We start from the raw sequence: 115,343 nt of genomic DNA on the forward strand, positions 1-115,343 counted from the left end.
ATGTTGAACGCTCGATCCTTCTCGGGTCGCAGTCGTTCGAAATTCTGCCTTTTGCTATTGCTCTATTGGGAAAGCAATGGACAGGCCTCCGTCCGAGGGGAAGGCAAAGCGGCAGGCCGTTGCCAAGGAGCCCTTCGCGCAAATGCTCGGCCGATGGTTCCGATCATCATGTTCCCGGCCGAGCTGTTCTGCAAGGGCAAGTGGACGTCGACACGTGAACCGGGACGAGTGCAAGAGCGTCGCCAGAGCCGCGCGAAGATTGCCGGGCAATGGAGGGCGAAGGACTCCATTGCACAAAAAGGGCTCCGTTGCACAAGATGAAGCGATGAGATGTCCGCCGGGAGATTCTCGGAGGTTAAGCTGGTCCTTCGGCTTGTCGTTTGTCTCAGGACGCACTACCTGCTAAACGAACCGCTCATATCGGTTAGAGGGATAGCGTGGGCAGGCACAAAATTGGGCATTTTGTCGCGTCGCCACTTCATTTTGAAGAGGTAAGACTCGCCGGTTGAAGAAGCAGCAAAATTTGGTAGCGCTACCGCGATCAGGCCGATGAGTGCCTTCAAAAAGGCGATTTGCGAGGTGTTTCGTGCAGGAGAATGGCTCAGGAGCCTCGTTTTGAAAAGGTGAAATCCGGCAGATGGAGCGATCTGAAGGGAATATCCCACTCTGGTTTAATGGTATGAGAGGGGATCGCAATTGACCGGCATAATCCCGTCGGCCGTTCGAGACCGTGGCATTTGACCAAAATCCGGCTTGGGCGACTGAAACCCGACTTTCGTGATCGGAGTCGGATTGGGCAATCGAAGAAGGGAAGACCAGCGGGCGAATCGGATCAGCCGAGAATAGTTGCCAGGGGCAGTGGTTGAGAGAAAACACGCTTTCAAGAGGGAAAACGTTGGCGGGACAGGGCGATGATTGCGAAGAAGCGGGCTTTGGTGGCACGGTTTTTACGCGGATTGTGGGCGCGTCGACGCCAGCCGCCAAACGGGGTGCCGCGTCCTGCGGAGTTGGACCGCGCCATAACGTCCGGCATGAGGGAGACTTGAGCGGAGGCATGGACCGCGAACCATGCTGATCGGACCAACGCTCGGGCGCTATCTTTCCTCACGGTTCCTGTTCATGATTCTGGCCGTGTTCTTCACCATCTTCAGCATGATCTATGTCGTGGATCTGATTGAACTTCTGCGCCGGAGCGGCAACCGGCCAGGGGTGACCGCCTCCTATGTTGCCTTTCTCTCTTTTTTGCGCACGCCCTCCGTTTCCGAACAGGTCCTGCCCTTCTGCATTTTGTTCGGCACCATGGCGACCTTCGTCAATCTCACCCGCCGGCTGGAACTTCTCGTCGCGAGGGCGGCGGGCATCTCCATCTGGCAGCTGATGACGCCGCCGCTCGGCATTGCGCTGATGATCGGCCTCTTCTCGGTTGCCATCTACAACCCTGTCTCGGCGATGATGCGCCATCGCGCCAATGGGATGGAGACGGCCTTGTTCGGCCATATCGATGGCCAGGATTCGGGCGGGCTGTGGATTCGTCAAAACAGCCCTGATGGCCAGGCGATCATCCGCGCCGAGACGGCGGAAAACGGCGGTACCCGGCTGAATGGGGTCAATGTCTATACTTATGGCACGGATGGGCGTTTCGAATCGCGTGTCGATGCCCGGCACGCCAAACTGCTTCCGGGCAAATGGGAGCTCGATGAGGTCAAGATCACGGTGCCCGGCAAGCGGGTCCAGCAGGCTCCGGTCTATATGCTTGCCACCAATCTCGGCCCCCGCGAGATTTCCGAGAATGTGGTGACACCGGATTCCGTGCCATTTTGGGAATTGCCATCGTTCCGCGCGACCACCGAGGCGGCAGGCCTTGACGCGACCGGCTATCGCCTGCAATTTCAGGTGCTTCTCGCACGGCCTCTGTTCTTCATCGCGATGGTTTTGATTGCCGCCGCGTTTTCGTTAAGGTTTTTCCGATTTGGTGGTATTACCAAAATGGTTTGCGGTGGAGCGGGCGCTGGCTTCGTGCTTTATGTCGTGTCGAAATTTACCAGCGATATGGGCAATTCCGGTCTCCTCAGCGTGCCGGTCGCGGCCTGGTCGCCCCCGATTGTCGCCAGCATGCTCGGTGCATTGGCCTTGTTGAATCAGGAGGATGGTTGATGGGGCGGCGTTCTGGCCCCATAAATCCGAACTTGCCGCAAGCTGTGATGCAGCGCATCCGCGATTCTCTTGTGTCGGGTAAGATTCCTGTGTCGGAATGGCTGCGTTTCCTGCCTTTCCTGATGCTGGTCTGTTTTGCCTCGTCCATCGGCATGTTCGGCTTGACCGACGCCGCGCGTGCAGCGCAGGCGATTGCGGGCGGCCATGCTCAAAAGGCTTCCAAATCGGCTGCGAGAGAGGCGGCGGATCAGGTCTCGGTCGCGAATCAGCCATCGGACGCTTCGTCGAAGAAGGAAGCGCCAGCCAAGAAGGAGCGCATGCTCGTCGAGGCATCCGAGATGCGTTACGATGCCGAAAAGGACACCGTGGCCGCCGTGGGCAATGCCCGCGTCTATTATACCGGCCGCGTCCTTGAAGCCGATCGCGTCACCTATGACCGCAAGGGCGGCCGGGTCTATGCCGAAGGCCACGCCAAGCTGACCGAGCGTGACGGCAGCGTGATGTATGGCGAACGCATCGATCTGACCGAGGATTTCCGCGACGGATTCATCGACAGCCTGCAGGTCGAGAGCGCTGACAAGACCTATTTCAGCGCCCCGCATATGGAGCGGATCGAGGAAGACACTGCGGTTTTCGATAAGGGGACCTATACCGCCTGCCAGGCCTGCAAGGACAATCCCGAGCGGCCGCGCTTCTGGCAGGTGCGGGCAAAGCGCATCGTCCACAAGAACGATGAGCATATGATTTATTACGAGGATGCCGCGCTGGAATTCCTTGGCGTACCGATCGCCAAGGTGCCTTTCATGTCGAGCCCCGATCCGACGGTCAAACGCAAATCGGGTATTCTCTCGCCACATTATCTCTACAAGAACGCGCTCGGCTATGGTTTCGGCCTGCCGATCTTCTGGGCGCTCGCGCCCAATTACGATCTGACGCTCACGCCGACAGTTTTTACCAACCAGGGCTTCTTCGGCAGCGCGGAATGGCGCCACCGGCTCGAGAATGGCTATTATTCGATTCGCGCCAACGGCATTATCGAAAGCAATCCAAGTGCATTCTCTCCCTCGCCCTGGAGCAGCGGCAATCACAAGGATCGCGGCAGTTTCGAAAGCACCGGTCAGTTCTCGATCGCGGACCATTGGAAAGTCGGCTGGGAATTTCTGCTTCTGTCAGACAAATGGTTCCTGTGGGACTATCAGGTTCCGAGCCAGACGTTGTCGTCCAATTACATCAGCGAATCGACCTCGACCATCTATCTGAACGGGCAGGGTGATCGCGGTTATTTCGATCTGCGCGCCTATTATTTCCAGGGGCTTTCAAGCCACGACTTCCAGCCGCAGCAGCCCTGGGTGAAACCGGTTTGGGACTACAACAAGACTTTCGATGTCGATCCCGCAAAAAGCAATGGCATTGGCGGTCAGGTCGAGTTGGATTTCAACCTGACGAGTCTGTCAGCCGCTTCTGCGAGTTTCCAGGCGGTCGGGCCGAGGCAATTGGACCATGCCTACAACCTTTATGACATTTGTCAGAACTACAAACCTGGATCGACTAATGGCGATTGTCTGTTGCGCGGCATCGGCGGCAATTACACGCGCGCCACGACAGATGTCTCCTGGAAGCGCAAATTCATCGATCCCCTCGGCGAGGTCTGGACGCCTTTCGCTTTCGCTCGCTTCAATGGCGAATGGATCGATCTGAATACGACCAATAGCTATAGTTTCTGGAACGGCAGCTCCGGTTCCGTCTACAGCAATGCCTCTCAGCTGGCTTTCCTTGGCGAGCGGGCGGCCGCCTTCTATGGACAGTTTACACCCGGAGCGGGTGCCGAATATCGTTATCCTCTCTTCACCCGGACCGGGGTCGGCACGCTGACCTTCGAGCCGATCGGACAGATCATCGTGCGTCCGAACAGCCAGATCGGCTATAATTCGCAATTCAATCTCGATGCGCAAAGCCTCGTCTTCGATACGTCCAATTTGTTCGAATGGAACAAATATTCCGGCTATGACCGGTTCGAGAACGGCATTCGGGCCAATTACGGCGCGCAATTGTCGGCGAATTTCGACAATGGCGGCTATGCAAATCTGACCTTCGGACAATCCTATCAGGTGGCCGGGCAGAATTCCTATGCGACGCCGGATGCGGCCAATGTCGGTTTGAGTTCCGGTCTCGACACGCGCCGATCCGATTATGTCGGTTCTTTCAGCATAGCGCCGTCTTCGGCTCTCTCGCTGACAACGCAGGGACGTTTCGACGTCAATTCATTCGAGCCGCGCCGCATCGATGTTATCACCTCCTATAATCTCGGCGCTTGGACCGGCAATATTCAATATGCCAATTACCAGCAGCAGCCGGTCATCGGTTATGACGTGCGCCGCGAGGGTTTGGCCCTGAGTTCCCGTTACAAGATCAGCGAAAATTACTTTACCGAAGGACATATCACCTTCGATATGAGCCGCCATTACTATCCTGCAAACATCACCGGTTATACCTATCCGGGTCTTTTCTATCCGGCGAGCTATGGTGTGACTGCGGGCTATCAGGATGACTGCACGTTAGTCAGCGTCATGTATAATTCCTATGAACAGGATACGGGCAGCGGCACAGTCAACCGTAACCAAGTATTCCTGGTGTCGTTTCAATTGCGGACGCTGGGTGATGCGAAATTCAGCCGGTCCTTTGCCAATTACAATAATATCGACGGTGTCAGATATTGATGCGGCATTGTCACAGCTTGTTGAACGAGCGAGAGGGGAGAAAGAGCTGCGGCGTGAAGGTTCGCGCCGCATGGTGTAGGGGGGCTGCATCATGATGGAGAATGGGCGGCAGGGCGCTACCCTGCAGTAGAGCGCCGCCATTGCCCCATCCGCTCTTGATTTTCCTTATGAAAATCCACATCGTCGGTCCGCTCGCACCATAAATTGAAAAGTGGAAAGGCCTCTTGGAAAATGTGATGCATTTACAATGATGTAAGGCATCGCCAGCGGGTCGGGTTGATCGCGCGATTGCTCTCGGGCATTTTTGGTTTGAGTGAAATCGCTTTGCGATTAAAATCACTTGAACAGGCTCTGCACATGTTGGTGGAGCGTTTCGGAACCATGCGGAAACGCTGCGGGGACTTTCGCGGATCTGCCTTGTAAAGATGATCTCGATCGCATGTCCTCGCGCATCCGGATCCGCTCTCGTTTCGTGAGGGAAGATGAGACGAACCGGTCTCTCGAACCCTCGACCGCCCCGTTGCCGATGGGCGTGCCCGTCCTCAATCGATCCGGAAGGGAAGAAACTCTTTGATGACAATAGCCGGTTCTCGCCTCCGGCAGCATTTTGCCGCCTGCATCACCCGTCCTGGAAGTGCCCTGACGCCGCTTTCGGCCAAGATCTGGATCATGTGCCGTCGAGCAGTATCACGGCATTTCCGTCCGCTTGCGCGCTCGACTTTCGCGGCTTTTCTTGTTGTCGGCGCGAGTCTGGGTGGTGGACTGGGGATTGATGAAGCTGCCGCACAGGCTATCGTTGCCACCATCAATGGCGATCCGATCACCAATATCGATATCGATGAACGGATGCGGATGCTGAAAGTGTTGCGCAAACCGTCCTCGCGGAACGATGCGCTCGAAAGCCTTTATACCGACCGGCTCGAAACACGTGAAGCCGGACGTTATGGCGTCAAACCGAAAGATTCCGATATCGGTCAGGAAATCGTTCATGTCGCTCAGCAAATGAACATTGCTCCGGAAGCGCTGATCGCAGGTCTGCAAGGCGCCGGTGTTTCTCCCGACCATTTCAAGGCGCATTTCGCCGCCGATCTCGCTTTTGGCATCCTCGTCAATGCCTTGAACAAGGGTGTTGAGGCCAGTGAAAGCGAGGTGCGCAAGGAACTGGCGAAGCAGGGTGGTAAAAACGCCGCCGGCACTGAATATTCGCTTCGGCAGGTCATTTTTTCCGTACCCAATGGCGCCTCGATGGCGGTTCTCAATGAACGCGCCCAGGAAGCCAATCAGTTGCGGCAACGCTTTGCCGATTGCGAGAGCGGCGAGAAGATCATCTATACGCTCAACGACGTTGCGATCCGCGATCCGATCCGGCGCACGACGACTGAACTCAGCGCGGGGCTGCGCAAGATATTGGACGACACGCCCGAAGGACACCTGACGCCTGTGCAACGCTCGCCGCAGGGATTGGAAATGATCGCGGTTTGCCACAAAAGGCCGGCGCTCGATGATACGGCTCTTCGCAAGCAGATTTCAGAGAAGATCCTTTCGGATCGACTGCTGGCGGACCAGAGGCACCGTCTGAAGGAAATGCGCCAACGCGCCGTCATCCGGCAGCATTGAGTAGCAAAGGCGTGATGCAGACTCTGACAGGCTTGGACGGTGCGATCTGCATGGCTTTCGCGTTGAAGAGGGTTTGATGGCGCCACTTGCATTGACGCGGGGCGATCCTTCCGGAATTGGACCGGAGCTCGCCTTGAAGGCGTGGTTGCGATTGCACGAGGATGCCGCCGCTCCGGTGTTTTTCCTGATCGCGGAGCCGGAGCCTTTGGGGGCGCTGGCGAGGCATCTTGGCCTTGCCGTATCCGTGCAACCGATCGTTGCGCCTGCCGAGACGGAATCCGTCTTTCGCCACGCTTTGCCGGTGCTGCGGCTTCCAGGCGTGGTGCATGGCGCGCCCGGTGTGCCGGATACGCTTGATGCTGCGGGGACTATTGCGTCCATCGAGCAGGCTGTCGCTCTTGTGGGAAGTGGAGAAGCGGCCGCCGTCGTCACCAATCCCATCGCCAAATCCGTGCTCTATGAGGCGGGTTTCGCGCATCCGGGCCACACGGAATTTCTGGGGGAACTGGCCCGGCGTGATTTCGGTGTGGCCTCGGCGCGTCCGATCATGATGCTGTGGTCGCCGGAACTCGCCGTCGTACCGGCGACGGTCCATATTCCGCTCGCCGCCGTCCCTCAATCTCTCGATACTGACCTCATCGTCGAGACGGCGCGGATCGTGGCTCACGATCTTTCCGTTCGTTTCGGGCTGCCGGCGGCGCGCCTTGTCCTCACCGGCCTCAATCCGCATGCGGGGGAGGAGGGTGGCATGGGACGCGAGGATCTCGAGATTATCGCGCCGGCCGTCAAACGTCTGAAGGAAGAGGGGATCGATGTTCGTGGCCCAGCCCCGGCGGACACCTTATTCCACGCGGCGGTGCGGGCGACCTATGATGCGGTGATTGCCATGTATCACGATCAGGCGTTGATCCCGATCAAGACCCTTGCCTTTGAAAGTGCCGTCAATGTAACGCTCGGCCTGCCTTTCATCCGGACATCGCCGGATCATGGCACTGCTTTCGACATTGCGGGCAAGGGCGTGGCCAATCCGGCGAGTCTCATTGCCGCTCTGGAGCTGGCGGGCCGGCTCGCCGCTCACCAAGCGCCCGCATGAGCGGCCTGAAGGATGCCCTTCCGCCCTTGCGGGAAGTGGTTGCGGCGCATGGGCTCGCCGCGAAAAAAGCGCTCGGTCAGAACTTTCTGTTCGATCTCAATCTGACCGGCCGGATCGCGCGCGCGGCTGATCCGGCTCATGCAGAGTTGATCATCGAGATTGGACCGGGACCCGGCGGTCTCACCCGCGCGCTGCTCGCCGAGGGCGCGCGCAAGATCATCGCCATCGAACAGGATGCACGCTGTCTGCCGGCGCTTGAGGAGATTGCCGCGCATTATCCCGGCCGTCTCGACATTCTCCACGGCGATGCGTTGAGCCTTGATCTCGCGCTGCTCATCGCTGGAAGGGCACCGGCGCGAATCTGCGCGAACCTGCCTTATAATATCGGCACGGCGCTGCTCACGCGATGGATCGAGACGGAACCATGGCCACCCTGGTATGACCGTCTCGTCCTGATGTTCCAGCGCGAGGTCGCCGACCGTATCGTGGCGACACCCGCGCGCCGCACGGATTACGGGAGGCTCGCCGTTCTCTGCAACTGGCGCTGCGAGACGCGCATCCTGTTCGATGTCTCGCCGGCTGCCTTCACACCGCCGCCGAAGGTTACATCCGCCGTGGTTGAACTCGTCCCGCGCGCGGCACCGCTCGCCTGCGACAGGCGCCGTCTCTCGGCCGTGACGCAGGCGGCTTTCGGCCAGCGCCGCAAGATGCTGCGACAATCTTTGCGCAGTCTTGGCGGGGACAAGACTGAATCGCTGATCGAGGCCGTGGGCCTCGTGCCGACGATGCGGGCGGAGGAAGTGGATGTTGCCGGTTTTGTCGCGCTCGCGAATACATTTTCGGCAAATACGGATTCGAGTATGCATCGCTGATCGGGAACGATTCACAGCCATAGTTGGAAATGGATGTGTTTGAAACGGCCATCCGGAGCCAACGCGAAAATCCATCCGAGCTTGCCGTTTTCATAGGTCACTTCGTAAACGTCGCAGCCTTGTGGCGTGCCCCCCCTGAAGCGAATGTCCTTTTCTTCTGTGTTCGCTTTGGCTTCAGAAGGCCGAAGCGTTCGGAGAGACGAAGAGCGCGGATTGTCAGCCCCATGCGATTTGCGCATTCGGAGGCAGTCAACCAGATGTCATTCGCATTTGGTTGGTTCATGTGTTTGGCTGCTCTGCATGGCCGGCCGCAACTGGGGCTGGAACCGTTTCTAAAATAAGACCATAGGTCCGGCTCAAGCGGAGAATGATGCTTGTTCCGAAAAAAGATGGCTGCTGAGGGATTTGCGGATCCACATGTACGGATACATCCGGATCCGCAAATCGAATGGGAGAGGATGACGCCTCCACCACAGGAGCGGGCTTTTTCGGAAATTTCTGAGAACACCGCTGATAAGACGATGGGGTTTGGATATCGTCGGCTGGGGGAATCTGCCATCCAGCAGTAGATCTCCGGAACGAACGGGATCGCTGATTCGGGCTGGAACTATCGAGGAAGGATCTCATGCATACGCCGCAGCTTTTTACGCCTTTCAAGGTCGGCTCGCTGACACTCGACAATCGCATCGTGATCGCGCCCATGTGCCAATATTCCGCCGAGAACGGGGCGACTACCGATTGGCATCTCCTTCATCTCGGCACGCTCGCTTTGTCCGGCGCGGCGCTCCTGACCATTGAGGCGACGGCGGTTTTGCCTGAAGGGCGGATTACCTATGCTGATGTTGGTCTGTGGGACGATGTGACCGAGGCTGCGCTTGCCCGGACGCTCAAGGGCGTCCGGCGCTATGGCCTCATGCCGATCGGCATTCAGCTGGCGCATGCGGGGCGCAAGGCTTCCAGTGATCTGCCCTGGAAGGGCGGTGCGCAAATTCCTCCGACACATGGAAATGGCTGGCAGACCGTCGCGCCCTCAGCCCTGACATTTGATCCTAAGGATAATCCGCCGCTGGCGCTCGACGCGCAGGGGCTTGCCAGGGTGCGCGAGGCTTTTGCCGAAGCCGCCCGCCGGGCTGGCCGCCTCGGTCTTGATTTCGTGCAGGTCCATGCGGCGCATGGTTATCTGCTGCATGAATTTCTGTCGCCTCTGTCTAATCAGCGCAACGATGAATACGGTGGCAGTCTCGAAAACCGTATGCGCTTTCCTTTGGAAATCTACGATGCCGTGCGCGCAGCCTTTCCGGCTGACAAGCCGGTCACGGTACGGGTCTCCGGCACCGATTGGGTGGATGGCGGCTGGGATATCGAGCAAACAATTGCTTTCGCCAAGGCGCTCGAGGCGCGCGGCTGTGACGCCATCCATGTTTCCAGCGGCGGTCTTTCGCCTGCCCAGAAAATCCCCGTCGGGCCGAGCTATCAGGTGCCGCTTGCGCGTGCCGTCAAGGCTGCCGTCAAAATGCCGGTCGTCGCTGTCGGCCTCATCACTGATTACGAACAGGCGGACGCCATTATCGGGACCGGCGACGCAGATCTTATCGCACTTGCCCGTACCATACTCTATGATCCGCGTTGGCCCTGGCACGCGGCAGCGGCTCTGGGAGCCAAGGTCAAGGCACCGCCGCAATATTTGCGGTCCCAGCCGAGCCGCTATCGCGATCTTTTCATCTAACTATCTAATATAATGTCTCAATGAGCATGGATCATCGAGACTTGGCTTCCAGCGACTGCAAGACGGCGGTATTCCACCGGACCTGATTGATCCCGGCATGCCGGGATCAATCAGACTTGATATAAAGCGCCTCTCGATCAATGGGCCGAGCGACCGATAAGCCACCTGTTTTGAAAATCGGCATATCCAACCAAAAAGTGGTATCCGCTTTTCGGTTGGATGCTGTAGGGACATTCGAACCGTCTCCAGTCCCTCGTTGTTCAGGGAAAGAGGGAAGCAAGGGCGCTCTCATCAAGGCCGGGAGGATTCCATGTCGGAGATGATCGTCGTCACGTTCGACGACCCATTCGAAGCGGATCGCGTTCTTACCGAATTGACACATCTCGAGGATGAATATCTCATCGAACTCGAGGATGCGATCGTCGCTGTCCGTGCGCCGGACGGTAAGGTCCGTTTCAAGCAGACCCATGCGCTCACCACGCTCGGCGCCGCCTCGGGTGGACTCGCTGGAGCCATGTGGGGAACTGTCATCGGGCTTCTGTTTCTCAACCCTCTGCTGGGTTTCGTCGCGGGCAGCGTGATCGGCGCCGGCACTGGAGCTCTGACCGGCAGCCTCCTCGATTATGGAATCGACGACGAATTCGTCAAATCGCTCGGTGATAAGCTCAAGCCCAACAGTTCGGCGATCTTCCTGCTGATCCGCAAGGTCGAGCCGGAAAAAGTGCTCAAGCATCTCGAACGGTTCAAGGGTCATGTGCTGCGTTCGTCGCTTTCTGCGGAACAGGAGCAGAAATTCGAATTGGCCCTGAACAAGGATGCCGTTGCGCCGCCCGCCGCACAGGCCTGACGAGTCTACGTCTTTGAAAACGTGATGTGTGGTGGCCCAAGAATTGGCCATCGCGCATGTCTGTCCGCGTGGCCTATCCCTTGCGCTATCCCTTGGCCTTTCTGGCTGGCTCGCCTATTTGATCTCCGCGCCATGCTGATTGCGCTGGCCGACCGCGGTTGGCCCGTTGCTTTGGACTTTCAATGCAGCCCGTCCAGATTGATCTCACCCTGGCCGATATTGCCATTCGCCTTTGTCTGACGCTCATTGCGGCGGGGATGATCGGCTTTAATCGGGAAACGCATGACCATACTGCGGGATTGCGGACGACGATGCTCGTCGGTCTTGCCGCCGCAGTCTGCATGGTGCTGGCCAATATTTTGATCGGAACAACCGGCAAAACTGCCACTTCTTTCGTGAATTTCGACCCGATGCGTCTACCGCTCGGGGTTTTGACCGGAGTCGGTTTTATTGGCGGCGGCGCCATTCTCAAACATCAAATGTCGATCACCGGCGTTACCACGGCCGCGACCTTATGGATCATGACCGCCATCGGCCTTTGTTTCGGAGCCGGTCAATTGATTCTGGGCGGTCTGGCGGCGGGACTTGGCTTTTTTACTTTATTGGCGATGAAATGGCTGGAGCAGCACTTCCGGCGCAAAAATCTGGCGATCGTCACCATCCTGACGCCGGATGGCCTCTCCTCCGTCGATCTGGATCGATTGATCGGCCCGCTCGGTTGCCGCACGCGACTCCTGCGCTGGAATCGCATGGCGGAAAGCGATCAGAAAAAGATCGTGTTTGAAATTGAATGGTGGCGCGCCATCGCCACCGAGCCTTCCTATGATTTCATCAAGATCATTGAGGCGAATTATCATGTCGATAAGTTCGTCGTCATTCGCTACGAGGTTTAGCTGTCATTATCTGCGGCCATTATATGGAAAAATAGCAGGATTTGACCCTCACGCACCCTATGAACAAAAATAACAGGCGACAATCTTTTAGGCTTTATCGAACTTCATGTAATATTGTTGCCTAATTCTTCTCTTATAAATGTGCTCTATTTAGCGGTTCCCTCCCGTGGGTGGCGTGCTGCCGGGGGCTCGTGTAAGAAGCTTTGGGAAAGCTCCTGCGAGTAGATCTTGCAGGGGCGCTTGGGGAAGCTCCTTTAGGGAAAAGCCTTTAAGGGAGAGCGTGCGGATCAATTCGATCCCGATGTTCTAGATTTCGACCATGCATCGGATGCTTTCTCCCGCCTCTCGGCGGAGGGTCCGAGGCGACAGACCATCTGCCGGAGTAAGATGAAGATCTTGAACATTATCGCGACGGTCAATCCGGAAAGCGGAGGCCCCCTGCAGGGGCTTGTGAGTTCCGCTCCGGCGCTGGCGAAACATGGGTGCAAGCGTGAGATCGTTTCGCTTGATCATCCTGATGACCCGTGGGTCAAATCCTGTCCCTTGCCGGTTCATGCAATGGGCATCCGACATCCTTCCTATCCCGCCTGGCGCCGGCGCATTCCATTTCTGCGCTATGGCTATTCGCCACATCTCGTTCCCTGGCTGAAGGCCAACGCCAAAAATTATGATGCGGTTTTCGTCAACGGCCTGTGGAATTATTGTGCCCTTGGAGCCCGCCGGGCGCTGCCGGGCAGGGCGCGCTATTTCGTCTATCCGCACGGCATGCTTGATCCGTGGCTGCGGAATTTCCCGATCAAGACGCTTGGCAAACAAGTCTCCTGGTGGCTGGCCGAAGGGCCGCTTCTTGCCGGGGCGCAGGAGGTTCTGTTCACGACCGAGGAAGAAAAAATCCTCGCCCGTGATATTTTCTGGCCCTACCGCTGCCGTGAGCGCGTCGTGCCTTATGGCGCGCTCGATGCCGCAGGAGATCCGCAAAAGCAGATTGAGGCTTTCCGCAAGCTCGTGCCGGCACTCGATGGCAGGCGCTATCTTTTGTTTCTGAGCCGCATACATCCGAAGAAAGGGTGTGATCTCCTGGTCGAGGCTTTTGCCGCCGTCGCCGATCAGGATCCCGGTCTCGATCTCGTCATGGCCGGCCCTGACAATGTCGGCTGGGTGGCAAAACTCAAGGAGGTCGCCAAGGCGCGTGGCATTGCGGATCGGCTGCATTGGCCGGGCATGTTGCGTGGCGACGAGAAATGGGGCGCCTTCCGCGGATCGGAAGCCTTTGTCCTGCCATCGCATCAGGAAAATTTCGGTATTGTCGTTGCCGAATCCATGGCCTGTGGACGTCCGGTCCTGACGACCTTCAAGGTCAACACCTGGCGTGAGATCGAGGAATGCGGCGCCGGCCTTGTCGCAGAGGATAATGTCGAAGGCATCACCGATCTTCTGCGGCGTTTCCTGGCGCTCTCGCCGGAGCGGAAAACGGCGATGGGACAAGCGGCACGCCAGGGGTTCATCGACAAATTTGATTTGAATACCCAGGCAACGCAATTGATCGAGATCTTCGGGATGAATGCCGCATGACCATGCTCGACGCGAAACTGTCGCGCCCGCTTGAAGGGGGAGCGAGCTATTCCTTGCGGCACCGTCTGCTGCGCGTCCTGTGGGGAGTGACCTGGGCTTTGCTTGCCGCCTGGACACCACCACCGCTGCGTCGCTGGCGAGCCTTTCTCTTACGTCGCTTTGGCGCGAAGATCGCTACGACGGCATCCATCTATGGTTCGGCACGTATCTGGTATCCGCCCAATCTGACGGTTGGCGCCTTTGCCACGATCGGCCCAGGGGCGACAGTCTATTGTGCCGACAAGATCATCCTTGAGGATCATGCGATCGTTTCGCAGGGGGCGCAGCTCTGCGGCGCCGGCCATGATATCGAAGATCCCGCTTTCCAGACGGTCGCCAAGCCGATCGTGATCGGACGGCGGGCCTGGGTCGCGGCGGAGGCTTTCGTCGGGCCGGGCGTGACGATCGGTGAAGGTGCCGTGCTTGGCGCGCGCGGCTGCGCGTTTCGCAATCTCGAAGCCTGGACAGTCTATGGCGGCAATCCCGCCCGGGCCCTTAAACTGCGGAAAATTCGTTTTCCGGCGAATGAAGAGACGGTGTTCAGCCGTTCGTAATGAGTTGTAAACTGCATGCGTAATGTTGCGGTGGTCGTGCTGACCTATAATGAAGAAATGCATCTGGCACGTGCGCTCGAATCAGTCGCCCCTTTCGCAAAGGAAGTCTTCGTCATCGATTCCGGTTCGACGGATCAGACAATAGCAATTGCCAAGGCGCGTGGTGCACGGGTCCTTTACAATCCTTTCGTCAGCCAGGCCAAGCAGTTCCAGTGGGGCTTGGACAATGCACCGATTACAGCCGAATGGGTCATGCGTCTCGATGCCGACGAAATCATCGAGCCGGATCTCGCCGCCGAGATCGAGGAGAAATTGCCTAAGCTGGCTTCCGATGTGACCGGCATCAATCTGAAACGCAAACATATTTTCCTTGGGCGATGGGTGCGCCATGGCGGTCGCTACCCGCTTCTCCTTTTGCGAATCTGGCGGCACGGATTGGGGCGTGTCGAAGACCGGTGGATGGATGAACATATCCTCGTCACCAAGGGACGCACGATCGCCTTCGATGGCGGTTTCGCCGACTGGAATCTCAATGATATGAGCTACTTTACCGCCAAGCATAATCGATATGCCACACGGGAAGCCGTCGAAATCATCAACCAGCGCCGCAATCTTTTTCTGCACTCAGAAAATGCGATGACGGGCAAAAACTCGACGCAGGCGTTGTTAAAGCGTTGCATCAAGGAGCGTATCTACAATCACATTCCCTTTCCCATCAGCGCGACAGGCTATTTCCTGCTGCGCTACATTTTTCAGCTCGGTTTCCTCGATGGGGTGGAGGGTTTAAGCTATCATTTCCTTCAAGGCTATTGGTACCGTTTCCTGGTTGGTGTGAAAGTGCTCGAATTCGAGCGTGCGATTGCGCCTTTCAAATCGGTGGATGAACAACGTGCCGCCCTGGCGCGCGTCAGTGGCCTCGATCTTTGACCTGGTGCTGATACCAAGTTTCAATGAGGATGTTTCAATGAGCGTGACTCATCGAGACTTGGCGGCCGCGACTGCGGGGTGGTAGCTTCGCCGCCGGATTTCCATGATCTCAACAAATTGGGATCAAGGAGATATTGTTGCATGAGGTCTCCTTACGGACCTCGCATGTCGCCCAATGATATGGTATTTCGTTATATATTAAAAATAATTTTAAGGATCTAACTTAAAATTCAGCGCAATCCATTTTGGTTTTGCCATTCATGGCTGGATTGAACTTGAAGCATTTCTGATATATCAGGACGCGCTTTACCTGAAAGATGCTTGTATTTGTATGTATTTGAGAACTGAGAGCGATTCGCTATTTGCAGAAAAGACTTTAGTACACATTCGAATGTTTTTTCTTTGTTTCATCTATAAATGCGCGCCTTTTCAAAGCTTTGTATTGCAGTGTGATACTCAAGCCCAACCGGCTCTAGTTCTGCCTGATTTACAAGCTTCGATCCTATCGAAAGGGCGGTGGGGGCGCTGAAGCTTTTGAAGAGATCGCCCCCCGGAGCGCGAACTTGCAGCCTATCGGAGTGAATATGACCGAACTCGCCGTCGTGATCCTGACCCATAATGAGGAGATGCATATCGGGCGATCACTGGATTCGATCGCTGGGATAGCGTCGGAAGTATTCGTGATCGATTCCGGTTCGACGGATACGACGGTGGCGATCGCCAAGGCGAAAGGGGCGCATGTCCTGCCGCATCCGTTCGTGAACTATGCGAAGCAGTTTCAATGGGCTCTGGACAATGCCCCGATCACGGCGGAATGGGTGATGCGTCTCGACGCTGACGAGATCATCGAGCCGGATTTGGCGGAGGAAATCCGCAGCAAGCTGCCGCGCCTCGGCCCTGATGTCGTCGGGGTAAACCTGAAGCGCAAACATGTGTTCATGGGCCGGTGGATTCGGCATGGGGGCCGCTATCCTCTGCTTCTGCTGCGGATTTGGCGGCGCGGGGCAGCGCATATCGAGGACCGTTGGATGGACGAACACATGATCGTTTCAGGAGGAACGACGGTTGTATTCGAGGGCGGCTTCGCGGATTGCAACATTAATGATCTGACATTCTTCACACAGAAGCATAATAAATATGCTTCGCGGGAAGCTGTGGATGTCATCAATCAGCGTCTGAATTTGTTTCCACGCCCGGATGATTTGTCGACGCAGGCGACGTCATGGCAGGCTTCTGCGAAACGCTTCGTGAAGGAGAAGCTCTATAACAAGATCCCATTTCCGTTGAGCACGACCGGTTATTTTTTGCTGCGCTATTTTGTGCAGCTTGGGTTTCTGGATGGGATCGAAGGTCTGATCTACCATTTCCTGCAGGGTTACTGGTACCGCTTCCTGGTCGGTGCCAAGGTGCTGGAGTTCGAACGCGCCATCTCGCATTGCAAGACAAAGGATGAGCAACGCGCCGAACTCGCCAGGATCAGCGGATTGAAACTCTGAGCCTAGTCAGACGGTCAAATCTTTTGCATTCCTTGGAAGCGATCAGGTCTTCTTCGTCACACTGGCCAAAAAGCGTACGGCGGCCGGCGTTGGCGTCCATTTCCGACTTGACCTATGGCGATGGTCGAAGCATCGTCGATCGCGTTGGTTCGATGTTTCCGAACATTTCCAGCGAACGACAAGGTTTGTCGAGACTTGAAATTGTGAGCGGCGTCGCTCAGCCGGTTGAATTTTCCCTCGCGCTGTCGGTCGATGCGGCGGTCCAGCCGGGGTGACGGAGGGGATCTTGCGCGGATACGACATTTTCAGGATCAGTCTGACGCGGGCGCTACGGCCGCTTGCCGTTCTAGTTACGATTCTTGCTGTGGCGGCGATCGGGCTCGATCTCTTCGCCTCGGCTGCTTTCGCTCGCCCTCTCACTCCGGCCGAGCGGCGTGTCATGTCCTATAATGGCATCATCCCGGCTTGCGATGATCCTCTGGTGTTCCGCCGGATTCAGGGACTGTTTCAGGCCCGTGAAGCCGAGTTCTGGAGCACCGGACTCCTGATTACCGGTTTCGACGATGTGCGCGAGACCGGTTACCGTACGATCGGTGAGGATTACATTCCGCGGCGCTATTGCTGGGCCCACGTCATGCTCAACGATAACAAGCCGCGTGAAGTGTCCTATGCGCTCAGCCAGGATCAAGGCTGGCTCGGCATGGATGTTGGTGTCGAATGGTGCATCATCGGACTTGATCGCAGCAATGGTCATGGGGCGAATTGCCAGAATCTGCAGCCGTGAAATCGAGGCGTAGCCTCCGGCAAAGTGGGTTCGGGAGGAGCTATTCGTGAATCCGAATCATCGTGCGGCCTTGTGCACTCTTTCAGGATTGCGCCGCAAAGGCTTTCGGAAGCGCACCCCCGAGGATAATTTCGGGGGCTTGTGGCTCGGGGGCTTGTGGCTTGTTTGACCGGCTTGCACATGGGCGAACTCATCGGCGAAGGCGTTTATTCCATTTTTGCTGCCGTGGCCGCGCAAACTGGCTGAGGCTTCTCGGGCTGATCCTTCTCCTATTGCCTGATCTGGCGCGAGCTGACGGAACGCCCGGCGATTTCGATTCCTATCTCTTTGCTCTCTCCTGGTCGCCGACCTATTGTTCCAGCCAGGCGGGTCAAAGGCGGAGATCGGACAGTGCGCAGCAATGCGCGCCGGGGCGTGGACTGGGCTTCGTCGTTCATGGGCTCTGGCCGCAATATGATCGGGGCTATCCTTCCGCCTGCCAGCCGGGGGCGCCCGCGCCGTCCTGGTCCGTGTTGCGCGATTATGGCGATCTTTATCCCGATACGGGACTTGCGCGGCATGAATGGCGTGAACATGGAACCTGTTCAGGGAAAAGCCCCGTCGCTTATTTCGCTGATGTGCGTAGCGCCCGCGACATGATCATCATCCCGGAGGCTTTCCGGAATCCCGGCGCTGGCGATAAATCCTGGACGGCCAATACGATCAAGCGTGCCTTCGTCGACGCCAATCCGGGTCTTCGTAATGATATGCTGATGCTGGCCTGCCGGGGGGCACTGCTCAGCGAGGTCCGCATCTGCTTCTCGCGTGATTTGCGCCGCTTTCAATCCTGTCCACCCGCGAGCAGTCGCGGTTGCCGTGCCTTTGAGATAAGCCTGCCCAATCCGCTCTGAATTTGGGCTGCGTCAAATACCAAGCTTCAATGAACATGACTCATTGAAGCTTGCTGGATAGAGAAACCTTGAATTACCGTCACGATTTCCATGCCGGCAATTTTGCCGACGTGTTCAAGCATATTCTGCTGACGCGTGTGCTGATCCATCTTGCCCAAAAGCCGAAACCCTATCGTGTCATCGATACACATGCCGGCAGCAGCCTTTACGATCTGACCGATGAACGGGCGGAAAAGACCGGTGAATGGCGTTCCGGCATTGCTCGCCTGCTTGCCACTGATGTCGCGGCGGACTTTGGCGATGAAACAGCTGCGCTTCTCGAGCCTTACCTTGCTATCGTCACACCGCTTATCGAAGGAAACCCTCCGCTCTATCCGGGCTCGCCCTTCATTGCTCTGCGGTTGATGCGGCCGGATGACAAGCTGCAATGCTGTGAGTTGGAACCTGCCGCTGCCGAGAGGCTGAAAGCCAATTGCGGCAAGGACAAGAGATTTCGCCTTGCAGAGCTCGACGCTTATGTTGGGCTTCGTGCCTTCATACCGCCAGCGGAGCGGCGTGGACTCGTGCTGATCGATCCACCCTTCGAGAGACCGGATGAATTTGAGGCACTGGGGCCCGCAGTTTTCGAAGCCTGGCGCAAATGGACGACCGGAATTTTTTTCATCTGGTATCCCGTGAAGGATCCAAGGCGGGTCGATCGCTTTTTTGCCGGGCTTTGCGAGAAGGGCGTGAAGCGGCTCCTGCGTCTCGAATTGCAGATCGCAGCTTCGATTCCCGACGGTCCCTTGGCACGCACCGGGCTCGCCATCATCAATCCCCCCTTTGGTTTTGACGCACAGGCCGAGCGCCTCCTGCCGGCACTCGCCTCACCTCTGTCCAATAGACAGAGTGGGTCCTACGTGGTGGAATGGAAGAGCGGCGAGTAATCTCGCGCAAAATTGATCAAACCGAACCATGCGTCTAAACTCAACGCGGGCTCGGGTATTGATGTTAAAGCCGAAGCGCGGGTGGAGGCCGTCCTCCGGTACTATGGCGAGCCTTGGGTGCAAACCGGTCGCGACGTCCAGTGTCTCGATGCCGGAGATCATCCAGGAGCTAAGGCACTGTTTCGCTTTGGCTCGCTCGATTATTGCGGAATCAGGAATTTCAATAGCAGGAAATAGATCGCGGGAATCCGTAGACAAATCGGCAAAGTCGCGATCAGAGAAGGAAAGCGCCATGCCGCAGCAGGGAACTGTGAAATTTTTTAATTCGGACAAAGGCTACGGTTTTATCAAGCCTGATGATGGGGGACGCGATATTTTCGTCCATATTACTGCAGTCGAGCGGGCGGGCCTGCAATCACTGCTTGAGGGGCAGCGGCTTTCCTATGAGGTCGAGCCAGACAAGAAAGGCAAGGGACCGAAAGCGGTCGAGCTGAAGCTCGACTGATTTCCAGGTCTCAATGGAAAGCAAACTGGGCGCCATCTATTACGTTGGCGTTCCATTCCAGGTTTCTGTCGCCAATAATACCAACAGAACTTCACCTTTTCTCTAATCATTACAGCAACTTCAACATTGATGAAATTGATTCGCCCTGCACGATATCTGGAGATAAATCATCTTATTCTTTGGATCAGAAGCGAATCAGTGCATCTTGTTTAATCGCGGGCGGTATCGACCAGGCCTTGGCTGGTGATGATGACCCAACCCTGTCCGCGTTTCTCGATGGATTGGACGCGGCCAGCCCCGGGAATGATTTCGCCACGCGCGACCTGCAGCGCTCCTCTCTTCCCTTCAACCAAAGCGATACCCTGATAGACATCGCGAACCACCCAGCTGGAAATCAGCGCTGGTTGTTTTGCCGACGCCCGGTTTTCCTCGTCGCGGACGGGATGGTCCGCTCGGCCGGATGCAAGACTTTTTCCGGGAGCATTTTTGGCGATGGCTGTCACGCTATCCGCCGCATTATAGGCTGCCGTCGTTTGGTTTTCGCTTGCGTGTTTTTGTCCCGCTTCGGTCTGACGGGCGATTGTCGTGCGTAAACCCTGCATCTCAGAGGCGTCTTCACTGACTGTTCGATTCAGCCTGTCGACATCCTGTTTGAGAGCATGAATCTCCTGCCGCAAGCTTTCGATCGTGTCGCGTTGCCCGGCGGCCTGTGTGATTGAAGAGGTCGCTCCCTCCGGCTGGGGGGATGGCCGTTTGGAAAGAAGATGAGCCGCGCCGATATAGCCGAGGCCGAGCAAACAGACGATCATGGCCACCTGGGAGAGGCGGCCAAACAACTTGTCTGCGAGGGATTCGGACTGAGGCGCAGATTCGGTATCGCGAAGCGAAAAGGAGAGAGTGTTCTCGGTGGGGTCGGGCCCGTCGTCAGGCCCGAAATGGGACTCATCATCGCAAGGATGGGCCTCGCTCTTCGTGCTTCTTTCGGCAGAGGCCTCGGTCGATCCTTCCGAGAGAGACCTGTCTGGTCCTGTCAGCCGGAAAAGGGAAGGATCAGGCGGAGAGGAAGGAGCGGCATCATCCATGTTCGCTTTCCCTGACGGATACGATGACTTTACTTGTTTTAGCTTAAATTTTTATTAAATATGCCCGTATCTTTGCGGGCTGAGGGCATTTTTTAACGATATTGAATCGCTTCGCGATTCCATTGGTTTGAAAAAGCTCGATCCAGGATCCAGCTTCGCACAGGGTTTCTGAATGCCACTTGAAGCGGTGCATGAAAACCAGACCATTGTTTTTGGACATACGACCCAGGGCGATGGGATCCCGTGATAATGACGGTGGCTTGTGGATGGCAGCATCCTGGACGGGTGCCCAAGGCAGCCGGTTGCCCCCGGTCTAAGGAAATGTCGTAGGTGATCGATAGGATCGAAACGGTTCGTCTCTTTCGCCCTTCAACGTCTTTTGAGGGTGAAACGGCGAGCAAACTCCGGAGCGGCCCGAACCGTCGTGGTGTTCACGGGTTGTGTTCCGGAATAGAGGAGTTGCGAAATGGCTAAAGCCCTGTGTCTCGGCTTGGTTCTCACCCTTTCCGGGGTAGGCTCGGTGCTTGCGCAATCAGGCAATAATACGGCGGCGCCAGACCCGAGCAGGCTGCTGCGCGGACGCAATATCACGGCCACAGGTGCGACAGTGCCCAATCCCGGCATGCCGCAAGGCAGCGGGCCGACGCAACTGGATCTCAATATTCAGCGCCGCGATGACAAGGAAATGAATATCTGCACGAATTGCGATTGACCGTTGGCGATCGTTCGACGGCGGATGATTTTCTTGCGGGCGTGATGGGTTGCGCCATGATCCTATGCTATCTGCTTGCCGCGTGAGGCTAAAAGCAGGAGCAGGCGGAATGCGCGTCGATGGAAAACCCTTCACCTCGATCTGGCCGGAGCCCGATGGGTCCTGGGTCAACATTATCGACCAGACGCAATTGCCGCATGTCTTTCACATTGCGCAATTGCATAATCTGGAAGAGGCTGCCCATGCCATCAAGGCGATGCTGGTGCGCGGCGCGCCGCTGATCGGTGTGACAGCGGCCTATGGCCTTGCACTCGCCTTGCGCAAAGGGGCTTCCGACGCGGAATTGCGGGAAGCAAGTACCGTCTTGCGCGCGACGCGGCCAACGGCGGTCAATCTGCAATGGGCGCTCGAGGCAATGGCGGCGAAGCTTCTCGGCCTGCCCGCCAGCGAACGTGCCGAGGCCGCGTGGAAACATGCCGGCGTCTTGGCGGATGAAGATATTGTCCTCTGCGAAGCGATGGGCGATCATGGTTTCGCCCTCATCAAGACCATTGCCGAGCGCAAGCAGGGTGGCAGGGTGAATATACTCACCCATTGCAATGCCGGCTGGCTCGCCACTGTCGATTGGGGCACGGCGACGGCGCCGATGTACAAGGCGCAGGATGCCGGAATTGATATTCATGTCTATGTCGATGAAACCCGGCCGCGCAATCAGGGCGCTTCATTGACGGCCTGGGAACTTGGCCAGCATGGCGTGCCGCATACGGTCATCGTCGATAATGCCGGTGGCCATATTATGCAGCACGGCCTTGTCGATCTCGTCATTGTCGGTACAGACCGCACGACTGCGAGCGGCGACGTCTGCAACAAGATCGGTACTTATCTCAAGGCTCTGGCGGCTTTCGACAATCAGATTCCCTTCTATGTCTGCGCACCATCGCCGTCGATTGATTTCACTTTGTCCGACGGTGTCCGCGAAATCCCGATCGAGGAACGCGCCTCCGATGAGGTGACACATTTGAAGGGCATGACGGGCGATGGGAAAATCGAGACGATCCGCATCACGCCGGCGAAAAGCCCAGCTGCCAATTATGCTTTCGATGTGACGCCTGCCAGGCTGGTGACGGGACTCATCACCGAGCGTGGAGTCATTGCCGCGAATCGGGAGGCTTTGGCTAAGGCCTTTCCCGAGCGTGCGCTGCCGTGATGAATGCATCGATTGCGATCTGGGGTATCACTGCATTGTCTATCGCCGGAGTGATCCTCCGGCCTTTTCAGCTGCCGGAGGTGATATGGGCGGTGACCGGTGCCGGGCTGCTCGTCATCCTGCATCTCGTGACACCGCATACGGCGCTGCTCGGTATCGCCGAGGGGATCGATGTCTATCTCTTCCTCACGGGCATGATGCTGCTTGCCGAGATTGCCCGGCGTGAGGGCCTCTTCGATTGGCTTGCCGGACATGTCGCAATTGCCGCGCGCGGATCCGGCTCGCGGCTTTTCGCATTATTGTATGTCGCCGGCATCGGGGTGACGGTCATTCTGTCGAATGATGCGACGGCGGTCGTGCTCACGCCGGCCGTCGTCGCCGCTACGCGGGCGGCGAAGGTGCAACATCCGCTGCCCTATCTTCTCATCTGCGCCTTCATCGCCAATGCAGCGAGCTTCGTCTTGCCGATTTCCAATCCAGCCAATCTGGTGATCTACGGCAAATCGATGCCGCCGCTGCTTGATTGGCTACGATCCTTTCTCCCAGCCTCGCTTATCGCCATAGCGACGACTTATGGCCTCCTGTTTCTCAGCCAGCACAAGCAGATTCGCCAACCCGTCGTCAGCACGATCACTGTGCCGCGATTGAACGGGGGTGGGATCGCAGCGGCGGCTGGTATCGGCGCTACAGTGGTCGTACTCATCATTTCCTCGGCCATGGGTTGGCAGCTTGGCCTGCCGACGGCGATCGCAGGAGTGGTGACAGTGACGCTGGTTCTCCTTCAACAGCGCACCTCGCCGTTTCCACTGCTGCGCGGCATTTCCTGGGGCGTGCTACCGCTCGTCGCCGGGCTCTTCGTTCTTGTCGAGGCTTTGGCACAAACGGGCGTCATCGATTTACTCGCCACCTTGCTGCAGCAGCAGGCAAATGTGGCGCTGGGGAAGGCGTCTTTTGCGGCGGGGAGCCTGATCGGCTTCGGCAGCAACCTCGTCAACAATCTTCCAGCCGGCCTTCTGGCTGCGCGCGCTATCGATCAGGCACCTTTATCGCCACTCATGACTCGCTCCTTGCTAGTTGGTGTCGATCTCGGCCCCAACCTTTCAGTCACGGGTTCACTCGCCACCATCCTCTGGCTCGTTGCCCTGCGACGCGAGGGGATCAAGGTTGGTACCTGGGATTTTTTGAAGCTCGGTTTCATCGTCATGCCGCTGCCGCTCTTTCTGGCGCTTCTCGCGACTTTGGTCAGTTAGAATGACAGGCGTCAAGACTCCCTGATAGATACAGGTTCAGAAGTCGTCCCGCGCGTCGTTTACCGCTGAAGCCGCGCGTTGGGCGATTGCCGGGAAGATCTCATGCAGCCATATCTCGATCGCTTCAGGATCGCGCTGACAGGTGCCGAGCAAAGGTTTCTGTGATGTCACCTATTGGTCTAGCAGTGTGCCAACGGTCATCATCCGCATCGGGGTGCCGAAGATTGTGATCGCGTGATGATACTCGCCTGTCATCTTGATCTGCGATCGACGAACAAGTTATTTGTGTTTCTATTCAGCGGCCTCAAGGCCATGCGGTATGCCATGGGGCTAACGGTTTTCCGGCACTGACGAGCCTAAGTACCCGAATAATGTATCGTGCTCGTATTCAGTCTGGAATAGACCTCTTCCCTACAATAGCGCCATGACGCGATAGCCGAACAGGGCAATTCCTTCGGACGCCTGACCCTGGCCGCCGCTTGTTGTTCCAAGCGGGAACCCAGCTTGAAATCAAGGACAAATATGGACTGACTCCGCTGCTCTCAGCAGAAAACGAAGAAACTGCAATAGGTTTGATCGAAGCAGCAGCCGATTTTTCCACGAAATCGAATGACGGAGGGACAGTCGAAGATTACGACTGAGCGCCGAACCATACAAGGATTCTTGCCCTCTAGCATAAAGGACGTGATGAACAATCAATCCAATGAGACCTGGTATGGCGGAGTTTTTTTGTTTGTGTTGTAGACGAAGGCCTCTCTTCTCATTCTTGATTGTTTGGCCTCAATGTGTGCGGACACAACTCAATTGCGTCCGCACGATCGAAAGATATCATGTAAATCGTACGCTTCTTCTATAGTGGAGAAGTCAGAATATCCCGGTTTCTCGACTTCCTTAAACTGGCAAGCTTTGAGAAACGATCGGGCTGTTCTCCTGTTGATTGAGAGGATTCCTGGAGGATCTCAATCGTTGATTGAGAAAGCCGAGAATTGGCCGCTCGACATAATGGTGCAGGAAAAGAGCAGAAACGACACTAATGATGATCATGATGGAATAGGCAATCTCAGGCCGCGCAAAGGGTTTCAGGGCAGGGGCCAGCAGGATTTTTGTCACGACCGACGTCATTGGTTCGTGAATGAGGTAAAGGACATAGGAGGCTCCGCCCAGAACACCCAAAGTGCTATCGAGCAAGGGACGCGGTTTGTTCGGTATGATGAGGAGCGCCAGCATGATAGAGCTGTAGATTGTAAAATAGGAGAGTGTGAGCCGGGCGCTGCTGCCTAGAACGCTCGAGCCGCTACGCGCTTCTCCTATAAACAGAGTAATAAGTGCGAGGAGAGCGGGGACGGATAGCCCAAGCAATACGGGCCTCATTTTTCCAAAATACCTGCTTTGTGAAAGCACCGCGACCGCGATACCAAATATGAAACCGAAATTGTAAAACCCAAAGAATTTGTTTATCGGCAACATATAATCCTGCGGTGTCAACCCAAAGATCAGTGTGATGAAACACGCTCCTTGCCACAAGCCTAGGGCCGCGAAACCAACTTTGATATTATAGAGGACCAATCCGAACACGAGGTAGAAAATAACCTCATGCTGCAGCGTCCAGGCGGGAGCAAGGGTGAGCAGGCCGGATCGAGGAATAAGCAGCAGATCGGTTATATATTTGAAAAATGTAAGTGCTCTGTCAGCACCGAGACTTGGAACGAAGAGAAATAACGCGCCGAGGGGAACGACTACGAGCCAGAACATGGGCAGCACGCGGATAGCGCGCTTGCGATAGAAGGTTCCTAGCCGACTCGGCTGGCCAAAATCACGCCGATGCGCGGTGAAGATAATAAACCCGCTGAGAACAAAGAAGAATTCGACTCCGGAATGGCCGCCATTGAAAATTCTTCCGCCTGGCATCACGCCGAAATATTTTTCAATCGCGCCATATGTATGGAATAAACAGACCAGAAGCGCCGCTATGCCGCGTCCATATTGCAGGGTACGGATTTCCGAACGCCGTGATGGAGAAGGTTGCGTAGTCTTTACGGCCAAAATTGGATCGATCAGATTTTCACGCGCCATGACGCTCTCATCTTGCATTGAGCGGTTCCAATCATTTCAATTATAATGATAATTATATGACGATTCTTTGATTTAAATCTAGTCAGTTATTCCTTCACTTGACGTGCGAGACAATTCTGCAGCCTATTTTGTTGGATGGTGCTTAAAACCTGCGAAACTTTTCATGAACAGCGGGGTGATATCGGTATGCTGTTATTGTGTCGTCTCGCTGACGGAAAACAAGGGTGCGAGGCCCTCGGCGATGGCCTGCGTGGCCGGTGCTCGAAGATGCAGGCCATCGAGCTGGATTGGTGCTGCAACATCTGCCATCAGGCGCCGTGTATCGATGAAAAGAGCGCCGCTCTGTTCAGCAGCGCGGCGCGCTATGGAGCGATAAGGCTCGATTGCTGCTTCCGCCGCCGCGATGCCCGCTGCCGGGGGGCTGAGGACGATGACAATTGCGCCTGCTTGCTGATGGCGGCGGATGATGCTGGACAAGACGGCCTGATAATCAGCGAGGGGTATGGCTGTCCGCCAGCCCCTTGGATTGGCGTCATTAGTGCCATACATCAACAAAACCACATCGCCTGAGGGCTTGTCCGCCCATCGCCGCAGGCCATCCTGCGCTCTGTCGCCTGGATAGCCCCGGTTCTCCGCTTCGATGTCATGGCCAAGCAGGCGGGCGAGCGTCTCGGGGTAGGGCGTTTCCACCCTCTGCGAGCGGGCCCCGTTGATCGGCGGCAGTCCCTCGCCGAGACGGCGGGAACCATAGGTCAGGCTGTCACCCTCACAAATGAGATGGGCGCCGGGCCGCAGGGAGATTGTTCTCATGATATCGGGCAGAAACGGGGTCCGCGAGACGGAAGCGACCCCGTCCCAGCGCAAGGCTGGCAGATACCAGCTGGCGTAGAATGCTAGCACACCTGCTATTGTCCCGATTGCGAGGGGTGGCAGGATTCCGGCTATTCTCATGACAACATCCAGACTTTGCGCGGATCGGCGATCTTGCGGAGGATAGGGGCGCCGATCTTGATCGTGCCATGGCCAGGCGCCGTGCTGAGGAAGCGGATCTGGATCGGTCGTATGCTGTAGCGCAGACTGGAGATTGCGAGGCCCGGCTTGATCATGAGCTTCGTCGAAAGCACGCCCTGGGTGCCTTTTGTGTCGGTGAAACCCGATTTATCGTTGCTGGCATAGGCCAGGGTCGAGCCGGCAAAGAGCTCGTTATTGAAAGAAAGGGTCCCCTGTCCCCTCGGGTCTGCCGTCCGCCAGCCAGCCCAGCCATCGAGCTCGAAAGGAAGATGGCATTCGAGCCAATCACCATCAACCACGCCCAGCTGGTTCAGCGTAAGATCGCGCATGGTCAGACGGATCTCGTGAAGGGGCGTTCCATCATTTTCCGCCGTCACGGTCAGGACCTGCCATTCTCCTCCCCTATCGCTTGGCTGTTTCGTCGCCACGGCTGTGGAGGCACCTGTATGCATGGCGATCCGCAGGCCATTGGCAACTTTGCCAGTAATGCGGCCATCGTCGCCTGTTATGTCGTTCGCACCGGGAAAACCCGCATGAGGAAAACGATTGTCGATCGTCGAAGGATGGGAGGAAGGATAAGGACTGACCATCGCGCGCAGAATGGGCAGCAGTGTCTCGGCACGCTTGCGCGCGAGAATGGGGGCAGGATGAATGCCATCCGGGCCAAAAAGCTCCCGATCGGCTGTTTGCGTGCCATCGATCGCCGTCGTGTCGCAAACCTGTATCCCAGGACGACCGGCCTGCGCTTTGATCCAGTCATTCACCTGGTTCAGGATGATGAAGCGGGATTTGGGTGAGGCTGTATCTGTTTGTGGCCAATCGAAGCGGAAGGCCACGGTCTGTATGACCACGAAAACCCCGGCTTCCGTCAACCGGTTGATCTGTGTGTCTAGGGCGGCAATGACCGCGGCGGCGTTCCTGTTCGTGCCATAGGAGCCGCCGACCCCTGACGTGATGTCATTTGTGCCAATGTCGAGATAGATGATCTGCGGGTATCGGGCGAGGACATAAGGGGTGCGCTCGAGCGTTCCGAGCGCATGGGGCGTCGACATCAGATGTCCGCCGCCGATGCCTTGATGCGCGCCACTGAGCGCATTGGTGCCGGTGAACCCCGGATTATCCGGCGTCGCGAAAATATCGAGGTTGAAACGTTGGTCGAGCATCGCGACCTGGTTCAGCACGCCCCGCGCGTTCCTTTCCTCACCCATCATGCCCGGCATAATTGCATTCGCGCCGAACTGAATGAAACTATGGCCGAAACCGACCACTTTCGCACCCGGCTGGAGAGGCAGCCGCGGCAGCGGTTTCGTCTCTTGAGCCAGAAGGTTTGCCACAGGTGCGCCGGCGAGAATCGCGCTTGACGCCCCTCCCAGCAGCGCTGTGCGCCGTGTCGGTCTATTCATGCGGGCTTCACTCTCTTCCCCAGTGAAAAAACGGTATCCCCATTTTTACAGGACGCACCATGAGAATTAATGACTATGGCGATTGTTCGTCAATGTGAAGGACAAGCTTGTACCGCCTCAACCTCGCGTGAACCGTTTGGCCGCACCGCGCTCGAAGCCCATGCCGGCGGCGCTGCCTTGCTCTCCTCGGGCACCGGCGGCTTGCGCGAGAGATCAGTGGCGATTGCGCCGGCTATATCGAAGAAGTGTCAGGCCCAGCCATCACAGCCATGCTGGGAAAGCTCGCCGCCAATGAAGGCTGCGCAGGGAACCGGCGGAAGCCGCCGGCAAGCGCGTCCGCCGCCCTTTTTCCTTGTCAGACTTCGTAGACGAAACCGGCACACGCGTTCCATCCGTCGCCGGCACGCTTGACTCATTCTATGATGAGGTTACGCAGGCTTGGCGTATGCGGAGTAAAAACAACTATCATTGATCCTGATTTGTCGGGATTTATGAGGTCCTCCGAGCGGCAATTGCGGGGAGCCAAGTCACGAGAGCCAAGTCACGGCATGCCAAGTCTCAAGGAATCATGCTCAACGATTCCGAGCGACGCGCATACAGACAAAAACCTTCACTCGCGATCCATTCCATCCGTTCAGGGAGCTGTGCAACCAAACAATCCTACACGCTGCCCATGGGACGGTAATCGAGAAGGTCCTCGATCCTTTTGAGGAGCCCGTCGCGCACCTGCCTATAGGCATCGAGAATATGATCGCGCGAGCCTTCCGTTGCGGTCGGGTCGATCGTCGGCCAATAGACGACATCCACGGCGAAGTGACGGGTGAATTCCAGCGCCTTGTGATGCGCTTCCGGCGAGAGCGTCACGATCAGGTCGAAATTGGAATCTTCCAGATCCTCGAATGTATGCGGCTTGTGCTTGCTCATGTCGATGCCGAGTTCGTCCATGACTGCTATGGCGAAGGCATCTTTCTCACCGCGCCTTGTGCCCGCCGAGGCGAAATAGACGCGTTTACCAAAATAATGCTTGCCGAGGGCCTCCGCCATTGGTGACCGCACCGCGTTCTGACTGCACGCAAACAGAATGGAATGGGGAAGGCGCCTAATCGTGCTCACGTCCTCAATCGAATCCCCATTGACGTCCCGCGGTGCGTGCCGGCTGGCTTGCGGGTTGTGACAGTCCGTGCCTGAGCCGTGCCCTGTTTCTGTGGTGGAACGTCAGCCTTTCCAATGCAGCGCCGTGACCAGCGTGAAGAGACGCCGCGCCGTGTCGAGATCGCAGGTGATCTTGCCCGAGAGCCGCTCCATGAGCAGGGTGGCGGCCTCGTTGTGCAGGCCGCGCCGGCCCATGTCGATCGCCTCGATCTGTGCCGGATTGGCGGTGCGTATGGCCTGATAATAACTTTCGCAGACGAGAAAATAATCCCGCAGGAGCCCACGGAAGGGCGTCAGCGAAAGGATATGCGTAGCGACCTGCGCACCGCGCTCATCGGTGATATCGAGCGCCAGCTTGGCGTCGTGCAGGGCGATGCGCAGATGATATGGGCCATCGTCGCGTCCCGGTAGCGCGAACAGATTTTCGTCCAGAAGGTCATAAATGGCGACCTGGCGTTCGTGTTCCTGATCGGGCGTGCCGGGCCCGATAGAGGTTTCGTCGAGCGTCACCGAAACGAGCCGATCACGCGCTGATTTATCGCTTGTGTTCATGATGGCCTTGTTGTGTCGGCAGGTGCCTGCGCGGCGGTATCGCGCGCAAGACGGATCGCAACGGATCGGGCATGGGCGGAAAGACCTTCGGCCTCGCCAAGGGCGACGGCGGCGGGGCCGAGGCTTTCGAGGCTCGCCGGCGTGCATTTCAGGATCGAGGTGCGTTTCATGAAATCGAGAACGCCCAGACCTGAGGAAAAGCGGGCGGACCGGGCGGTTGGCAGCACATGGTTGGAGCCGCCCACATAATCGCCGATGGCCTCCGGCGTATGGGCACCGAGGAAGATCGCCCCGGCATTGCGGATCTTGTCACCAAGGGCATCCGGCTGCGTGCACATGATTTCGAGATGTTCCGGTGCCAGCCGGTCGGCGAGCGCCACTGAATCCTCGAGTTTTTCGAGAAGAAGGATGGCGCCGAAATTCTGCCAGCTCGCCGAGGCGATATTGGCGCGTGGGAGGATCGCGAGCTGGCGGGCGACGGCCGCTTCGACCTCATCGGCAAGGGCCGGATCATCGGTCATCAGGATCGATTGCGCGGCGGAATCATGCTCGGCCTGGGCGAGCAGGTCGGCGGCGATCCATTCGGGATTGGCGGTCTTGTCGGCAATGATCAGCACTTCCGAGGGGCCAGCGATCATGTCGATGCCTACCGCGCCGAAGACGCGGCGCTTGGCGGCGGCGACATAGGCGTTGCCGGGACCGACGATCTTCGCCACTGGCGCGATGCTCTGCGTGCCATAGGCCAAAGCCGCCACTGCCTGGGCGCCGCCGATGCGATAGATTTCATCGACGCCGGCAAGATGCGCCGCGGCGAGGACGAGCGGATTGAGCGAACCGTCCGGTGTCGGTACCACCATGACGAGGCGCGGCACGCCCGCCACCTTGGCGGGCACCGCATTCATGAGCACCGAGGAAGGATAAGAGGCGGTGCCACCCGGCACATAAAGACCGGCAGCCTCGACCGGCCGCCAGCGCCAGCCGAGTTCGACACCGAGGGAATCGGTGAAATCCTCATCGCGTGGCTTCTGGCGTTCGTGAAAATCGACGATGCGTTTATGAGCGAGTTCGAGAGCGGCGAGGACATCGGCGGAACATTGGGAAAGCGCGGCTTCAATGTCCTGGGCCGCGATGCGTGGGCCCTGCGCGCCGAAGGCGACGCGGTCGAATTTGAGCGAATAATCGGCAAGCGCCGCATCACCTCGCGCCCGCACATCGGCGATAATCGTCTCGACCGCGTGATCGACATCCGCAGCGGCCTCGCGTTTCATGGCCAGAAGGGCCTCGAAGGAGGGGCTGAAATCGGATTTACGCGTATCGAGCCGGAGCGGCATAATTTCTTTTCTCCAGAGGGGCAGTCAGTTGGTCTTTGCGATGCGTTGGTCTTTTAGGGGCTATGTCTGGCTAAGCCGCGAAACCGGGCCTGACGGGAGGATGGGCAACGGCGGAGCCTTGGAAGAGAGTTAATCGCCCCTGAGCGCGGCGGCAAGCAGCGCCAAGCCGGCGCATGGTCCGCCTTGCGTCGCGCCCTCCTATCATGTTTCAGTCCTCTCCGTCTGCCCTTCCTTCCGTGCTTTGATGGTGTCTCTCTTTCGCCATAACTTTGTGAGGTCTGGATGATCGAAACCGAAGCCGATGGGACCCGTCGCTATCTGAAGAATGGACAATTGCACCGGGAGGATGGACCAGCCATCGAATCGCCGGACGGCAGCACGGAATGGTTCTTCGAAGGCAAGCGGCATCGCCTGGATGGACCGGCGGTCGAGGATGCCAGCGGACTCAAGGAGTGGTTCCGCGACGGGGAATTGCATCGGATCGATGGGCCGGCCGTGATCGACCCCGATGGCGATCTCGAATGGTATCAGAACGGCCAGCGCCATCGCGAGGGCGGTCCGGCGATCGAATATTCGGATGGTTCCAAATTTTGGCTGAGGCACGGACTGTTGCATCGGGAGGATGGGCCAGCGGTCGAACGGGCCAGTGGTGAAAACGAGTTCTGGCTGAACGATCGGCAATTGCTGTTCGAAGAATGGCTCGAGGCGCTCAACCTGGACGATGACGCAAGGCGTATCTTGTTGGACCGGCTTGATGCAAACTAGAATCAAATCTCTTTTCGATGGAAAACGAGTCGTTGCGTGACCGTGAGCCATCGAAATCGTCTCGAATGTTTTGCAATAGCGCGTGGCGGTAGCAAGCCTTCATGGAAAGGGGGAAGCGGTGATTTTTTCGGGAAAGTGGGAAGCAACCATGGGCGGCGTGGGTTCCGTCGCAACCAGCCTTTTGCTGGCCGTCTCGCTTGCGGCCTGCAACCAGACGACGGCGGCCAATGCGCCGCAAGTGGCTGCGGCTGCTGCTCCCTCCGTGCCGCAACGTCCTGATTTGCCACCGGATGCCTCCTGCACAAAGGCTTTTGACCGTTATCAGAATGTCCTGAAGGCGGATGTCACGACCGGCAATGTCGAGCAGAAAGTCTTCGACCAGATTCAGACCGAATTGGCCAAGGCGGGAGCTGCTTGCGCGGCGGGTCGCGATGGCGAGGCCATGGCGTTGATCCGCTCTTCGCAGGCCAAGCACGGCTATCACGTCTGATCTTATCTCATCCCCTTCAGGGCGTGGCGGATATAGGTCAGCATGAATTGCGGCATCCGCTCTTCATCGAAATCGTTGGGAGAGAAGACCGGAACGAGAGCGCTTAGTTCCGGCAGGCTTTCCGTGGCGGCAAAATCGGCGAAGCGTTCCTGCAAGGCTTTGGCCGTCAGCGGGCTTCTCACCCGTTTCATACAGGCGAGCCGCGGCAGATCGAAAACCAGCGTCCAGCCGGGCTCGATCATGACGTCGCTTGGCGTCAGGCCGGTTTCTTCCTCGAGTTCGCGCCGCACGCTGCCTTCGAGATCAATCATGCCGTCCATGAGATCGCTGGGATCCGGCGTGCCGGCCGGAAAATAAATTCGGCCGGCGCTTGCGGTATGGCTGTTCATCTGGCCGAGCATGAAAGCGCCGTCGGCGGAAACCAGCGCCGCCATGGCGAAGCAATTATAGACCGGCGCGCCGGGGAAGCCGAAATCACGCCACGCTTGAAAAGCCTTGTAATCGACCTCGAAACCATGGCCGGAAAGGAGCCGGTGGCTATCGTCGCGCCCCAAGGCGTAATCCTGCATGAGCAGGACGCGGCCATTAAAAAGATGTGGGTTTTCCGCCGTCAGCTTTGCCCAGTGCCGGTCGATGCGCTCGGCCTCCTTATGGGCGAAATCCCAGTTTTCTTCGACATGCGTATAGGAAATGTCGTCGACCGTTTCGATGGCGGCCGGGGGCAATGAAGAAACCATGGGAATCCTTTGAGCGGGGCTTAAGAGATGGGCTGTCGTTGACAGGGGAGGGGGTTTACCGTCAAAAACAGGCACTTCGGTCTTGCTTTGGTCTTTCCTGGCACGGCTGCGCCCGGACCATTGTCGGGGCATTTTCCGGATCGACTCCTTTCCTGCTTCAAGGTCCTTGAAAATACTCTCAATTTTATAAACGCCCCGTCCGTCACCTCCGGCGAGACTGCGGGACCAGGCCACAGTCGCGATCCCCAGGGGTTTCGAACGCGCGGGCACATCGGCTGAAACGAGCTTAAACGATAATGGCGCCTCCTCTTCTGCTTTTGCAAAACATCATGCTGACGCTTGGCGGCAAGCCTTTGCTGGAATCGGCCGAGCTCTCGGTTTCGGCGGGGGCCCGTGTCTGCCTTGTCGGTCGCAACGGATCCGGCAAATCGACGCTGTTGAAAATCGCCGCCGGTCTCATCGAGCAGGATGGCGGCACGCGCTTCATGCAGCCGGATGCGACGATCCGCTATTTGCCGCAGGAACCTGATTTTACCGGTTTCGCGACGGCGCTCGCCTATGTCGAGGAAGGATTGGGGCCGCTCGATGATCCCTATCGCGCCCGCGCGCTGTTGAACGATCTCGGCCTTACCGGCGAGGAAGATCCGCGTACCCTTTCCGGCGGCGAGGCGCGGCGTGTGGCGCTTGCCCGCGTGCTCGCGCCGGAGCCCGATATTCTGCTCCTCGACGAGCCGACCAACCATCTCGACCTGCCGACGATTGAATGGCTGGAAGGCGAGTTGAAGGGCCTGCGCTCGGCGCTGGTGCTCATCAGCCATGACCGGCGCTTCCTGCAAAATCTTTCCCGTCAGACCGTCTGGCTCGACCGCGGCCGCACGCGCAGCCTGAATCAGGGTTTTGCCGGATTCGAGGCCTGGCGCGATCAGGTGCTGGAGGAAGAAGAACAGCAACAGCACAAGATGGACCGCAAGATCGCGGCCGAGGAAGACTGGCTGCGTTATGGCGTCACGGCAAGGCGCAAGCGCAACCAGCGGCGTCTTGCCGCGCTCAACACCATGCGTAGCGAGAGGCGCCAGCGGCAGTCGCGCTCGGGTGAGGTCCAGCTCGTTGCGACCGAGGGCAAGGTCTCCGGTAAGCTGGTCATCGAGGCGGATGCGATCTCCAAGGCCTATGGCGATCGCGATATTGTGAAAAATCTCTCTTTGCGGGTGCTGCGAGGCGACAGGCTCGGCATTGTCGGCGGCAATGGCGCGGGCAAGACCACTCTTGTGAAGCTTTTGACCGGCGCGCTCGCCCCCGACAGCGGTACGGTCAGGCTCGGCGCGAGCCTGCAGATGGCGACGCTGGATCAAAGCCGCTCAAGCCTTGATCCGCAGGTGTCGCTCAAGGATGCGCTCACCGGTGGCGGCAGCGATTTTGTTGAAGTCAATGGCGAGCGCAAACATGTCATCGGCTACATGAAGGATTTCCTGTTCGGACCGGAACAGGCGCGCACGCCCATCGGTCAATTGTCCGGCGGCGAGCGCGGGCGGCTGATGCTGGCGCGGGCGCTCTCACAACCCTCGAACCTGCTTGTGCTCGACGAGCCGACCAATGATCTCGATCTGGAAACGCTCGATCTCTTGCAGGAGATGCTCAACGATTATCAGGGCACAATTCTGCTTGTCAGCCATGATCGCGATTTTCTCGACCGTGTGACGACATCGGTGCTGATGGCGGAGGGTCAGGGCCGCTGGATCGAATATGCGGGCGGTTATACGGATATGCTGGCTCAACGCGGCTTCGGTGTCGAGCAGCGTCAGAATGCGGCGAAATCCGCCGGCAAGGCGGGAGATAAGGGTGGGGATAAAGGCGTCAAGGCGGAAACGGAGCGCCCGGCCTCGGCGAATGAAAAAGCCGGCAAACGGCGCCTGAGCTTCAAGGAGAAACACGCGCTCGAAACCCTGCCCAAGAAGATCGAGGAACTGCGCTCGGTCAAGGACAAGCTGCAGAAAATGCTTGACGATCAGGATCTCTACCAGCGCGAGCCGGAAAAATTCGCCAAGGCGAGCGAGGCCTTCGCCAAGGCCGATGCCGCGCTTTCCTCCGCGGAGGAAGAATGGCTCGAACTTGAGATTCTGCGCGAGGAAATCGGCGGCTGATGTTCCGGCGCCGCGAATTGCTATGATATTGGATAGGATTCGGGCCTGCGGCTCCGGTCCTCGGGATTATTTTTCTGTCTGTCCTTTTGTGGTATTTTGATATTTTGTGGTCTGTGTATGATCCATGAAGACGTATGGAAACGGGTGACGACTGGGGCTCACCTCGGCGGGCTCATATGTATGTTTCCGTATGGTTGTGCTTGAAAATTTCTGTATTTCTGAAGATTCCAGTCATGCACTGGAGCCGTTCTCACAAGAACTGTTCCTCGGTAAATTACCTGAAGAAATTCTGTTCCAAGAGAATTCGCTGCGCCGTCAGGGCGGCCATATAATCGCGCACCGGTTCCAAGCCATTCTTATTCATTAAAATGTTGCGGCTTCAAGTGAGAATTCTGTTCCGGCAGGATTCGTTCGCCCGGATGAGGAGAGCCAATGAAAAACAGCTTGTTTGCGCTGGTATGCGCCGGGATGCTTCTGAATATCCCGACTCTTTCCGCACAAGAGGTCCTCTCAGCCGAAGATGCCCGCGAAATTGCGCGTGACGCCTATATTTACGCTTATCCCATGGTGTTGATGCATGTGACGAAACAGGTCGGCACCAATGTTGCCGAACCTGTCGGCATGCGGGCGCCCGTCAATCAATTCGCCCATGCGCGAAGTTTCCCCAACGCTTCGTTCACCGATGTGGTGCGTCCGAATGCGGATACGCTTTACAGTGCATTGACCTATGATGTTTCCAAAGACCCTCTGGTAATCATTGTTCCTGATTCCGGTGGACGCTATTTCCTGTTGCCGTGGCTTGATGCCTGGAGCGACATTTTCACGTCGCCTGGGGAAAGAACGACTGGCACAGAGGCGCAGACCTTCGCCATTACTGGACCGGCCTGGCGGGGAAGTTTACCGGCAGGGATCCGGGAATATAAAAGCCCGACGGGAACAGGGCTCCTGATCGGTCGGACGCAGACCAATGGCACCTCGGATTATGCCGCCGTCCACAAGTTTCAGGATGGTCTGAAGGCCGTTCCATTGAGCGCCTATGGCAAAGCCTACACGCCGCCGAAGGGCGTCGTGAACCGCAATCAGGACATGAGTGCGCCACCCGATCAGGTCGACAAGTTGGATGCGGCGGCCTATTTCAGTCTTTTCGCGGAGCTGATGAAGACCAATCCGCCGCATGACAATGATCATCCAATTCTCGACAGAATGCGGCGGATTGGTTTCGTGCCGGGCAAAAGCTTCGCGCTGAGTGACGCGCCGGATAATGTGCGGGAAGCTCTGAAGGCGGCTCCGGCAGCGGCGCTCGCACTCATCAAGGCGGGATGGAAAAGCTCGGGCGTCCTCACCAATGGCTGGCGGACCAATCTCACAGCGATCGGCACCTATGGAACCGATTATTTGCATCGGGCCGGTGTCGCCTATGCCGGGCTCGGCGCCAATGTCATCGAGGATGCAATCTATCCAACCGCTCTCGCGGATGCCGATGGCCAACCCTTCAGCAGTGACAGGCATTATCGGATTCACTTCGACAAGGACCGGATTCCGCCGGTTCGCGCTTTCTGGTCGTTGACCATGTATAACGACCATCAGCTCTTCGCGGAAAATCCCATCAACCGTTACGCTATTGGTGATCGAGACCCGCTCCATTTCAACCCTGATGGGTCATTGGATCTCTATATCCAGAGGGAATCGCCGGGAGCTGAGAAGGAAACGAACTGGCTACCGGCACCCGCGAGCGGCTCTTTCAGCATGAATCTCCGGCTTTATTGGCCAAAGCTCGAAGCGCTCAACGGCTCCTGGTCACCGCCGCCCGTGAATCATGTGGAGTGAAGAGAGCCAATCTCATCGTGGATTGGAAGGTATATGCACCCGTGCAAGGAAAGCCTGCGCGAGAAGAATACCGATCGCCGCGCCGAATGTACTTGCCGCCCAATTGTCAATGCCGGGGGAACGGCCCGGGATCCAGATTTGACAGAATTCGAAGAAGGCGGAGGCGCTGGAAAAGGCGACGATCTGTTTGAGGCTCGAGAGGCGGGAAAAGGCAAGCTTCGTAACCAGCGCGGCAAGCACATAGGCGATGATGTGCTCGATATTGCCAGAGACGCCGATATGTGGACGATGCCGTGCGGGGACCACGGAGAGGATTGTCAACAGGATCCAGGAGCAGGTGGCTAGCGAGATGAGCATGTAAGACGCCCGTCGGTACCAATAGGCGGCCAGTTTCTCATCATTTGAAGGAACGGGGTGAAGCACGGTCGATGCCTATGAAGTTGAACAGGGGAGGAGAAGATGGATCATCTTCTCCTCGTTGCATAGTCAGGCGTGATTGTCCGCAATTGCTTTTTGCGGCTTGTGGGTGGTTACGGCGCCGAGGAACCGCAGAGCGACGAGACTGCCGAAGGCGCAGAAATTGATCAGGAAAATGCGGGTAACGATGACTACGGTGAAGGCCGCTGTGCCGAGACCGAGAGCGATGTCGATGATGAGCAGCGTGCCTTCATAGACGAAAAAGCTCGCGAGAAAGGCCGCGGCCAGCCCCATGGCGCCTGGCAGGTGACGACATAGTGCACCGGCAGTCTCGCAGCAGGCGATGGTGATGACACCAAGCACCGCGCCCCAGGCGAAGGTCGTCGCATCGATAGGGTAATGCAGGCAGGTGAAACCGACGATCTGGTTGGCGAGCCAGACGGAGAAGGCGGTGTACAATGCCTCGCGCCGGCTCAATGTCGCGGCGGCAATGGCGGCGAAAGCTGCCAGCGGGACAGCACAGGCGAGGGCGAGACTGAAGACGAGGCTCAGCGCGACAAGAAAGAGGCTCCAGCCCATGCGTTTTCCCGTGGCACTTTGGCTCAGGGCAAGTGTATTCGGCATGCGTTTCTCCTGGTTGGGTTCAGTTTGAGAAAAAACACTCATCCGTCAAGGTTTGCCGGCTAAATGCGGAAGAGGACGTCTTTCCCACAGAGGGTGGGAATCATCGCGCCATGCTCCGGTCGGTCGGGTCCGGCCGGGTGAGGCCAAGCCAGCGGGCGCGCAGGCTGTCCCAAAGGGCGAGGCGCGACCAATCCGGCCGCGCGACGACTTTTTCGGTTTGTGGGTCGAGGAACGGGTTCGGGAGCAATATGGTCAATTGCTGTTCGTCGGCGCCGTTGAAGAACTGGATCCCCCAGGACATGGGAACGCAGCCACCATTGATACGGCGATAGAGTTCGGCCCGGCTGGTGCGCCTGTGGCGTGCGAGTTCTGGACCGGTCGGCTGGCTGCGCGAGCCTTTGTTGTCGCCGATACAGATGTGAAAATGCGTATGGCCGAAGGCGACGGTGAGATAGCCGTCGAAGAGGCTGATCGAGGTCGGCGGTTGCTCGGCGTGGATTTCGAAGGCCGCTCCCTGAATGATCGGGCCGAAGATGATCTCCTGCCAGTGATGGGTAAAGAGATCACGCAGGAGTGTATCGAGGCTCGCGCAATCAGTGGGGAGTGGGAAAATATCCATCTCCACGCCATCCGAGCTAACTCTCCTTTGCGGCACGGTCTCTACGCTCGTGTCTATCGTCATGGTTGGTTCTCCCGTTGTGTCATCGGATCACCATGTCACTTTCAGGCCACCGTAGATGGATCGCCCGGCAGTTCCGTAATTGAAGACTTCTTCGTAACGGGCATCATTGACGTTCTGTATGCGTCCGAACCAGGTAAGGTTCTCATTCATGCGATAATGAGCATAGAGATCAATCCGCGCATAGGGATGCAGCATGACGTTTTGTCCTGCCGTGTAATCGTAGTCGGGGTTTTCGCCGACGAAATAGCCGCGCGCCTCGAATTCGAAATCGGCTATGCCGTTATAGGTCAACGATAGCATGCCCTTGTTGCGCGGGCGGCGTGGGACCGGTTGATCGGTGTCGAGATTTGTCGCGACGAGAAAAGTGTAACTCGCCTGCGCCCGCAGAATTCCAGGGACAAGAACGGCCTCGGCCGCGACCTCAACACCCTTTGTCTCGGCTCGTCCGATATTATTGTAGCAGCCGAAGACCTGAACGGACGTGCAGCTCGCGGAACTATCGAAAGTGATCAGATTGCGATAGTGGTTTTCGTAATAATTGGCGGCGATCGAGGCGCGCCCTCCGGCAAGACTTTGTTCGAAACCGGCATCATATCCGATACTATATTCGGGGGCGAGGGAGGGATTGCCATAATCGCTGAACCGTTGATAGAGCGAACCATAACGGGCACCAGTGCCACCTGCCGCGCGCAGTTTCGTGCCGGTCTCCGCGGTGCGATAGGCTCCGGTCACACGCCAGGTGGTGAAGGTCGGGCCGTAATCGATCGCGTCCACACGGCCGCTATAGGTCAGATCGAACCGGTCGAACAGCGTCAACTGGTGCTGCGCGAAGCCGGAATGTGTGGACTGGCTTGCAGAGATTGGCTCGAATGTTCCGAAGGGCGCGGGAGCCTGTGAGGTGCTGGCATATTCGGTCTCTGTACGCAGGCCGAAGGTCGCAAGCCCGAAGGGGCCGAGTTCGAGATCGCCCTGATATTCGGCACCAAGCCGGGCGCCGTGATAGCCGCGCTCACAATCGAACGCATTGTAATTTGCGTCGTAGCAGGATTGACGCTGCCAAATCGAACGGTCGGTGACATTGCCGAAAAAAGTCAGCCGGTTATGCAGGCGGTGATCGAACAGATCGGCTTTGCCCTGAACGAAACCTTGCAGGAAATTCTCGCGTTGGTGATTGAGCGGATTGAAGACATCGGCTGGGTTATAGGCATAGGGATTGTCGAATCGTATCGAACTTGAGGTGCCGATAATGGCCGCCTCGATCGAGGCATCCTGCGTGAGATCATAGGCGATCCGACCATGAAAACCGCCCTTACGCGTCGGATCCTCCGAGGGGAGCGGCGGCAGTGGGGTGACGCCATCGCCGATCGTGACTGGCCGCGTAATCCTGTAGCCGTAACGGGGGAAGGCCCCTGTATAGAGCGCATCGACGGCAAAAGCATAGGACAGATTGCCGGTGCTACCGGAGAGCGAGGCGCGTGTATGTCCGGTCGCATAGCTGCCGCCTTCCATGAGCATGCTTGCGTGCGGCGCGCCTGTGCCTTTGCGGGTGATGATATTGATGACGCCGCCCATGGCGGAAGAGCCATAAAGCGCAGATTGTGGGCCGCGCAGGACTTCAATGCGGTCGAAATCGGTGACGACGAGGCCGCCGAGATCGACCGAGCCGTCCGTCGATGAGGGATCACCGATGCGCACACCGTCGATCATGACCAATGTTTGCCCCGGAGTGGAGCCGCGCAGAAAGACGGATGTCGTCGTACCGGGGCCGCCGGTTTCGTAAAGATCAAGGCCCGGCACGCCCTGCAGGACATTGGGTAGACCGAACGAGCCGCGTTTTTCGATTTCCTCGGCGGGAATGATTGTGATCGAAGAGGCGGTCCGGCTAACGGGTTCGAGAGTACGGTCGGCCGTGACGGTCAGTTCAGGCAGAGCTTCCTCGGCCTCGCCAGGCGTGATGAGTGCGGGGAGAAAGCAGGTGAGGGGAAGGAGGTGCGAAAACGCAGAACGGTTGAAGAACGGAAAAGCAGGCACGCGGAAAAAGCTCGCAGCAAACGTGGGCCGTCACTGCGAAAGGTCGTGATTCTCATGCCTGCGAACGAACAAGCAGGAAGACGACCGCCTCGGTGCACCCCGCCCGACGCCTTCGCGCGTGACCACGAATGACGGCAGGTCTCCTGGCTCATGGGTCATCGCCTTGAGACCGCCTTCCCGGAACATACCATTCCAGTGGCTTTGTGGTCGTGGCTCGCCATTAACAGTTGCGGGGGCAGCTGCGGCTTTGCGCGAGAGCGCGCACCGCATTCCCTATTGATCCCTTTCGGGAACCGTCATCTTGAAAGTGCGGAAACGGGGTAAAATTGTCAAGCTGGAAAATCTGCCTCCTGATATCGGCCGGGTGCACCTGTTCCTTTCACCCGGTCTGATGCCTTCCCGCAGGGTTTCGCTCGACGTTACAGGGATTGTTCGCGGACCATGATAAGTGTTTCCTGGTTCGCCGCCTTTTTCGATCGGTTGTGATACTATAGAACGCATCTGCGTCCCGCTATGACGCTGCATTTCAGTACGTAAAATTCAGGTGTCGTCTCAATGTCGATCCGGCACCTCCCTTTGAGTGGAACTGTATGTTCCATACATTAATTTCATCTATATTCAGCGACGAGGTGTTGACTTGATGCGGCCATAACAATGGCCGCATTTTTGTTTGTGTTTAATTCTCTGTTTGCGTTTGATTCGACGTCGGGACGTTGATGGGAACTGAAATGGAATCAGCTTACGCCGGATGTTCACTGCGCGCATTCCGGATTGGCTATGCACCCCCAGCTTCATCAAACTGGCGTTTGTTCAACAGACGCCCATCGCTAAAATCGCTTTGACCGTGAACAAGCCGATAGGCGGGGCAGGCGCGCACGTCTGGTGTCGTGCGAAGGAATGATGCCGGAAAAAGGTCGGGAAGCGTCGGCACTGACCGAGCGAACTGGCTTTGGAGGCGCTGGTTTCCATGGTACCGCCACCCCGGCTCGAACGGGGGACCTCTAGATCCACAATCTAGCGCTCTAACCAACTGAGCTATGGCGGCTCGACAAATCAAGTGTCAGCGCGGCGGAAACTAAGAGGATCGTGCGGTGAATGCAAGCACGAAGGCGAAAAACCTTTCAAGAATTCTTCTTAAAGCGATTCCCGCCATGGCGGACTCTCCGGCTGCTCTCCCGGCTAACCCTCATTGTCTCGTCGGCTGCAGAAATTACCCAAGAGATGCAAGTGTAAAATGCAGCTTAGTTTGCATTTCTGCTATTAAGGTTAATAATTCACTTCCTATATCAGATTTGCTCTGCCGCTACTCCCCCGATAGACCGCTCGGCTCCGAACGGTTAGGGTTTCGTTAATAGTCCGCCTTGAACTCCCGCCTCAAGCCGGTGTGCCTCGCGTCTCTCAGGGCTCGTGCCTCTCAGGGAAGGTCTCGACCGATGGATATGTTCAGCTTCGCGCCGGACCTTTCGGAAACCGCTATCCTGCTCTGTCTCGACACTTTCCTGCAAAGACCGGCCTCCCGGGATGGCTTCGGCGCAGGCGTCGTTCTAGGGCTGGAAATGCAGGGCGAGGGGCAAGGGCAAGGAGAGCGGCAAGCTGAAGATCTGTTTCTGGCCTTTGCCAGCCGGGCGGCGCTCGATCTTTTTGCCGTGGCGACGCTGGAGGCCCTCCGGGACCGTTTTTTCCGCCCCGCCGATCCGGCGCTTTGCCGGTTGGTCGAGACTCTCGATAGGCCGGGGCCCTGCTTGACGCGAATGCGGTTTTTCGTGTCCGGTCGCAGCATCCTGCTGGTGTTGTGGTGCCGGTTCGTCGATCATGATGGGCGGCGTCTGCTCGTGTTGGTCGATGCGCAAACCTATCGGCCGCGGCCTTTGTCTGTGTCTGGGGCTCTCCCTGATTCGGCCGGTTCCCTCTCCGATCCAGCGATTGAAGCTCAAACCGAGAATAGGGACGAATTGGCGGTCATCGCCGCTGATCTCGCGAGCCGCTTTCCGGCCCCCCGGCCGCTGCGTTTTCTTTGGATTACGGATGCGGAGCGTCGCCTCCTCACCCTTGGCCGGCAGGTTTCCGACGTGACCGGCATTGATGCCGATGCCTGGCAGGGGCAGGATTTCGCTGCCTTGATCGCGACTTTCGATCCGGAGGGAGCCAAGGCGCTGGCAGCAGAATTTGTCAGGGAGAGCACGTTTCAGAATGTGAAACTCGCCTGGCCGATTGCCGGACAGCCGGCTTCCGTGCGCGTTTCGCTGGGGGGCACGGCGCGGCGGGATGGGGCGGGCCGTTTCGCGGGCTTCAGTGGCTTTGGGCTGGTCCATAAGGACCAGCTTTTTCATCGTAGTCTGGCGGAAGAAACCGCAGGCTCGTCACCGGAGCCTCAATCTTCGCCGGTGCAGGCGTTAGAAACCCTGAACGCAGAAGCGCAAAATCGCCCGCCCGCGCCGGATGGGGCTGATTCCTTCACCGCAATTCCCGGGGTGGGCGCCCTGCATGATACCGCCCTCGCATCGACTTCACGGCTGCGCGATGATGGAATCGTGAGGCGGGAGACCGCCCAGCGCAAGGCGCTAGAAGCCCGCATGCATGTTTATGAGAATGAAGCGCGCGAACTGCATGCCATTCTCGATACGGCGACGGATGGCGTGGCAGTGCTCAACGGCGAAGGCATTATCCTTTCATTGAACCGGTCCGGGGAAGCCCTGTTCGGCTACGATCGCGGTGAGGTCGAGGGACAGCCGCTGGCCATGTTGATCGCGCCGGAAAGCCGTGACTGCGCCATTGATTATTTCCATGGTCTGAAGACCGGCGGCGTCTTCAGCCTGCTGAATGACGGCCGCGAGATCTTCGGCCTCGCCCGGCAGGGCGGCCGGATTCCATTGTTCATGACGCTCGGCCGCATCGGTCTGTTTGGTACGGTTGATTCCGGGGAAACTCTACCCGCTTCTGAAAAATATTGCGTGCTGTTGCGCGACATGAGCCATTGGAAAAAGATCGAGCAGGAGCTCGATGCGGCGCGGCGCGAGGCGGAGCGGGCGAATACAGCGAAATCCGATTTCCTGGCCAAGATCAGCCATGAGATCCGTACGCCGCTCAATGCCATTCTCGGCTTTACCGAAGTCATTATGGATGAACGGTTCGGACCGATCGGCAATGAACGTTACAAGGATTATCTGAAGGACATTCATATGTCCGGCGCGCTGGTCATGAGCCTCGTCAATGATCTGCTCGATCTTTCGAAAATCGAGGCCGGCAAGCTGGAACTCGATTTCGCCGCCGTCGACACCAATCAAATCCTGACCGAATGTATCGCCATCATGCAGCCGCAGGCCAATCGCGAGCGCATACTCCTGCGGCTGTCGCTGGCGCCCGCGCTGCCGCCGGTTCTCGCCGATGAAAGATCCCTGCGTCAGATCATTCTCAACCTGCTCTCCAATGCGGTGAAATTTACCGCGCCGGGCGGTCAGGTCGTCGTCACCACTGCTCTTGCCGAAGGTACACGGACGTTGATCCGTATTCGCGATACGGGATCCGGCATGTCCGAGGAAGACATAGGCATAGCGATGCAGCCTTTCCGCCAGCTTCCTTCGGCGAAATCCAACATCGGTACAGGTCTTGGTCTGCCGCTCACCAAAGCTCTGGTCGAGGCCAATAATGCTTCCTTCTCCCTGACGAGCCGCAAGAATGAAGGGACCGTGGTGGAAATCCTGTTCCCGTCGGCGAAAGCGCTCGCCTGAACGCCCTGCCGCTTTCCGGGGGACGATGGCGGGGATTGACCGTGCCCTATTGTCTGTCTTGGATTTTATGGAACCAGTTTCGGCCTGTTCAATTGTTTTTAAAACAAGCAAGGAGGCTTGAGGCCGGTGTAATTGGGCTCGCGCCTCCGGGAATGGGAGGTTGCGATGGGTGGCGGTTGTCTGAAGGACGAAAAGGTCAAAATCAAACCGGAATCAGATGTCGAGGAAAATGACAGCGCCGAACTCGATCGCGAACTCGCCGCGACGTTTCCGGCCAGCGATCCTCCAAGCATTACACGCCGGGAAGCGCGGAAAGTGATCCGTGAGGAGATAGTCAAGGTCGAGGAAACCGGCAAGCCGGCGGACAGTCGCTGAATGGCACTCGCTGAATGGCTTTGGTGAAATGAAAGGGCGGCCGGCGGTCGCCCTTCATTTTAGGTAGGTTTTCTTCTCTGCGCGCCGCTTTGCCTTTCCCTCGCCCGCCCGATGCTTTATGAGGCCTCCCGAGTTTTTCGGGACTTTGACCATGGCCTCCTATGACATGCGCTTCGCCTGCGCATTTCTCGATCTGACACCGCAGCAGCGGCTGTCGCATATCATCGATACGACTTTTCCGGATTGGCACAGACATGTGAACGAGGGCGTCAACCTCGTCTACGACAATGCCTGCAGCATGATTCAATCCGTCACGGAAAAGATCTTCGGCGTCGATCCGGAGGCCCCGGTACCGGAAGGCGCGGAGGGCGAGAGCTTTTCCATCGTCTCGTCGCGTCTCGCCCTGCCGATCGAAACGGGACATGATCAGTTCAACCCGGATGCGGGAGCCTTTGCGCCGCCCGGGACGCTGCTTGGTGCGGCGCGTCCCTTTCTCTTCATGTTTGAAACAGCGGTCCGGGCGATGAGCAGTGAAGATGCCGCTTTCGAACCGCGTTTTTTGCTGCCGCAGACGGAAGAGGAACGGCGCGCGCTCGGCAATTGCTATGGCGAGGTGTTTTCCGTCCAGTTGCGGTTCTGGACACAGGATCTCGCGGATTATCCCGCGCGCCTCGTTGCGTTCCGGGAAACGCTCGCCGAGTTCCCTGACGTTTTCATCGCCGAGAAAGTGTTTCACGCACCACTGCGCAAGCCCTTGCGCTTTCGCCTGAAGCACAAGGAACCTTTCGATGAGGTGGAGACGGCGGTGACGGCCATCGCCATCGGGAGAACCCTCGCGCCGCAGGTCTGATTCGTCCGCAGTAAACTCATCCGTCAATTGTTAATTCTCCGAAAGGGCGCGGGATCGTATGGGATCACGCGCCCTTTTGCTTGTTACGCGCCGTTTCCCTTGGGAGGGCGGCAGTTAAAATTTGTGGATTTCTTTGCTTCAAGTTTGAGCAATCGGCGCGGCGTTTCACTGCCTATTAACCCTAAGCCTTTCAAATAAGCCGGAACTTTTCATCATTGCCGCGCCGCGCCCAAAATTGGCGGCGTTTGACCACCCATGAAATCCCATGTTATCCCAAATCGTCCCGTTACGAACATTGGCACGACGGCTTTCAGCGGCCCGCTCTCGCGGCCGGACGCTGATGTCTTGTCCGATGTTTGGGAGGACGTTCGGTTGGAGTGGTGGGAGTGGACCGGTTTGTCTCGCATTTCACCAACCGGCTGGACGCCAAGGGCCGCGTCTCCATTCCTGCGTCTTTTCGCGCCGTTCTCGCGCGCGATGGGTTCGAGGGCCTCTATGTGCATCCGTCGATCGACGCGGAAGCGGTCGATTGCGGAGGCAATGCGTTGCTACGCGAGATCGACGAATTGCTGGGCCGGCTTTCTCCTTATTCGGAGGAGCGCGATATGTTTTCCACCGCGCTTCTTGGCACCAGCGAGATTCTCAAGGTCGATTCGGAGGGCAGGGTCGTTCTGACGGAAAACGTCAAGGCCTATGCCGGGATCACCTCGGAAGTCACTTTCGTCGGGCAGGGGTACAAATTCCAAATCTGGGAGCCGGGCCGTTTTCAAGCGCATCTGGAAGAGGCCAAAAACCGGGTGCGCGAGCTTCGCAAACAGCTCAGTTCCAGACCCGTGGCGGCCGATGCGGCGTCGCCACGTCCACATGGAGCACGGGAATGAAGACGGGTCGCGGCGATGAGTTTGCTCTCGCCGCAGGCGGACCGGCCCGGCACGTTCCCGTGCTTCGTGAGGAAGTTATCGAGGCGCTCGGCTGCGCGACCAATCCTGTGGGCGGTCTCTATCTCGACGCGACCTTCGGCGCCGGCGGCTATACGCGCGCGCTGCTAGCCCATCAAGGCGCGCAAGTTCTCGCCATTGATCGTGATCCTTCCGCTATTGCCGCTGGCCGGGCGCTGGAGGCCGAGAGCCAGGGACGGCTGATGCTGGCCGAAGGGCGTTTTTCGACGCTCGCGGAGATCGCTGCGGAGCGTGGGTTTGGTCCCTTCGACGGTATCGTCTTCGATATTGGCGTGTCTTCCATGCAGCTCGATGAGCCGGAACGCGGCTTTTCCTTCCGTGGCGAGGGACCGCTCGATATGCGCATGGAATGCGCGGGGACGAGCGCCGCCGATCTCATCAACAGTGCGGACGAGGGCACGCTCGCCGATATTTTCTATTATTTCGGCGAGGAACGGGCCGCACGCCGCATCGCCCGGGCCATCGTCGCCGATCGCGTGCAGGTGCCCTTCACCACCACCCGCCAGCTCGCCGAACTGATCGCGCGGATCAATCCCGGCAAGCCCGGCGATATCCATCCCGCGACCCGCGTCTTCCAGGCATTGCGCATCGCCGTCAATCAGGAGCTCCTTGAACTCGTCCGGGGGCTCGCCGGTGCCGAATCCCTGCTGCGCGAGGGCGGCCGGCTGGTGGTGGTGACGTTTCATTCGCTGGAAGACCGGATCGTCAAACAATTTTTCGCGGCGCGTTCGGGCCGTGGGCAGGCGGTCTCGCGCCGCTTGCCCGGCGAACCTTTGGCGCCCGACCCGACCTTCCGTCTGGAGGGACGGCAACCGATCGTTCCGGGGGCGGAGGAAATCGCCACCAATCCGCGCGCCCGCTCGGCGAAATTGCGGTTCGGAGTCAGGACGGCGGCCGCGCCCCTTGGCCTTGAAGCCACGTTGATGCCGCTTGCGACCCTGCCGGAGGCGGCGGGACGCGCCAAACCGGCTCAGGGCGCCCAGGGTGGGCAAGGTGCCATACATGCCAGAGCCGCTGCGAAGCCCGGATCCGCTTCCAACCCCGGATCCGCTCGTCACTCCAAGCCAAGGAAGCGCTGAATGGTCAGACTTCTCAATCTCCTGACGGTCTTCCTGCTGCTTGGCTCGGCCATTTATGCCTATTCGATCAAATATGAGACGGTTTTCCGGGCGGAAACAATCGTCAAATTGAAACATGCGATCAAGACGGAGCAGGATGGGATCGGCATGGCGCGCGCTGAATGGGCCTATCTGACGCGCCCCGAGCGGCTTCAGGCGCTTGCCGATGAATTGCTCGATCTGCGGCCGCTTGCCCTGAACCAGATTGTCAAGGCCGATGCGCTGCCGGAAAAGGGTGAGCCCATCGATACGATCGGCCGCAAGCTCGAGGATCTCGGGCTCGACCAGCCGACGAGCACGCCGCGCGATGCCAATGCCAGCACCCCGCGGGACGCGCATTCGGGCACCCCGCGCGCCGCGGCTTCCGGCACGCAGCGTGAGGCGAATGCGCATACGCCACGCGAGGCAAGTGGACGACCGGTGGTGCGGGCTGGCGCCGCCACGACGCAGCATTCGGGCGCTGCGCAATGAGTCGGATGTGTGCATGATGTTCGCTGTGTGTGTAAACGCAGCAAATCTCTTCCGAAAGGGTGTCCATTTTGCCGTTTGATGCTGTAGGAGTACGCCGGATGAAGCAGACGACGGATTCCCTTCAGGATCCGAATGAGCAGGATTTGTGGACAGCGGGCCATACAGAGGGTTATGCCGATACCGATGCGCTGCGAACCGCTCAGGCATCGCAAGCCTATGCGTCGCAAGCGTATACATCACATCCTGACGCCTTTCGGGCAGACGGCATGTTTATGGCCCAGGGTCCTGCGGCCGGTCCGGCCACACACATGCCGGAAGGGCCTGGACCTTATGAGACATCTTCCGACGATATTTTCTCGCCCAGACGGCGTTTTCTCTCGCTTCTCGCTCTCAAGGAACGGCTGAAACCTTTCTTCGGCACGAAGATCGCCAAAAGCTCTGGCCGCGCCAAGCTCATAGCCGTTGGTTTTCTCTGCCTCTACGGCGTCATTGCCGTCCGGCTCGTCTATTTCGCCCTGCATCCGGAAGCGCCGCAGGAATTGCGGCGCGGCGATCAGGTCGCGGCCGCGCGGCCCGACCTTCTCGATCGCAATGGCGAAGTGCTGGCGACCGATGTGAAGGTCATGTCGGTCTTTGCCGAACCGCGCCGGATCATCGACAAGGACGAGGCCGTCGAACTCCTCACCGCCGTTCTGCCGGATGTCGACGCGGCTGATCTGCGCAAGCGGCTCGGTACTCGCCGGGGCTTCATCTGGGTCAAGCGGGCGATTACGCCGAAGCAACGCGAGGAAGTTCATCATCTGGGTTTACCGGGCGTCGGCTTTCTCGCGGAAAACAAGCGCGTCTATCCCAACGGCCCGCTCGCAGCCCATGTCCTCGGCTATGCCAATCTCGATGGCGCCGGTATTTCCGGCCTCGAAAAATATATCGACGGCCAGGGTCTCGCCGATCTGAGCGGCGCCGGTTTCAAGCTGACGCAGCAGGATTTGAAACCGATCGTGACTTCGCTCGATCTTAAGGCGACTTATGCCGTGCGCGACGAACTCGCCAAGGGCATCGCCCATTACAAGGCCAAGGCGGGTGCCGCCTGTATCATCGACGTCAACACCGGCGAAGTCGTCGCCATGGCCTCGCTGCCCGATTATGATCCGAATACGCCGGCCGATGCGCTCGACCCCAACCATATCAACCGGCTCTCGGTCGGCGTCTATGAAATGGGCTCGACCTTCAAGGCGATTTCCATCGCCATGGCGCTCGACGCCGGCAAGGTTAATCTCAATTCCCATGTGGACGCGCGCGACTCACTGCGCTACGGCCGTTTCACCATTCACGATTTCCATGCGACGCACCGCATTCTGAGCGTGCCGGAAGTCTTCACCCATTCATCGAACATTGGGACCGCCCGCATGGCGCTGATGGTCGGCGTCGAGGGACACAAGGCGTTTTTGCGCAAGATGGGACAATTGAACCGGCTGGTGACAGAACTCCCGGAATCGGCCGAGCCGCTGGTTCCGAAAAATTGGGGTGAACTCAATACGATCACCATTTCCTTCGGCCAGGGCCTCAATGTCGCTCCCTTGCAGGCGATGATGGCGGTCGGCGCACTCGTGAACGGCGGCATCATGATGAAGCCGACTTTTCTGAAACGCAGCGTGGAAGAGGCCCAGCGCAACGCGCCGCGCGTGGTGAAGCCCGAAACTTCGGAGGCGATGCGCTATCTGATGCGCCTCAATGCGGAGATCGGCTCGGCGCGCCTCGCCGATATCAAAGGCTATTACATTGGCGGCAAGACCGGCACGGCGGACAAGATCGTGCATGGCCATTATGCCAAGGACAAGGTGTTTACGACTTTCATGGCGATCATGCCTTCGGACAAGCCGAAATATCTCTTCCTGACGCTGATGGATGAGCCGCAGGGCCTGCCGGAGACGGGCGGCTACCGCACGGCGGCGTGGAATGCCGGCTCTGTCACCGCGCGTATTATCGAGCGCGTCGGCCCGCTGCTCGGCATTCCGCCGCGTCTCGATCTGCCGACGCAGCCATTCCCGCTGCTCGCCAAGCTCGGCTACGGCTATGCCAATGTGCCGCAGACGCGTGGAGGGCCGGTCCATTGATGCGGCTTGATGCACTCTTCCCTGGCGCATCGATTAATCCGCCATCCTTCGCGGTGCGCGAAGTGGCGGATCTCTCCTGCGACAGCCGGACGACCGGGAAAGACCACGTGTTTTTCGCCGTGCCGGGGACAAAGGCGGATGGGCTCACTTTCGCGCCGCAGGCTTTGCGCAATGGTGCATTGGCGGTGGTGGCCGAACAGGCGCCGACCGTACCCTTCGAGACGGCGGCTTTGATCCTGGTGCCCGACGTCCGTGCCGCTTTGGCCGAAGCCGCCGCGCGCTTCTTTTCGCGCCAGCCGGAAACCATCGTGGCGGTGACGGGCACCAGCGGCAAGACCTCGGTCGCGGCTTTCGCCCGTCAGATTTGGACCCGGCTCGGCTTCAAGGCGGCTTCGGTCGGCACGCTTGGTGTCGTGGCGCCCGATGGCGCGCATTATGGCGGTCTGACGACGCCGGACCCGATCAGCCTCCATCGCACGCTGGACCAGTTGGCCGGCTCCGGTGTCACCCATCTCGCCCTTGAGGCTTCCTCGCATGGGCTCTTTCAGCACCGGCTCGATTACGTACGGCTGAAAGCGGCGGGTTTCACCAATCTCTCCCGCGATCATCTCGATTATCATCAAACGATCGAGGATTATTTCCAGGCAAAGCTCCTGCTGTTCACCCATGTCCTGCCGCCGGACGGCACTGCCGTGATCGACGCCGACACAAGTTTTGGTCAAGACGTTATAGGCGTTGTGAAAGGGCGCGGGCTAAAAGTTCTGTCGCTCGGTTTCGTCGGGGAGAGCCTGCATGTGCTCGAAACAATTCCCGAGGCCGAGGCGACGCTTTTGCGTTTCTCCTATGCGGGCCGGGAATGGCATCTGCGGTTGCCGCTTGTTGGCAGTTTTCAGGCGGCCAATGCCTTGATGGCGGCCGGCCTCTGCATCGCCTCCGGTTCTCCAGCCGACGCCGTCTTCGCCGCGCTCGAAAACCTCGAAGGCGCGCCGGGACGGCTCGAACGGGTCGGCGGGCGCGATGGTGCCTCGGTCTTCGTCGATTATGCGCATAAGCCGGATGCTTTGGAAAAGGCGCTCATGGCCCTGCGGCCGTTCACGAAGAGCCGGCTGATCGTCGTCTTCGGCTGCGGCGGCGACCGCGACGCCGGCAAACGGCCGTTGATGGGGGAAATCGCGGCGCGTCTCGCCGATCATGTCATCGTTACAGACGACAATCCCCGCAGCGAGGATCCGGCGCTCATCCGCAAGGCGATTCTGCAAGGAGCGGCGATGCAGCCGGGCGCGGGCGCTTCGGTCGTCGAAATCGGCGACCGGGCGGAAGCGATCGAGGCCGCCACCGCCATGCTGCAGCCGGGCGATCTTTTGCTGATTGCTGGCAAAGGTCATGAAACCGGCCAGATCCTGGCCGACAGGACATTGCCTTTTTCCGATCGTGATTGCGCCCGCGCGGCGCTCGGGGAGCTTGCCGCATGAGCAGGATCGTGACGCCGGAAGATATCGCGGGATCTTACGACAAGGACGCGCTGTGGACGCCGCTCGGCCTTATCGCGCCGCTTGAGGCGCGCGTCAGTGGCCATGTTCCCGCACGGCCGGCGCGCGGCATATCGATCGATACCCGCAGCCTGCGCCCCGATGATCTGTTTTTCGGCATCCGTGGCGATCGCACCGACGGCCATGATTATGTGGCCGCTGCCTTCGCCAAGGGCGCCATGGCGGCTGTGGTCGACGAGGCCCATGCCGATCGCCTCGCGCCGCTCGGACCGCTCTATGTCGTGCATGATGTTTTGCCGGCGCTCGAACGGCTGGGATTGGCCTCGCGCGGGCGCAGCGCCGCCCGCATCATCGCCGTGACCGGATCCGTCGGCAAGACCTCGACCAAGGAAACGCTGCGGCTGGTGCTGACGCAGGCGGGCAAGGTGCATGCCTCGGTCGCCTCCTACAATAATCATTGGGGCGTGCCTTTGACGCTCGCGCGTATGCCGCGCGACACGGATTTCGGCGTTTACGAGATTGGCATGAACCACACGGGTGAAATCACTCCGCTCGTCGGCATGGTGCGTCCGCATATAGCAATCATCACGACCGTCGCGCCGGTCCATCTTGAATATTTCGACAGCGTCGAGGCGATCGCCGATGCCAAGGCCGAGATCTTTTCCGGTCTCATGCCGGGCGGCGTCGCCATCGTCCATCGCGATATTGCGCAATTCGACCGGATCGCCGCCACCGCGCGCCGCTCGCCCGCTGGCCTGCTGGTCAGTTTCGGGCGTCATGAGGAGGCCGATGCCCGTCTGATCGATCTCGTACCGGCGCCCGATCATTCGATGGTGACGGCGGAGATCCAGGGCAAGAGACTAACCTATCGGCTTGGCGCGCCCGGCCGCCATTTCGCGGAAAATTCTCTGGCTGTTCTTCTTGCCGCCAAGGCTTGCGGCGTGCCGCTCGAGGATGCCGCCGCCGTCCTTGCCTTTTCGACACCGCAGGCCGGGCGCGGCCAGCAATTGCTTTTGGAAGCGGGTGATGGGCCCTTCCGCTTGATCGATGAAAGCTATAATGCCAATCCTGCCTCGATGCGGGCGGCGGTGGAATTTGCCGGAACCCTGCCGCTCGACGGCATCGGCCGGCGGATCGCGGTTTTGGGCGACATGCTTGAACTGGGAGACCACGCGCCGCAATTGCATCAGGACCTCGCCGAGGTTCTGCGCGAGGCGCGGTTCGATCTCGTTTTCGCCGCGGGTCCGCTGATGCGCCACCTGTTCGACGCTCTGCCTTCGGGCCTGCGCGGCGAATGGCGCGCGACAGCCGGAGAGCTTGCGCCGCTCGTTGCCGCCGTCGTGCGGCGCAACGATATCGTGCTGATCAAGGGCTCAAACGGCAGCCGCATGACGGCGGTGGTGGAAAGCCTGAAGGAGAAGGCGCGGCTGGCGGGTGTCGAAACCGTCTGATGCCTGGGGGCGCGATCTGGCGATCGCACGCGGCGCTATGGATATTTGTTCCGTCATCGCGTTCATGACGGCTCCAGATCGCATACAGGCGCAGCACGCGTTGTAATGGATTCGAACATCGCCTCAATTCCTTGAGGTTGAGACGTATCGGATCAATGGAAGGAATGGTTGATCCGATGCAGGGGTATTTGTAGACGATGCTAACGTGGCTTGCCGAATTCGCGGTCTATTTCACACCGCTCAATCTGTTTCGCTATATCACTTTCCGCACCGGCGGCGCGATCGCGACCGCTCTTTTCTTCGTGTTCTTCTTTGGGCCCAATATCATCAGGGCGTTGCGTATCAAGCAGGGCAAAGGGCAGCCGATCCGTACGGACGGGCCGCAATCGCACCTGTTGACCAAGAAGGGCACGCCGACCATGGGCGGGTTGATGATCCTTTCGGGATTATTCGTCTCGACCCTGCTGTGGGCCAATCTCGCCAATCATTATGTCTGGGTCGTCTTGTGGGTCATGCTCGGCTATGGCGCCATCGGCTTTTATGATGATTATCTCAAGGTGACGAAACAGACGCATAATGGCTTTTCCGGCTGGAGCCGTCTCGCCTGCGAGACTGGCGTGGCGCTTTTGGCCTGCGTCGCCATGATGGAATTCGGCACGCCGCATATGACATCGCTGGCACTGCCCGCGGTCAATGGCTATGTCGCCGATCTCGGCCTGTTCTTTCTGATTTTCGGTCCCTTCGTCATTGTTGCTTCCGGTAATGCGGTCAATCTTACCGACGGGCTCGACGGCCTCGCTATCGTGCCAGTGATGATCGCCGCCGGGACTTTCGGCATCATCGCCTATCTCGCCGGTAATGCGATCTTCTCCTCCTATCTCGGCATCAATTTCGTGCCCGGCGCGGGAGAACTCGCGGTTGTCGCCGGCGCCGTCATCGGCGCGGGCCTCGGCTTTTTGTGGTTCAACGCGCCCCCTGCCCAGATCTTCATGGGCGATACGGGATCACTCGCGCTCGGCGGCCTTCTCGGCACAATTGCGGTCGCCATCAAGCATGAAATGGTTCTTGCCATCGTCGGCGGTCTCTTCGCGCTTGAAACCCTGTCCGTCATCGTGCAAGTGGCTTCCTTCAAACTGACCGGCAAGCGCGTCTTCAAGATGGCGCCGATCCACCATCATTTCGAACAGCTCGGCTGGTCCGAGCCGCAGGTCGTCGTCCGTTTCTGGATCATTGCCTTCGTGCTCGCACTCATCGGCCTTTCGACGCTGAAGCTGCGATAGGCGAGACAGTTCCATGACTGCGGTTATGACACCGGTTACGGTCTTTGACGGCAAGCGCGTCGCCCTGTTCGGCCTCGGCGGTTCCGGCCTCGTCAGCGCCGATGCCTTGCGCGCGGGCGGCGCCGAAGTTGCCGTCTGGGATGACAAAGAACCCGCGCGCGAGAAGGCGGCTGCCGCCGGCCATGAGGTGCTTGATCTCTCTCGCGCCGACTGGTCGCAGTTTCGCGCTTTGATCCTCGCACCCGGGGTGCCGCTGACCCATCCGAAATCGCATTGGACGGTGGAAAAAGCGCGTGTCGCCGGGATCGAGATTATCGGTGATATCGAATTGTTCTGCCGCGAGCGGCGGCATATCGCGCCGAAATCGCCTTTCATTGCGATCACCGGCACTAATGGCAAATCGACCACCACGGCGCTCATCGCCCATCTCTTCCGGTTCTTCGGCCACGAGGTTGCTGTGGGCGGCAATATCGGCACGCCGATTCTCGCTTTGCCGCCGCCATCGCCCGAGCGCGTGCATGTGATCGAATGTTCCTCGTTCCAGATCGATCTCGCGCCGACGCTCGACCCTTCCGTCGGTATTTTGCTGAACATCACGCCGGATCATCTCGATCGCCACGGCACGATGGAAAATTACGCCGAGATCAAGGAAAGGCTCGTGCAGGGGGCCGATCATGCCGTCATCGGTCTCGATGACGTGCCCTGTGTCGCCATTGCCGGGCGTCTGCGCGCGCGCGGCAAGCCTCTCACCTGTATATCGAATACATTTATGGAACTGCTCGACGGTATCACGCTTGATGGCACGCGCCTTGTCCGCCACGATCATGGCGTCGCGCTCACCATCGCCGATCTTGCTGGCATCGCTTCTCTCCGTGGCCGTCACAATGGCCAGAATGCCGCTGCGGCCGTTGCTGCCTTGGAAGGGGAAGGACGCGATCTCGATCGGGTACGCCGGGGGCTCGCGAGCTTTCCCGGTCTTGCCCATCGCCTGGAGGAGGTCGGCCGTCTGGGCAAGACCCTGTTCGTCAATGATTCCAAGGCGACCAATGCCGATGCGGCGGAAAAGGCTCTGCTTTCGTTCGACAATATCTATTGGATCCTTGGTGGCAAGGCCAAGGCAGGCGGCATCGAGCCTCTGAAACCCTTGTTCGGCAAGATCGCGAAGGGCTATCTGATCGGCGAGGCGACTGAGGCCTTTGCCGCGACCATTGAAGAGGCTTTTCCGATCGAACGCTGCGGCACGCTGGATGTCGCTGTCGCCGCCGCTGCCCGCGATGCGGCGAAAAGCACCGCCGATCCCGTCGTCCTACTTTCGCCCGCCTGCGCCTCCTATGATCAGTTTCCCGATTTCGAGAAACGCGGTGATTATTTTCGCACGCTTGCCCGGGCAATCATCGACGGCACAACCGGAAATTAACGATAAGTTTGCTTAATACCGATGTGTGATGAGCTTGGCTCATCACACATCGGCCCCCGCAAGCGTGGGGCGGCGGCATGTTCAATATCCGTGAAGGAGACGGCGGCATGATAAGCCGGGCAGAACGATCACCTTTGGCCAATTGGTGGTGGACCGTCGATCGCTGGCTGCTCGCTAGCGTGCTGATGCTGATGGTGCTTGGCCTCGTTCTCACCATGGCGGGCAGTCCGCCGGTCGCCGAACGGCTCGGCCTGTCGACGTTCCATTTCGTGCATCGGCAGGTGCTCTATCTCATCCCGACGCTCGCGGTGCTGTTTCTCGTCTCTTTTCTTACGCCCCGCCAGGTCCGCCGCTCGGCGCTGATCATCTATGTGATCTCCATGGCGCTGATTTTCGCCGCTCTTCTCTTCGGTCATGAGGTGAAGGGCGCGCGGCGCTGGATTTTCGGCATCCAGCCTTCGGAATTTCTGAAACCGGCCTTTGTGATCCTCATTGCCTGGGCCTTTGCCGAGGGCGGCACACGTCGCGACGTGCCGGGCAATCTCATCGCGCTGCTGCTTTTGCCGATGACCATCATTCCCCTGATGTTGCAGCCCGACTTCGGCCAGACATTGCTCGTCTCTCTGGTCTGGGCCGCCTTGTTCTTCATGGCCGGGCTGCATTGGTTCTGGGTCATCGGCATTGGCGGGGCCGGCATTTCCGGCGGTTTGCTCGCCTATAAATTCGTGCCGCATGTGCGTGCCCGCGTGCTCAAATTCCTCGATCCCGGCACGGGCGGGGGCATTGTCGATACGTTCCAGGTTGATACCGCGCTTGACAGCTTTCTTTCGGGCGGCTGGTTCGGCAAAGGGCCGGGTGAGGGGACGGTGAAACGCATTCTGCCCGATGCGCATACGGACTTCATCTTTGCGGTGACGGGCGAGGAATTCGGCATTGCCGCCTGTCTGTTCATCGTCTCGATCTTCGCCTTCATCGTGCTGCGCGGCCTGTTGCTGTCGGCAAACAATGAAGATCCTTTCTGCCGTTTCGCCGCCGCCGGGCTCACTATGTTGTTCGGCATCCAGAGCGCTATCAATATGGCGGTGAACCTGCATCTGATGCCGGCCAAGGGCATGACGCTGCCGTTTATTTCCTATGGCGGTTCGTCGCTGATTTCGCTGGCGCTCGCTATCGGCTTTCTCATCGCGGTCCTGCGCAAGCGCCCGCGTTCCACCATTTTCCTCGAACAGGACGGGAAAGTTCTGGCGTGAGCGAGCAGCAACCCATTCTCGTCGCCGCAGGCGGCACTGGCGGTCATCTGTTTCCCGCCGAGGCCCTGAGCAAGGTGCTTGTCGCACGCGGTCTGCCCGTCGAGCTCATGACGGATTCCCGCGCCACCAAATATGGCGCCGATTTTCCTGCGCGTGCGATCCATGTCGTCGCCTCGGCAACGCCGAGCGAAGGCTCGGCCCTGCGCCGTCTGACCGCGCTTGCAAGCCTCGCGCGCGGCACGCTGACGGCAAGACACCTATTGCAGCGCATACGCCCCAGTGTTGTGATCGGTTTCGGTGGTTACCCCACCGTGCCGCCGGTGCTCGCCGCCTGGTCGCTCGGCATACCGACCATCCTGCATGAGCAGAATGCCGTCATGGGCCGCGCCAACCGCTTTCTTGCCGCCCGTGTCACCGCCGTCGCTAAAGGTTTCGAGCGGCTCGACGGTATCGGCGCGGCGATTGCCGCCAAAACTGTGCTGACCGGTAATCCGGTCCGCCCCTCCGTTCTGTCCGCAGCCGCAGCGCCCTATGTTGATGCCCCGGACGGGCGTCTGCATCTTCTCGTGACGGGTGGTTCACAAGGGGCGCGCGTCTTTTCCGATATCGTGCCTCAGGCATTCGCGCTCTTGCCGGAAGAAAGCCGCAAGCGTTTCGCCATCGTGCAGCAGGCACGTCCCGAGGATGAAGCGCGTGTGCGGGAGGCCTATGCCGGGCTCGGCATGGAAGCGGAGGTCAAATCCTTCTTTACCGATTTGCCGGCACGCATCGCGGGAGCCGATCTCGTCATTGGCCGGGCAGGGGCCTCCACCGTCTCGGAACTGGCGGTGATCGGCCGTCCCTCGATCCTTGTCCCTTTCCCTTTCGCGCTCGATCAGGATCAGGCGGCCAATGCCGCCCATCTTTCAGCAACTGGCGCGGCGCTTGTCATAAAGCAGAAAGACTTTTCGGCCGATTGGCTCGCCTCCAGGCTTGTCGAGATGGAAGCGGATCGTGCCGGGCTTGCTGCCAAGGCTAAAGCCGCGCGCGCGGCGGGCATTCCCGATGCCGCAGAAAAACTTGCCGATCTTGTCCTCCGCATCGCCGCGCGGGGCACAGCCTCTCAGACCGAAGGGGGATGATCATGATTTATCCCCCTTTGGCCCCCGCGACCGCGGGGCGGCGGCTTTCCGCCGAATGGCCCGGATCACGACATGTCGTGATCCGGGTATTTTGGTATCAAGAAGGAGATAGACAATGAAGCTGCCGCGCGAACTCGGCCCCATTCATTTCGTCGGGATCGGCGGCATTGGCATGTCCGGCATCGCCGAGGTTTTGATCAATCTCGGCTACAAGGTGCAGGGGTCGGATGCGGCGGAAAATGCCAATGTGCTGCGGCTGCGCTCCAAGGGGGCGGAGATCGCCATTGGCCATGACGCGAAAAACCTCGGCGACGCGGCCGTGGTGGTCGTCTCCACCGCAATCAAACGCGATAATCCCGAACTCGTCCATGCGCGCGAATTGCGCCTGCCGGTTGTGCGCCGCGCCGAAATGCTCGCCGAACTCATGCGGCTGAAACAATGCGTCGCTGTCGCCGGCACCCATGGCAAGACGACGACGACCTCGCTCGTCGCGACGCTGCTCGATGCCGGCAAATTCGATCCGACCGTCATCAATGGCGGCATCATCAATGCCTATGGCACCAATGCCCGGCTCGGCGCGGGCGACTGGATGGTGGTCGAGGCCGATGAGAGCGACGGCACCTTCCTGAAACTGCCTGCCGATATCGCCATCGTCACCAATATCGACCCGGAACATCTCGATCATTTCAAAACCTTCGACGCCATCAAACAGGCGTTCCGCGCCTTCATCGAGAACATTCCCTTCTATGGCTTCGCGGTCATGTGTCTTGATCATCCCGTCGTGCAGGAAGTGGTCGGCACGATCGAGGACCGGCGCATCATCACCTATGGCGAAAATCCGCAGGCCGACATGCGGCTTGTCGATGTCGATCTGACGGGCGGCACCTCGCGTTTCAATGTCATCGTGCGCGAGCGCAAGGCGGGAGAAGGATCGCGCTTCCACGAACGCCGCATCGAAAATCTTGTGATGCCCATGCCTGGCCATCATAATGCGCTCAACGCCACGGCGGCGCTCACCGTCGCTTTGCAGCTCGGCATGAGCGATGATGCGATCCGCGCCGCGCTCGGTTCCTTCGGCGGCGTCAAACGGCGGTTCACCCGCACCGGCGAATGGAACGGCGCGCAGATTTTCGATGATTACGGTCATCATCCGGTCGAGATTGCTGCGGTGCTGCGCGCCGCCCGCGCCTCCACCAAGGGGCAGGTGATCGCCGTCGTGCAGCCGCATCGCTACACCCGGCTTTCCTCTCTGTTCAATGAATTCGCGAGCTGTTTCAACGATGCCGATGTCGTCATCGTCGCCGATGTCTATGCGGCGGGCGAAGCGCCGATCGAGGGTGCCGACAAGGAACATCTGATGCGCGCCATCAAGGCCTGCGGCCACCGTCAGGCGATGGTTCTGCGGTCGCCGGAGGATCTCCCCGCCCTCATTCGCTCGCTTGCTCATCCGGGCGATTACATCGTCTGTCTCGGCGCCGGCAATATCACCCAATGGGCCTATGCGCTGCCGAAACAATTGAATGAACCGCTCAGCAAGGCTTCGTGACTGCCCGATGTATCCCGATCTTATTTCCCGCCTGAAAGAGGCCATGCCGGATCTGCGCGGCGAATTGCAGGCCAATGTGCCGCTCGCTCCCTGGACATGGTTTCGCGTCGGTGGCCCCGCGCAATGTGTGTATGTGGCGCCTGACGCGCAGGAACTCTCCTATTTCCTCGCCAATCTCGATCCCGACATTCCGCTTTTCGTGCTCGGTCTCGGCTCCAATATTCTGGTGCGCGATGGCGGCATTCCCGGCGTCACCATCGCTTTCGGCCCGGCCTTTCACAAGATTGCCGTCGAAGGCGAGACGATCGCCGCTGCGGCAGCGGCGGCGGATGTCAAGATCGCCAGCACGGCGGCCATGGCAGGTCTCGGCGGCCTCACCTTCCTGCGCGGCATTCCCGGCTCTGTCGGCGGCGCGCTGAAAATGAATGCGGGTGCTTTCGGCGGCTCGATCGCCGATATTCTCATCTCCTGCGAGGGGCTCGACAGGCGCGGCGTGGTGCATCGCTACAGCGCCGCTGAAATGGGTTTCACCTACCGTCATTGCGCGATTGAGGATGTGATCTTCACCCATGCCCTGTTTCAAGGTTATCCGGAGGATCCGGAAAAGATCCGCGCGGAAATGACCCATATCGCGCAGGAGCGCGCGAAGACACAGCCGGTGAATACGCGCACCGGCGGTTCGACCTTCAAGAATCCGGAAGGCATGAAAGCTTGGGAACTGATCGACCGCGCCGGCTGCCGGGGCCTGACGATCGGCGATGCCCAGGTCTCGGAGCTACATTGCAATTTTCTGGTTAATCGCGGTAATGCCAGCGCCACTGACCTCGAAAATCTCGGCGAGACCGTGCGGCGGCGTGTGTTCGATCAGTCGGGGATTGAACTCGAATGGGAGATCGCGCGGGTCGGGGTGCTTTATGGTGAGGGGTGAGGAACGACGAATATGCCGATGTGTCTGATATTGTTTACGTGCATTAGTGCACATCTGATAGATGTATGAAAATCATGTAGTATAAATGATGGATTTCTAAAACACCTATACAGAGAACTGGTCCGTAAAATGGTAACGTTATTGTAAATATTTTTTTGTGTGTATATGTGCTGTGTTGAGTATACTTTAAAATCGGGCTGTCTCTGAAGTGGTTGTGTGTCGCTCAGGTTTGTATCTGCAGGTTCTGCTGAGGAAAAACGGTTGTGTTTGAACATAATGATCATTTAGTGGATCCCTGACTTTCTATAATAGCTTAAATATAAAGAATGCTGGTAATTGGGGTATAGGCATGGCTGAGCTTTCTTCTCAACCAACTTCTGTCCAATCGGCTTATGGTTGGCATTCTGAGGAGCGTCTTTACGTTAATAGGCGTTACCAGCGGAAATTGGTTTGGACTCTTGTAGAAAAGCAAAAATTGATCGGATCAATTATGAAAAAATATCCGATCCCCGCAATTCTACTTGCAGAACAAGGGGATGGAACAGCCCGTTACGAGATCATTGACGGTCTACAACGTCTTAATGCGATTGTATCGTTTATTGAAGGTGCTTTTCCAACAGAAGATGGACGATACTTTGATATTTCTCAGTTTCCAACAGCTAAAACAAACTGGGAGAACGGTAAATATACCCCTAATTCTCAGGAAAATCTAATTTCATCAAAGGAAGTCTCAGTTATTCTCGACTATGCTCTTGCTTTCTCTATCATGAGAAATGCGAGTAACGATGAAGTTGATGATGTTTTCGATAGAATTAATTCGTATGGTCATAGATTAAGTGAACAGGAACGTAGGCAATCTGGAAGTCAAAATGAATTTTCAGATATGGTTCGAAGTATTGCTTGTAAGATTAGAGGGGATGAATCTCAGTTGCTCCTTCCTCTATCAAAAATGCCAGAAATTTCGATAGATCTTCCGATGACCAAACATGGTTACGATGTAAAGGCAGAAGATGTATTTTGGGTGGAGCAAGGAATCTTAAAATCGACGGATCTTCGTGATAGTATGGACGAGCAATGTATTGCAGATATTGCAGCATCCATTATCGGTGGGACGGTTCTTGAGAGAGCTAAAGATGTTCTCGACAAAATTTATGAACGCAATAGCGAAGAGTCCATTCAGCTCCTTAGTGCTATGGCTGTCTATGGTGTTGAGCGATTTGTATCTGAATTTGAATACTGTGTTAGTCAGATAGAGCTCATTTGTGAGCATGGTGGTGATACAAAGCTTCGTGATATCATCTTTGAGCATAAGAATACTAATGCGTTTCCGGCGGTATTTTCCGTTATTTTTATTGCATTTCATGAGATAATGGTTGGAGAACGGAAATCAGTTAATGATTATGATGGATTGAAAAAAGCTGTTGATAATCTCAATCGCAGGATCGATACATCTCGAAAGTCAACCTCGTCGGAGGAACGGCGCAAGAATATCGATATTATCAAGGCGCTTATATCACCTCATTTCTCGAATGTTGATCCGTCAAGTGATATCTATGCGAACCATTCGGCAGTTGATATCGATAATTATATTCGTTCTACCGGAATGGAGCTCTCTCGCTATGAATTGAAACAGGGCCTACTTGAGTTAGATACGGGTAGAAAATTGAATAGTGGTTTGTTATCGCGGCTTATTCAAACCGCCTGCGGAATTGCAAATAATGGCCCTGAACGCGCGGGGCGCATTATTCTAGGGGTTGCAAACGAAGAAAAGGATGCGGAACGCATTGTCAAACTTGACGGGATCCGTGCACGTCGTGTTGGATCGTGGCACGTGGTTGGGATCGATCGAGAAGCGAAAGCGCTCGGTATTAGTCTGGAAGCTTATCACAACATAATTCGAACGGCATTCCAGAACTCAGATCTTTCTGATCCATTAAAAACAAATATCCTCTCATCAATTGATTATAATGCCTACTATGGCTTAGGGGTTATAGTGATTTCTATCCTTCCTCAAAAAGAGCCGTCATATGTTGGAGAAGAAATGTATTGGAGGGATGGGGACAATACAAAAATTGCAAAAGAAGCAAAACTGATCGCCGAGATAGGACGTCGCTTTTAGTTGTTTAATCCTTCAATAACATTGAAAGGTGAAGGTAATTGCTATGTGTATCTATGATATAGAGACTTGAATATCAAACTGTTAAAAATTTAAGTGACATCTCACGATTTTAATAAAGAATCTTAAATGTCAATGAAACTCTATTATGCACCAGGAACTTGCGCTGTCGCCTGCTGGATCGCGCTCAAATGGGCAGACGCGGCATTCGAAGCCGTCAAGGTTGATTACGCTTCCAAGGAATTCAAGCGCATCAATCCGCTTGCGGCGGTTCCGGCGCTGGATATCGGCACCGGCCGGGCGATGACGCAAGCCGACGCCATTCTCTCCTATATCGCCGAAACGCATCCAGGCGCTGCACTCGGGCCGGATCCCGATCCGCTGGGCCGGTTCGAATTTGGCGAGACCATGGCTTTCCTGACAGGTGATTTTCACCCGGCCTTCTGGCCCTTCTTCTTTCCGGCGCGCTACACGACCGATGAATCGCAGCAGGCACTCGATCATGTTCGTGCGGCCGCCTTTGCCCGCATCGATCGGGCGATGGCGCATCTCGATGCTTTGATCGGCGAAGATGGTCATGTCTATCGTCATCGCCATACCGTCGCGGATGCCTATGCTTTCATCATGGCGCGATGGTCGGCGAAAACGCCGAAGAGCTGGCAGGATTATCCCAACATCAGCCGGCTGTTCGCACTCATGGAAAGCGATGACGCGGTTCGTGAGGTTCTGGAACGCTCGCAAGCCTAACGTCGATCTTTCGGTGCGCGATCTAAATTGAAGTGTGGCGGCGGCTTTCCGCCGGATTTGCTTAATCCCAACAGATTGGGATCAAGCAGGCATTGCATCAGAGAGAAATAGCTCTCTGGTTGGCTGGTACAAGGTTGACGATCCCTGTGATGGCCGGTGCCGATTGCCGTCCACGGTCTGTTACAGCAACCGGCGTGCGGAAAGCGTGCGGGGCAACTTTTCGAAGCTCATGCCGCAATGTATCTCCGCTATCATTTTCATCGACACGGAATTGCTTGATCAGACTTGTGAGCTGCGCGGTTTCTTCCGAAAGCGAAAAGCTTGCCGATGTCGATTCTTCAACCATGGCGGCATTCTGCTGTGTCACCTGATCCATTTGATTGATGGCGGAGTTGATCTCGGTGAGGCTTGTTGCCTGTTCCTTGGCTCCGGCGGCAATTTCCGACACAATTTCATTGATCTCGATAACCTGGTGCATGATGCGATCAAGCGCCTTGCCGGTTTCTCCGACCTGTTTCACCCCATTCTCCACTTGCGCCGTCGCAGTGAAGATCAATTCCTTGATTTCCTTCGCGGCTTCTGCGGAGCGCTGGGCAAGGGCGCGGACTTCCGAGGCGACCACCGCGAAACCACGGCCGACCTCGCCCGCACGCGCTGCTTCCACACCGGCATTCAGCGCGAGGAGGTTTGTCTGGAATGCGATTTCGTCGATGACGCCGATGATCTGTGTGACTTGTTCCGAAGATTTGGCGATGGCATTCATCGCCGCGACGGCCTGACCGACAATGATGGCGCTGTTTTTTGCGTCGCTGTCGGCGGCGGTGACAACCCCAAGGGCATGGTCTGCACCCTCTGCCGATTTCTTGACCGTGGTCGTGATTGTATCAAGCGCCGCCGCTGTTTGTTCAAGGCTCGCCGCCTGCTGCTCGGTCCTCCGGGAGAGATCGTCGGAAGCCGTTGAGATTTCATTGGTGCCGGAGCGGATGGTCTGTGCGCTGGCAACGATGGCGCACATGGTCTGCCGCAATTTGTTCGCCGCTTCATTGAAATCATCGCGGATCTGAACGTATGACGCCGAAAAATCGTCATCCAGGCGGCTCGTCAGGTCGCCGCCGGCAAGGCGTTTCAGACCTTCGGCAAGACGCTCCATTGCCTCCGCCTGTTCGGCTGCCGCCTTGGCGCGAATGTCTTCATTCCTCTGACGTTCGGCTTCGGCGAGTGCGCGCGATTCCGCCGCAGCGGCTTCGCTTTCACGCAATTTAAAACCATTGTCCTTGAACACCTGTACAGCCTGGGCCATGGAGCCGATTTCATCGCGGCGGGTCTGGCCATCGATAACAACCGAGAGATCACCCTTGGCCAAAGCAGCCATGCGCTCGCCAAGACGCACAAGCGGTTTGGCAATCTGTGTGCTGGAAATCCAGTAAGACAGGCCACCGGCGACGAGAGTTGCGATGATGCCGACAATGGTGAGAAGGACGAATGTTTCCGAGGCCTTGCGGCTCAATTCATCGGCGCGAGCCTTGCTCTCGGCGCGCAGGCGCTGGTTGTAGGCCTTAAGATCAAGACCAAGTTGCATGACGTTCAAAAATATCGGTTCGGCCAGTTTGGCGCCGGAAGCCATTTGGTCAAGCTCTTCCGGCTTCAGCTTGGCCCCGCTCTCAAGGCTTGGGCTATCGATAGCGATCCGGAACGGCTTTTCAGCTGCGGCCCTAAGCGCATTGAAACGCGAACGGATGGCTTCGATTTCGACCGCATTGTCCGGCAGTTCCTTTCGAGCCATGTCCAGCAGGCGATCGACATTCTCGGAAAGCTCCGCGAAATCCTTGCGGATGGCTTTGCCGATCTCTGTATCCGTATCGAAAATCAGGAGACCCGCGACATCGGCATTCAGCGACATGATCGTGCGACCGAGGCGAGCAATGGCATTCGCACCGGTTTCTCGATGCGCAATCAATTCGGTACTCACGGCGCTGAGGGTGGAAAGATTGATAACAGCGATAGCGACCATGGTTGCGACTGTAAAGCACATGACCAGAACGGGAAGCAGTGCCTTCGTTCGCAGCGAAAAATTTTCCATGGTAATCATTCCAGGACCATCACGATAGACCGATGTATAATCATTCGACATTAAAGGGCGTTTAAAAGAAGCCAGAGAATACAATTGAAATCTGAAAGGAGGTTTTCATGTGCTCGCCAATGCCTGCATTGGTCAGGAGGCGGGATGCTTGATGTGCCTATCAGAAAAGGTTGGCATGTCATTCACAACCTCTTCCCTGTCGCGGTGGCCGATACGGGTATCATGACGCGATGGTCAGTGGGAGCTGCGGTACATCGTCGGCAATGGACAAGCTTGCAAAAAATAAATAGCTAGCTAATAATAAGTGCGCTCTTTTATAAAACGCGCGTAATCGCTTTGGGCGGATATGAGGTCTTATATCTGCTCTGTTCGAGCTATAGGCTCCGGTTGAAGGGGAGGGGGCGTTGCCCGCGAGCAGGAAGGAAGCGCAGCTTCGTCAGCACTTTACATTCACGCTTTTGCAGGCGGCACGCGCCTGGCGTCGTTGCGCCAATGTCGTCGTTGAAACCTATGGCCTCTCTGAAGCCACGGCATTGGCCCTCGTCTTCATCGGGCGGGCGAAGGAAGAGCCGCGTCAGTCTGAGCTTGCGGCGACGCTGGCAATCGAGGGGCCGACCCTTGTGCGCCTGCTCGATCAATTATGCGCTCTTGGTCTTGTGACCCGGCGCGAGGATCCGCACGATCGGCGGGCCAAAGTGCTCGGCTTGACTGCAGCCGGCCGCGATGCCGTCATGGCGATCGAGGACGAACTCGATGGCCTGCGTGCAGAGGTGCTCAAAAAAATCGATGTCGCGGATCTTGAAGCGGGCCTGCGGGTCTTCGGTGCGATCCTCAATCATACGCCGCACATGCGTATCCGTCAGGAGATCGAGGCATGACTCTTCCCAATCACCGGGACTGGATCTTTGCCTTCAAGACGTTTCTGGCGGCGATCCTCGCATTATATGTCGCCCTCATGTTCGATCTGCCGCGTCCCTATTGGGCCATGGCGACGGTTTACATCACCAGCCAGATGCTTGCCGGTGCGACGCGGGCGAAAGCCGCCTATCGCGTTGCCGGGACGCTCTGCGGTGCGGCGATGGCGATCCTCATCATTCCCAATCTCGTCAATGCGCCCTTCCTGCTCTGCACCGCCATCGCTTTGTGGGTTGCTTTCTGCCTTTATTGCTCGCTGCTCGACCGGACGCCACGCAGCTATCTTTTCATTCTGTCGGGTTATACGGCCGCGCTCATCGGCTTTCCCGCCGTCGATGAGCCAGGAGCCATTTTCGACCTTGCCGTTTCCCGGGCCGAAGAAATTTCGATTGGCATCATCTGCGCCAGCCTCATATCCATTCTCATTCTGCCGCGGACAGTCCGTGAGGTCGTTGCTGATCGGATCGAGGAATGGTGTGCGGAGGCCGATCAGCTCGTTCTGAAGATTTGCGGCACGGAGGGGCTTGGGCAATTGCATGCGACCTTCCTGCGGCTCGCCGGCGGCGTTCTGTCGCTCGAGGCATTTCTCAAGCAGATTGCCTATGAGGCTTCGATCAAGCGGCATTCGGTCGAGGCTCTGGCAATCTTGCGTCAGCATATGCTGGTGTTGCTGCCAATCGCTTCCGGGATCTCCGACCGTATCCGCATACTCAAACAGCATTCCGCTTTTCCGGTTGAGGCGGATCATTTGATAGCGGATTTGAGAAACTGGCTGCGTGGCGATGATACATCCGTCGTCTCGCCGATGCTTTTGCGCGCGACGGCCGAGGCGGCTAAACCGGCGCCGGCCAAGGATTGGAATACGCTTCTCACCATGAGTCTCATCGCGCAGATCGAACATTTCATCGATTTGCAGGAAGATATTCGCAGGCTCAAGAAACATGTCGCCGATGGCAGGCGGCTGCCGGAGCTGAAATTTCCCTATACGCGTTCAACCAAAGCCATTCGCCATCGAGATCATAGTCTGGCGTTCCGTTCCGCTTTGGCGGTCTTTGTTACCATCCTTGTGATTTGCGGTTTCTGGATTTTCTCCGGCTGGTCCATTGATGGATCTGGCGCGGCGATGATGGCGGCCGTCGCCTGCTGTTTCTTCGCGACCATGGATGATCCGGCGCCTGCCATTTTTAAATTCGCGAATTCCTCAATCATTGGCGCCCTTTGGGCGGCGATCTATCTTTTCGCCTTGCTGCCGCGGGCGACCAATTTCGAAATGCTCGCCTTCATGCTGGCGCCGGCGCTCTTGATCTGTGGTGCCTTGATGCATCATCCGAAGGCCGCGCTTTACGCCATGGGCGGTGCGGTGATCGGCCTGACACTGCTCGCCTTGCATTCGGTTTATGGGGCGGATTTCGCCGTTTTCCTCAATTCCGCCTTGTCTGTCACGATTGGCATGTGGGTCGCGGCGATTGTCACGCGGTTGATCCGCTCGGTGGATGAAAGCGCGACCGCGCGTCGGCTCGTCACGCTCAATCGCGCTTTGCTCGTCGATGTCGCGCGTGGGCAAAAGCGTCACGACGGTTTCGGGACAGCCGCCCTGATGCTCGACCGTCTCGGCCTTATCGCGGCGCGTCTGAAGCGGCCGGGAATGGTGGAGGAATTGCAACCGGAAGCGTTTCTCTCCGAGATCCGTGCTGCCATCAATATTGCCGAGATCAAACAGGCGCGGCACCGCCAACCCCAAGCGATCCGGCAGACACTCGACCGGATCCTTGATGCCGCTATCGGCCATTTTGGTGGTTCCGTCCGCATGCAAACACGAACGCTTCTCGAGGAGATCGACGCCGGACTTAACAGCGTGAGTGTTGATGCGGAGCCGGACCTCTGTGCGCGGATTGTTGGTCTGCGCGTCGCTCTGTTTCCGGATGCGCCGCCGTTTGAACCGATGCCGTTGGGCGAGAAGGACAGCAGAGATCCATTGCTTCTGGTGCCGGTTTCGTAGCGATGCGATTGCTCCTCTGACGAGCAGAAGCATCATGATCCGGAGAGTTTCAGCCAGTCCTCTTCGCTGATCGTCTCGATACCGAGTTCCGCCGCCTTGGTCAGTTTGCTGCCAGCGCCTGGGCCCGCAACGACAAGATCGGTCTTCTTCGAGACCGATCCCGCGACCTTTGCGCCGAGACGTTCCGCCTGGGCCTTGGCTTCGTCGCGCGTCATATGTTCCAGCGCGCCTGTAAACACGATCGTTTTACCAGCCACAGGGCTCGCCGTCGCTATGGCTTCCATCGGTTCGGGCGTCACATGCTGCAGCAGAGCGTCAAGGACCTGCTGATTATGCGGCTCGGCAAAGAAATCGGCGATGGCTTCCGCGACCACCGGACCAAAACCTTCGACATTGGTGAGTTCGGCGCGTTCGTCCGACCCTTCTGCCGCTTTGCTGGCGATCGTGCGGAAAGCTTCGAATGTGCCGAAGGCCCGCGCCGCGCGCCGCGCATTGGTCTCCCCCACATGCCTTATGCCCAGTGCAAAGATGAAGCGATTCAGCGCAATGCGACGGCGCGCCTCGATCGCCTCGAACAAATTGCGCGCGGATGTTTCTCCATAGCCTTCCCGGTCCTTCAACCGCTTCAGGCTTTTTGCATCGCGTTCCTGCAAGGTGAATATATCGGCGGCTGTCTTGATCAGCCCATCGGCGTAGAATTGCGCGATTTGTTTTTCGCCGAGCCCTTCAATGTCGAAGGCATTGCGCGAGACGAAATGTTTCAGCCGTTCGATGACCTGGGCGGGGCAAACGAGGCCGCCGGTGCATCGGCGCACGACATCTTCGGTGCCGGTCTTCGGATCGATCTCGCGGATCGCCGCCGATCCGCAGACGGGGCATGTATGCGGAAATACATAAGGCGTGGCGCCCGCCGGACGTTTGTCGAGCACCGGCCCCAGAACCTGTGGAATGACATCGCCGGCGCGCTGGATCGTCACCATATCGCCAATGCGTATGTCCTTGCGCGCGATCTCATCCTCATTATGCAAGGTTGCATTGGATACGACGACGCCGCCGACGGTGATCGGTTCCAGCCTTGCGACAGGCGTCAACGCGCCGGTGCGCCCGACCTGAATCTCGATATCGCGTAGGAGCGTGATCGCCTTTTCAGCGGGAAACTTATGCGCGGTGGCCCAGCGCGGTGCGCGTGAGACGAAACCGAGACGCTTTTGCAGGGCAATGGAATCGACTTTGTAGACCACGCCGTCAATGTCATAGGGAAGCAGGGCGCGCTGGGCTTCGATCGCATGATAATGCGCGATGAGCTCCTCGGCTGAATGGCAGAGTTTCATCAAGGGATTGACCGGAAGGCCATAGCTTTTGAAGGCCTCGACCATCCCCATCTGCGTCTCGGCTGGTTCCCGGCTGGCTTCTCCCCAGGCATAGGCGAAGAAATGCAGGGGACGCGTGGCGGTAATCGACGCATCGAGCTGGCGCAGGGAACCCGCCGCGGCATTACGGGGATTGGCGAAAACCGCTTTGTCCGCAGCCATCTGCCGCTCGTTGAGTGCCGCGAAATCGGCATGGGTCATATAGACCTCGCCGCGTACTTCCAGAATTTCCGGTGCGTCTCCGCGAAGCCTGTGGGGAATTTCCTGGATCGTCCTCACATTGGCGGTGACGTCCTCGCCTGTATAGCCGTCGCCGCGCGTCGCCGCCTGAACGAGATGGCCGTTTTCATAACGAAGGGAACAGGACAGGCCGTCGATTTTCGGCTCGGCCGAGATGGCAAGGGGAGCGTCAGTGGCCAGCCCGAGGAAACGCCGCACGCGGGCGACGAATTCGCCGACCTCTTCATCGGAGAAAATATTGCCGAGCGAGAGCATCGGCACTCTGTGAACAATCTTGGCAAATTTCTCCGATGGCGCGGCGCCGACTTGTTTCGTCAGCGAATCAGGACCGCCAAATTCAGGGAACGCCGCCTCGATCGCTTCATAGCGGTGGCGCAGAGCGTCATATTCGGCATCGGAAACCTTGGGCGCATCTTCCTGATAATAGGCTTTATCATAAGCGGCGATCATTTCGGCAAGACGCCGATATTCCCGTTTGGCTTGGGCCGGGGTCAGGGATTCGATGGGTTTGAGCGTTGCCATGAACCATGATTAACATGGGGAGGCCATGGGCGAGAAGGGGGCGTTCCCTTTCAGGCCGCCGGCAGCCCAACGTGATGCGCAGGCCGCTGCCTGCCGCAGACACACAGGGGCGCCGCCGGATGACTAGAGGTTCATGGGCTCGTCGTCGAAGCGCCCTGTGCCTCGCTGATCGATTGCAATTCGGGTTTCATGCGCGAGACGAGACCGCGCCAATCCTCGCGCGGGCCGCGTCGGAACAGACGCATGGATGGATACCAGGGGCTGTCCTGCCGATCCATCAGCCAGCGCCAGTCCGGAACATTTTTGAGGAGTAGCCAGACTGGTCGGCCGAGGGCGCCCGCGAGATGCGCGAGTGATGTGTCACAGGTGATGATGAGATCGAGTGTCTGCATCAGCGCCGCCGTCTCGATGAATGTATCCTCCTTATCGGCGTCGATGTTGTAATCCTCGATTCTGATCCCCGCATCCGTAGATGCGGGATGATCGACATGGCGTTGCAGGCTGATGAGGCGCAGGTGCGGAATGTCCATCAATGGCGCGAAGGCAGAAAGCGGGATGGAGCGCGACGGATCGGCATCAAGGTTCTGATTGCCGCGCCAACACAGGCCAACGCGAAATCCTTGCTGGCCGATACGTTCGGCGAATCTGTTTACGCAATCTTCCTCTGCGCGCAGATAGGCGGGTTGGGAGGGAATCGTCTCGACACGCGTTTTGAACGCGCGAGGCAGCGACGAAAGCGCGATCTGGCTGTCGAAATGCGCATCGTCATTCAGTGTATCGACGAGTGTGATGGGCAGAGGCACTGTACGAAACAGCCTGTGGAGCGAGGGACGGCATAGAAAAGTGACCTGCATGCCGGCCGCGACCATGAGGGGCATGTAACGCACGAATTGGACGGCATCACCGAGCCCCTGCTCGTCGAAGACGAGAATATGGCTCCCGGAGCGCAATTCGCCATCCCATTCGGGAAAGGCGAATTTCAACTCGATCTTCGGTGTTTGTCCGGCAATCCAGCGAAATTCATATTCCTCCAGGCCTTCTTCGAATTGTCCAAGAAGAAGGAGCAGGGAGGCCCTGTTGTTGCGGGCGTGGATCAGTCCCGAATCGAAAGCAAGCGTTGCGTCATAGGCGGCCAACGCTTCCTTGAAACGACCGGCGGCTTGCAACGCCACGGCCTGGCTGCTCATGGCTTCGCCATAGGTTGGGTTCAGATCAAGGGCCTCTTTGAAACAGAGCAAGGCACGTTCCGCTTCATTGTTTTGAATGTATATGTTGCCCTTGTTGAACCAGGCCTGAGCGAGATCGGGTTTGAGGAGAATGGCTTGATCGAGATCGGCGAGCGCTTCCTTGAAACGGCCAAGACGCTGCAAGGCCGTGCCGCGATTGTTCAAAAGCTCGGCATTATCGGGTTGTAATGCATAGGCGTTTTCGTAATCGACGATTGCCTCATCGAGGCGTTTCAATGTCTGCAAAAGGGCGCCGCGATCAATCAGCGCTTCGGCGAAAAGCGGTTTGAGAGAGAGTGCCTTGTTGTAGAAGTCCAGGGCTGCTTCCACATGTCCGCCGGCCTGAAGAATTTGTCCGCCCGCATGGAGGGCTAGCGGATGTTCAGGCCGTAGCGCCAGAACACGATCCAGTGCGGCGATGGCTTCATCCAGCCGGCCGGATTCGCGCAATAGCGTGCCCTGACGGTAGAAGAGATCAGCATGTTTCACTCCCGACCGGAGAGCCCGATCGCAGGTCGCGATGGCATCCTGTAAACGGTTGAGCGTTTGCAGAGTGGAGATTTTGTTGAGCCATGCATCCGCGAAGGCAGGATCAAGGATCAGGGCGCGGTCGAACCATGCGAGGGCTTTTTCCGGGGCTTTTCGGGCAAGATGGAGCAAGCCGATGAGGTTGCAGCGGATAGGCTCATTCACCAGGCTCTCGTCGAGCGTCTGCAATTCCTCGGCGCTCGCCTGAATTTGCCCGGTCTTCAGGAAGGTGACGGCGCGGTTGATGGTGTGATCGAGCTGCATGTCCAATGGATCGGCCCTTTGGCAAAGGAGATACTTCCTTTTTCCATAGCGACCTTGCGCCGGGCTGATCTTTCCATGCGTCTTTCGGGACATCCTGGCCAGTGGCGGAGTCGAAAATATCGGACACAAACCATGTTGTATGTCTGATAGTCTGATATCGAAAATGCGGGCCGTTCGTCAAATCGGTGAGTATGTTTGACGTCTTCTATACCCGATTTCCCCAGGAACGCCGGGTTCCGTTCTTACAAAATCATTCGATTCTGATGGCTTGTGAGAGTGTACCGTCTTATTCCTTCAGAATAGCGGTATATATCACCAGTCTTGTATGCGTTGTCGGAGAGGGGGGATGTCGAACCGACAATTGACGATGGCTGCTCGAATCAATCAGGTACGCTCATCTCCTCGTTTCTCGGTCACGAGATTGTTGGAGTGCGTAATATGCAAATGCCGTTCGGAGTCTTCCGAACGGCAGCTTTGAAGAGTGAGTCTCTTCTCAGAAACCGTGAATCATGGCGTGATTCCGGCATATCGAAGAGATTTTCGGAGAAGAGAAAACAGCCCTTCCGACCCTGGCTCAGGCCAGCGGCGGCGCATTGGTATGCACGATCGTCCCGACGTGCTCGCCGCGCATCGCGGCGGTGATGCGGCCCGGCACTAGACCGTTGACGACCTGCACGCGTTCAAGCTGGCGCGCCGTCGCCATGACCTCGAGAAGCGCGCGGTCGAACGGCAGCGTGCCTTCCTTCTTGGCGAGATCGGTGGCACTCACTTCCTTGAGCAATTGCGCCTTGCTACCATCGGGGCCATTGGGGTCGCGATCATAGACTCCATCCACATCTTCCACGATCGTGAGGCCGGCCGCTCCAAGTGCGTCGGCGATCAGGAAGGCACCCGTATCCGCCCGGTGCGGTGGAATGCGTGAGGTCGGGAATTCGTGGTGGTGATAGGGAGGAAAGGCGCTGCCGACCACGCCACGGGCTGCCGTCAGGTGAATCGCGAGCTGGTTCGCGACGGTCGGATGCTCGATATAGGACACACCTTCCGGTGCCAGCAGCGACGCGAGAATGTGGCCGTTCTGACCGGCTTCCGTGGCGGCGAGCGGGGCCAGCGATCCGACCGGCAGGCCAAGATCGAGACCGACGCTGTAGAGGTGCCGGGCACGGATGCCGGCGCCGGTCAGGATGAGCAAACGGTGCTCGGGCAGAATCTTGCGCACCTCTTCCACCACGGGAAGGATCGCATCCGGTCCACGATCCATGATGGAGCGACCGCCGATCTTGATGACCTGCAGCCAGGGCAGTAGACGAATCGGGCGCTTGCCGGCAACCGGGCGGGTAAGGTCGCGGTCGAGCAGGGTCTGGCGAGCGAGCGGCGAGGCAACGTGTTTGATGGTATTGGCTTCACTGGTCATAGCAATGGCTCCCACTCAGGCTCTCAGCGCGCGGTGATGATCGTGCCGACGTGTTCGCCAGCGAGCGCACGGGTCAGATTGCCGGGAACGAGGCCGTTGACAACCTGCACTTCATGAATGTGGCGTGCCTGCTGGAGCAGGTCGAGCATGGGGAACTCGAGGATCGAGTCGTGCAGACCTTGTGCTTTCATTTCGTCAACCGATATTTTCGGGATGAATTTGGCATCCTTCGCGGTTTTCGGATTCGCTGTATAGAGGCCGTTTTCATCCTTCACGAAGATCATGGACTTGCAGCCGAATTGTTCGGCGACGAGGAAACATCCGGCGTCGGTGCGATAGGGCGGGATGACATTTTCGGAAGCGGGAGGCATCCACAGGCCATAGGGCGGCATGCCGCTGAAGATGACGGCGTTGACGTCGGCAAGATAGAGAGGCACCGCCGAAAGACCGGCACCCTCGACCGCCGGAATGCCGTATTGTGCCAGTAACTGCCCCAGAATGATTGCGTTCTGGTTGGCGACCGAGGCGCCGAGCTGCGAGAGCACGCCAGCCGGCAGGTTGAGCTCCGCGGCAATCGAGTAGAGGTGCCGTGCCCTTGTGCCTGCGCCGGTTCCGATTAGCAACTGGTGGTTGGCGCGGACCTCGACGATTTCATTGAGGAGCGGATAGAGGCCAGCGCGGCCGCGGTCGATGACGCTCTGACCGCCGATCTTGATGACCGTGGCGTCCGGCAGGATTCGAAAATCCGACGCCTCTCCGGCGGCTGCCAGAAGCTGCGGGTCGGTCAGCGACCGTTGCATGAGGAGCGCCTCAAGCTCCGTCGTCGTGCTGGTCATGACGGGGTCCTTTCAAATTGGCATGCATTCGATCAAGTCGAGATTGACTGATTACAACTTAAGGCAGTGTGTCGCAACAAGTAACCATTGAGCGAAGGCATGTATTTTTTACATGTGGCGAAGCTAATCAAAAAAATGCATACGTGGACGGAATTTAATACTTTGGCTGCGCGGTGAAGCCGTTTATGAGTCAATGACTAAGAGCATGAAGCGCTATCTTCGACTATCATGCATGCCGTTTCTGATTTTAGCGGTCTTTTGTATGGCGCGATACACCATCTGTGCTGCTACTCTTGCTCTTGCCACTGTGGCGGGAACTGCCTCGCTGAGGCCAGGAAGCAAACGGCTCCTGAGCCCTTGCGCGGACCGTACCGGAGCAGATTGGCGTGGCTACACGGGTACGTGATGTTCCGGAACGCACGCCAGCCCTGCGGCTGATTGCGCAGAATGGGACTTTCCGTCCGGTTCGATGTCGATGAATGCCTTTGACCATGTCATCGGGTTCGTACCATCGGTTTTCTCGCAAACACTAACGGTAAAATCATCCATCAGAGCTGCTGGAATCTCCGGAGGCATACGAAGACGCTTTATGGCGCCTTGTGTATGTGTTTGAAGGCGAGGATATTGTTCGTATAGGTTTCGACCACCAGGCTGAAAGGTTCACCTTCCTCCGTTGTCAGCACGGCGCGATGCTCCAGCAGGTGTTCCGGTATAGTCAGGGGCGTGACAGACCGGCCATGGGCATCCCCATCGCTTGCGGGGGATGCCGGTTCCTCCATTTCCCAGCCTTCCGGCAGAGGGTGCCAAAGAATACGCGACGACAAAGTCCGTCTTTGCGGCGAGAGGGGCTGTACGACGCGCCCAAAGGCTGTATCCGTCGTCTCGAGTATTGTGTTCATGGCCGGTGTCAAACGGTCCGGTACGTACCAATTCTCCGCTTCCGATAAAACAACATCGCCACAATGGAGTGCGACGCGCCGGTATTGGACTGTATCCTTCGGTGTGATGCGCAAAATCTTGCGCTGCTCATCGGTCAGCGGTTGCGGGCCAATGGCTATTCGCCGCGCGGCTATATGGGCCTCCGGTGCAAGCTTATGGTCGCGGCACCATTTATCGAGAATCAGGGTCGCGCTATGGGCGGCCAGCAATTCGGCGTTTAGTGTTTCGATCAGGGCCCATATTTCCACACGAGCCAGAAATGTATCGGGCCAAATCACGGGGGTCGACGGAGCGTTCGGTGCGGGAAGACATGGGGTGGAAAGGCTGAAGGATAGCAGGAAACCGATGAAAAGGCGGCTGGATCTTCGAAGTGCAGCGAAATTGATGGAACCATTATCGGCGACTTGTTGCCGCTGCGCCAGCAATCCGGTGCCGAATTGCTCATTGGCCTTGCTCCGGCTTTTTCTCCAGAGAAAAGGAATGTTATGAATATCTGCCATAGAATCTCGCACAATCTGCGGGTGCTTTGGTTGGACACCCCGCAACACATGCCTTCACCTTGAGCCTGAATATCTAGAGCATTTTCCGATAATGTTGAATCGCGAAGCGATTCCATTGCTTTCGGGCGCCCGGCAGAGCGCGGTAGATCAGGCGTGGCGCCATTTATTGAGCGCGATGCTTTTTCATGGTTGGACGACGAACTTTCGAGGAAATGGGATCCCTTATGAAGGATGCTCAATCGACATTGACCGCGGAACTGTCCGAAAGGCGTGGACCCTTTCAACGGCTCTATGATTGGACGCTTAGTCTGGCGGAAAGCCGTCATGCGCCTTTGGCGCTCGGCCTTGTCGCTTTTGCCGAAAGTTCCTTTTTCCCGATTCCGCCCGACGCGCTTCTGGTGCCTATGTCTGTCGCCAAGCCAAGGCAGGCCTGGGTTTTCGCTCTGATCTGCACCATCGGATCGGTTCTGGGCGCGATGCTCGGCTATGCGATTGGCGCCCTGCTTTATGAAACCGTCGGGCAATGGCTGATTCATCTTTATGGCTATGGGTCGCGTGTCGAGGAATTGCGGGCGCTTTACAGCCAATGGGGTTGGGCGGTCATTCTCATCAAGGGTCTTACCCCGATTCCCTTCAAGATCGTGACGATCACCAGCGGCTTGCTCGGCTACAATATCCCGCTGTTCGTGGTCCTTTGCCTGCTGACGCGCGGCGCCCGTTTCTTCATCGAGGCGCTCCTTTTGACCTTTTACGGAGAGCCGATCAAACGGATCCTCGATCAATATTTCGGTCTCTTTCTGATCCTTCTGCTCGTCGCGGTCGTCGGCGGCTTCTGGATCGCCACGCGCGTTTTGTGATGCTGCAGAAGCTTTTGTCCCACCCGCGACGTACTTTGATCCTCGCTATTCTCGTTCTGGCAGCCGCTACGCTGGCAGGGGCCTGGATCTTCCAGTTTTCTGGAGTCGTGCCCTGCGAGCTTTGCCTCAAGGAGCGCTGGCCTTATTATGCGGCGCTGCCGATCGGTCTCTCCGCGCTTTATGCCGTGGGGCGCGGTGCGCAGGGAACGAGCCGGATGCTTTGCGGCCTCCTCGCCCTGCTGTTTCTCGTCAGCGCAGGCTTTGGATTTTACCATGCCGGCGTCGAATGGGGCTTCTGGCAGGGGCCGACCGATTGTACCGGACCTTTGCAGAAGGCCGGATCGATGGACGAATTCTGGCAGCAATTACAGAGTGTGAAGGTCGTGCGCTGTGATGAAGCGGCGCTACGAATTCTTGGACTTTCGCTCGCCGGGTGGAATGCGGTGATTTCTCTTTTCATCGCGGCACTGGCCTTCAAGGCCGCCGTGCCGGACCGGCGCTGAAGCTTAACTTTCAGCGATGAGACGGGCGCGGGCGCGCAGCTTTTCGGTTTCGCTTTTCAGCTGGCCGCAGGCGGCGAGAATGTCGCGACCGCGCGGCGTGCGGACGGGGCTCGCGTAACCGGCGTTGAAGACAATCGTTGAAAACCGCTCGATCGTATCCCAATCCGAGCACTCATAGGGTGCGCCTGGCCATGGGTTGAAGGGAATGAGATTGATCTTGGCCGGAATGCCTTTCAAGAGCCGGACGAGTTCGCGCGCCTCGGCGGGGGAATCGTTGATACCCTTCAACATCACATATTCAAAGGTGATGCGCCGGGCGTTGGTGGCGCCGGGGTAGCTCCGGCAGGCATCGAGCAATTCCTTGATGGGATATTTGCGGTTGAGGGGCACCAGTCTGTCGCGCAACTCATCGCGCACGGCATGGAGCGAGACCGCGAGCATGCTGCCGGCTTCGCGACCCAAGGCTTCCATCTGCGGGACGACGCCGGCGGTGGAAACGGTGATGCGGCGGCGCGAAAGGGAGAGGCCCTCACCATCGGAAAGGACGCCGACGGCTTTGCGGACATTGTCGAAATTATAAAGCGGCTCCCCCATGCCCATGAAGACGATATTGGTGATGGGCCGGTTGCCTTCACCGGGCAGAAGACCATCCTTTGGCGGCACGAGCCCGGGAAAATCGCCGAGCTTCTCGCGCACCACGACGAGTTGCGCAACGATTTCCCTTGCGGTGAGGTTGCGGACCAGTTTCTGCGTCCCGGTGTGGCAGAAAGTGCAGGTGAGGGTGCAGCCGACCTGACTTGAAATGCATAAGGTGCCGCGGTCGCTTTCGGGAATATAGACGCATTCGACTTCATCCCCGCGCGCGCCTTCCGTCTCGGAAGCGAGCCGGATCAGCCATTTGCGTGTGCCATCGGTCGAAAGCTGCTCGCTGATGACCTGTGGCCGTTCAAGGGAATAATGCTCGGCCAAGGCGGTCCGCAGATTCTTGCCGACATTCAGCATCGAGTCGAAAGAGCGGATGCCGTGAAAATAAATCCAGTGCCAGATTTGCGTGGTCCGCATGCGCAATTCGCGCTCGGGCACGCCGATCGCGGCAAGGGCGGCGGCGAGCTCCTCGCGCGTCGCTCCAAGCAGCGAGGGCAGGGCTTTCGGCGCGTCTTGCGGGTTCTGTTCGAGGACCGGCGCTGGCAGGATAGAGGTTTCGATCATGGCCTCTTTTATCATTGGTCGTGCAGCGATGGAATGTTTTCGGTGGTTTGTCTGCACGACGTGCTGGCTGAACAGCATTCCCGTACCGGAGCCATGAGAAAGCCGCGGTGGCCATTCATCCTTCGGATGCCCTTCCGGCAAAATGGCCCCGGATCAGGCTTTATTCATCAAAGCTGTTCATTCATCCATCAGGCTGTTCTTCTTCCGGAAGGTCTAAAGATGAGTCGGAATTCGGTGCTCGTTGCGCTCACGCTTCCAACTGTTTTCGCTTTGTCGTCGGTTTCCGGCGCGCTTGCGCAGGCTCCCTCTGTTCCGCCCTCGGGCGTTCCAGCTTTGGGTGTACCCTTGCGCGAGAGCGTGCCGACTGTCTCCGTGACCGGTCATGCGAGCCTGGATGTTGTCCCGGATACGGCCCTGATCACCATTGGCGTTGTGACGGAAAATGCGCAGGCTGCCACGGCCGCGACGGAAAATGCCAGCGCCGTTCAGGCTTTGATCGACTCTCTGAAGAGTCAGGGGATTGCCGCGCGGGATATCAGGACGGTGCGGATCACGCTCGCGCCCGTCTATGACGAAAGTGACGAACCCTCTCCCCGCCAGCGGAAACGCGTTCTACGCGGATACAAAGCCACCAATAGTTTCGTTCTGCGGGTTTCGCCGACAGCCCGCGTCGGGCAGCTCGCCGGCAGCCTTTTGGATAAAGGCGCCAATATGATCGAAAATATCGAATTCGATCTGTCGAACAAGGAAGGCGTTCTCTCGCGTCTGCGTGAGGATGCGATGAAAGATGCTTTGACACAGGCGAAAGGCTATGCGGCGCCGCTCGGGCTGCAGCCGGGCCGAGTTCTGGTGATCCAGCCGCAGAATTTCTCCGGTGGCCCCATTCCGATGATGCGGGCGGCGAAAGCGTCCTTCGCGCAGGCCGATGGCGCGGCTATCGTCCCCGTCGAGCCGGGGACGCAGACGATGGAACTGGATACACAGGTGGTCTTCGAACTGGTGCTGCTAAGACCCTGACACGGCCTCACGCCAACGCCCGTTCAGACAAGAAAGGGCGGAGGTAAAACCTCCGCCCTGACAAAATCTCCGCCTGGATCACGATCGTTATGGCCGGCGTGACGGCGGGAATGCGTTTGATCAGCTGAGCTTCATGCTGCCGGTCTTGGCGCGGTGCGCATGCCAGGAGAAGGCTTCCTCGAGTACATGCGGTGTCTGGCCGCCGCGGGCCAGGGCGCGATTGTAATAATCGAAAGCCTGATCGCGATAGGCCGGATCGACGCATTTCTCGATGACGATCTTCGGCCGTTCGCGCGGGGCGAGCGCCCGAAGATCGGCGAGGCCATGTTCCGTCACCAGAATATCGACGTCATGTTCGGTGTGGTCGCAATGCGTGACCATCGGCACGACGGTCGAGATCGCGCCATCCTTGGCGGTCGATTTGGCGACGAAGATCGACATATAGGCATTGCGCGCGAAATCGCCCGAACCGCCGATGCCGTTCATCATATGCGTGCCGTTGACATGGGTGGAATTGACATTGCCATAAATGTCGCATTCCAGCGCCGTGTTGATGGCGATGATGCCGAGGCGGCGGATGATTTCCGGATGGTTGCTGATTTCCTGCGGACGCAGGACGAGGCGGTTCTTGTATTTGTCGAGATTGGCGTAGACCGCGTCGCCGACTGGCTGCGTCAGCGTCATCGAGCAACCCGAGGCGAAGAGCAGCTTGCCGGAATCGAGCAGAGCGATCGTGCTGTCCTGCAGCACTTCGCTATACATGGTCATCTCCTCGAAGGGGCTATGGACGAGCCCGTAGAGCACGGAATTGGCGATATTGCCGATGCCGGCCTGGAGCGGGTTCAGGCTGTTCGACAGACGGCCCTGTTTCACTTCATTGGCGAGGAAATCGGTGAGATGTCCGGCAATGGAGATCGTTTCTGGATCGGGCGCCGTATTGGTCGCTGCACTATCGAATTTGTCGGTGAAGACGATTGCGGCGATCCGGTCGGGATCGCAGGGAATATAGGGCGTGCCGATACGGCTGTCGGCGGCCATGACCGGATAGGGCTGGCGGTGCGGCCGCTTGCCGGGAATATAGATGTCGTGCATGCCCTCGATCGCCGCTGAATGGCTCGAATTGACCTCGACGATGACCTTCTCGGCAAGCGTCACATAGGTCGCCGAATTGCCGACCGACGTCGTCGGAACGATGCCGCCATCCTCGGTGATCGCCGCTGCTTCGACAAGGGCGATGTCCACCGGCTTCATCTGGCGCGAGCGGAGGAATTCCGAGGTTTCCGAAAGGTGCTGATCGATGAACATCACGTCGCCGTGATTGATCGCGTTGCGCAGGGTCGGGTCGGCCTGGAAGGGCAGGCGGCGGGCGAGCACACCGGCTTCCGTCAGAAGCTTGTCGATATTATTGCCGAGCGATGCACCGGTCATCAAAGTGATCTTAACAGGATTGCTGGCGTTCCGCGCGGCGAGGGCGAGCGGAACAGCCTTGGCCTCGCCAGCGCGTGTGAAACCGCTCATTCCGACGGTCATGCCGTCTTTAATGAGGCTTGCGGCTTCGTCAGCGCTGACGACCTTGGACAGGAGGGAGGGCCGACGGATACGGTCTTGAGACATGGCGGGCAAAAGATCCTGGCGCGAATAGTAAAAAATCCCGGAAGGGACGGCGGTAATCTATCAGTCCGTGACCTTTCTCTCTCTCGGTATTGAGACGGATAGATGATCACGGAAAAGTAATATCATTTCATCTTCATCTTGCGAGAGTCCGGCTTCCGACAGATGCCGGAACTCTGCTTTGCCCCCGGTGGTTTTTCGTGAGGCGGTTCCATTCGCTGAAAAAGCAGGACCGTCGAAAGGTTGCGCGAACGCACCTTATGGCGCGAAAGGCAATGGCACATGGCGGAAACCAGGGTTCTCATCGCTTTCTATTCCCGCACGGGCGTGACCGAAGCTCTGGCCAGAGGCATTGCTGAAGGCGCCGAAGCGGCGGGGGCTGAGGTCCGGTTGCGCCGCGCGCGCGAAATCGTCTCGCCGGAAATCATGGCCTATGCCAAGGGCTGGAAGGAAGCTGCCGACGCCATGAACGCCCGCTACGAGGCGCCGAGCGCCGCCGATGCGGAATGGGCCGATGCGATCGTCCTCGGTACGCCGACCCGTTTTGGCGCGATTTCCTCCGAGCTCAAGGCCTATCTCGACGGGCTCGGCGGCCTTTGGGTGCAGGGCAAGCTCAACGGCAAGGCGGGGGCGGTCTTCTGCTCGACCTCGACCACCCATGGCGGCAATGAATCGACGCTCCTCTCCATGTATAATCCGCTGGCCCATCTCGGTTTGATCATCGTGCCGACCGGCTATGCCGACCCGAGCCTCTATAAGGCCGGGACACCTTATGGCGCCTCGGCCGTGTCCCATAACCAGGCGACGCCACCGACTGCAGAGGATCTCGACGTCGCGCGCTTCCAGGGCAAAAGGGTGACGGAAGTCGCGGCCGCTCTCAAGGCCTATGCGGCCGCGAAGGGATAAGCCGCAGCTCCCTCCGAGCGAGTTCAGGAAGCCGGATCCAATCCGAGTGCTGCGGCGAATTCGCGCCATTCCCGCTCGCCGAGGCCACTCGTCGCCTGGGTGATTTTTTCCCCGCGGATCATTCGTCCGACCAGTCCGACGGCGGTTTTCGACAACGTGACGGCGCCGAGCCGGTAATCGACGAAGGCTTCATGCGTCAGCGGGACCCAGGCCTCGACGATCTTCAGGATGGTTTCGGCATAGGCGCGGATTTCATACTGGGCATGGCTATCGGCGCGTAGGCTGAGAAAATGCAGAAGGTTGTGAAGATCGGCCTTCCAATACCATTGCGTATAGGTGTTCAGGGTGAGGTTGATGCGGGCGAGTTCCCGCGCCAGGCCCTTGCGCGCCGGATCCTGCGTCTCGCCTTCATTGAGCATGAATTCATAATCGCGATAATTGCGTAAGGCATCCTCGCGCAACAGGTTGAGCACGCGTTCGGCTTCTTCTCCCGCGAGCACGGCGCCGCGCCCCTGCCGGTTGTCAGTGGATTGCGCGGCGAGATGTTCGGGCGCCGGCAGGTAAAACTCATTGTCGAGAATGGAATAGCGCGCCGAAATCTCGTTGATGCTCGCCATGCGGTGGCGGATCCATTGCCGCGCGATGAAAATCGGCAATTTGACGTGCAGCTTGAGGACGCACATTTCGAAGGGCGTCGTATGACGGTGGCGCATCAGATAGCGGATGAGGCCGCGATCCTCGCTCACCTTGCGGGTGCCGCGCCCATAGGAGACACGCGCTGCCTGAACCACTGCCGAATCATCGCCCATATAATCGATGACACGCACGAAGCCATGGTCGAGCACGGGCATGGGCTCGTGCAGCATTGCCTCGAGTGCCGGGACGGTTGGGCGCAGGGTTTGCGCCCGATTCTCGCGTGCCTCGGCGATTTCTTTTTGCCGCGCGTCGGAGAGGGGAGGGGAGGAAGCGGCCCGCTCATTGGGAGCGGAGAGGGGCGTTGCCATTGGGGCCTGTTGTCTCGAGATGCAGTGATAGGATTGCGATTGGTCCGTCCTTTATAATCACTGCAGATCATCACACGAAAGCTAAAGCGCTCGCGGCTCCGTTGAAGCACGCGTGCAGGGCGATCGAGGCCTTGAGGCCGTTGCGTTCCCGCAGGACGCCCAGAGCGAGACCTATCGGCAAAACCACCAGCGCGTAGAGATGGGTCTTTTCATAATGAGCGAATGCAAAAAGGAGTGAACTGGCCATGATCGCAGGGCGTGGTCCGAATTGCGCGGTGAGGCTCGTCTGAATCCAGCCGCGAAACAGAAGTTCCTCGGCGATGGGCGCGAAGACGACCGCGAGGAGGATGATAAGCGCCGCGCCCTTCCACATTTTCGGCATGACGAACCAGTCCTGCGAGGGCGGATAAAGATGGGCCATCGCCAGATCGATGGTGAATCCATAGAGGATCGTCAGGATGGTGAGACGCCAGAACAGTCCGCCATTCCGGATCGGGTGCCAGGATTGCCAGCCTAAGAGCGAAGCGAACGCCGGGCCACCCCGCCAGCGGGCAACCAAAAGAATCGCCAGAGATAGATTCGTATAAAGGACGAAGGACAAAAGCAGTCCGAGTGTTTTGAGGCTCTCGCGGGGAAGTGGATGGTGTTTGAGATCGGCGAGGGCGAGAATATCCCGGGCCAATGGTGCTACGGGCGGAAAGAATGGTCTCACGATGAAAACGAGACCGGCGAGAAAGCATCCGATCACCAAAGTGATGAGCCCTATGGCGACGAGGCTGAGGCAAAGTCCGGTCAATCGATAGGGTTTCGCCAGCAGCTCCGGCGTCGATTGTGTATCTCGCGATGGGATCATGGGAGAAACGTCCTTTGCAGGAATTTCCGCACGACGGATTTCATGGTGACGGATTTCACCGGAACGGGTGGTGGAAAAGCGGTGACGGCCTTTGTAATTCGCTCAATATGGCTTATATGAAACCTGCCGCTCTGCGGCTATGGCGATAAACGGCTTCGAAATAAGCTCTTCGGACCCGGGGGCGGTACCCGGCGCCTCCACCAAAACCCATTGATCGCAATTTGCCGCGGGCATGCTCCGGCGGCAATCGCTCTGACGACAATGAGTTTTGGCGGGGGCGAAATAGGTTCGACGGGGGGTGTAAAGGATGACCTTTCGCTCGGCATGGTTCCGCCGTCATCGGGCCGATCTTATAGTTGCCAACGACAACTATGCTCCGGTGGCCGTTGCCGCGTAATGCGGTAATAGTACCGATTCAAAGCCCTTAGGGGTAGCACTCTAAGGCGGGGTTCGGAGGCACCTGGCAACAGAAGCCTCCACTTTCCTGTGCGATCCGCTCCTCCTGCCTGTCGATTTGCCGTGAACGCGTTTCACGGGGTACGATTGATGCATTCTTTCCGCATCGAATTGGAGGTTCCGCTTCATTCGAGACAGCGGATGCATTACAAGTTCATTTCGCCTTTCGTTCTCGGCGTGTGTGGCTAGCCTTCGCGCAGAACGGCCCGCCCTTGATTGGACTGTCCATGGCTTCTGACCTTATCCGCTACGATCTCCTTGTTCAGGACGCCTTGCGCGGTGTTGTCCGCAAGGTTCTGACCGATGCCATGCGGGAAGGTCTGCCCGGCGAACATCATTTCTACATCACGTTCAAGACGCATGCGCCGGGAGTGCGTCTCTCGACCGTGATGCGCGAACAATATCCCGATGAAATGACGATCATCCTCCAGCATCAGTTCTGGGATTTGAGCGTCAACGATCAGGCTTTCGAGGTCGGGCTTTCCTTCAAGGGGATACCGGAAATCCTGCGGATTCCCTTTGATGCCGTGACTGGCTTTTTCGACCCCTCCGTTCCTTTCGCTCTTAAATTCGAGATCGAGGAAGAGGCTGTGGAAGCCGGCGCCAATGATACAGGCGTGCCTGTAGCGGAACGCAAATCCGAAGCTGGTGGGCCGTTTCTCGTGTCAAAAACCCGCGAGGAAGCGGCGGCCTCCGGAAAAGACGGATCAGCCACCGAAACGGAGGCGGAAGCTACACCCGAGGAAGCCAAGGTCGTTTCGATCGACGCGTTCCGCAAGAAGACCTGAGGCCATTATGGGCGATCTCGTCAATCTTCGCCGTGTGCGCAAGGACAAGGCGCGGCAAACGCGGGAGGTGGAAGCTGCGGCCAATCGTCTGCTCCATGGCCGCACGCGTGCCGAACGCGAGAAAACCGCGAATGAGAGGCAGCGCGCGGAGGCTCATCTCGACGCTCATCATCTCCTGAAGGAACCGGAAAAGAACGCTGGCGACAGCGTCGATTGAGCGCCGGGAGGAAGGACGCATGCGGGAAGGCTCGTCATCCGGCTCGGTTGCTGCCATGCCCGCATCGGCTGCCGGCATCATCAAACATTCGGTCACCATCGCCGGTCACGCGACGAGCATCTCACTTGAAAGCGCTTTCTGGGAAGCTTTGAAGGAGATGGCTCTTGAGCGCCATCTTTCCGTGGCGGCGCTCATCGCGGAAATCGATGCCTTGCGCATCGAGAATGCGCTTTCCCGCAAAAACCTGTCTTCCGCCATCCGTGTCTATATTCTCGAAGCCTTGCGCGACATAGCCAATCGAGCGCCGCGCGCCGATTGACGCTGCACTTGGTCCGCGTCCACTTAGGCAGCAGGCGGTAAGCAGGGCGATCTTTGCCCTATTTCTGCAGATGTAAGGTCACCCATCCGTCGAGATCGAGACGGTGGCGGAAGGCCATTCCCTGGAGACGATAGGCGCTGAGTACACCTGCTACATCACGGGCTAGCAGGCCGGACAGGATGATGTCGGCGCCGGGGCGGGTGACCCGCGCGATGGCTGGAGCGAGCCCGCGCAAGGGGCGTGCGAGAATATTGGCGAAGACGAGATCATAAGGAGCGCCGGCGCGAATGCGCGGATGGCTGGTGCCCGAAGCGACGACCGGGTGGATAAAGGCACCGGCACCGTTATGGCGTGCATTGTCCCGCGCGGCGATAACCGAATCGCGATCGATGTCGCAAGCCTCGACCGGCCGGTGGAGCAGACGCGCCGCCGCCATGGCGAGCACGCCCGACCCTGTGCCGAGATCGAGCACTTTGCGTGGAGACTGCTTTTTCACAACGCGATCGAACATCAGAAGGCAGCCACGCGTCGAGCCGTGATGGCCGGTGCCGAAAGCGAGCGCGGCCTCGATCTCGATAGCGATGTCACTGGGCCGAACAGCATCGCGGCGATGTGCGCCGTGGACCAGAAAGCGGCCGGCGCGGACGGGTGGCAAGCCTTCGAGAGAAGCGGCGACCCAATCGCGCTGTTCGATCTGTTCGAAGACGAGCGCATGTGCAGCTTCAGGTCCAGCGACGGACTCGATGAAGGCGCGCAGATTGTCCTCGTCGGGAGGTGAGGCGAAAAAGACTTCAATGCCCCAGCCGGGCTGGCCGCCATTTTCCGGCTTGCGCTCGAAAGTGCTCGCGGCGATCTCTTCCGGGTCGAAAGTTTCGACGATGAGATCGGCGATCCGGTTGGCTTTTGCCTCGTCGCAATCGAGACGCATGACGATGGAAGGTGATGAGGTCACGGAAAAGCCGGCTGAATGGGGCTGTTTAAGGAACGCTTTGCATTTGGCCTGTTCGTCTTGGAAATGCCTTGGGAGCATTGTCCTTGAAGCCTCGTCGAAGAAGCCTTGTCGAAGTAGGGACAGTCAAAGCGGCGTGAGTCGCGGCGTGATCCCAAAATTTTGCGGATCAGCTCGTCTACGAGAGACGCAGAGGCGAAATAATTTCGCTCCTCTAGCATGAGGCGTCTGGTCTCGCAACGCACTGTCTCTCCCGATCGCTCTGGAAACTCTTCGAGAGCCTTCGTGCTATGAAATCCATCAAAGGGTTACGAGCGCCTTGGAGTGAGCGCCGCACCAGTTGGGTAGGAAAAGCGAGATAAAAGGGCCTTCCAGGGGCGGCAATTTACGGGGACGACAATAAAGCCTCGCTCAATGACAGGAACCAGAGCGATGGTCTTTATTTCCGTAAACGCCTCAAATGTCGTCAGAAATGGAATGTCCATTTTCCAGTGAGATAATTTGCTACCTGATGGAGCCGGAATGGCACGCTGCCATCAACTGAAACATCAGCGCGAGCCCACCCGTAACGGAGGAGCCCGCGCCAAGAGAAGGATGCATGAGAGCCTTATAAGGAAGGCGCTCGAGTCTCAGGTAACATAGAGGATGTATGCGCTAAGCCCGACTTTCCGGTCATGCATCGAACCGCAAGCGCAATCTGGGCGACCGCTCGAGACTGCAACGCTCAATAGCGGGCGGCAATCGGAGGCAGCGGATCCGGACCACCGAAGCGATAGGTGATACCGGCGCCAACGAGCCAGGGATTGATGCCGGCATGGCCATGCACGATGGTGCCGTCGCTGAGGCTTGCCGTGACATTCGGGTTCATCATGATCTTCTTGAGATCGACGTTGAGACCCCAATGTTCATTGATCATATAGTCAAAACCGACCTGGCCGGCGATGCCCCAGGAATCGGTGACGTTCAGATGGCTCAGCACGCCATAGGCCGCCTGCTGATTGAAATAATGCGTGTAGTTAACACCGACGCCGATATAGGGCTGGAATTTGCCGAATTCGGTCCAGTGATATTGCAGCATGAGGGTGGGCGGGAAGACCCAGGTATCGCCGACCTGCGTATTCGCCAGAGGACCGCCCTTCAGGAACAGTTTGTTATAGGAAATGCAGCAGACGAGCTCCAAAGCGAAATTCTTGGTCAGATAATAGCTGACGTCGATTTCCGGAATGACGGCATTACTGGCTTTGAGGCCGTTGCTGACGAAGGCATTGCCGTTGAGGGTGTTCATATCGCCGCCACCTGGATGCGTCAGGAGACCGACCGCGCGCAAACGGATCTGCCAGGGCTGGAAGGCATCGGGGAGGGGTGTTTCGACGGCTGGTGGCTGATTGCGCGGTGCTGCGAGATCGGCGGCGTTGGCGGCAAGAATGGAGGAACCGAAGAGCAGGCTCATTAAGAGAATACGTACTAATTTATGCAATGCATCGTCCTCCTTGGGGGCATCGGTATTCATAACAAGTCATGCTGACCGCGAGCTTGTGTGACCGGCGAATGCGGTGGAAGCCTCCAACGCATAGCGCGGCATGGAAATCGGATTCGGATAAGGCGTATTCATCCGCATTCGGTTCCATCACAACGTCAGCCCGGCAGGTCGGCAATGCCATCGTTGTGATCGTCTTTGCCTTAGCTTTGTATTTAAACGATTATAAGGGGTGGTCGGACATTAAGAGAAGCGTTGTGGCAAAGCGGCAACATAACGCTTGAAGGCCACAAAGAGCTTTTATGTCGGATCGCGGGGAAAATTGACGCAAAGGGCACCAATATCGCTTTTCGTCATTATGATAGCGGTGGCTATCATCGGATGGATGGGGTGATAGTGTGCGCTATCAGACAGGCGTGCTGCCCAAAATTTGACCCGATCAATGTTGTTGCTGCATCGTGTCACATCCCTATTTGGCTTTGGTGTTTCGTCTTCTGTCATTCTCATCCCGCCGCATCGAGGCGCGGAGAGATGCGGCACGTGCCACCGCGTGGGCACATGCCGAGAGGAAAGGTCTTGGCGCCGCATGGCTCTCTCGTTCACGGCGGTTGATTCGCTTCATAAGTTCGTGTTGCCCGCGGGGCTCGCAGTGCTCTTCATTCTTGTGCCGTCGCCGGTCGCAGATCCGCCCTTACAGGTCACTGTCGAACGATTTGGCGCGATGATGCCGCAATGCCGGGAATGGACAGACGCCTGCTCGGTTTGTCTTCGCGATGGAGAGGGCGCCGTGCATTGTTCAACGCCGGGCATTGCCTGTCTGCCGGGCGTGCCGGTCTGTACGGATCCGGCGACGCCCTGAAGGTTGATCTGCCGCCAGCTGGGTATCTTGGCTGTGGATTCGGCTGGAACGGTGCGGGAGGATTCCCAGAGAGGCGCACCGCATCTGACTTCGCTCCAATTGGGCTGATGTCGCTAAAATTATTGGTGCCGGGCGGGTCAGGTGCATTGGACGGCCAATTGCGACTTCTCTGGCGAGGAAGGCCTATTCCTCGTTCCTAGATTCGTGGGAAAATCGACCTTTAGGGTTCCGTTCATGCTGAAACCGCGCTAAAGGCGGCTGCTTGGGGCGGGAACAGCTTCGTCGAACTGTCTTTTTCCGCCCTGTTACTTTCGGGGTTGGCGGGTGCCCGCGCGCCACTCCCTCATCCAGGAAATTTCCATGCGCCCATCTCAACGTGCCGCCAAGGACTTGCGTCCGGTGACTCTCGAACGCAATGTCGCTCGCTATGCCGAGGGCTCTTGCCTCGTCAAATTCGGCGGTACGCATGTTCTCTGCACCGCTTCGCTGGAGGACAAGCCACCGCCATGGCTGCGCGGCCAGGGGCGTGGCTGGGTAACGGCGGAATATGCGATGCTGCCGCGTGCGACCCATACCCGGAGCAGGCGGGAATCCGTCTCAGGAAAAATTTCAGGCCGTACCCATGAAATCCAGCGGCTGATCGGCCGCAGCCTGCGTGCAGTCACCAATCTGCAAGCACTCGGCGAGCGGCAGATCACGCTCGACTGCGATGTTCTACAGGCCGATGGCGGGACGCGGACCGCGGCGATCACCGGTGCATGGGTCGCTTTGCATGATTGCTGCAAATGGATGTATGGCCGCTCGATGCTAAAAGAGATGCCGGTGCGCGATCATGTGGCGGCCGTCTCCTGTGGCATTGTGCAGGGCGAAGCGGTGATCGATCTCGATTATGCGGAAGATTCCACCGCCGAGACAGATGCGAATTTCGTAATGACCGGAAGCGGTGCCATTGTCGAGGTTCAGGCGAGCGCCGAGGGCGCGGTCTTTACCGAGGAGGAATTGGGGTTGTTGCTGGCCCTTGCCCGCGACGGCATCAGCCAACTCGTCGCCATTCAGAAAAGCGTGATCGGCTGAACGATGCCGCTGTCTCCTCTTCCTTCCGGTTATACAGGCGGCGGCGACCGGCTTGTCATCGCGACGCATAATGCGGGCAAGTTGCGCGAAATGTGCGAATTGCTTGCGCCTTATGCGGTAGAGGCCATTTCGGCGGGAGCGCTTTCCCTGCCGGAGCCTGATGAGACCGGCACGACATTCATAGAAAATGCACTCATCAAGGCGCGCTCGGCGGCGGCTTTATCACGGCTGCCGGCATTTGCCGACGATTCTGGTCTCTGCGTCGATGGGCTTGAAGGCGCGCCAGGCCTGTTTTCGGCCCGCTGGGCCGGAGAGAGCAAGGATTTTGGCGCCGCCATGCGCCGGATCGAAACGGAGCTGGGGCAAAGAGGCGTTCAGCCGCCATGGACTGCGCATTTCGTCTCTGCGCTTGCGCTCGCCTTTCCCAGTGGCGAAACTTTTTCTTTTGAAGGAAAGGTTTACGGGACATTGGTGTTTCCGCCGCGCGGAACGCAAGGCTTCGGCTATGATCCGATTTTTCTGCCCGAGGGCTTCGAGCGGACCTTCGGTGAAATGGACCAGCAGGAAAAACACGGAATCCCTGCCGATGGTTCCCAGGCGCTTTCGCATCGGGCCCGCGCATTTCAACATTTTGCCCGCGCCTGTTTGACGCATCCCTCCCCTGATTGATTAGAAAAAAGCCGATCCGTATATTGCGCTGCAAAATCACTGATCGCGCGATCAGGTCGAGGGAGGCAAAGGTTTTTCAATCTTCTCCCCGGCATATGAGCAATTGCGCATCTTGTACGGTTGCACTGCGGCAAATTGCGTCTAGCGGCCATTTCATGGACCGGAATCGTGAGCTGTCGGCACGTGGAGAAGAGGCATCATGACGTCTTCAGTCTGGCAAACCAAATTCGGTCCGCGTCGTGTCCGTCACGACCCGCCGACCCTGAAGGAGGCGATCGTCGCAGCTCAGGGATTGACCGACCAGCTTAATGAGCAGATCGAAATCGCGGCTTCGCTGATGGATATGCCCGAAAGCGAAGTGCGCTCGGAAATTCTGAAATCCGCTGCGCCACGGAATTCGGGCCAGATCATCCTGTCGAAAGGCCGGGAGCGTTCGGTTGGCCGGACGGTGATCGTCGAACGCAAACCGGCGCGGCGCCTGGTCGGAGCGACCAAGCCTTCACTTTCATCTTCCTGATCCCTGCTGGTTACTCGCGCGATCCCTATCTCGGTCGGGCTCGGCGGGGTTTGACGCACTCTGGTCGCATCCGGACGGTAGTGCTGGAATATGTGACCCTTTCTCAAGGTCTTGGCATCTGCGGCGATTCACTTCCGAGTGAAGAATCCTCAGAGCATCCCTTGGAGCATCGCTCGACAAATCGCCCTCACGAGTGATGCTCTTTCTTTCAAGACATTGATGTTCCCGAAAAGCGATCTTTGCTTTTCGGCGTGACGCTGGCGCGTTTCGCATCGTTCCAGAAACGCTCCCCTCGAAAAATCAGAGTATTTTCAGAAATATGAAGATACGAAGTAATTCAATGGCTTGCGCAAATGCTTTGAATGTGGATTCTTCTGGCCACATCTCGTTTACCTCTCGACAGCCCTGATTCTCCGTAGGAAGCGAAGTCTGGCAGCATTTCAGTCACTGGCGCTGCCCGGCTGGAAAAATCTGTTCTGCGTCAGGGCCTTGCCTCAAAATTCCTCCGGACATTTTCTGCCGAATTTGATTTAGTATAAATATATTGTTGTTTTATAAGGATTTTCTTCAAATTTTTCGTTGAAACCTCCGACCATCCGTGCCAGATATCAATGGCCGATAGGGCTGAACTGGAGCGGGGCGCGGGTTTCATCCGATCCCCAGATCCCGCTCCTATCGCCATTCGGTCCATCGATACGATCGGAACATTCAATCGGCGCCAAGGGATCCTCCCAGTTTTGCCGTTGGTGTTTCTCCCCATTCGTCCCGTGCGGTCTCCGCTTTGCCGGTTCACGACGGAATGGGTCGATATTGACAGGTCCCTGAGAGGTTTGAACGGGTGTGACGGTCGCGCATAAGACCCTATGAAAAGGCGCTTGATCTGTATATTTTTTTATATAGTATTGCCATGAGCGCATGCTGCTCCGGCATCCTGCCCGAAATTGCACCATTCGGGATTGTCTCGATGCCGAGACAATAAGGAGAGCGTCGGATCGCTGTCCGGCGCTCCCATCGCAGACAGGGTGCATCTTTTAGCATTGTTCCCTACGCGCCGGGCCTCGCACCGGATTGGGGGAGGTGTGTGCCTGAATACGGCTTCGTATACGAGTGCTGTTCTTTAAACTGTGTCAGGAAAGATCATGCAGAAAGATTGGCGTGAGGATTTCAGTACCCAAGGCTATGTCATTTGCAAAAACATCCTCCCGCCCGATCTGATCGATGAACATCTGAAGCAAGTGTTGGCTTTATGTGCCCGTTTCGGTGTGGTCGATCTCGAGAGCCTTGTTTCCCTGCCGATCGAAACCGACGATGCCTTTATGGCGGCAATGCTTGATCTGCATTATCGTAACGAACTGGCGCGTAAGCTGATCTTCAATCGCATCATGCGGCGCGTGCTTGCCGAGCTGTTCGGAGCAGAGCCGATTCTTTCCTTCGCCCGCAGCTCGTTGTGGGAGCCGGGAAACATGCGGGCGCATGTCGATACGGCCTTTCGGTCTCCGGATGCGCCCTATAGCGTATGCCGCACATGGTGTGCGCTCGAAAATATCGATGCCGAAAGCGGCCGTTTCTATCTGATTCCCGGTAGCCACCGGACATTGATGCCAAGACTTTACGACGAAGTGATCGCGGAGAATCCGGAGCTTCAGGAGCTTTCGCGGAAGTTGGCCGATGAGCCGGAGAACTGGTGGCGTCTGTTCAGCCGCGGCTGGCCGAAGGTCAATGCGAAAGTGCCTGATCGTATTGATGGCAATCAGAAAGTGTCGTTTGAGATGAACAAGGGCGATGTGATCTTCTTCAATCCTGCTGTCGTGCATGGCACGGTGGATTGTCTCGATCCGAAAGGCGATCGCAAGGTCATGATCTGTGAATGGACGACGCGCGAGGCCTGGAATGCATCCGGCTTCTCCCGTCCGTTCTACGAAGAACCGTCCGTTTCCGATGCGGAGGATCTAGAGGAAGCCGATGTCATCGCGCGCGTTGCATTTGGTCGTTGATGATATTTCCCGGATGGGACGGAATGTAATCGTCCGTTCCATCCACATACCTTACGATCGATTGGAATCGCACACATCACGATAAGACGCTTTCGGATGCTTCCGAAACGCTCTCTTGACAAAAGATCGTTGATTTTCATTTCCGTGCCAGCGTCATCCCCATCGCGAAGCGGTTTCATCGAAACGGTAATCCGGTTCTCGGCGACGAGGGTTATTCCGATTTCCAAGTCCCAATGAGCGTGGCTCATTGGGACACACCTTCGCTGGAACTTGCTTGCATGACTGTCGGGCGGCGGTTCTCAGACCGGATTTCACTGTGTCCAAAAGCTTGGAATCGATGCAACTTGGTCTTGGTCTCCAGGCGCCATTTTGTTTGCGTGCGGAACGACAAAGCCCGGTTCATTCCGGAATGGATATGAGATTGCCCTGAATGAGCCTGCGGCAATAAGCAGGAGCGGATCGATTAGGATCCGCCGGGATCGTTCAAGTCTTTGTGATACGGACTATCACGGGCGGGGTGATTGCGGCTCGAGGCCGCCATATTGGCATGAACCGATTGAGCCGCATAAGGCGTCGATCGGCCTGTATTCATCCTCTCCCGAGCCGAAGCCGAACTCGAATTTCTTGTTCAGGATGACCATGGTATCGTCTGAGGGATAAAGCCCTGGCGCGTAAGCGGCGACGGTCAGAAGTGTGGCCACGATGGCTAGGAAAAACAGGCTGCGTATCAGCCCGGAAAAATGGGGTCCGCGATTGGGGCGGAGCCGGGCAAATTTACGCGTTTGTGCAGAATTCTGTTTCCTATCGACGATCGGCGACTGGGACTGAGATGCGCCGGTCTTGAGGATGCGAATCATTGCTTTTGCCTCGTGTGGGTATTTATCCCACAATACAGGCTGCAACAGTGGAGGGTCAAGCTCAGCAATAGAACCGCTTTCATTGAACATCCTTCGCCGCGATCTTTCTCGTGACCGCTTGTCAGCGCAATTTTCTCCAGACACGGGTTCTGGCATGAAAGGTGATCAGCGATTATAGAAGGTCCGAATATTTGCCCGCATCGATTTGTGGGATTGCGTCCCACAAATCGATGCGGCTATTCTATCATGGATGATAAAGCTTTAACGGAGCAGGTGTGGCTCGACCCGACGATTCGTCTCTTGACGCGATGCGGCTGCATGCCCCGCTGGCGCGCCTGTTGAGACCTCTGGTGCGTCTGTTCATCCGCACAGGCATAACCTTTCCCGCTCTTAGCCAATTGCTGCGCGAGCTTTACATCAATGTTGCGGAGTATGATTTCGCCTTGCCCGACAAGGCCCAGACGGATAGCCGCGTCAGTCTGCTGACCGGTATTCATCGCAAGGAAGTCAGCAAGTTGCGGGGCGCCGGCGCACCGATCCATAATACGCCCGCAACGCTTTCCTGGAGTAGCCGGATCATCGCCCATTGGCTTGCTGCCCCCGCTTATACCGACGCTCTCGGGGCTCCACGGCCGCTTCCGCGCAGCGGCGAGGCGCCTTCCTTCGAGGCTCTGGTCGCATCCATCACCAAGGATCTGCGCCCGCGTGCAGTGCTTGACGAATGGCTCGACCGCAATCTCGTGTCCATTGACGAGAATGGTTTCATCCGGCTCGAGGAAAAAGCATTCCTGCCGCAAGCCGGCAGTGAACAGCAGCTCTATTATTTCGGCCGCAACCTTCATGATCATATTGCTGCGTCCGTCGAAAATATCGTGGGACAGGCGCCGGTCTTTTTTGAGCGTGCCGTGCATTATGATGATCTGTCTGCGCCGCTCGCCGCGCGCCTCGAGGCGCGCTCACGCGATCTTGCAATGAATGTCCTGCAGGATGCTAATCGTGAGGCCCATGCGGCCTATGAAGAAGCGCCTGGGGGCGACTGGCGCTGGACCTTCGGTATTTATATTTACCGTGAGAAGGTCAAGCCGGAGCCTCAGGAGGACAGCGGAAAGGACGCGTCTTGAAGAGCGGGCTTTTCCTGTTACGGCGCGACTTTACCCGTCGCGATTGGCTGACGCATGCCGCAACCAGCGTCGCCGCCCTACTCATGGCGCGTGGCGAAGGAATTTCCGGTCCGCGTGATCAGGGGATCGGCGGCACTGGCGTGACGGAAAGCACCGGCGGCGCCTCTCAGGGAGGCTCGTCAAGCAGTCCCCTGGGCGATCGCGGCATTGGCGGCACCGGGGTGGTTGGGACGATCCGGCGTTTCGGTAGCATTTATGTCAATGGGCTCAGGATCACCTATCCGGAACAGGTCACCGTCAAAATCGACGGCATGCCGGCGCGTCCTTCGGATTTGAAACTGGGTCAGGTCGTGCGTGTTCTTGCCCGCGAAGAGGGCAGCGTCTTTTCGACCGGAAGAATTGATGTCGCCAGCGAAGTCGTTGGTCCGGTCGGCAGCATCCAATCCCGCAAAAGCATGAGCGTGCTCGGGCAGAAGGTTTCGACCATCGGGCTTTCCAAAAATGCCAAATTCCGCGTCGGCGATACAGTGGCTGTGAGTGGATTGCGGCGTCCCGATGGTACGATCGTCGCGAGCCTGGTCGAGCCCCGTGCGCCGGACTCTCAGCGGATCACAGGTCCGGTGGAACGTGACGCCGATGGGCTGCCAAGGATTGGTGACTTGCGCCTTTCGGGATTGGACCCGGCGCTCATTGGCCGTCGTGCCGTCATTTCCGGAGAAATGTCCGGCGATGCTTTCAAGGTGCGTTCGGCTGCTCCTGAATCCGCGTTGTTTGATGGCCGACCCTCGCGCCTCTCACTGGAAACCTATGTCGAACGAGACAGGGGAGGGCGGCTGAGATTCGGCTCCGGCTGGGATCTCCAAGGCGGCCATGATCTTGTGCTGCCGCAAGGTGGAGGACCGCAGCGGGCAGTGGTTGTCACACAGGTGGATTCGCGCGGGCAGGCGGTGATCGACGCAATACACCCCATCACCCCTTCCGGGCTCGGCCCCGGCCATATGGATCAAGGGCATTTTGGTCAGGGACAGATGGGCCGGGGGCCAAGTGGACAAGGACCGAACGGATATGGGTCAGCGGGCCACGGTTTGAATGGGCCGGGAGGCCAGCCAGCCTATCAAGGTGGCCATAATGGACCGGGGTTTGGCGGAAGCACGCAGAATGGTTTCGGCAGAAATGGTTCGGACCCGCGCAATTGGGGCCGCGAAAATCAAGCGGGGCCGATGACCAGGCCTCTGACGCATCCCACCGATGGGAGCGGAATGAATGGAGGAGGAGCCGGCGGTTTCAACCAGGGCGGCGGAATGCCCAATCGAGGTGGGGATCATTCAGGATTTGGCGGGCCAAACGGAATGCGAGGGCCGCAAGGACCCCTCGGCGGGCCACCGACTGGACAGAATGGCCCGCTTGATGGAATGCGGCCAAATGGTTTCAATCCAGGTGGTTTCGATCCTGGCGGAGGCGGCGGATTTGGCGGAGGTGGTGGCGGTCGGCGATAGCCTATTCCAGGAAACGGGTCCCAGCGAGCGGGTTTCTTCTCATGGGGACAGATCGGATGCTGTAAGGCGCGGTCTCGATTCGGCTGGAGATGGCGAACGGATTGATTATCGCTTGGAAAAGGTCGTGGTCGTGACAAGCTTCGCTCATCCCAAGTCTTCGTGATCCCAACTTGTTGGGGTCACGAATATTCGGCGAAAGCCGCGGCGCCGCCCACGCGGGCGCAAAGTCTCAATGTGTCATTCTCACTTAGACTTGGTATCAATGGCATCGTTCTTGAGAGTGAAGCCCCTGGCGCGAGAGCATATTCGGATATTTCCGAACTGCTCGACTGGGCAAATGCTCTAAAAATCCGCTCACCCGGCTTGCAGAAAACTCTCCAGCACCATCTTGCGCCCGGCCTTATCGAAATCGACAGTTAATTTATTGCCGTCGACGGCAACGACGGTTCCCGGACCGAATTTGATGTGAAACACCCGCGCGCCTTGCGCAAAGGCCGAGCCGGCGCTCGATTTAGCGACCAACTCGCCCTCGATCTGCAAAGGCCCGCGCCGCGCCGTCTTCTGGCGAAAATTGTCCTGCTGCTTGCTGTTGCTTTTACCGCCGCGCTCGCTCTCCTGGTGGCGGCGTGCCCGCTGCCAGCCCGGCGTGGCATAGGACGAGCCATAATTATCCATATTGGCGAAGCGCGATTGCGCATAGCCACCATAGGCGGTGCCGGATGCGGCCTCCCGCACTTCGACTGCATCGGGGGGCAGTTCGTCGAGAAAGCGGGAGGGAATCGTCGTCTGCCACAGGCCGTGGATGCGTCTGTTGGTGGCGAAATAGATGGCGAGCCGCCGCTTGGCGCGGGTAATGCCGACATAGGCAAGGCGGCGCTCTTCCTCGAGCCCGGCGCGGCCGGATTCATCAAGCGAACGCTGATGCGGAAACAGGCCTTCCTCCCAACCCGGTAGAAAAACCGTCTCGAATTCAAGACCTTTGGCGGCATGCAGCGTCATGATCGAGACGCGGGGGCCGCCTGCCTGGTTCTCGGTATCCATGACGAGGGAAATATGTTCGAGGAAGGCGCCGAGATCGGGGAATTCCTCCATCGAGCGGACGAGTTCCTTCAGATTTTCGAGCCGGCCTGCCGCTTCCGCCGTGCGGTCGCGCTGCCACATATCTGTATAGCCCGATTCTTCAAGAATGATTTCGGCAAGTTCTCCCTGGGGTTTCAGTTCGATCATGCCGCGCCAGCGGGCGAAATCCTCCAGCAATGCGCGCAGGGTCTGGCGCTGTTTCGGCTTCAGCTCCTCCGTCTCTATCATGAGTGCTGACGCCTGCATGAGCGGGATCCGCTCGCGACGGGAGAAATCATGGAGCAGCTGCAAGGTGGCATCGCCGAGGCCACGTTTCGGCACGTTGAAGATACGCTCGAAGGCGAGATCATCGGCGGGCTGGGCGACGCAGCGCAGATAGGCAAGCGCATCGCGGATTTCGGCGCGCTCGTAGAAACGCGGGCCGCCAATGACGCGATAAGGCAGGCCGAGCGTGATGAAGCGTTCTTCGAACTCCCGCATCTGGAACGACGCGCGCACCAGAATGGCAGTCTGATCCAGCGAGGCGCCTTCGCGCTGCAATTGCTCGATCTCCTCGCCGATGGCTCGTGCCTCTTCCTCGGAATCCCAGACGCCCGTCACGACCGGCTTGAGACCCGGCGCATCATCGGTGAAGAGGGTTTTGCCGAGCCTGTCGTCATTATGGGCGATGAGATGAGCGGCGGCTCCGAGAATATGGCCGGTCGAACGGTAATTGCGCTCCAGCCGGACGATTTTGGCACCTGGGAAATCGGTTTCGAAACGCAGGATATTGTCGACATCGGCACCGCGCCAGCCGTAGATCGACTGATCGTCGTCGCCGACGCAGCAGACATTGTGCCGCCCCTGCGCCAGAAGCCGCAGCCAGAGATATTGGACGCTGTTGGTGTCCTGATATTCATCGACCAGCATATAGTGGAAACGGTCCTGATAAAGCCGCAGGACATCGGGATTCTCGCGCAAGAGTCGCAGGCTTTCGAGCAGCAGATCACCGAAATCGGCTGCATTCAGGATTTTCAGCCGTTCCTGATAATGCGCATAAAGCTCGGCGCCCTTGCCGTTGGCGAAGGCCTCAGCCTCGCCCGCAGGCACATGCGCAGGATCGAGACCCCGATTCTTCCAGGCATCGATCTGATAGCTGAGGCTCCGCGCCGGCCAGCGCTTCTCATCGATGTTTGCGGCCTGCAGCACCTGTTTCAACAGACGAATCTGGTCATCCGTGTCGAGGATGGTAAAGGTCGACTGCAGGCCGACGAGTTCGGCATGACGGCGCAGGATCTTGGTCGAAATGGCGTGGAACGTGCCGAGCCAGGGCATGCCTTCCGCGACCGCGCCGACGAGTGCTGCAACACGCTCCTTCATTTCGCGGGCGGCCTTGTTGGTGAAGGTCACGGCGAGGATTTCATGCGCCCGTGCCCGGCTAGTTGCCAGAATATGCGCAATGCGTGTGGTCAGCACCCGTGTCTTGCCGGTTCCCGCGCCGGCAAGAACCAGCACCGGCCCCTCCAGAGCTTCCACCGCCTCACGCTGCTCTGGATTGAGTCCGTCGAGATAGGCGAAATTCTCCCGTCTCGCACGCGCGCGATCGGCGATACCGCCGGGCTTGGGCGCGGGCGCGTCCAGAGGAAGGCCTCTGTCGGGAGGGGAGGGAGGAGGTGTCAATGCCGGGTTGTCCTGTCGAAAAGAGCGGGCTCCATGCCCCGCGGAGCTTATCGAAGCCCCGAACTTATCGGAAACCCGGAACATAATGCAAACATCGTCTCTTGGCGTCTCCTGGATGGCATCAAAATGCCGTTGCCCTCCACCGGCCCACCACCGGTAAGACTACAAGCTGGCGTTTTCCCATTAGAATGCGGAAAAATATCGAAGTTGATCTCCACCTTAGATGCAGAAGCTTGTCCGAGACTGGAGCAGAGCCGCATCCTGTCTTATAAAGAAAAAGACATTTTCATGGATTTCGTCCGCGTCCGAGAGAAGCGCGGAGGGGATGGAACGGGGCCTTAATCCGGCAAAGCGGGGGAACAATGCAGAAACGCAAACTTGGAGGATCGGGCCTCGAAATCGCTCCGCTGGTATTAGGCGGCAATGTGTTTCGCTGGACCGCCGATGCCAAGAGTTCCTTTGCGATTCTCGATACATTCATCGATCGCGGTTTCAATTGCATCGACACTGCCGATGTGTATTCGACGTGGGTTGAAGGTCATCAGGGTGGTGAATCCGAGGGGCTGATCGGTGAATGGCTGGCGCAGACCGGCAAGCGTGACAAGGTCGTGCTCGCAACCAAGGTCGGCGGCGATATGGGAGCCTTCGGCAAGGGGCTGTCGAGGACCCATATCATCCTTTCGGTCGAGGCGTCGCTGAAACGGCTACAGACCGATTATATCGATCTCTATCAGGCGCATTTCGATGATCCCTCGGTGCCTCTCGAAGAGACGCTGGAGGCTTTCGACAGCCTCAAGAAAAGTGGCAAGGTCCGTGCGATCGGCGCGTCCAATTATGTAGCCGAGCGTCTGAAGGAAGCGCTGGGCATGAGCCGAGACAAGGGTTTTGCGCCCTTCACCGTGCTGCAGCCACATTACAATCTCGTCAACCGCTCTCTCTTCGAGGGTGCGTTGCAGGATCTGTGTATCACCGAAAATCTCGGCGTCATCCCCTATTACGCCTTGGCGGGTGGCTTTCTCACCGGCAAATATCGCTCGGTGAAGGATCTCGAAGGCAGCGCGCGGGCAGGCACGGTCTATCATTATCTTGATCCACGCGGCCTCGATATTCTGGCCGAGCTCGACAAGATCGCCGGGCGTTTGAACGCGAGCGTGACACAGATTTCATTGGCGTGGCTGTTGGCGCAGAAAGGCGTTACCGCGCCGATCGTCAGTGCGACAAGCCTTGCACAGCTTGAGGATCTGATGTGGTCCGTGGATATCAAGCTCGATAACGAGGCCTTGCGGCGACTCAATCTTGTGAGTGCGTAATACCGTATTATCCTACATCTGACGACAAGAAGATAATACAGTTACAAATAAGTAACTATCCCAAGGGAAATTTTTGTGGCCATCCCTGATTATCAATCTCTCATGTTGCCAATTCTCAGAAATGCAACCGAACGTGATGTCAGCATACCAGAAATCGCTGACCGTATTGCCGATGAGTTCGGGTTGACACAGGATGAGAAGGATAGCCTGCTGCCCTCTGGAAAACAACGAATCCTGCATAATCGCATGCACTGGGCTAAATTTTATATGTCGAAGGCGGGACTGTTGGATAGTCCACGCCGAGGTAGATTTATTGCGAGTGCGGATGGACGAAAGGTTTTGGCTCGAAACCCCAGTCGAATCGATTTGGAAACACTTCTAAATTATCCTCTTTTTCGTGAGTTCTACAAAGGAAATGATTCCGCTTCTCCATCATCTCTGTCTTTGTCAGAAGACCTTAAATCTCCATCAGTCTCTATGGTAACACCAGAGGAGCAAATTGAGGCTGCGTATCTTGACATACTGTCTGCGCTTCAAGCGGATTTACTCGTCCGCATTCAGCAAAATTCGTCGAACTTTTTCGAGGAATTAATTATCAGTCTTCTTGTAGCCATGGGTTATGGAGGCTCCCATCGCCATGCGGCACAACAACTCGGTCGTTCGGGTGACGGGGGTGTGGATGGTGTCATTAACGAGGATCCGCTTGGACTTGACCGAGTTTATGTACAAGCAAAACGGTATGCTAGCGCTAATGCTGTTAGTCGTCCTGATGTGCAGGCCTTTGTGGGGAGTCTGGTTGGGTTTGGTGCGACAAAAGGCGTATTTGTAACCACGTCTTATTTTAGTTCGCAGGCGTGTGAGTATGTTCGTCACTTGTCACAAAGGGTCATTCTTATCGATGGTCAAAGACTGACCGATTTAATGATCGAACATAATGTTGGAGTGCGTATTGATCGAGCGGTTGAGATTAAACGGATTGATGAAGATTTTTTCTTAGGGGAAGACTAATTCTGTGAAGAACTTGTTGAATGTAATGTATGTATGATGAGCTAATAGTATTCTATGTAATTCTTGCAAAGAAAGATGTTTTTCTAGCCTGTGAGATAAGCTCAATTTGATAGCGGCTGTGCTATTCTTGTAGTATTGCTATCCCATTATCCTCCGTCGTATCCTTCCAGGTGAGGATGATATCGTCCTGCTCGCGTTCCGTCAGGCGGTTGAAACAATCGAGCGCATAGAGCGTGGCCTGTTGTGCCGAGAAGCGTTTGACGAGTCCGGTGAGATTGACATTTTTGTAGGTTGGCGTCCGTTCGGCCTCGACAAGGATGTGCTGAATCAAAATGTCCATGATCTGTCTCGCTGAGGAACTAATCGGGAGCATTTTCTGACAATGTTGCATCGCTTCGCCATGCTATTACATTGAAAATGCTCCCATTTTCTTGAGGAGCGTTTTCGGGGAAATCGGGAACGATCAGAGGTTGCGCGGGGTCAGGGCTGCCGGGCGCTATAGTCTTCGAGACTCATCGTGGTGAGGCGGCTTTCGACGAACCGCATCCAGCGTCCGTAGAGCATCAGGGCTTTCGCATTGATGGCCTTCGTGTCACCACCTGGAAATATGTTCCCATTATGGGTAATATTTTGCGCTAGATCCGTGGCGGCTGCAATCAATTGCCTGGCATTGGCGCCGGACAGGTTTTTGTGCAATGTCTCCAGCAGATGAGGATGGCGAATGAAAGCCTGTGCTCTTTTCTTGGTGGCCGTCCGGATTGATCGCTCTGCGTTGCAGCGCAATCTTGCGAGGCGTGCGGGTGAGGTGGGCCGGGGTCCGAATTGTTCGTCGAATTCGGCGATCGCTGCCTGGATTTCCGAAAAGGCGCTGTCTTGGTCGAGCATGGATTGGTTCCATCGAGAGGATGGAACAATGATCCCCAAAATGGGTATCATGGTCAATAGTGGGCATTAATATAAATTAATTATATTTCGATGCCGTGCAAAAATCACCGCTCGCAGCACCGGAAAACGACCCGCGTCAAGTGGGAAAAGTATTCTACTTCATAGAGTTATGCTAAGGTATCTGATCTGAGCAGACGGGCGAATTTTGCTCTTCTCTGCGATCTGTCAGCATCGAGAGATCGCGGAGTACTTTACCTGCCTCAATCCTCTCGTGACGTTGGCGAGGATTACTCGCATTCCATGACCAATGACCCCAATCCGCCTATGCGATGAATGCAAAAGAATCAAAAAAAGGGCGCCGTCAGCGCGGCGCCCTTTGAATGTTGATCTTTTCCTGCTTCGGATGCCTATGCGCGGCCGACGCTCGTGTAGCTGAACGCCTGGCGACGCACTTCCTCCGGGTCGTAGATATTGCGCAGATCGACCAGGATCGGCTGTTTCAGGAGCTTCGTCATGCGTGGCAGATCGAGCGCGCGGAATTGCTCCCATTCAGTGACGATCACCAGCGCGTCGGCGTCAGTCGCGCAATCATAAGGATCCTTGGCGTAATCGATCTTATCGAGGACGAGGCGTGCCTGATGCTCGCCTTCGGGATCATAGGCGCGGATGATGGCGCCATTATCCTGCAGCGCGGTGATGATCGAAATGGCTGGTGAATCGCGCATGTCGTCGGTGTTCGGCTTGAAGGTGAGGCCGAGAATGGCGATGGTCTTGCCGCGGACGGAACCGTCGCAGGCGGCGAGGACCTTGCGCGCCATGGCGCGCTTGCGCTGGTCATTGACGGCGCTGACCGTCTCGACGATGCGGATCGGCGCGCCATAATCCTGCGCCGTCTTGATCAGGGCCTGGGTATCCTTGGGGAAGCAGGAGCCACCATAGCCCGGACCGGCATGAAGGAATTTCTTGCCGATGCGATTATCAAGGCCGATGCCGCGGGCGACATCCTGCACATTGGCGCCCACCTGTTCGCAGAGATCGGCGATCTCGTTGATGAAGGTGATCTTGGTGGCGAGAAAGGCATTGGCCGCATATTTGGTGAGTTCCGAAGTGCGGCGGTTGGTGAATACGAAGGGCGCCTGATTAAGATAGAGTGGCCGGTACACTTCCTTCATGACGGCTTCCGCGCGTTCGTCCTCGATTCCGAGTACGATGCGGTCCGGCCGCTTGAAATCCTCGATCGCCGCGCCTTCGCGGAGAAATTCCGGGTTAGAGACGACGGCAATATCGGCGTCGGGCCGCGCTTCCTTGATGATTCGTTCGACCTCATCACCAGTGCCGACGGGCACGGTGGATTTGGTCACGACGACAGTGAAGCCGTCGAGCGAACCGGCGATGTCGCGAGCCACCTGATAGACATAGGAAAGATCGGCATGGCCATCGCCGCGCCGTGACGGTGTGCCGACGGCGATGAAGACCGCCTGCGCCTCGCGCACGGCCGTTTTGATGTCTGTGGAAAAGAAAAGGCGCTGCTGCCGGACGTTAGTGGCAACCAGTTCCGCCAGACCGGGCTCGTAGATCGGCATCTTGCCGGCATTGAGAGAAGCGATCTTGCCGGCGTCCACATCGACGCAGGAAACGACATGACCGAAGTCCGAGAAACAAGCGCCAGATACAAGACCTACATACCCAGAACCCACCACCGCTATATGCATGTCTGTCCCCAAGGCCTAGCTGAAGTCATCAAGCCCTCTATAGCATCGGAAAAGCGATCAGGCCATGATCAAGCGAGAAGACATTTTCCGATTTTTCGAGCCATCAAAGATTATTTCACGAGATTACCATCTGGTTGGATATTCGGCTGCCGCCGGTTCTTTCATCGCGACTCGCTATACTCGACGGAATCGCCCTCTGAAAGGGGGCCGCAATTTTCGAAAAGATCGTTTAATGCCATAATGTTATTTGATCAGGATGGCTGGCCGGAAAGGTGCCGCCATTGCGAGCGTTTCGGATGTATCCGCACCCATTCCATTTGAAAATTGAAGCGTTTTCAAAGCAGTGGAATTGCGGGGTGATTCAACATTATCGGAAAATGGTGCGGCCGCCTTGGTCATTCAGACTATATTTTTTGGTCTTCAAGGCTTTGCGCGACCATTGCGGAAAGGGAATTCCGGGTGAAGGGCGCGGGCAGGGCGCTCTATTGAAGTATTAGTGAACGCTGGAATACGTTCCTATGGCTTCGAACCGCTCCATGACAAATCGAGGGCATTTTGGCTTTTCTGCTAAACCCGAAAAAACGCCTGGCTCGCCCTTTGGAACCCACTCTCTCCAAAATTCCAGCTTTCCGAAAATCCAGACGGGAAGGAGATCCAAAGGTGAGGATTTCTATCCGGCGGCCATCGCGCGAGAATCGCTCGTCGCGCGGCAGCGGAACCTTGTTTCAGGAAGATGCGGCTTTTTCATGAAGCGGGAGGTTTGCGGATTGGTGAATCCCAACCTCAACTCAAGAGCCAATTTCCCGCCGGAAGAGGATATCCATTTCAGGAAGGGTTCTGGAATCACGTTTCATTGATCCTCTTCCCCCCAGGGGATCCTCCTCCTCTCCACGCCGGTGCGATGCAGAGAGGGCATAAGGAGGTGTGAAACAGCATTGAGGAAGCCATTCGGAAAAATGATCCAGTGCGCGCGATACTGGCTATTGTGTGGCCACGGTGTTAGGGCCTGCCTCACGTGCCTTCTCGGGCGAACTGGTGTATTGTCGTATCCAATTATTCATTATGCTTCAAACTGCAGTGACCCCCCGCGCATTTCATGACCGCACTTTTGGGACAAGACGGAGAGCGTCATGATCGATGAGCAGAGGCCGATCCTCGTGACCGGAGCGGCGGGCTTTATCGGCTCGTTCCTGGCGGCAAGGCTGCTTGATGAAAATCGTGCAGTCGTAGGCATCGATAATCTCAACGATTATTATGATCCGGCGCTGAAGCGGGCGCGGCTCTCCTGGCTGCTCCCGCGGGAAAATTTCCGTTTCCTCGAAGGCGATCTTGTCGATGCGGATTTCATGCGGCAGGTTTTCAGCACCTTTCGGCCGCGGATTGTCGTCAATCTGGCGGCTCAGGCGGGGGTGCGCTATTCGCTCGAAAATCCTCGTACCTATGTCGATTCCAACATTGTCGGCTTCCTGAATGTTCTGGAAAATTGCCGGGCGACGGGTGTCGAGCATCTGGTCTATGCCTCGTCGAGTTCGGTTTACGGCGCAAATCCGGTCATGCCTTTCTCGACGCGGGACAATGTCGACCATCCCCTCAGTCTTTATGCGGCCACGAAGAAAGCCAATGAATTGATGGCGCATTCCTATGCGCATCTTTACCGTCTGCCCGTCACCGGCCTGCGGTTCTTCACGGTCTATGGCCCATGGGGACGGCCAGATATGGCTTATTTTCTCTTCACACGGGACATTCTTGCCGGAAAGCCGATCGACGTGTTCAATAATGGCGATCTTTCGCGCGATTTTACCTATATCGATGATATCATCGACGGCGTCATTGCGGTCATGGAGAAGATTCCGGCCGGCGATCCCGATTGGGCGCGCGACGGGGCTTCCCCGGCGTCGAGCACCGCACCATACCAATTGTATAATCTCGGCAATAATCGGCCGGAACCTCTTCTCGATATGATCGAGATTCTGGAACGCGTGCTTGGGCGCAAGGCCCACAAACGTTTTTTGCCGCTGCAGCCTGGCGATGTTCTTGCGACCTGGGCCGATATTGACGATTTGAGAAAAGCAACCGGCTTTTCACCCAAAACGTCTCTCGCGGAAGGCCTTGAGCGTTTTGCGACATGGTATTGTGATTATTATGGAACACCAGCCAAGGCCGGCGGAATATCTGCCGCGGGTCCGGCTGAATGACGAGAGTGGGACGGACCGGGTAACCCCTGGAATTGCCTTGCAGGCATCCTGTTCTGGATGACGGACGTTCGCTTCAACGGATCGGGAGAGGAACATGGTGCTCAAGGATGAAGATTGGAAGATTCCACCCGAGGCTCAGCCGAAACAGACCAGTTATCGATTTGATTTGGAACAGGCCTTGAGTTCCGTCGTCGCCATCCGTTCGCGGGTTCCAGCCGATGCCTTCACCGCGAATATTCTGGGGACCGAGCGTTCTGGCAACGGGACCTTGATTGATGAGGATGGCATCATCCTCACCGTCGGCTATCTCGTCACTGAGGCCGATGAAGTCTGGATCACCACCAATGGCGGGTTGGTCGTTGCTGGTCACGTCCTAGGCATCGATCATACGACCGGTTTGGCGCTCGTGCAGGCGCTTGGGCGGCTCGACATTCCCGTCATGCCGCTCGGCCAGTCGAGCAAGACGCAGGTCGGCGACAGGGTCATCATCGGGGGGGCCGGGGGGCTCGAGCATTCCCTCTCGGCCCATATTGTCGCTAAGCAGGAATTCGCCGGCTATTGGGAATATGTCCTCGACGAGGCGATCTTTACCGCGCCGGCGCATCCCGACTGGGGCGGTACGGCAATGATCGACGCGACGGGCCACCTCCTGGGCATAGGCTCGCTGCAGGTGCCGCATCAGGTCCATGGCGAACAGGTGCTCCAGCTCAATATGATCGTGCCGATCGACCTTTTGGAACCGATCTATGCCGATTTGCGGATGTTCGGACAGCCGGATCGTCCGCAGCGTCCCTGGCTGGGACTATTTGCCGCCGAGGATCACGATCGGATCGTCGTCATCGGCTTCGCTGGCAACGGGCCGGCGAAGCGGGCTGGCCTCAATGAAGGCGATTCTATTCTCGCTGTAGCAGGTCATCCGGTTTCGACGCTTGTCGATCTGTTCCGGCATATCTGGGCCCTGGGGACCGCCGGCTGCGACGTGCCGCTGACGCTGGAACGCGAAGGCGATGTCTTCGACGTCCATATCACCTCGGCTGACCGCAATCGGTATCTGAAGACGGCCTCGATCCACTGAGGTGCTCCAGAGGATTTTTCGACAATGTTGAATCGCTTTGCGATTCCGCAGTCCTGAAAACACGCTCGTTTTTCGAGTAGAGCGTTTCCGGAAATATCCGAAACGCTCAGCCGCACAATTCGGGGAAACGCTCGCGACGCCTGGTGGCCGCGACCTGTCCCCGAAGGAAATTGTCGCGGTCGAGGAACCTTCATCCCGGCTCGTTCTTTTGCAACGATGGGTACGTCGTTCCAGTCAATGTCGCTTCTCCTTTCGGGCATTATCCTTGCCTCGTTCATTCCGCGCGAGCGGTGGGAGTTGTTCCCCGCGTGCGGAACCTGTCGGCTTCTATCGGCCGATGACAGGAATGGCGCGCCGGTGGCTCATCAGGGAGGCATGCATGCAGCATCATGTTCCATATCTGACGGCGGAAGCACTCGGCATCGAAGACTGGGAACGCGAAGAACTCATTGCGCTCTGGCCTCAACTCATGGCGGAAGCCTTGCCGCTCGACATGCGCCGCGCCGCATCCGATTGCGGAACGGTTTGCTGCATTGGCGGGCATATTGCTCTCAGCCACGGCATTTCCGTTCTGGGCGCACGGCGTTATGTCCAGAGTGTGGGAGCGCTAACGCCCCTGTTCTTCCCCGATCTGACGGTCAATCAGGCCCATTCCGGCTGGCGTGCCAGCGGACCGCAGGCAGCGCGCGCGATTCTGAATTTTCTCACCACCGGCAGACCCGACTGGGATGCGGTGATGAACGTCAAAAGGTGACAGGGCAGGCATGGCATCAGGTCGGGCGCCGGGCATTCTCTATGCCGACAAACTTTGGGACCCGCTGGCGGGCTGTACGCGTAAAAGCGCCGCTTGCCGGAATTGCTACGCCGAGACGCTGACCAGCGAAGCGGCGGCGGCAGGGGAAAGCTGGGCGCAAGGCTTTGCCGAAAAGGGAAGCTGGACCGGCAAGGTCGATTTGCGGAAGGACCGCCTCGCGTTGCCGCTCGAATGGGACGAGCCAGCGCGCGTCTTTGTCAATGCCTTGTCGGATCTCTTCCACGAATCGCTTGATAATGCCGTGATCGACCAGATTTTCGCGGTGATGGCTCTGTCGCCGCAGCATACGTTTCTGGTTTTGACCAAGCGGCCCAAGACCATGCAGCCCTATATGGCCGACAAGGCGACGCCTGTGCGGATCGAACAGGCGATGGCGGCGCTGTCTCCCGATGGGCCGAAGCTGCCCGCCTGGCCATTGCCCAATGTCTGGCTTGGCGTCACGGCGGAGAATCAGAAAGAAGCGGACCGGCGCATTCCCCTGCTGCTTGAAACGCCAGCGGCGCGGCGTTTCGCGGCCGCCGAGCCTTTGCTGGAGAAAGTGGATTTCAAGCCCGGCACATGGCTGAAGAACGGTGGCGGTGGGCTCGACTGGATTGTGGCGGGAGGCGAAATCGGCCCCGGCGCCAATAAATGCCAGCCAGACTGGGCACGCGCTTTGCGCGATCAATGTGCTGCGCAGAACACAGCCTTTTTCTGGACGCAATGGGGCACGCATGATGCTGGCGATGGCGCAGGGATGGCGGCAGACGCGTCCTCTGCCGAGAGTTCGGCGCGCCGCCTGCTCGACGGCACCCTTCATGACGCTTTGCCGTCTTGACCTTGACGGTTTGAGCTGGTGGTTCCACTGATCACTCTTGAAATCCCGGCCGTTTCGGGTTTTCTTGCAGGGTCGCGCCAAAGTGCGATGACGTCCCGGAAGGCAAGGCCACACGGGAGTTAGGGAAAAGGCTCATGGCGGTGCCGAAAACGGTCAGCGAACATCTCGCCGACCTCAAAAGCCGGATCAAATATGTGGAGCTGGGCGATCACGTCGGTTTCATCGTCGCGGCGCGCCATTGTGCTGAAACCTTCCGCCGTTACATGGCCGTCAACGGCAAGCAGAGCCTGGCGATCGATAATCTCGTCTCCAAATGTTCGATTCTTTCGGAAGGTTTGAAAGCCGATCCGCCGCTGTCCACCGACACCATACGGCATCTGCGCCGCGACGCGCTTGAGGCGGTCGATCATCTGACCAGCTTTCTCTCCGACGCCGAGCCAGCGCATGAGGCGCGTATTCTGCCCCTCGTGCGGCGCTGATCGATCAGACTTGACGATCCTGCCCGACACCAGTTTTGAGGCCGCGTCCAAGACGGACTCCGCACAAGGTGCTGACTGCCCCGAGCCGTGGCGCGAAGTTCTGGCCTTGCTGCCGAAGCGGGATTGGCGGCGCTTGATGGTGATAGGCGCGCCTGATCGCGGCAAGGCGCAGTTCTGCCTCACGCTTTTGCGACGTCTTGCGGGGAAAAGCCCTGCTTTGCTGCTTGATGCGGATATTGGCCGCAATCTCCTGCCGCCTCCGGCCTCTGTCACTCTTGGGCGTCTCGACGCTGAGGGATCGCTCGCGCCGCTGGCGTTTCTCTTTGCTGGCGGTGTCGATCCAGTCCCGCGCCTCGACGCCATCGTATCGGCGTGCGCCGCCTTGGCAAATGATGTCCCGGAACGGCTCATCATCAAGACATGCGGCCTCGTCAATCCGGCCGGCCGCCGTCTCAAGCAACAGAAATTGGCGGCATTGCAGCCTGATCTCGTGATCGCGCTTGCGGAGCCGGGTGATCGTCTCGATCCGATCCTGGCCATGATCGCGCCGGAGCGATTGATATGCCTTGAGGCTCTGGTCCCGGCCGCGCCGTTAAATGCCATGCAATAGGCAGCATTACGTCTGACCGCTTTCGAGCGCATGTTGCGCGGAGCCACGGAGCGGAGGCTGGTTGAAGTCACCTTCGATTGGCTTGAAACCGAGGCGCCGGATCCCGATGAACACTATCTTTGCAGTCTGGTCGACGGGGCAGGGCGAGACATTGCTCTTGGCCTGCTGCGACGGTTTGATTGTACAGCTGGAACGGCGAATGTTTTGACCACGGCTGAGGATGACGCAATCGCCAGGCTGCGGGTGGGCATGATATTGCCGGAGGAATTGCGGTTCTATGATCCGGCGTCACCCTTGCTGATCGATCGCACCAGGGAATCTTGAGAGAACCATCCGTCGGTATCATCGCACTTCAAAGTGAGCCGGATTGGATCTGTTCGGCAAGAAGACGCAGACATTGTTCGAAGCCCGTGAGATCCGCATACAGACGGTCTTGGGGAGCGTCATTGATGATAATGGGATGGTTCTGCAAGGCGAGGCAGGCGTCGATCATCAGATTTTCCGCATTGCCGAAATCTTCAACCATCAGCCCTTGTGAATCTCGCCACACACCGCTTTCCTCGTCGAGGCTGAGGTCATTCTCCCGCGCGATACGTGCCGCTAGATCGGCTGCCACATTGGTATAGCCGAAGACCTTCTTGCCGCGCCCTGCCATATAGCCGAGCTCGAAGACGGAGCCTGGATCGGCATTGACGCCGCGAAACGGCGTCAGATTGACGATGGCGGCGATTGCCTCGTCCATCATGGCGAGATTGGCGCTGTAGATGACGAGATCGACCCGTTCCCCCGGCGCCCGCGCATGAATCTCATTGTCGAGAGGAAACAGACCTTCGAAACCGTAAGCGGCACAGAGGGCCTTCTTGGCCTCGCCGACCGCCAGGGCGTCGGGCAGGAAGACCTCAGGTCCGGCGAGATAGAGGCTTGGTCGTTTCGTCTCAGGCATGGGCGGTAGAATAGAGCAGAAAAGAAATAGCGGAAGGCGTCGAGCCCCACTCATCGCCTTTGGCCCCCGCGATTGCGGGACGGCGGCTTTCCGCCGAACGAGGTGGATCATGACAGATCATGACCGATGCACTTCATTCGAAGGCATATTTTAAAGCATTTTCGTTAGGAATCGAATGGTTGGGTCCTGCTTTTCAAATTGTTTGAAAAAGGCGCCTGTTTCCAGCCGCATCGGTTGACGGCCATCGCAATGGCGTCCGCTGATTGTGCAGGGTTGGCGCTCCAGCGTGCGAATCCATTCCCAGAGTCGTTTATGGGCGAGACGATCATTCTTTCCAGCGGCGATGCAGAGGCCTTCATCGATCTCCGTGGGGCCGAGCTTTTGGGCTGGCGTGTGCATGGTGCCGATCTTCTGTGGCAGCCCGAAGCTGCGGTTTGGAACGCGACCGCGCCGATTCTTTTTCCTGTGGTCGGCTGGACGCGGGAGGGCAGGGTGCGCGTCGGCGGCAAGACCTATCCCCTTGGCCTGCATGGTTTTGCGAGCGCCCGCGATTTTCAAGTCGAACGCCGAAGCGGGCACGAGGTCTGGCTACGTCTCGATGCTGACGAGGCCACGAAGGCGCTCTACCCTTTCGCCTTTTCGCTCACGGCGCATTACGCGTTGAAAGGCGGGAGCCTTACGGCAACATTGATCGTCGACAATCGCGACGAAGTGCCCATGCCCTATGCCTGCGGCCTCCATCCTGGCTTTACCTTTTCCTGGCGTAAGGGAACCATTCTTTTCGATGGGGAGGAGGAGGCGGAGGTGCCGCTGATTTCCCGGAATGGTCTCTTTTTGCCGCAAAAGCGTGTGCTCCCTATCGAGGGTCGCAGGCTTGATCTCTCCGCCGAGCTGTTGGCGGAAGAAGCCTTGTGTTTCTTGAATGTGCGGAGCCGGGGTCTTACCTTCTGGCAAGAAGGGCATCCACTTCTGCGCGTCGACTTCGACCAGTTCGCTCATCTCGCGCTTTGGGCGAGGCCGCCGGCGCCATTTCTGTCGATTGAGGTCTGGACCGGTCACGGTGATCCGGAGGGATTCGATGGCGATCTTTACACTAAGCCATCGATGCGTGTCCTGCGTCCCCGCGAACAGGCGCGACATGCTGTAACATGGTCATTTTGTCGCGAAACCGTATGATCCGTTTTGCATTTTGATTTTATGTATTGTGAACGAAATAACTTAAAGGGGGGCGTGAATGACTGAGATCATCGACAATACCGACTGCCGCCGCTTCGAAATGAAAGTCGGTGAGGACGTTGCCTTCATCACTTATGAGAAGGACAATGGCCGCCTCATTCTCCTGCATACGGAAGTTCCGCGAAGCCTTGGCGGACGCGGCATTGGTTCAGCCATGGCTCATGCCATCCTGGAGGAGGCGCGGCGCAGCGGCCGGCCGGTCGTCGCCTGCTGCGAATTCATCGCTTCCTATGTCAAACATCATCCCGAATATACAGAAGTGCTGCAGTGTCATTGACGGTCGCAATCTGAACTCAAGCGGAACTATTCGCTTTCGTTCCGGATGCAGGCTCTGACGCATGGCGTTCCGAGCTTCGACAGCTTTTGTCTGAGGATCGTGTGGAAGGGAGGGGCAAAGTCCCCTTCCGGAAGGTGATCGTTCTCGAACAAAAATCTCATCCTCTTCCCGGCTTGATGCTGTAGAAAGCCGCATCTTCGATATCCTCGCGCCATGCGGGGTTTGCATGTGCGGAGGCGGATGAATGGGATCGGACGAAAAAACCGCGACTTTAGATGAAAGCGGCATTCTGAGGCCGTCGGAAGGCTCGGCTTGGCTGATCGATGGCAAGCGCGCCTCCGAAAATGTCCTCGCGTCAATCTCGGAAGAGACCAGAAAGCTCGCGGCTCAAGGGGTCAAACCGGGTCTTGCCGTCATTCTGGTGGGGGAAGATCCAGCAAGCCAGGTCTATGTGAAATCGAAAAGCCGGACGGCATTGGCCTGCGGGTTTCATTCGGTGCAGCATGACCTGCCGGCACATGCCGGTGAAGACGATATTCTGGCGCTGATTGCCAAGCTCAATGCCGACCCGGCAATCCATGGTATTTTGCTGCAATTGCCCTTGCCGAATGGACGGGATGCGACGCGGATCATCGAATCCATTGATCCCGCCAAAGATGTCGATGGTTTGCATCCCCTCAATGCCGGTCTGCTGGCGATCGGTGATCTGGAGCGCGCGCTTGTTCCCTGTACACCGGCTGGCTGCGTCCATCTTCTGGACCGGACGGCGGCGGTGCTCGGAAGGGAAGTCGCCGGAGCTCATGCCGTCGTGGTGGGGCGATCCAATCTCGTCGGCAAGCCGATCGTGCAATTGCTGCTCGCCCGTAATGCGACAGTCACGATCGCCCATTCGAAAAGCCGCGATCTTCCAGGCATTGTGGGAAGCGCCGATATCCTTGTCGCCGCGGTCGGCCGTCCGCAAATGATCCAGGGCGAATGGATCAAGCCCGGCGCCATCGTGCTCGATGTCGGCATTAATCGTATCCCGGCCGAGGGAACAACGGAAACTGGTGAACCGAAAACACGTCTTGTCGGCGATGTCGCGCGTCAGGCGGCGCTTTCCAAGGCTGCCGCGATCACGCCGGTGCCCGGCGGCGTTGGCCCCATGACCATTGCCATGCTGATGGCCAATACGCTGCGTGCCGCGAAGATGCGTGTTGGCCTGTGACAATGGGAAATGGCGCAGCTTTGCTGTGCATATTCAGGTAAACAGCTTCAAACCAAAAGGCGGGTGCCGCCTTTTGGAACGATTTCGCGCGGTTTTCGCGAACATTCCTTGAAGGACATGAAAATTCGCATTTTCGGATGATCATCAGGCTGTCGGGAGGGCGCGTGAGCATACGGTTGCCGCCGGTCAATCCTGCCGTTTCCGCTTGAACAGGGTTTAGTATAACCTTTTGTAAACGGTTTTTACGGGTGTGAAAGCCGGTATCAAATCGGCGTTTATGGCTTAACTATCTGATATTATAAAGAATAAGATACCGCTAGAAGCGTTGGCTTAACTGTTTGGGGCGGTGAGTTCATATAGATAATTTCTTTGTCGGTGTTAACCATGTGGAAA

General features: G+C 57.8%; 101 protein-coding genes, 1 tRNA gene, 1 other RNA gene and 1 riboswitch. Of the genes, 71 read left to right on the forward strand and 32 right to left on the reverse strand.

Annotation, left to right across the window (positions count from 1 at the left end; all coding sequences use genetic code 11):
• Positions 1–1,068 precede the first annotated feature (1,068 nt).
• Positions 1,069–2,154 carry an LPS export ABC transporter permease LptG gene (gene lptG / locus DL88_RS05950; protein WP_034993366.1) on the forward strand — a complete coding sequence of 362 codons (1,086 nt, stop codon included), beginning with the start codon at positions 1,069–1,071 and terminating at the stop codon, positions 2,152–2,154.
• Positions 2,154–4,871 carry an LPS-assembly protein LptD gene (locus DL88_RS05955; RefSeq protein ID WP_034993368.1) on the forward strand — a complete coding sequence of 906 codons (2,718 nt, stop codon included), beginning with the start codon at positions 2,154–2,156 and terminating at the stop codon, positions 4,869–4,871. Before lptG ends, DL88_RS05955 begins: the two co-directional genes overlap by 1 nt.
• A gap of 10 nt (positions 4,872–4,881) precedes the next feature.
• On the opposite strand, the gene DL88_RS20190 is transcribed toward DL88_RS05955, so the two are convergent.
• Positions 4,882–5,052, reverse strand: a complete 171-nt coding sequence (locus DL88_RS20190) for a hypothetical protein (RefSeq protein WP_156970964.1) — start codon at positions 5,050–5,052, stop codon at positions 4,882–4,884.
• 392 nt (positions 5,053–5,444) lie between these two features.
• Here DL88_RS20190 and DL88_RS05960 point away from each other — a divergent pair, with 392 nt between their 5' ends.
• The 15 genes from DL88_RS05960 to DL88_RS06040 all read left to right on the forward strand — a co-directional run bounded on the left by DL88_RS05960 (position 5,445) and on the right by DL88_RS06040 (position 19,612).
• Entirely contained in the window at positions 5,445–6,488 is a 1,044-nt protein-coding gene (locus tag DL88_RS05960) for a SurA N-terminal domain-containing protein (protein WP_210165276.1), read from the forward strand.
• A 76-nt stretch (positions 6,489–6,564) separates the two neighbouring features.
• Complete coding sequence (gene pdxA, locus DL88_RS05965) at positions 6,565–7,581, forward strand: 4-hydroxythreonine-4-phosphate dehydrogenase PdxA (protein ID WP_034993370.1); 1,017 nt, start codon at positions 6,565–6,567, stop codon at positions 7,579–7,581.
• Complete coding sequence (gene rsmA / locus DL88_RS05970; RefSeq protein ID WP_034993374.1) at positions 7,578–8,453, forward strand: 16S rRNA (adenine(1518)-N(6)/adenine(1519)-N(6))-dimethyltransferase RsmA; 876 nt, start codon at positions 7,578–7,580, stop codon at positions 8,451–8,453. Before pdxA ends, rsmA begins: the two co-directional genes overlap by 4 nt.
• A 625-nt stretch (positions 8,454–9,078) precedes the next feature.
• On the forward strand, positions 9,079–10,179 hold the full coding sequence (locus DL88_RS05985) for an NADH:flavin oxidoreductase/NADH oxidase (protein ID WP_034993385.1): 1,101 nt from the start codon (positions 9,079–9,081) through the stop codon (positions 10,177–10,179).
• A gap of 310 nt (positions 10,180–10,489) precedes the next feature.
• A complete protein-coding gene (locus DL88_RS05990; protein WP_034993388.1) occupies positions 10,490–11,026 on the forward strand; it encodes a DUF1269 domain-containing protein in 537 nt (178 codons plus the stop codon).
• Between the two features lie 182 nt (positions 11,027–11,208).
• A complete protein-coding gene (locus DL88_RS05995) occupies positions 11,209–11,919 on the forward strand; it encodes an MgtC/SapB family protein (protein ID WP_034993392.1) in 711 nt (236 codons plus the stop codon).
• 387 nt (positions 11,920–12,306) lie between these two features.
• Positions 12,307–13,491 (forward strand): glycosyltransferase, encoded by a 1,185-nt coding sequence (locus DL88_RS06000; RefSeq protein WP_034993395.1) that lies wholly within the window; start codon positions 12,307–12,309, stop codon positions 13,489–13,491.
• Complete coding sequence (locus DL88_RS06005) at positions 13,488–14,084, forward strand: LbetaH domain-containing protein (protein ID WP_034993399.1); 597 nt, start codon at positions 13,488–13,490, stop codon at positions 14,082–14,084. Before DL88_RS06000 ends, DL88_RS06005 begins: the two co-directional genes overlap by 4 nt.
• A 15-nt stretch (positions 14,085–14,099) precedes the next feature.
• A complete protein-coding gene (locus tag DL88_RS06010) occupies positions 14,100–15,011 on the forward strand; it encodes a glycosyltransferase family 2 protein (protein WP_034993403.1) in 912 nt (303 codons plus the stop codon).
• A 584-nt stretch (positions 15,012–15,595) separates the two neighbouring features.
• Entirely contained in the window at positions 15,596–16,507 is a 912-nt protein-coding gene (locus tag DL88_RS06015; protein ID WP_034993406.1) for a glycosyltransferase family 2 protein, read from the forward strand.
• A gap of 89 nt (positions 16,508–16,596) precedes the next feature.
• On the forward strand, positions 16,597–16,782 hold the full coding sequence (locus DL88_RS06020; protein WP_034993410.1) for a hypothetical protein: 186 nt from the start codon (positions 16,597–16,599) through the stop codon (positions 16,780–16,782).
• Positions 16,783–16,793: 11 nt separating this feature from the next.
• A complete protein-coding gene (locus tag DL88_RS06025) occupies positions 16,794–17,291 on the forward strand; it encodes a hypothetical protein (RefSeq protein ID WP_051955650.1) in 498 nt (165 codons plus the stop codon).
• A gap of 272 nt (positions 17,292–17,563) precedes the next feature.
• Positions 17,564–18,181, forward strand: coding sequence for a ribonuclease T2 family protein (locus DL88_RS06030; RefSeq protein ID WP_245270650.1), 618 nt, complete (start codon positions 17,564–17,566; stop codon positions 18,179–18,181).
• Positions 18,182–18,249: 68 nt separating this feature from the next.
• Complete coding sequence (locus DL88_RS06035; RefSeq protein ID WP_034993413.1) at positions 18,250–19,107, forward strand: 23S rRNA (adenine(2030)-N(6))-methyltransferase RlmJ; 858 nt, start codon at positions 18,250–18,252, stop codon at positions 19,105–19,107.
• Between the two features lie 292 nt (positions 19,108–19,399).
• Complete coding sequence (locus DL88_RS06040) at positions 19,400–19,612, forward strand: cold-shock protein (RefSeq protein ID WP_034993416.1); 213 nt, start codon at positions 19,400–19,402, stop codon at positions 19,610–19,612.
• Positions 19,613–19,821: 209 nt separating this feature from the next.
• Here the strand turns inward: DL88_RS06040 and DL88_RS06045 are convergent, their stop codons facing one another.
• Complete coding sequence (locus tag DL88_RS06045; protein WP_034993419.1) at positions 19,822–20,694, reverse strand: hypothetical protein; 873 nt, start codon at positions 20,692–20,694, stop codon at positions 19,822–19,824.
• A gap of 466 nt (positions 20,695–21,160) precedes the next feature.
• Here DL88_RS06045 and DL88_RS06050 point away from each other — a divergent pair, with 466 nt between their 5' ends.
• The 3 genes from DL88_RS06050 (at position 21,161) to DL88_RS06060 (ending at position 23,863) form a co-directional block, all read left to right on the forward strand.
• Positions 21,161–21,406 (forward strand): hypothetical protein, encoded by a 246-nt coding sequence (locus tag DL88_RS06050; protein ID WP_034993421.1) that lies wholly within the window; start codon positions 21,161–21,163, stop codon positions 21,404–21,406.
• A 109-nt stretch (positions 21,407–21,515) separates the two neighbouring features.
• Complete coding sequence (gene mtnA, locus DL88_RS06055; RefSeq protein WP_034993423.1) at positions 21,516–22,613, forward strand: S-methyl-5-thioribose-1-phosphate isomerase; 1,098 nt, start codon at positions 21,516–21,518, stop codon at positions 22,611–22,613.
• Positions 22,613–23,863 (forward strand): arsenic transporter, encoded by a 1,251-nt coding sequence (locus tag DL88_RS06060; RefSeq protein WP_034993425.1) that lies wholly within the window; start codon positions 22,613–22,615, stop codon positions 23,861–23,863. Before mtnA ends, DL88_RS06060 begins: the two co-directional genes overlap by 1 nt.
• Before the next feature lie 891 nt (positions 23,864–24,754).
• On the opposite strand, the gene DL88_RS19265 is transcribed toward DL88_RS06060, so the two are convergent.
• From DL88_RS19265 to hisD, 6 genes are all read right to left on the reverse strand, one after another.
• Entirely contained in the window at positions 24,755–25,936 is a 1,182-nt protein-coding gene (locus DL88_RS19265) for an acyltransferase family protein (RefSeq protein ID WP_169741542.1), read from the reverse strand.
• A 192-nt stretch (positions 25,937–26,128) separates the two neighbouring features.
• Positions 26,129–26,887: an SGNH/GDSL hydrolase family protein gene (locus DL88_RS06070; RefSeq protein ID WP_034993428.1), complete on the reverse strand. Its 759-nt coding sequence runs from the start codon at positions 26,885–26,887 to the stop codon at positions 26,129–26,131.
• Positions 26,884–28,350 (reverse strand): SGNH/GDSL hydrolase family protein, encoded by a 1,467-nt coding sequence (locus DL88_RS06075; protein WP_034993431.1) that lies wholly within the window; start codon positions 28,348–28,350, stop codon positions 26,884–26,886. The genes DL88_RS06070 and DL88_RS06075 overlap by 4 nt, the downstream gene beginning before the upstream one ends.
• Positions 28,351–29,010: 660 nt before the next feature.
• Positions 29,011–29,433, reverse strand: coding sequence for an arsenate-mycothiol transferase ArsC (locus tag DL88_RS06080; RefSeq protein WP_156970971.1), 423 nt, complete (start codon positions 29,431–29,433; stop codon positions 29,011–29,013).
• Positions 29,434–29,565: 132 nt separating this feature from the next.
• Positions 29,566–30,054 (reverse strand): UPF0262 family protein, encoded by a 489-nt coding sequence (locus DL88_RS06085; protein WP_034993435.1) that lies wholly within the window; start codon positions 30,052–30,054, stop codon positions 29,566–29,568.
• Positions 30,051–31,385, reverse strand: coding sequence for a histidinol dehydrogenase (hisD, locus tag DL88_RS06090; protein ID WP_051955652.1), 1,335 nt, complete (start codon positions 31,383–31,385; stop codon positions 30,051–30,053). The genes DL88_RS06085 and hisD overlap by 4 nt, the downstream gene beginning before the upstream one ends.
• Before the next feature lie 282 nt (positions 31,386–31,667).
• Here hisD and DL88_RS06095 point away from each other — a divergent pair, with 282 nt between their 5' ends.
• Complete coding sequence (locus tag DL88_RS06095; RefSeq protein WP_051955653.1) at positions 31,668–32,150, forward strand: hypothetical protein; 483 nt, start codon at positions 31,668–31,670, stop codon at positions 32,148–32,150.
• Between the two features lie 148 nt (positions 32,151–32,298).
• Positions 32,299–32,640, forward strand: a complete 342-nt coding sequence (locus DL88_RS06100; RefSeq protein WP_034993437.1) for a hypothetical protein — start codon at positions 32,299–32,301, stop codon at positions 32,638–32,640.
• Positions 32,641–32,642: 2 nt separating this feature from the next.
• Here the strand turns inward: DL88_RS06100 and DL88_RS06105 are convergent, their stop codons facing one another.
• Positions 32,643–33,377, reverse strand: a complete 735-nt coding sequence (locus DL88_RS06105; RefSeq protein ID WP_034993439.1) for an NUDIX hydrolase — start codon at positions 33,375–33,377, stop codon at positions 32,643–32,645.
• Between the two features lie 296 nt (positions 33,378–33,673).
• Between DL88_RS06105 and DL88_RS06110 the strand changes: the two genes are divergently transcribed.
• Positions 33,674–35,518 carry an ABC-F family ATP-binding cassette domain-containing protein gene (locus DL88_RS06110; RefSeq protein ID WP_034993442.1) on the forward strand — a complete coding sequence of 615 codons (1,845 nt, stop codon included), beginning with the start codon at positions 33,674–33,676 and terminating at the stop codon, positions 35,516–35,518.
• 432 nt (positions 35,519–35,950) lie between these two features.
• Complete coding sequence (locus tag DL88_RS06115) at positions 35,951–37,345, forward strand: DUF1254 domain-containing protein (RefSeq protein WP_034993444.1); 1,395 nt, start codon at positions 35,951–35,953, stop codon at positions 37,343–37,345.
• A gap of 12 nt (positions 37,346–37,357) precedes the next feature.
• On the opposite strand, the gene DL88_RS06120 is transcribed toward DL88_RS06115, so the two are convergent.
• The 5 genes from DL88_RS06120 to DL88_RS06140 all read right to left on the reverse strand — a co-directional run bounded on the left by DL88_RS06120 (position 37,358) and on the right by DL88_RS06140 (position 42,144).
• Entirely contained in the window at positions 37,358–37,702 is a 345-nt protein-coding gene (locus tag DL88_RS06120) for a VanZ family protein (protein WP_034993447.1), read from the reverse strand.
• A gap of 129 nt (positions 37,703–37,831) precedes the next feature.
• Positions 37,832–38,386 carry a hypothetical protein gene (locus DL88_RS06125; RefSeq protein WP_051955654.1) on the reverse strand — a complete coding sequence of 185 codons (555 nt, stop codon included), beginning with the start codon at positions 38,384–38,386 and terminating at the stop codon, positions 37,832–37,834.
• 100 nt (positions 38,387–38,486) lie between these two features.
• Complete coding sequence (locus DL88_RS06130) at positions 38,487–39,068, reverse strand: DUF7676 family protein (protein ID WP_034993449.1); 582 nt, start codon at positions 39,066–39,068, stop codon at positions 38,487–38,489.
• Between the two features lie 27 nt (positions 39,069–39,095).
• Entirely contained in the window at positions 39,096–41,099 is a 2,004-nt protein-coding gene (locus tag DL88_RS06135) for a TonB-dependent receptor plug domain-containing protein (RefSeq protein WP_051955656.1), read from the reverse strand.
• A gap of 116 nt (positions 41,100–41,215) precedes the next feature.
• Positions 41,216–41,412: riboswitch (cobalamin riboswitch) on the reverse strand.
• A 655-nt stretch (positions 41,413–42,067) separates the two neighbouring features.
• Positions 42,068–42,144: transfer RNA gene (locus DL88_RS06140), tRNA-His, on the reverse strand.
• Between the two features lie 388 nt (positions 42,145–42,532).
• On the opposite strand from DL88_RS06140, the gene DL88_RS19270 reads away from it, so the two are divergent.
• The 17 genes from DL88_RS19270 (at position 42,533) to DL88_RS06225 (ending at position 64,060) form a co-directional block, all read left to right on the forward strand.
• The gene (locus DL88_RS19270) at positions 42,533–44,827 is read left to right on the forward strand and encodes a PAS domain-containing sensor histidine kinase (protein ID WP_051955657.1); all 2,295 of its coding nucleotides are present in this window, start codon (positions 42,533–42,535) and stop codon (positions 44,825–44,827) included.
• Between the two features lie 165 nt (positions 44,828–44,992).
• Positions 44,993–45,202 carry a hypothetical protein gene (locus tag DL88_RS06150; RefSeq protein ID WP_034993452.1) on the forward strand — a complete coding sequence of 70 codons (210 nt, stop codon included), beginning with the start codon at positions 44,993–44,995 and terminating at the stop codon, positions 45,200–45,202.
• A gap of 151 nt (positions 45,203–45,353) precedes the next feature.
• The gene (locus tag DL88_RS06155) at positions 45,354–46,052 is read left to right on the forward strand and encodes a hypothetical protein (protein WP_034993456.1); all 699 of its coding nucleotides are present in this window, start codon (positions 45,354–45,356) and stop codon (positions 46,050–46,052) included.
• Positions 46,053–46,438: 386 nt separating this feature from the next.
• Entirely contained in the window at positions 46,439–46,933 is a 495-nt protein-coding gene (locus tag DL88_RS06160) for a division/cell wall cluster transcriptional repressor MraZ (RefSeq protein ID WP_034993460.1), read from the forward strand.
• Positions 46,930–48,090: a 16S rRNA (cytosine(1402)-N(4))-methyltransferase RsmH gene (gene rsmH, locus DL88_RS06165; protein ID WP_084705000.1), complete on the forward strand. Its 1,161-nt coding sequence runs from the start codon at positions 46,930–46,932 to the stop codon at positions 48,088–48,090. The genes DL88_RS06160 and rsmH overlap by 4 nt, the downstream gene beginning before the upstream one ends.
• Positions 48,091–48,600: a cell division protein FtsL gene (gene ftsL / locus DL88_RS06170; RefSeq protein ID WP_245270652.1), complete on the forward strand. Its 510-nt coding sequence runs from the start codon at positions 48,091–48,093 to the stop codon at positions 48,598–48,600.
• Between the two features lie 98 nt (positions 48,601–48,698).
• Positions 48,699–50,714: a peptidoglycan D,D-transpeptidase FtsI family protein gene (locus DL88_RS06175; protein WP_245270653.1), complete on the forward strand. Its 2,016-nt coding sequence runs from the start codon at positions 48,699–48,701 to the stop codon at positions 50,712–50,714.
• Positions 50,714–52,186, forward strand: coding sequence for a UDP-N-acetylmuramoyl-L-alanyl-D-glutamate--2,6-diaminopimelate ligase (locus DL88_RS06180; protein WP_034993462.1), 1,473 nt, complete (start codon positions 50,714–50,716; stop codon positions 52,184–52,186). The genes DL88_RS06175 and DL88_RS06180 overlap by 1 nt, the downstream gene beginning before the upstream one ends.
• Positions 52,183–53,655 (forward strand): UDP-N-acetylmuramoylalanyl-D-glutamyl-2,6-diaminopimelate--D-alanyl-D-alanine ligase, encoded by a 1,473-nt coding sequence (locus tag DL88_RS06185; RefSeq protein WP_051955658.1) that lies wholly within the window; start codon positions 52,183–52,185, stop codon positions 53,653–53,655. The genes DL88_RS06180 and DL88_RS06185 overlap by 4 nt, the downstream gene beginning before the upstream one ends.
• Before the next feature lie 197 nt (positions 53,656–53,852).
• Entirely contained in the window at positions 53,853–54,935 is a 1,083-nt protein-coding gene (gene mraY, locus DL88_RS06190) for a phospho-N-acetylmuramoyl-pentapeptide-transferase (protein WP_034993464.1), read from the forward strand.
• Positions 54,936–54,960: 25 nt separating this feature from the next.
• Complete coding sequence (gene murD / locus DL88_RS06195; RefSeq protein WP_034993467.1) at positions 54,961–56,352, forward strand: UDP-N-acetylmuramoyl-L-alanine--D-glutamate ligase; 1,392 nt, start codon at positions 54,961–54,963, stop codon at positions 56,350–56,352.
• A 107-nt stretch (positions 56,353–56,459) separates the two neighbouring features.
• Complete coding sequence (locus DL88_RS06200; RefSeq protein WP_034993751.1) at positions 56,460–57,602, forward strand: FtsW/RodA/SpoVE family cell cycle protein; 1,143 nt, start codon at positions 56,460–56,462, stop codon at positions 57,600–57,602.
• Complete coding sequence (murG, locus tag DL88_RS06205) at positions 57,599–58,723, forward strand: undecaprenyldiphospho-muramoylpentapeptide beta-N-acetylglucosaminyltransferase (RefSeq protein WP_034993471.1); 1,125 nt, start codon at positions 57,599–57,601, stop codon at positions 58,721–58,723. Before DL88_RS06200 ends, murG begins: the two co-directional genes overlap by 4 nt.
• A 115-nt stretch (positions 58,724–58,838) precedes the next feature.
• On the forward strand, positions 58,839–60,269 hold the full coding sequence (gene murC, locus DL88_RS06210) for a UDP-N-acetylmuramate--L-alanine ligase (protein ID WP_034993474.1): 1,431 nt from the start codon (positions 58,839–58,841) through the stop codon (positions 60,267–60,269).
• A gap of 7 nt (positions 60,270–60,276) precedes the next feature.
• Complete coding sequence (gene murB, locus DL88_RS06215; protein ID WP_034993475.1) at positions 60,277–61,197, forward strand: UDP-N-acetylmuramate dehydrogenase; 921 nt, start codon at positions 60,277–60,279, stop codon at positions 61,195–61,197.
• A gap of 349 nt (positions 61,198–61,546) precedes the next feature.
• Entirely contained in the window at positions 61,547–63,316 is a 1,770-nt protein-coding gene (locus tag DL88_RS06220; protein ID WP_034993476.1) for a DUF262 domain-containing protein, read from the forward strand.
• 126 nt (positions 63,317–63,442) lie between these two features.
• Positions 63,443–64,060, forward strand: coding sequence for a glutathione S-transferase family protein (locus DL88_RS06225; protein WP_210165277.1), 618 nt, complete (start codon positions 63,443–63,445; stop codon positions 64,058–64,060).
• A 97-nt stretch (positions 64,061–64,157) separates the two neighbouring features.
• On the opposite strand, the gene DL88_RS20775 is transcribed toward DL88_RS06225, so the two are convergent.
• Entirely contained in the window at positions 64,158–66,140 is a 1,983-nt protein-coding gene (locus DL88_RS20775; RefSeq protein ID WP_051955659.1) for a methyl-accepting chemotaxis protein, read from the reverse strand.
• Between the two features lie 404 nt (positions 66,141–66,544).
• On the opposite strand from DL88_RS20775, the gene DL88_RS06235 reads away from it, so the two are divergent.
• Together DL88_RS06235 and DL88_RS06240 are read left to right on the forward strand one after the other, a co-directional pair.
• Entirely contained in the window at positions 66,545–67,018 is a 474-nt protein-coding gene (locus tag DL88_RS06235; RefSeq protein WP_034993479.1) for a MarR family winged helix-turn-helix transcriptional regulator, read from the forward strand.
• Positions 67,015–69,054 (forward strand): FUSC family protein, encoded by a 2,040-nt coding sequence (locus DL88_RS06240; RefSeq protein WP_034993481.1) that lies wholly within the window; start codon positions 67,015–67,017, stop codon positions 69,052–69,054. Before DL88_RS06235 ends, DL88_RS06240 begins: the two co-directional genes overlap by 4 nt.
• Positions 69,055–69,086: 32 nt before the next feature.
• Here DL88_RS06240 and ligA read toward each other — a convergent pair whose 3' ends face one another.
• From ligA to DL88_RS06265, 5 genes are all read right to left on the reverse strand, one after another.
• Positions 69,087–71,186 (reverse strand): NAD-dependent DNA ligase LigA, encoded by a 2,100-nt coding sequence (gene ligA, locus DL88_RS06245; protein ID WP_034993482.1) that lies wholly within the window; start codon positions 71,184–71,186, stop codon positions 69,087–69,089.
• A 131-nt stretch (positions 71,187–71,317) separates the two neighbouring features.
• Entirely contained in the window at positions 71,318–73,204 is a 1,887-nt protein-coding gene (locus DL88_RS06250) for a tetratricopeptide repeat protein (protein WP_051955660.1), read from the reverse strand.
• A gap of 574 nt (positions 73,205–73,778) precedes the next feature.
• The gene (locus DL88_RS06255; protein WP_034993483.1) at positions 73,779–74,615 is read right to left on the reverse strand and encodes an amino acid kinase family protein; all 837 of its coding nucleotides are present in this window, start codon (positions 74,613–74,615) and stop codon (positions 73,779–73,781) included.
• A gap of 23 nt (positions 74,616–74,638) precedes the next feature.
• On the reverse strand, positions 74,639–75,451 hold the full coding sequence (locus DL88_RS06260) for an amino acid kinase family protein (protein ID WP_034993486.1): 813 nt from the start codon (positions 75,449–75,451) through the stop codon (positions 74,639–74,641).
• 587 nt (positions 75,452–76,038) lie between these two features.
• On the reverse strand, positions 76,039–76,890 hold the full coding sequence (locus DL88_RS06265; protein WP_245270654.1) for a hypothetical protein: 852 nt from the start codon (positions 76,888–76,890) through the stop codon (positions 76,039–76,041).
• Between the two features lie 224 nt (positions 76,891–77,114).
• Between DL88_RS06265 and DL88_RS06270 the strand changes: the two genes are divergently transcribed.
• Positions 77,115–77,747, forward strand: a complete 633-nt coding sequence (locus DL88_RS06270) for a YqaA family protein (RefSeq protein WP_051955661.1) — start codon at positions 77,115–77,117, stop codon at positions 77,745–77,747.
• The gene (locus DL88_RS06275) at positions 77,747–78,250 is read left to right on the forward strand and encodes a disulfide bond formation protein B (RefSeq protein ID WP_034993489.1); all 504 of its coding nucleotides are present in this window, start codon (positions 77,747–77,749) and stop codon (positions 78,248–78,250) included. The genes DL88_RS06270 and DL88_RS06275 overlap by 1 nt, the downstream gene beginning before the upstream one ends.
• A gap of 3 nt (positions 78,251–78,253) precedes the next feature.
• On the opposite strand, the gene rlmN is transcribed toward DL88_RS06275, so the two are convergent.
• Positions 78,254–79,459: a dual-specificity RNA methyltransferase RlmN gene (rlmN, locus tag DL88_RS06280; RefSeq protein WP_084705003.1), complete on the reverse strand. Its 1,206-nt coding sequence runs from the start codon at positions 79,457–79,459 to the stop codon at positions 78,254–78,256.
• A 219-nt stretch (positions 79,460–79,678) separates the two neighbouring features.
• On the opposite strand from rlmN, the gene DL88_RS06285 reads away from it, so the two are divergent.
• Positions 79,679–80,476, forward strand: coding sequence for an SIMPL domain-containing protein (locus tag DL88_RS06285; RefSeq protein ID WP_169741543.1), 798 nt, complete (start codon positions 79,679–79,681; stop codon positions 80,474–80,476).
• A 120-nt stretch (positions 80,477–80,596) separates the two neighbouring features.
• On the opposite strand, the gene scpC is transcribed toward DL88_RS06285, so the two are convergent.
• Positions 80,597–82,090 (reverse strand): succinyl-CoA:acetate CoA-transferase ScpC, encoded by a 1,494-nt coding sequence (scpC, locus tag DL88_RS06290; RefSeq protein ID WP_034993495.1) that lies wholly within the window; start codon positions 82,088–82,090, stop codon positions 80,597–80,599.
• A 279-nt stretch (positions 82,091–82,369) separates the two neighbouring features.
• Between scpC and wrbA the strand changes: the two genes are divergently transcribed.
• Positions 82,370–82,993 (forward strand): NAD(P)H:quinone oxidoreductase, encoded by a 624-nt coding sequence (wrbA, locus tag DL88_RS06295; protein WP_034993497.1) that lies wholly within the window; start codon positions 82,370–82,372, stop codon positions 82,991–82,993.
• A 23-nt stretch (positions 82,994–83,016) separates the two neighbouring features.
• Here wrbA and thyX read toward each other — a convergent pair whose 3' ends face one another.
• Entirely contained in the window at positions 83,017–83,997 is a 981-nt protein-coding gene (gene thyX, locus DL88_RS06300) for an FAD-dependent thymidylate synthase (protein ID WP_051955664.1), read from the reverse strand.
• Positions 83,998–84,067: 70 nt separating this feature from the next.
• Entirely contained in the window at positions 84,068–84,850 is a 783-nt protein-coding gene (locus DL88_RS19275; RefSeq protein WP_051955665.1) for a CPBP family intramembrane glutamic endopeptidase, read from the reverse strand.
• 86 nt (positions 84,851–84,936) lie between these two features.
• On the opposite strand from DL88_RS19275, the gene ssrA reads away from it, so the two are divergent.
• From ssrA to DL88_RS06320, 4 genes are all read left to right on the forward strand, one after another.
• Positions 84,937–85,331, forward strand: a transfer-messenger RNA (tmRNA) gene (gene ssrA / locus DL88_RS19810).
• A 202-nt stretch (positions 85,332–85,533) separates the two neighbouring features.
• The gene (locus DL88_RS06310; RefSeq protein WP_034993499.1) at positions 85,534–86,094 is read left to right on the forward strand and encodes an SspB family protein; all 561 of its coding nucleotides are present in this window, start codon (positions 85,534–85,536) and stop codon (positions 86,092–86,094) included.
• 7 nt (positions 86,095–86,101) lie between these two features.
• Positions 86,102–86,311: a DUF4169 family protein gene (locus tag DL88_RS06315; RefSeq protein ID WP_034993501.1), complete on the forward strand. Its 210-nt coding sequence runs from the start codon at positions 86,102–86,104 to the stop codon at positions 86,309–86,311.
• A gap of 19 nt (positions 86,312–86,330) precedes the next feature.
• Entirely contained in the window at positions 86,331–86,630 is a 300-nt protein-coding gene (locus DL88_RS06320) for a ribbon-helix-helix domain-containing protein (RefSeq protein ID WP_245270655.1), read from the forward strand.
• A 58-nt stretch (positions 86,631–86,688) separates the two neighbouring features.
• Here the strand turns inward: DL88_RS06320 and DL88_RS06325 are convergent, their stop codons facing one another.
• Complete coding sequence (locus tag DL88_RS06325) at positions 86,689–87,558, reverse strand: 50S ribosomal protein L11 methyltransferase (RefSeq protein ID WP_051955681.1); 870 nt, start codon at positions 87,556–87,558, stop codon at positions 86,689–86,691.
• A 745-nt stretch (positions 87,559–88,303) separates the two neighbouring features.
• Positions 88,304–89,089, reverse strand: coding sequence for an OmpW/AlkL family protein (locus DL88_RS06330; protein ID WP_034993503.1), 786 nt, complete (start codon positions 89,087–89,089; stop codon positions 88,304–88,306).
• A gap of 553 nt (positions 89,090–89,642) precedes the next feature.
• On the opposite strand from DL88_RS06330, the gene DL88_RS06335 reads away from it, so the two are divergent.
• From DL88_RS06335 to DL88_RS06355, 5 genes are all read left to right on the forward strand, one after another.
• Positions 89,643–89,915, forward strand: coding sequence for a hypothetical protein (locus tag DL88_RS06335; protein ID WP_034993505.1), 273 nt, complete (start codon positions 89,643–89,645; stop codon positions 89,913–89,915).
• Positions 89,916–90,275: 360 nt separating this feature from the next.
• Positions 90,276–90,989, forward strand: coding sequence for a ribonuclease PH (gene rph / locus DL88_RS06340; protein ID WP_034993507.1), 714 nt, complete (start codon positions 90,276–90,278; stop codon positions 90,987–90,989).
• 3 nt (positions 90,990–90,992) lie between these two features.
• Positions 90,993–91,658 (forward strand): RdgB/HAM1 family non-canonical purine NTP pyrophosphatase, encoded by a 666-nt coding sequence (rdgB, locus tag DL88_RS06345; RefSeq protein ID WP_051955666.1) that lies wholly within the window; start codon positions 90,993–90,995, stop codon positions 91,656–91,658.
• Positions 91,659–91,857: 199 nt separating this feature from the next.
• Positions 91,858–92,175, forward strand: a complete 318-nt coding sequence (locus tag DL88_RS06350) for a hypothetical protein (RefSeq protein WP_034993509.1) — start codon at positions 91,858–91,860, stop codon at positions 92,173–92,175.
• Positions 92,176–93,314: 1,139 nt separating this feature from the next.
• A complete protein-coding gene (locus DL88_RS06355; RefSeq protein WP_034993511.1) occupies positions 93,315–94,169 on the forward strand; it encodes a phytanoyl-CoA dioxygenase family protein in 855 nt (284 codons plus the stop codon).
• Between the two features lie 506 nt (positions 94,170–94,675).
• On the opposite strand, the gene DL88_RS06360 is transcribed toward DL88_RS06355, so the two are convergent.
• The gene (locus tag DL88_RS06360; RefSeq protein ID WP_156970966.1) at positions 94,676–95,116 is read right to left on the reverse strand and encodes a hypothetical protein; all 441 of its coding nucleotides are present in this window, start codon (positions 95,114–95,116) and stop codon (positions 94,676–94,678) included.
• A 218-nt stretch (positions 95,117–95,334) separates the two neighbouring features.
• On the opposite strand from DL88_RS06360, the gene DL88_RS06365 reads away from it, so the two are divergent.
• Both DL88_RS06365 and DL88_RS06370 read left to right on the forward strand, forming a co-directional pair.
• On the forward strand, positions 95,335–96,147 hold the full coding sequence (locus tag DL88_RS06365) for a DUF6502 family protein (RefSeq protein WP_051955667.1): 813 nt from the start codon (positions 95,335–95,337) through the stop codon (positions 96,145–96,147).
• Complete coding sequence (locus DL88_RS06370) at positions 96,144–97,643, forward strand: DUF5666 domain-containing protein (RefSeq protein ID WP_051955668.1); 1,500 nt, start codon at positions 96,144–96,146, stop codon at positions 97,641–97,643. Before DL88_RS06365 ends, DL88_RS06370 begins: the two co-directional genes overlap by 4 nt.
• 354 nt (positions 97,644–97,997) lie before the next feature.
• Here DL88_RS06370 and DL88_RS06375 read toward each other — a convergent pair whose 3' ends face one another.
• Positions 97,998–100,382 (reverse strand): ATP-dependent helicase, encoded by a 2,385-nt coding sequence (locus DL88_RS06375; protein WP_051955682.1) that lies wholly within the window; start codon positions 100,380–100,382, stop codon positions 97,998–98,000.
• A 362-nt stretch (positions 100,383–100,744) separates the two neighbouring features.
• On the opposite strand from DL88_RS06375, the gene DL88_RS06380 reads away from it, so the two are divergent.
• Positions 100,745–101,692 carry an aldo/keto reductase gene (locus DL88_RS06380; RefSeq protein ID WP_034993518.1) on the forward strand — a complete coding sequence of 316 codons (948 nt, stop codon included), beginning with the start codon at positions 100,745–100,747 and terminating at the stop codon, positions 101,690–101,692.
• 75 nt (positions 101,693–101,767) lie between these two features.
• Positions 101,768–102,700 carry a restriction endonuclease gene (locus tag DL88_RS06385; RefSeq protein WP_034993521.1) on the forward strand — a complete coding sequence of 311 codons (933 nt, stop codon included), beginning with the start codon at positions 101,768–101,770 and terminating at the stop codon, positions 102,698–102,700.
• Between the two features lie 121 nt (positions 102,701–102,821).
• Here the strand turns inward: DL88_RS06385 and DL88_RS06390 are convergent, their stop codons facing one another.
• The 3 genes from DL88_RS06390 to DL88_RS06400 form a co-directional block, all read right to left on the reverse strand.
• A complete protein-coding gene (locus tag DL88_RS06390; protein ID WP_034993523.1) occupies positions 102,822–103,040 on the reverse strand; it encodes a hypothetical protein in 219 nt (72 codons plus the stop codon).
• Positions 103,041–103,180: 140 nt separating this feature from the next.
• Positions 103,181–103,585, reverse strand: a complete 405-nt coding sequence (locus tag DL88_RS06395) for a bromodomain-containing protein (protein ID WP_034993525.1) — start codon at positions 103,583–103,585, stop codon at positions 103,181–103,183.
• A 407-nt stretch (positions 103,586–103,992) separates the two neighbouring features.
• Complete coding sequence (locus tag DL88_RS06400; RefSeq protein ID WP_034993528.1) at positions 103,993–105,297, reverse strand: UDP-glucose dehydrogenase family protein; 1,305 nt, start codon at positions 105,295–105,297, stop codon at positions 103,993–103,995.
• Between the two features lie 518 nt (positions 105,298–105,815).
• Here DL88_RS06400 and DL88_RS06405 point away from each other — a divergent pair.
• The 8 genes from DL88_RS06405 (at position 105,816) to DL88_RS06440 (ending at position 111,611) form a co-directional block, all read left to right on the forward strand.
• Positions 105,816–106,154, forward strand: a complete 339-nt coding sequence (locus tag DL88_RS06405; RefSeq protein ID WP_034993531.1) for a hypothetical protein — start codon at positions 105,816–105,818, stop codon at positions 106,152–106,154.
• A gap of 273 nt (positions 106,155–106,427) precedes the next feature.
• Positions 106,428–107,492 (forward strand): NAD-dependent epimerase, encoded by a 1,065-nt coding sequence (locus tag DL88_RS06410; RefSeq protein WP_034993533.1) that lies wholly within the window; start codon positions 106,428–106,430, stop codon positions 107,490–107,492.
• 94 nt (positions 107,493–107,586) lie between these two features.
• On the forward strand, positions 107,587–108,567 hold the full coding sequence (locus tag DL88_RS06415; protein ID WP_034993536.1) for a S1C family serine protease: 981 nt from the start codon (positions 107,587–107,589) through the stop codon (positions 108,565–108,567).
• Positions 108,568–108,946: 379 nt separating this feature from the next.
• Entirely contained in the window at positions 108,947–109,321 is a 375-nt protein-coding gene (locus DL88_RS06420) for a hypothetical protein (protein WP_034993792.1), read from the forward strand.
• A 10-nt stretch (positions 109,322–109,331) separates the two neighbouring features.
• Positions 109,332–110,198 (forward strand): DUF5131 family protein, encoded by an 867-nt coding sequence (locus tag DL88_RS06425; RefSeq protein WP_034993538.1) that lies wholly within the window; start codon positions 109,332–109,334, stop codon positions 110,196–110,198.
• Between the two features lie 134 nt (positions 110,199–110,332).
• Positions 110,333–110,677 carry a hypothetical protein gene (locus tag DL88_RS06430; RefSeq protein WP_034993540.1) on the forward strand — a complete coding sequence of 115 codons (345 nt, stop codon included), beginning with the start codon at positions 110,333–110,335 and terminating at the stop codon, positions 110,675–110,677.
• Positions 110,678–110,687: 10 nt separating this feature from the next.
• Positions 110,688–111,287: a Clp1/GlmU family protein gene (locus tag DL88_RS06435; RefSeq protein WP_034993543.1), complete on the forward strand. Its 600-nt coding sequence runs from the start codon at positions 110,688–110,690 to the stop codon at positions 111,285–111,287.
• Positions 111,288–111,317: 30 nt separating this feature from the next.
• The gene (locus DL88_RS06440; protein WP_034993547.1) at positions 111,318–111,611 is read left to right on the forward strand and encodes a hypothetical protein; all 294 of its coding nucleotides are present in this window, start codon (positions 111,318–111,320) and stop codon (positions 111,609–111,611) included.
• Positions 111,612–111,639: 28 nt separating this feature from the next.
• Here DL88_RS06440 and DL88_RS06445 read toward each other — a convergent pair whose 3' ends face one another.
• The gene (locus tag DL88_RS06445; RefSeq protein ID WP_034993796.1) at positions 111,640–112,230 is read right to left on the reverse strand and encodes a nucleoside 2-deoxyribosyltransferase; all 591 of its coding nucleotides are present in this window, start codon (positions 112,228–112,230) and stop codon (positions 111,640–111,642) included.
• A gap of 312 nt (positions 112,231–112,542) precedes the next feature.
• Here DL88_RS06445 and DL88_RS06450 point away from each other — a divergent pair, with 312 nt between their 5' ends.
• From DL88_RS06450 to DL88_RS06460, 3 genes are all read left to right on the forward strand, one after another.
• Positions 112,543–113,406, forward strand: a complete 864-nt coding sequence (locus tag DL88_RS06450; RefSeq protein WP_034993550.1) for an aldose epimerase family protein — start codon at positions 112,543–112,545, stop codon at positions 113,404–113,406.
• 58 nt (positions 113,407–113,464) lie between these two features.
• A complete protein-coding gene (locus tag DL88_RS06455) occupies positions 113,465–113,743 on the forward strand; it encodes a GNAT family N-acetyltransferase (protein ID WP_034993552.1) in 279 nt (92 codons plus the stop codon).
• A 244-nt stretch (positions 113,744–113,987) separates the two neighbouring features.
• Positions 113,988–114,950 carry a bifunctional 5,10-methylenetetrahydrofolate dehydrogenase/5,10-methenyltetrahydrofolate cyclohydrolase gene (locus DL88_RS06460; protein WP_084705007.1) on the forward strand — a complete coding sequence of 321 codons (963 nt, stop codon included), beginning with the start codon at positions 113,988–113,990 and terminating at the stop codon, positions 114,948–114,950.
• Positions 114,951–115,343 lie beyond the last annotated feature (393 nt).

Origin of the sequence: Beijerinckia mobilis, from assembly GCF_000745425.1 — a bacterium.
Classification (GTDB): domain Bacteria; phylum Pseudomonadota; class Alphaproteobacteria; order Rhizobiales; family Beijerinckiaceae; genus Beijerinckia; species Beijerinckia mobilis.

Bases quoted from the DNA above. Each gene is read 5' to 3' on its own strand.
- lptG (WP_034993366.1), top strand. From the start codon at position 1,069: ATGCTGATCGGACCAACGCTCGGGCGCTATCTTTCCTCACGGTTCCTG.
- DL88_RS05955 (WP_034993368.1), top strand. From the start codon at position 2,154: ATGGGGCGGCGTTCTGGCCCCATAAATCCGAACTTGCCGCAAGCTGTG.
- DL88_RS20190 (WP_156970964.1), bottom strand. From the start codon at position 5,052: ATGTGGATTTTCATAAGGAAAATCAAGAGCGGATGGGGCAATGGCGGC.
- DL88_RS05960 (WP_210165276.1), top strand. From the start codon at position 5,445: ATGACAATAGCCGGTTCTCGCCTCCGGCAGCATTTTGCCGCCTGCATC.
- pdxA (WP_034993370.1), top strand. From the start codon at position 6,565: ATGGCGCCACTTGCATTGACGCGGGGCGATCCTTCCGGAATTGGACCG.
- rsmA (WP_034993374.1), top strand. From the start codon at position 7,578: ATGAGCGGCCTGAAGGATGCCCTTCCGCCCTTGCGGGAAGTGGTTGCG.
- DL88_RS05985 (WP_034993385.1), top strand. From the start codon at position 9,079: ATGCATACGCCGCAGCTTTTTACGCCTTTCAAGGTCGGCTCGCTGACA.
- DL88_RS05990 (WP_034993388.1), top strand. From the start codon at position 10,490: ATGTCGGAGATGATCGTCGTCACGTTCGACGACCCATTCGAAGCGGAT.
- DL88_RS05995 (WP_034993392.1), top strand. From the start codon at position 11,209: ATGCAGCCCGTCCAGATTGATCTCACCCTGGCCGATATTGCCATTCGC.
- DL88_RS06000 (WP_034993395.1), top strand. From the start codon at position 12,307: ATGAAGATCTTGAACATTATCGCGACGGTCAATCCGGAAAGCGGAGGC.
- DL88_RS06005 (WP_034993399.1), top strand. From the start codon at position 13,488: ATGACCATGCTCGACGCGAAACTGTCGCGCCCGCTTGAAGGGGGAGCG.
- DL88_RS06010 (WP_034993403.1), top strand. From the start codon at position 14,100: ATGCGTAATGTTGCGGTGGTCGTGCTGACCTATAATGAAGAAATGCAT.
- DL88_RS06015 (WP_034993406.1), top strand. From the start codon at position 15,596: ATGACCGAACTCGCCGTCGTGATCCTGACCCATAATGAGGAGATGCAT.
- DL88_RS06040 (WP_034993416.1), top strand. From the start codon at position 19,400: ATGCCGCAGCAGGGAACTGTGAAATTTTTTAATTCGGACAAAGGCTAC.
- DL88_RS06045 (WP_034993419.1), bottom strand. From the start codon at position 20,694: ATGGATGATGCCGCTCCTTCCTCTCCGCCTGATCCTTCCCTTTTCCGG.
- DL88_RS06050 (WP_034993421.1), top strand. From the start codon at position 21,161: ATGGCTAAAGCCCTGTGTCTCGGCTTGGTTCTCACCCTTTCCGGGGTA.
- mtnA (WP_034993423.1), top strand. From the start codon at position 21,516: ATGCGCGTCGATGGAAAACCCTTCACCTCGATCTGGCCGGAGCCCGAT.
- DL88_RS06060 (WP_034993425.1), top strand. From the start codon at position 22,613: ATGAATGCATCGATTGCGATCTGGGGTATCACTGCATTGTCTATCGCC.
- DL88_RS19265 (WP_169741542.1), bottom strand. From the start codon at position 25,936: ATGGCGCGTGAAAATCTGATCGATCCAATTTTGGCCGTAAAGACTACG.
- DL88_RS06070 (WP_034993428.1), bottom strand. From the start codon at position 26,887: ATGAGAATAGCCGGAATCCTGCCACCCCTCGCAATCGGGACAATAGCA.
- DL88_RS06075 (WP_034993431.1), bottom strand. From the start codon at position 28,350: ATGAATAGACCGACACGGCGCACAGCGCTGCTGGGAGGGGCGTCAAGC.
- DL88_RS06085 (WP_034993435.1), bottom strand. From the start codon at position 30,054: ATGAACACAAGCGATAAATCAGCGCGTGATCGGCTCGTTTCGGTGACG.
- hisD (WP_051955652.1), bottom strand. From the start codon at position 31,385: ATGCCGCTCCGGCTCGATACGCGTAAATCCGATTTCAGCCCCTCCTTC.
- DL88_RS06095 (WP_051955653.1), top strand. From the start codon at position 31,668: ATGATCGAAACCGAAGCCGATGGGACCCGTCGCTATCTGAAGAATGGA.
- DL88_RS06100 (WP_034993437.1), top strand. From the start codon at position 32,299: ATGGGCGGCGTGGGTTCCGTCGCAACCAGCCTTTTGCTGGCCGTCTCG.
- DL88_RS06105 (WP_034993439.1), bottom strand. From the start codon at position 33,377: ATGGTTTCTTCATTGCCCCCGGCCGCCATCGAAACGGTCGACGACATT.
- DL88_RS06110 (WP_034993442.1), top strand. From the start codon at position 33,674: ATGGCGCCTCCTCTTCTGCTTTTGCAAAACATCATGCTGACGCTTGGC.
- DL88_RS06115 (WP_034993444.1), top strand. From the start codon at position 35,951: ATGAAAAACAGCTTGTTTGCGCTGGTATGCGCCGGGATGCTTCTGAAT.
- DL88_RS06120 (WP_034993447.1), bottom strand. From the start codon at position 37,702: ATGCTCATCTCGCTAGCCACCTGCTCCTGGATCCTGTTGACAATCCTC.
- DL88_RS06125 (WP_051955654.1), bottom strand. From the start codon at position 38,386: ATGCCGAATACACTTGCCCTGAGCCAAAGTGCCACGGGAAAACGCATG.
- DL88_RS06130 (WP_034993449.1), bottom strand. From the start codon at position 39,068: ATGACGATAGACACGAGCGTAGAGACCGTGCCGCAAAGGAGAGTTAGC.
- DL88_RS19270 (WP_051955657.1), top strand. From the start codon at position 42,533: ATGGATATGTTCAGCTTCGCGCCGGACCTTTCGGAAACCGCTATCCTG.
- DL88_RS06150 (WP_034993452.1), top strand. From the start codon at position 44,993: ATGGGTGGCGGTTGTCTGAAGGACGAAAAGGTCAAAATCAAACCGGAA.
- DL88_RS06155 (WP_034993456.1), top strand. From the start codon at position 45,354: ATGGCCTCCTATGACATGCGCTTCGCCTGCGCATTTCTCGATCTGACA.
- rsmH (WP_084705000.1), top strand. From the start codon at position 46,930: ATGAAGACGGGTCGCGGCGATGAGTTTGCTCTCGCCGCAGGCGGACCG.
- ftsL (WP_245270652.1), top strand. From the start codon at position 48,091: ATGGTCAGACTTCTCAATCTCCTGACGGTCTTCCTGCTGCTTGGCTCG.
- DL88_RS06175 (WP_245270653.1), top strand. From the start codon at position 48,699: ATGAAGCAGACGACGGATTCCCTTCAGGATCCGAATGAGCAGGATTTG.
- DL88_RS06180 (WP_034993462.1), top strand. From the start codon at position 50,714: ATGCGGCTTGATGCACTCTTCCCTGGCGCATCGATTAATCCGCCATCC.
- DL88_RS06185 (WP_051955658.1), top strand. From the start codon at position 52,183: ATGAGCAGGATCGTGACGCCGGAAGATATCGCGGGATCTTACGACAAG.
- mraY (WP_034993464.1), top strand. From the start codon at position 53,853: ATGCTAACGTGGCTTGCCGAATTCGCGGTCTATTTCACACCGCTCAAT.
- murD (WP_034993467.1), top strand. From the start codon at position 54,961: ATGACACCGGTTACGGTCTTTGACGGCAAGCGCGTCGCCCTGTTCGGC.
- DL88_RS06200 (WP_034993751.1), top strand. From the start codon at position 56,460: ATGATAAGCCGGGCAGAACGATCACCTTTGGCCAATTGGTGGTGGACC.
- murC (WP_034993474.1), top strand. From the start codon at position 58,839: ATGAAGCTGCCGCGCGAACTCGGCCCCATTCATTTCGTCGGGATCGGC.
- murB (WP_034993475.1), top strand. From the start codon at position 60,277: ATGTATCCCGATCTTATTTCCCGCCTGAAAGAGGCCATGCCGGATCTG.
- DL88_RS06220 (WP_034993476.1), top strand. From the start codon at position 61,547: ATGGCTGAGCTTTCTTCTCAACCAACTTCTGTCCAATCGGCTTATGGT.
- DL88_RS06225 (WP_210165277.1), top strand. From the start codon at position 63,443: ATGTCAATGAAACTCTATTATGCACCAGGAACTTGCGCTGTCGCCTGC.
- DL88_RS20775 (WP_051955659.1), bottom strand. From the start codon at position 66,140: ATGGAAAATTTTTCGCTGCGAACGAAGGCACTGCTTCCCGTTCTGGTC.
- DL88_RS06240 (WP_034993481.1), top strand. From the start codon at position 67,015: ATGACTCTTCCCAATCACCGGGACTGGATCTTTGCCTTCAAGACGTTT.
- ligA (WP_034993482.1), bottom strand. From the start codon at position 71,186: ATGGCAACGCTCAAACCCATCGAATCCCTGACCCCGGCCCAAGCCAAA.
- DL88_RS06250 (WP_051955660.1), bottom strand. From the start codon at position 73,204: ATGCAGCTCGATCACACCATCAACCGCGCCGTCACCTTCCTGAAGACC.
- DL88_RS06255 (WP_034993483.1), bottom strand. From the start codon at position 74,615: ATGACCAGTGAAGCCAATACCATCAAACACGTTGCCTCGCCGCTCGCT.
- DL88_RS06260 (WP_034993486.1), bottom strand. From the start codon at position 75,451: ATGACCAGCACGACGACGGAGCTTGAGGCGCTCCTCATGCAACGGTCG.
- DL88_RS06265 (WP_245270654.1), bottom strand. From the start codon at position 76,890: ATGGCAGATATTCATAACATTCCTTTTCTCTGGAGAAAAAGCCGGAGC.
- DL88_RS06270 (WP_051955661.1), top strand. From the start codon at position 77,115: ATGAAGGATGCTCAATCGACATTGACCGCGGAACTGTCCGAAAGGCGT.
- DL88_RS06275 (WP_034993489.1), top strand. From the start codon at position 77,747: ATGCTGCAGAAGCTTTTGTCCCACCCGCGACGTACTTTGATCCTCGCT.
- rlmN (WP_084705003.1), bottom strand. From the start codon at position 79,459: ATGATCGAAACCTCTATCCTGCCAGCGCCGGTCCTCGAACAGAACCCG.
- DL88_RS06285 (WP_169741543.1), top strand. From the start codon at position 79,679: ATGAGTCGGAATTCGGTGCTCGTTGCGCTCACGCTTCCAACTGTTTTC.
- scpC (WP_034993495.1), bottom strand. From the start codon at position 82,090: ATGTCTCAAGACCGTATCCGTCGGCCCTCCCTCCTGTCCAAGGTCGTC.
- wrbA (WP_034993497.1), top strand. From the start codon at position 82,370: ATGGCGGAAACCAGGGTTCTCATCGCTTTCTATTCCCGCACGGGCGTG.
- thyX (WP_051955664.1), bottom strand. From the start codon at position 83,997: ATGGCAACGCCCCTCTCCGCTCCCAATGAGCGGGCCGCTTCCTCCCCT.
- DL88_RS19275 (WP_051955665.1), bottom strand. From the start codon at position 84,850: ATGATCCCATCGCGAGATACACAATCGACGCCGGAGCTGCTGGCGAAA.
- DL88_RS06310 (WP_034993499.1), top strand. From the start codon at position 85,534: ATGGCTTCTGACCTTATCCGCTACGATCTCCTTGTTCAGGACGCCTTG.
- DL88_RS06315 (WP_034993501.1), top strand. From the start codon at position 86,102: ATGGGCGATCTCGTCAATCTTCGCCGTGTGCGCAAGGACAAGGCGCGG.
- DL88_RS06320 (WP_245270655.1), top strand. From the start codon at position 86,331: ATGCGGGAAGGCTCGTCATCCGGCTCGGTTGCTGCCATGCCCGCATCG.
- DL88_RS06325 (WP_051955681.1), bottom strand. From the start codon at position 87,558: ATGCGTCTCGATTGCGACGAGGCAAAAGCCAACCGGATCGCCGATCTC.
- DL88_RS06330 (WP_034993503.1), bottom strand. From the start codon at position 89,089: ATGAATACCGATGCCCCCAAGGAGGACGATGCATTGCATAAATTAGTA.
- DL88_RS06335 (WP_034993505.1), top strand. From the start codon at position 89,643: ATGGCTCTCTCGTTCACGGCGGTTGATTCGCTTCATAAGTTCGTGTTG.
- rph (WP_034993507.1), top strand. From the start codon at position 90,276: ATGCGCCCATCTCAACGTGCCGCCAAGGACTTGCGTCCGGTGACTCTC.
- rdgB (WP_051955666.1), top strand. From the start codon at position 90,993: ATGCCGCTGTCTCCTCTTCCTTCCGGTTATACAGGCGGCGGCGACCGG.
- DL88_RS06350 (WP_034993509.1), top strand. From the start codon at position 91,858: ATGACGTCTTCAGTCTGGCAAACCAAATTCGGTCCGCGTCGTGTCCGT.
- DL88_RS06355 (WP_034993511.1), top strand. From the start codon at position 93,315: ATGCAGAAAGATTGGCGTGAGGATTTCAGTACCCAAGGCTATGTCATT.
- DL88_RS06360 (WP_156970966.1), bottom strand. From the start codon at position 95,116: ATGTTCAATGAAAGCGGTTCTATTGCTGAGCTTGACCCTCCACTGTTG.
- DL88_RS06365 (WP_051955667.1), top strand. From the start codon at position 95,335: ATGCGGCTGCATGCCCCGCTGGCGCGCCTGTTGAGACCTCTGGTGCGT.
- DL88_RS06380 (WP_034993518.1), top strand. From the start codon at position 100,745: ATGCAGAAACGCAAACTTGGAGGATCGGGCCTCGAAATCGCTCCGCTG.
- DL88_RS06390 (WP_034993523.1), bottom strand. From the start codon at position 103,040: ATGGACATTTTGATTCAGCACATCCTTGTCGAGGCCGAACGGACGCCA.
- DL88_RS06395 (WP_034993525.1), bottom strand. From the start codon at position 103,585: ATGCTCGACCAAGACAGCGCCTTTTCGGAAATCCAGGCAGCGATCGCC.
- DL88_RS06400 (WP_034993528.1), bottom strand. From the start codon at position 105,297: ATGCATATAGCGGTGGTGGGTTCTGGGTATGTAGGTCTTGTATCTGGC.
- DL88_RS06405 (WP_034993531.1), top strand. From the start codon at position 105,816: ATGGCTTCGAACCGCTCCATGACAAATCGAGGGCATTTTGGCTTTTCT.
- DL88_RS06410 (WP_034993533.1), top strand. From the start codon at position 106,428: ATGATCGATGAGCAGAGGCCGATCCTCGTGACCGGAGCGGCGGGCTTT.
- DL88_RS06415 (WP_034993536.1), top strand. From the start codon at position 107,587: ATGGTGCTCAAGGATGAAGATTGGAAGATTCCACCCGAGGCTCAGCCG.
- DL88_RS06420 (WP_034993792.1), top strand. From the start codon at position 108,947: ATGCAGCATCATGTTCCATATCTGACGGCGGAAGCACTCGGCATCGAA.
- DL88_RS06425 (WP_034993538.1), top strand. From the start codon at position 109,332: ATGGCATCAGGTCGGGCGCCGGGCATTCTCTATGCCGACAAACTTTGG.
- DL88_RS06430 (WP_034993540.1), top strand. From the start codon at position 110,333: ATGGCGGTGCCGAAAACGGTCAGCGAACATCTCGCCGACCTCAAAAGC.
- DL88_RS06440 (WP_034993547.1), top strand. From the start codon at position 111,318: ATGTTGCGCGGAGCCACGGAGCGGAGGCTGGTTGAAGTCACCTTCGAT.
- DL88_RS06445 (WP_034993796.1), bottom strand. From the start codon at position 112,230: ATGCCTGAGACGAAACGACCAAGCCTCTATCTCGCCGGACCTGAGGTC.
- DL88_RS06450 (WP_034993550.1), top strand. From the start codon at position 112,543: ATGGGCGAGACGATCATTCTTTCCAGCGGCGATGCAGAGGCCTTCATC.
- DL88_RS06455 (WP_034993552.1), top strand. From the start codon at position 113,465: ATGACTGAGATCATCGACAATACCGACTGCCGCCGCTTCGAAATGAAA.
- DL88_RS06460 (WP_084705007.1), top strand. From the start codon at position 113,988: ATGGGATCGGACGAAAAAACCGCGACTTTAGATGAAAGCGGCATTCTG.